The 115,343-nt window shown below is 46.1% G+C and carries 104 protein-coding genes and 2 pseudogenes (2 of these 106 only partly in view); 23 read left to right on the plus strand and 83 right to left on the minus strand.

All coding sequences use genetic code 11. From position 1 onward, the window contains the following. The 6 genes from V6668_RS19965 to V6668_RS19990 form a co-directional block, all read right to left on the minus strand. A protein-coding gene (locus V6668_RS19965; RefSeq protein WP_017687552.1) for a hypothetical protein crosses the window boundary here: on the minus strand, positions 1-282 show its 5' portion. It extends 432 nt beyond the left edge of the window; the window shows 282 of its 714 coding nt (coding positions 1-282); the start codon lies at positions 280-282; the stop codon falls past the left edge of the window. A gap of 197 nt (positions 283-479) precedes the next feature. Beyond that, positions 480-1,211, minus strand: a complete 732-nt coding sequence (locus V6668_RS19970; RefSeq protein ID WP_051447359.1) for a hypothetical protein — start codon at positions 1,209-1,211, stop codon at positions 480-482. A 194-nt stretch (positions 1,212-1,405) separates the two neighbouring features. Then, positions 1,406-1,702, minus strand: coding sequence for a winged helix-turn-helix transcriptional regulator (locus tag V6668_RS19975; protein ID WP_074096966.1), 297 nt, complete (start codon positions 1,700-1,702; stop codon positions 1,406-1,408). A gap of 331 nt (positions 1,703-2,033) precedes the next feature. After that, positions 2,034-2,762 (minus strand): ThuA domain-containing protein, encoded by a 729-nt coding sequence (locus V6668_RS19980; protein WP_017687549.1) that lies wholly within the window; start codon positions 2,760-2,762, stop codon positions 2,034-2,036. Between the two features lie 24 nt (positions 2,763-2,786). Next, positions 2,787-3,755: a sugar phosphate isomerase/epimerase family protein gene (locus tag V6668_RS19985; protein ID WP_036674961.1), complete on the minus strand. Its 969-nt coding sequence runs from the start codon at positions 3,753-3,755 to the stop codon at positions 2,787-2,789. 201 nt (positions 3,756-3,956) lie between these two features. Next, positions 3,957-5,069: a Gfo/Idh/MocA family protein gene (locus tag V6668_RS19990; protein WP_036614448.1), complete on the minus strand. Its 1,113-nt coding sequence runs from the start codon at positions 5,067-5,069 to the stop codon at positions 3,957-3,959. Positions 5,070-5,259: 190 nt separating this feature from the next. Between V6668_RS19990 and V6668_RS19995 the strand changes: the two genes are divergently transcribed. Further along, entirely contained in the window at positions 5,260-6,078 is an 819-nt protein-coding gene (locus V6668_RS19995) for an AraC family transcriptional regulator (protein ID WP_036674960.1), read from the plus strand. 25 nt (positions 6,079-6,103) lie between these two features. On the opposite strand, the gene V6668_RS20000 is transcribed toward V6668_RS19995, so the two are convergent. Both V6668_RS20000 and V6668_RS20005 read right to left on the minus strand, forming a co-directional pair. Then, positions 6,104-6,418 (minus strand): hypothetical protein, encoded by a 315-nt coding sequence (locus tag V6668_RS20000; RefSeq protein ID WP_036674958.1) that lies wholly within the window; start codon positions 6,416-6,418, stop codon positions 6,104-6,106. Between the two features lie 32 nt (positions 6,419-6,450). Next, positions 6,451-7,389, minus strand: a complete 939-nt coding sequence (locus V6668_RS20005; protein WP_338706502.1) for a Gfo/Idh/MocA family oxidoreductase — start codon at positions 7,387-7,389, stop codon at positions 6,451-6,453. 121 nt (positions 7,390-7,510) lie between these two features. On the opposite strand from V6668_RS20005, the gene V6668_RS20010 reads away from it, so the two are divergent. Further along, positions 7,511-8,200, plus strand: a complete 690-nt coding sequence (locus V6668_RS20010; protein ID WP_143781418.1) for a TVP38/TMEM64 family protein — start codon at positions 7,511-7,513, stop codon at positions 8,198-8,200. Between the two features lie 180 nt (positions 8,201-8,380). Beyond that, positions 8,381-9,343 carry a peptide-methionine (S)-S-oxide reductase MsrA gene (msrA, locus tag V6668_RS20015; RefSeq protein ID WP_338706503.1) on the plus strand — a complete coding sequence of 321 codons (963 nt, stop codon included), beginning with the start codon at positions 8,381-8,383 and terminating at the stop codon, positions 9,341-9,343. 103 nt (positions 9,344-9,446) lie between these two features. Here msrA and V6668_RS20020 read toward each other — a convergent pair whose 3' ends face one another. The 3 genes from V6668_RS20020 to V6668_RS20030 all read right to left on the minus strand — a co-directional run bounded on the left by V6668_RS20020 (position 9,447) and on the right by V6668_RS20030 (position 12,309). Continuing rightward, complete coding sequence (locus tag V6668_RS20020) at positions 9,447-10,682, minus strand: MFS transporter (RefSeq protein ID WP_076318953.1); 1,236 nt, start codon at positions 10,680-10,682, stop codon at positions 9,447-9,449. A gap of 81 nt (positions 10,683-10,763) precedes the next feature. After that, the gene (locus V6668_RS20025; protein ID WP_338706504.1) at positions 10,764-11,372 is read right to left on the minus strand and encodes a TetR/AcrR family transcriptional regulator; all 609 of its coding nucleotides are present in this window, start codon (positions 11,370-11,372) and stop codon (positions 10,764-10,766) included. 136 nt (positions 11,373-11,508) lie between these two features. After that, the gene (locus V6668_RS20030; protein WP_036614460.1) at positions 11,509-12,309 is read right to left on the minus strand and encodes a lipid II flippase Amj family protein; all 801 of its coding nucleotides are present in this window, start codon (positions 12,307-12,309) and stop codon (positions 11,509-11,511) included. 390 nt (positions 12,310-12,699) lie between these two features. Between V6668_RS20030 and V6668_RS20035 the strand changes: the two genes are divergently transcribed. Next, positions 12,700-13,170, plus strand: coding sequence for a DUF2188 domain-containing protein (locus V6668_RS20035; RefSeq protein ID WP_338706505.1), 471 nt, complete (start codon positions 12,700-12,702; stop codon positions 13,168-13,170). A gap of 125 nt (positions 13,171-13,295) precedes the next feature. Here the strand turns inward: V6668_RS20035 and V6668_RS20040 are convergent, their stop codons facing one another. After that, the gene (locus V6668_RS20040; RefSeq protein ID WP_036614465.1) at positions 13,296-14,030 is read right to left on the minus strand and encodes a YitT family protein; all 735 of its coding nucleotides are present in this window, start codon (positions 14,028-14,030) and stop codon (positions 13,296-13,298) included. 949 nt (positions 14,031-14,979) lie between these two features. Between V6668_RS20040 and V6668_RS20045 the strand changes: the two genes are divergently transcribed. The 4 genes from V6668_RS20045 to cysK all read left to right on the plus strand — a co-directional run bounded on the left by V6668_RS20045 (position 14,980) and on the right by cysK (position 18,216). Further along, entirely contained in the window at positions 14,980-16,017 is a 1,038-nt protein-coding gene (locus tag V6668_RS20045) for a nucleotide-binding protein (protein ID WP_051447360.1), read from the plus strand. Beyond that, positions 16,014-16,247 carry a hypothetical protein gene (locus tag V6668_RS20050; protein WP_017687536.1) on the plus strand — a complete coding sequence of 78 codons (234 nt, stop codon included), beginning with the start codon at positions 16,014-16,016 and terminating at the stop codon, positions 16,245-16,247. Before V6668_RS20045 ends, V6668_RS20050 begins: the two co-directional genes overlap by 4 nt. Positions 16,248-16,714: 467 nt before the next feature. Then, positions 16,715-17,098: a hypothetical protein gene (locus tag V6668_RS20055; RefSeq protein WP_338706506.1), complete on the plus strand. Its 384-nt coding sequence runs from the start codon at positions 16,715-16,717 to the stop codon at positions 17,096-17,098. A gap of 161 nt (positions 17,099-17,259) precedes the next feature. After that, the gene (cysK, locus tag V6668_RS20060) at positions 17,260-18,216 is read left to right on the plus strand and encodes a cysteine synthase A (protein WP_289389751.1); all 957 of its coding nucleotides are present in this window, start codon (positions 17,260-17,262) and stop codon (positions 18,214-18,216) included. A 492-nt stretch (positions 18,217-18,708) separates the two neighbouring features. On the opposite strand, the gene V6668_RS20065 is transcribed toward cysK, so the two are convergent. Then, positions 18,709-20,673 (minus strand): ATP-dependent DNA helicase, encoded by a 1,965-nt coding sequence (locus V6668_RS20065; protein WP_338706507.1) that lies wholly within the window; start codon positions 20,671-20,673, stop codon positions 18,709-18,711. A 206-nt stretch (positions 20,674-20,879) separates the two neighbouring features. Here V6668_RS20065 and V6668_RS20070 point away from each other — a divergent pair, with 206 nt between their 5' ends. Together V6668_RS20070 and V6668_RS20075 are read left to right on the plus strand one after the other, a co-directional pair. Then, the gene (locus V6668_RS20070; RefSeq protein WP_422395222.1) at positions 20,880-22,472 is read left to right on the plus strand and encodes a catalase; all 1,593 of its coding nucleotides are present in this window, start codon (positions 20,880-20,882) and stop codon (positions 22,470-22,472) included. Positions 22,473-23,025: 553 nt separating this feature from the next. Further along, entirely contained in the window at positions 23,026-24,402 is a 1,377-nt protein-coding gene (locus V6668_RS20075) for a right-handed parallel beta-helix repeat-containing protein (protein WP_338706508.1), read from the plus strand. 135 nt (positions 24,403-24,537) lie between these two features. Here V6668_RS20075 and V6668_RS20080 read toward each other — a convergent pair whose 3' ends face one another. Then, a complete protein-coding gene (locus tag V6668_RS20080) occupies positions 24,538-24,807 on the minus strand; it encodes a DUF6809 family protein (RefSeq protein WP_338706509.1) in 270 nt (89 codons plus the stop codon). 113 nt (positions 24,808-24,920) lie between these two features. Between V6668_RS20080 and V6668_RS20085 the strand changes: the two genes are divergently transcribed. After that, the gene (locus tag V6668_RS20085) at positions 24,921-25,139 is read left to right on the plus strand and encodes a helix-turn-helix transcriptional regulator (protein ID WP_338706510.1); all 219 of its coding nucleotides are present in this window, start codon (positions 24,921-24,923) and stop codon (positions 25,137-25,139) included. 297 nt (positions 25,140-25,436) lie between these two features. On the opposite strand, the gene V6668_RS20090 is transcribed toward V6668_RS20085, so the two are convergent. The 5 genes from V6668_RS20090 to V6668_RS20110 form a co-directional block, all read right to left on the minus strand. Then, positions 25,437-25,586, minus strand: coding sequence for a hypothetical protein (locus V6668_RS20090; protein ID WP_338706511.1), 150 nt, complete (start codon positions 25,584-25,586; stop codon positions 25,437-25,439). Between the two features lie 710 nt (positions 25,587-26,296). Further along, positions 26,297-26,815, minus strand: coding sequence for a hypothetical protein (locus tag V6668_RS20095; protein WP_338706512.1), 519 nt, complete (start codon positions 26,813-26,815; stop codon positions 26,297-26,299). Between the two features lie 126 nt (positions 26,816-26,941). Next, positions 26,942-27,799 carry a hypothetical protein gene (locus tag V6668_RS20100; protein WP_338706513.1) on the minus strand — a complete coding sequence of 286 codons (858 nt, stop codon included), beginning with the start codon at positions 27,797-27,799 and terminating at the stop codon, positions 26,942-26,944. A 232-nt stretch (positions 27,800-28,031) separates the two neighbouring features. Then, positions 28,032-28,754 carry a hypothetical protein gene (locus V6668_RS20105; RefSeq protein ID WP_338706514.1) on the minus strand — a complete coding sequence of 241 codons (723 nt, stop codon included), beginning with the start codon at positions 28,752-28,754 and terminating at the stop codon, positions 28,032-28,034. Positions 28,755-29,014: 260 nt separating this feature from the next. After that, the gene (locus V6668_RS20110) at positions 29,015-29,929 is read right to left on the minus strand and encodes a hypothetical protein (RefSeq protein WP_338706515.1); all 915 of its coding nucleotides are present in this window, start codon (positions 29,927-29,929) and stop codon (positions 29,015-29,017) included. A 749-nt stretch (positions 29,930-30,678) separates the two neighbouring features. Between V6668_RS20110 and V6668_RS20115 the strand changes: the two genes are divergently transcribed. Next, complete coding sequence (locus V6668_RS20115) at positions 30,679-31,194, plus strand: GNAT family protein (RefSeq protein WP_338706516.1); 516 nt, start codon at positions 30,679-30,681, stop codon at positions 31,192-31,194. A 356-nt stretch (positions 31,195-31,550) separates the two neighbouring features. Here V6668_RS20115 and V6668_RS20120 read toward each other — a convergent pair whose 3' ends face one another. From V6668_RS20120 to V6668_RS20140, 5 genes and pseudogenes are all read right to left on the minus strand, one after another. Further along, the gene (locus V6668_RS20120; RefSeq protein WP_338706517.1) at positions 31,551-32,039 is read right to left on the minus strand and encodes a hypothetical protein; all 489 of its coding nucleotides are present in this window, start codon (positions 32,037-32,039) and stop codon (positions 31,551-31,553) included. A 271-nt stretch (positions 32,040-32,310) separates the two neighbouring features. Further along, positions 32,311-32,640, minus strand: a complete 330-nt coding sequence (locus tag V6668_RS20125) for a hypothetical protein (protein ID WP_338706518.1) — start codon at positions 32,638-32,640, stop codon at positions 32,311-32,313. Between the two features lie 435 nt (positions 32,641-33,075). Beyond that, a complete protein-coding gene (locus V6668_RS20130; protein ID WP_338708979.1) occupies positions 33,076-33,456 on the minus strand; it encodes a hypothetical protein in 381 nt (126 codons plus the stop codon). Positions 33,457-33,482: 26 nt separating this feature from the next. Then, positions 33,483-33,896, minus strand: a pseudogene (locus V6668_RS20135) (hypothetical protein); the annotation flags it as partial. 534 nt (positions 33,897-34,430) lie between these two features. After that, a pseudogene (locus V6668_RS20140) lies at positions 34,431-34,691 on the minus strand (WXG100 family type VII secretion target); the annotation flags it as partial. A gap of 641 nt (positions 34,692-35,332) precedes the next feature. Here V6668_RS20140 and V6668_RS20145 point away from each other — a divergent pair. Next, positions 35,333-35,896: a DUF4879 domain-containing protein gene (locus tag V6668_RS20145; protein WP_338706519.1), complete on the plus strand. Its 564-nt coding sequence runs from the start codon at positions 35,333-35,335 to the stop codon at positions 35,894-35,896. Between the two features lie 206 nt (positions 35,897-36,102). Here the strand turns inward: V6668_RS20145 and yaaA are convergent, their stop codons facing one another. From yaaA to V6668_RS20200, 11 genes are all read right to left on the minus strand, one after another. Further along, on the minus strand, positions 36,103-36,855 hold the full coding sequence (gene yaaA, locus V6668_RS20150; protein WP_338706520.1) for a peroxide stress protein YaaA: 753 nt from the start codon (positions 36,853-36,855) through the stop codon (positions 36,103-36,105). 214 nt (positions 36,856-37,069) lie between these two features. Continuing rightward, positions 37,070-37,948, minus strand: a complete 879-nt coding sequence (locus tag V6668_RS20155) for a prohibitin family protein (RefSeq protein ID WP_081746030.1) — start codon at positions 37,946-37,948, stop codon at positions 37,070-37,072. Between the two features lie 331 nt (positions 37,949-38,279). Next, positions 38,280-38,561, minus strand: coding sequence for a DUF3139 domain-containing protein (locus V6668_RS20160; protein ID WP_338706521.1), 282 nt, complete (start codon positions 38,559-38,561; stop codon positions 38,280-38,282). A 63-nt stretch (positions 38,562-38,624) separates the two neighbouring features. Then, positions 38,625-38,984 (minus strand): hypothetical protein, encoded by a 360-nt coding sequence (locus V6668_RS20165; RefSeq protein WP_338706522.1) that lies wholly within the window; start codon positions 38,982-38,984, stop codon positions 38,625-38,627. 243 nt (positions 38,985-39,227) lie between these two features. Next, on the minus strand, positions 39,228-39,902 hold the full coding sequence (locus V6668_RS20170; RefSeq protein ID WP_338706523.1) for a DUF6518 family protein: 675 nt from the start codon (positions 39,900-39,902) through the stop codon (positions 39,228-39,230). 232 nt (positions 39,903-40,134) lie between these two features. After that, entirely contained in the window at positions 40,135-41,022 is an 888-nt protein-coding gene (locus tag V6668_RS20175; RefSeq protein WP_338706524.1) for a cell wall hydrolase, read from the minus strand. 278 nt (positions 41,023-41,300) lie between these two features. After that, complete coding sequence (locus V6668_RS20180; protein ID WP_036614537.1) at positions 41,301-42,518, minus strand: MFS transporter; 1,218 nt, start codon at positions 42,516-42,518, stop codon at positions 41,301-41,303. 113 nt (positions 42,519-42,631) lie between these two features. After that, positions 42,632-43,447 (minus strand): carbohydrate ABC transporter permease, encoded by an 816-nt coding sequence (locus V6668_RS20185; protein ID WP_036674932.1) that lies wholly within the window; start codon positions 43,445-43,447, stop codon positions 42,632-42,634. A gap of 49 nt (positions 43,448-43,496) precedes the next feature. Further along, positions 43,497-44,369, minus strand: coding sequence for a carbohydrate ABC transporter permease (locus tag V6668_RS20190; protein ID WP_017687487.1), 873 nt, complete (start codon positions 44,367-44,369; stop codon positions 43,497-43,499). A 3-nt stretch (positions 44,370-44,372) separates the two neighbouring features. Next, a complete protein-coding gene (locus V6668_RS20195) occupies positions 44,373-45,647 on the minus strand; it encodes a sugar ABC transporter substrate-binding protein (RefSeq protein WP_338706525.1) in 1,275 nt (424 codons plus the stop codon). 216 nt (positions 45,648-45,863) lie between these two features. Further along, positions 45,864-47,048 carry an LLM class flavin-dependent oxidoreductase gene (locus tag V6668_RS20200; RefSeq protein ID WP_051450048.1) on the minus strand — a complete coding sequence of 395 codons (1,185 nt, stop codon included), beginning with the start codon at positions 47,046-47,048 and terminating at the stop codon, positions 45,864-45,866. Positions 47,049-47,778: 730 nt separating this feature from the next. Here V6668_RS20200 and V6668_RS20205 point away from each other — a divergent pair. Then, positions 47,779-48,651: an AraC family transcriptional regulator gene (locus V6668_RS20205; RefSeq protein ID WP_338706526.1), complete on the plus strand. Its 873-nt coding sequence runs from the start codon at positions 47,779-47,781 to the stop codon at positions 48,649-48,651. Between the two features lie 440 nt (positions 48,652-49,091). On the opposite strand, the gene V6668_RS20210 is transcribed toward V6668_RS20205, so the two are convergent. The 6 genes from V6668_RS20210 to V6668_RS20235 form a co-directional block, all read right to left on the minus strand. Continuing rightward, positions 49,092-50,012: a hypothetical protein gene (locus tag V6668_RS20210; RefSeq protein ID WP_338706527.1), complete on the minus strand. Its 921-nt coding sequence runs from the start codon at positions 50,010-50,012 to the stop codon at positions 49,092-49,094. Between the two features lie 8 nt (positions 50,013-50,020). Then, positions 50,021-51,388, minus strand: coding sequence for a nucleotide sugar dehydrogenase (locus tag V6668_RS20215; RefSeq protein ID WP_076318928.1), 1,368 nt, complete (start codon positions 51,386-51,388; stop codon positions 50,021-50,023). A 154-nt stretch (positions 51,389-51,542) separates the two neighbouring features. Continuing rightward, on the minus strand, positions 51,543-52,346 hold the full coding sequence (locus V6668_RS20220) for a response regulator transcription factor (RefSeq protein WP_338706528.1): 804 nt from the start codon (positions 52,344-52,346) through the stop codon (positions 51,543-51,545). Positions 52,347-52,584: 238 nt separating this feature from the next. Beyond that, entirely contained in the window at positions 52,585-53,985 is a 1,401-nt protein-coding gene (locus V6668_RS20225) for a glycosyltransferase family 2 protein (protein WP_179088526.1), read from the minus strand. 22 nt (positions 53,986-54,007) lie between these two features. After that, positions 54,008-55,216, minus strand: a complete 1,209-nt coding sequence (locus V6668_RS20230) for a HEAT repeat domain-containing protein (protein ID WP_338706529.1) — start codon at positions 55,214-55,216, stop codon at positions 54,008-54,010. 26 nt (positions 55,217-55,242) lie between these two features. After that, on the minus strand, positions 55,243-57,471 hold the full coding sequence (locus V6668_RS20235) for a hypothetical protein (protein ID WP_338706530.1): 2,229 nt from the start codon (positions 57,469-57,471) through the stop codon (positions 55,243-55,245). Positions 57,472-58,328: 857 nt separating this feature from the next. Here V6668_RS20235 and V6668_RS20240 point away from each other — a divergent pair. Further along, on the plus strand, positions 58,329-59,573 hold the full coding sequence (locus V6668_RS20240; protein WP_338706531.1) for a DNA polymerase IV: 1,245 nt from the start codon (positions 58,329-58,331) through the stop codon (positions 59,571-59,573). Further along, positions 59,570-59,911, plus strand: coding sequence for a YolD-like family protein (locus V6668_RS20245; protein WP_338706532.1), 342 nt, complete (start codon positions 59,570-59,572; stop codon positions 59,909-59,911). The genes V6668_RS20240 and V6668_RS20245 overlap by 4 nt, the downstream gene beginning before the upstream one ends. Before the next feature lie 215 nt (positions 59,912-60,126). Here V6668_RS20245 and glsA read toward each other — a convergent pair whose 3' ends face one another. The 10 genes from glsA to V6668_RS20295 all read right to left on the minus strand — a co-directional run bounded on the left by glsA (position 60,127) and on the right by V6668_RS20295 (position 71,068). Beyond that, positions 60,127-61,068, minus strand: a complete 942-nt coding sequence (glsA, locus tag V6668_RS20250; RefSeq protein ID WP_036614565.1) for a glutaminase A — start codon at positions 61,066-61,068, stop codon at positions 60,127-60,129. A gap of 139 nt (positions 61,069-61,207) precedes the next feature. Further along, complete coding sequence (locus V6668_RS20255) at positions 61,208-61,690, minus strand: GNAT family N-acetyltransferase (RefSeq protein ID WP_047843670.1); 483 nt, start codon at positions 61,688-61,690, stop codon at positions 61,208-61,210. 261 nt (positions 61,691-61,951) lie between these two features. After that, positions 61,952-63,187 (minus strand): L-lactate MFS transporter, encoded by a 1,236-nt coding sequence (locus V6668_RS20260; RefSeq protein WP_036675050.1) that lies wholly within the window; start codon positions 63,185-63,187, stop codon positions 61,952-61,954. A gap of 180 nt (positions 63,188-63,367) precedes the next feature. Then, entirely contained in the window at positions 63,368-64,168 is an 801-nt protein-coding gene (locus V6668_RS20265; RefSeq protein WP_338706533.1) for a LytTR family DNA-binding domain-containing protein, read from the minus strand. Between the two features lie 10 nt (positions 64,169-64,178). After that, the gene (locus V6668_RS20270) at positions 64,179-65,831 is read right to left on the minus strand and encodes a sensor histidine kinase (RefSeq protein ID WP_036614944.1); all 1,653 of its coding nucleotides are present in this window, start codon (positions 65,829-65,831) and stop codon (positions 64,179-64,181) included. A 345-nt stretch (positions 65,832-66,176) separates the two neighbouring features. Next, positions 66,177-66,377 (minus strand): hypothetical protein, encoded by a 201-nt coding sequence (locus V6668_RS20275; RefSeq protein WP_338706534.1) that lies wholly within the window; start codon positions 66,375-66,377, stop codon positions 66,177-66,179. Further along, positions 66,374-67,927 carry a sugar hydrolase gene (locus V6668_RS20280; RefSeq protein WP_338706535.1) on the minus strand — a complete coding sequence of 518 codons (1,554 nt, stop codon included), beginning with the start codon at positions 67,925-67,927 and terminating at the stop codon, positions 66,374-66,376. The genes V6668_RS20275 and V6668_RS20280 overlap by 4 nt, the downstream gene beginning before the upstream one ends. Positions 67,928-67,940: 13 nt before the next feature. Continuing rightward, entirely contained in the window at positions 67,941-68,777 is an 837-nt protein-coding gene (locus V6668_RS20285; RefSeq protein ID WP_017687468.1) for a carbohydrate ABC transporter permease, read from the minus strand. Beyond that, positions 68,774-69,652 (minus strand): carbohydrate ABC transporter permease, encoded by an 879-nt coding sequence (locus V6668_RS20290; protein ID WP_036614579.1) that lies wholly within the window; start codon positions 69,650-69,652, stop codon positions 68,774-68,776. The genes V6668_RS20285 and V6668_RS20290 overlap by 4 nt, the downstream gene beginning before the upstream one ends. Before the next feature lie 84 nt (positions 69,653-69,736). Beyond that, complete coding sequence (locus V6668_RS20295; protein ID WP_076250897.1) at positions 69,737-71,068, minus strand: ABC transporter substrate-binding protein; 1,332 nt, start codon at positions 71,066-71,068, stop codon at positions 69,737-69,739. 131 nt (positions 71,069-71,199) lie between these two features. On the opposite strand from V6668_RS20295, the gene V6668_RS20300 reads away from it, so the two are divergent. Both V6668_RS20300 and V6668_RS20305 read left to right on the plus strand, forming a co-directional pair. Continuing rightward, on the plus strand, positions 71,200-73,008 hold the full coding sequence (locus V6668_RS20300; protein ID WP_338706536.1) for a sensor histidine kinase: 1,809 nt from the start codon (positions 71,200-71,202) through the stop codon (positions 73,006-73,008). 7 nt (positions 73,009-73,015) lie between these two features. After that, positions 73,016-74,596 carry a response regulator transcription factor gene (locus V6668_RS20305; RefSeq protein WP_338706537.1) on the plus strand — a complete coding sequence of 527 codons (1,581 nt, stop codon included), beginning with the start codon at positions 73,016-73,018 and terminating at the stop codon, positions 74,594-74,596. 535 nt (positions 74,597-75,131) lie between these two features. Here the strand turns inward: V6668_RS20305 and V6668_RS20310 are convergent. The 5 genes from V6668_RS20310 to V6668_RS20330 form a co-directional block, all read right to left on the minus strand. Next, entirely contained in the window at positions 75,132-75,419 is a 288-nt protein-coding gene (locus tag V6668_RS20310) for a stage VI sporulation protein F (RefSeq protein WP_036614589.1), read from the minus strand. A 115-nt stretch (positions 75,420-75,534) separates the two neighbouring features. Continuing rightward, positions 75,535-77,580, minus strand: a complete 2,046-nt coding sequence (recG, locus tag V6668_RS20315; RefSeq protein WP_338706538.1) for an ATP-dependent DNA helicase RecG — start codon at positions 77,578-77,580, stop codon at positions 75,535-75,537. Positions 77,581-77,590: 10 nt separating this feature from the next. Beyond that, entirely contained in the window at positions 77,591-78,454 is an 864-nt protein-coding gene (locus V6668_RS20320) for a DegV family protein (RefSeq protein WP_047843678.1), read from the minus strand. A gap of 76 nt (positions 78,455-78,530) precedes the next feature. Continuing rightward, the gene (locus tag V6668_RS20325) at positions 78,531-80,339 is read right to left on the minus strand and encodes a DAK2 domain-containing protein (protein ID WP_338706539.1); all 1,809 of its coding nucleotides are present in this window, start codon (positions 80,337-80,339) and stop codon (positions 78,531-78,533) included. Positions 80,340-80,401: 62 nt separating this feature from the next. Next, entirely contained in the window at positions 80,402-80,575 is a 174-nt protein-coding gene (locus tag V6668_RS20330; RefSeq protein ID WP_155985128.1) for a hypothetical protein, read from the minus strand. A 401-nt stretch (positions 80,576-80,976) separates the two neighbouring features. Here V6668_RS20330 and rpmB point away from each other — a divergent pair, with 401 nt between their 5' ends. Next, positions 80,977-81,165 carry a 50S ribosomal protein L28 gene (gene rpmB / locus V6668_RS20335; RefSeq protein ID WP_017687459.1) on the plus strand — a complete coding sequence of 63 codons (189 nt, stop codon included), beginning with the start codon at positions 80,977-80,979 and terminating at the stop codon, positions 81,163-81,165. Positions 81,166-81,359: 194 nt separating this feature from the next. Here rpmB and spoVM read toward each other — a convergent pair whose 3' ends face one another. The 19 genes from spoVM to V6668_RS20430 form a co-directional block, all read right to left on the minus strand. Continuing rightward, positions 81,360-81,440: a stage V sporulation protein SpoVM gene (spoVM, locus tag V6668_RS20340; RefSeq protein ID WP_017687458.1), complete on the minus strand. Its 81-nt coding sequence runs from the start codon at positions 81,438-81,440 to the stop codon at positions 81,360-81,362. 167 nt (positions 81,441-81,607) lie between these two features. Then, a complete protein-coding gene (locus V6668_RS20345) occupies positions 81,608-81,859 on the minus strand; it encodes a hypothetical protein (RefSeq protein ID WP_036674901.1) in 252 nt (83 codons plus the stop codon). A 3-nt stretch (positions 81,860-81,862) separates the two neighbouring features. After that, on the minus strand, positions 81,863-82,522 hold the full coding sequence (rpe, locus tag V6668_RS20350) for a ribulose-phosphate 3-epimerase (protein ID WP_017687456.1): 660 nt from the start codon (positions 82,520-82,522) through the stop codon (positions 81,863-81,865). A 1-nt stretch (position 82,523) separates the two neighbouring features. Then, positions 82,524-83,432 carry a ribosome small subunit-dependent GTPase A gene (rsgA, locus tag V6668_RS20355; RefSeq protein ID WP_076328024.1) on the minus strand — a complete coding sequence of 303 codons (909 nt, stop codon included), beginning with the start codon at positions 83,430-83,432 and terminating at the stop codon, positions 82,524-82,526. Between the two features lie 61 nt (positions 83,433-83,493). Next, positions 83,494-85,704 (minus strand): Stk1 family PASTA domain-containing Ser/Thr kinase, encoded by a 2,211-nt coding sequence (gene pknB / locus V6668_RS20360; protein ID WP_036674900.1) that lies wholly within the window; start codon positions 85,702-85,704, stop codon positions 83,494-83,496. Continuing rightward, entirely contained in the window at positions 85,701-86,477 is a 777-nt protein-coding gene (locus V6668_RS20365; RefSeq protein ID WP_017687453.1) for a Stp1/IreP family PP2C-type Ser/Thr phosphatase, read from the minus strand. Before V6668_RS20365 ends, pknB begins: the two co-directional genes overlap by 4 nt. Positions 86,478-86,484: 7 nt before the next feature. After that, entirely contained in the window at positions 86,485-87,525 is a 1,041-nt protein-coding gene (rlmN, locus tag V6668_RS20370; protein WP_036614609.1) for a 23S rRNA (adenine(2503)-C(2))-methyltransferase RlmN, read from the minus strand. Between the two features lie 252 nt (positions 87,526-87,777). Further along, positions 87,778-89,256 (minus strand): 16S rRNA (cytosine(967)-C(5))-methyltransferase RsmB, encoded by a 1,479-nt coding sequence (rsmB, locus tag V6668_RS20375; protein ID WP_338706540.1) that lies wholly within the window; start codon positions 89,254-89,256, stop codon positions 87,778-87,780. After that, positions 89,253-90,206 (minus strand): methionyl-tRNA formyltransferase, encoded by a 954-nt coding sequence (gene fmt, locus V6668_RS20380; RefSeq protein ID WP_338706541.1) that lies wholly within the window; start codon positions 90,204-90,206, stop codon positions 89,253-89,255. The genes rsmB and fmt overlap by 4 nt, the downstream gene beginning before the upstream one ends. Before the next feature lie 12 nt (positions 90,207-90,218). Continuing rightward, on the minus strand, positions 90,219-90,707 hold the full coding sequence (def, locus tag V6668_RS20385) for a peptide deformylase (RefSeq protein ID WP_017687449.1): 489 nt from the start codon (positions 90,705-90,707) through the stop codon (positions 90,219-90,221). 116 nt (positions 90,708-90,823) lie between these two features. Continuing rightward, the gene (gene priA, locus V6668_RS20390; protein ID WP_338706542.1) at positions 90,824-93,373 is read right to left on the minus strand and encodes a primosomal protein N'; all 2,550 of its coding nucleotides are present in this window, start codon (positions 93,371-93,373) and stop codon (positions 90,824-90,826) included. A 3-nt stretch (positions 93,374-93,376) separates the two neighbouring features. Further along, a complete protein-coding gene (gene coaBC / locus V6668_RS20395) occupies positions 93,377-94,612 on the minus strand; it encodes a bifunctional phosphopantothenoylcysteine decarboxylase/phosphopantothenate--cysteine ligase CoaBC (protein ID WP_338706543.1) in 1,236 nt (411 codons plus the stop codon). A gap of 300 nt (positions 94,613-94,912) precedes the next feature. Continuing rightward, on the minus strand, positions 94,913-95,125 hold the full coding sequence (gene rpoZ, locus V6668_RS20400) for a DNA-directed RNA polymerase subunit omega (RefSeq protein ID WP_036614619.1): 213 nt from the start codon (positions 95,123-95,125) through the stop codon (positions 94,913-94,915). Between the two features lie 157 nt (positions 95,126-95,282). Then, on the minus strand, positions 95,283-95,855 hold the full coding sequence (gene gmk, locus V6668_RS20405) for a guanylate kinase (RefSeq protein ID WP_017687445.1): 573 nt from the start codon (positions 95,853-95,855) through the stop codon (positions 95,283-95,285). A gap of 13 nt (positions 95,856-95,868) precedes the next feature. Next, a complete protein-coding gene (gene remA, locus V6668_RS20410; protein WP_006209218.1) occupies positions 95,869-96,129 on the minus strand; it encodes an extracellular matrix/biofilm regulator RemA in 261 nt (86 codons plus the stop codon). Between the two features lie 51 nt (positions 96,130-96,180). Further along, a complete protein-coding gene (locus V6668_RS20415; RefSeq protein ID WP_036614623.1) occupies positions 96,181-97,080 on the minus strand; it encodes a YicC/YloC family endoribonuclease in 900 nt (299 codons plus the stop codon). A gap of 19 nt (positions 97,081-97,099) precedes the next feature. Beyond that, a complete protein-coding gene (locus V6668_RS20420) occupies positions 97,100-98,989 on the minus strand; it encodes a bifunctional homocysteine S-methyltransferase/methylenetetrahydrofolate reductase (protein ID WP_036614629.1) in 1,890 nt (629 codons plus the stop codon). Positions 98,990-99,203: 214 nt separating this feature from the next. Beyond that, entirely contained in the window at positions 99,204-100,037 is an 834-nt protein-coding gene (gene dapF, locus V6668_RS20425; RefSeq protein WP_036614947.1) for a diaminopimelate epimerase, read from the minus strand. 182 nt (positions 100,038-100,219) lie between these two features. Then, positions 100,220-103,078, minus strand: a complete 2,859-nt coding sequence (locus V6668_RS20430) for a calcium-translocating P-type ATPase, SERCA-type (protein WP_036614632.1) — start codon at positions 103,076-103,078, stop codon at positions 100,220-100,222. Between the two features lie 356 nt (positions 103,079-103,434). Here V6668_RS20430 and V6668_RS20435 point away from each other — a divergent pair, with 356 nt between their 5' ends. Beyond that, positions 103,435-105,207, plus strand: a complete 1,773-nt coding sequence (locus tag V6668_RS20435) for an Rqc2 family fibronectin-binding protein (protein ID WP_036614634.1) — start codon at positions 103,435-103,437, stop codon at positions 105,205-105,207. 206 nt (positions 105,208-105,413) lie between these two features. Next, positions 105,414-105,860 carry a GNAT family N-acetyltransferase gene (locus V6668_RS20440; RefSeq protein WP_101313589.1) on the plus strand — a complete coding sequence of 149 codons (447 nt, stop codon included), beginning with the start codon at positions 105,414-105,416 and terminating at the stop codon, positions 105,858-105,860. A gap of 142 nt (positions 105,861-106,002) precedes the next feature. Here the strand turns inward: V6668_RS20440 and V6668_RS20445 are convergent, their stop codons facing one another. The 8 genes from V6668_RS20445 to V6668_RS20480 form a co-directional block, all read right to left on the minus strand. Next, a complete protein-coding gene (locus V6668_RS20445; RefSeq protein ID WP_338706544.1) occupies positions 106,003-106,872 on the minus strand; it encodes a PHP domain-containing protein in 870 nt (289 codons plus the stop codon). 67 nt (positions 106,873-106,939) lie between these two features. Beyond that, positions 106,940-107,863 carry a selenium metabolism-associated LysR family transcriptional regulator gene (locus tag V6668_RS20450; RefSeq protein ID WP_338706545.1) on the minus strand — a complete coding sequence of 308 codons (924 nt, stop codon included), beginning with the start codon at positions 107,861-107,863 and terminating at the stop codon, positions 106,940-106,942. 132 nt (positions 107,864-107,995) lie between these two features. Further along, complete coding sequence (locus V6668_RS20455; RefSeq protein WP_017687436.1) at positions 107,996-108,433, minus strand: hypothetical protein; 438 nt, start codon at positions 108,431-108,433, stop codon at positions 107,996-107,998. 165 nt (positions 108,434-108,598) lie between these two features. Further along, the gene (locus V6668_RS20460; protein WP_026080981.1) at positions 108,599-108,862 is read right to left on the minus strand and encodes a YlbG family protein; all 264 of its coding nucleotides are present in this window, start codon (positions 108,860-108,862) and stop codon (positions 108,599-108,601) included. Positions 108,863-108,892: 30 nt separating this feature from the next. Beyond that, positions 108,893-109,330, minus strand: a complete 438-nt coding sequence (locus tag V6668_RS20465) for a YlbF family regulator (protein WP_036614642.1) — start codon at positions 109,328-109,330, stop codon at positions 108,893-108,895. A gap of 152 nt (positions 109,331-109,482) precedes the next feature. After that, the gene (locus V6668_RS20470; protein ID WP_338706546.1) at positions 109,483-111,201 is read right to left on the minus strand and encodes a helicase-associated domain-containing protein; all 1,719 of its coding nucleotides are present in this window, start codon (positions 111,199-111,201) and stop codon (positions 109,483-109,485) included. 36 nt (positions 111,202-111,237) lie between these two features. Further along, positions 111,238-112,932 carry a DNA repair helicase XPB gene (locus V6668_RS20475; protein WP_338706547.1) on the minus strand — a complete coding sequence of 565 codons (1,695 nt, stop codon included), beginning with the start codon at positions 112,930-112,932 and terminating at the stop codon, positions 111,238-111,240. A 190-nt stretch (positions 112,933-113,122) separates the two neighbouring features. Continuing rightward, entirely contained in the window at positions 113,123-114,292 is a 1,170-nt protein-coding gene (locus V6668_RS20480; protein WP_338706548.1) for a M20 family metallopeptidase, read from the minus strand. A gap of 210 nt (positions 114,293-114,502) precedes the next feature. Between V6668_RS20480 and V6668_RS20485 the strand changes: the two genes are divergently transcribed. Then, positions 114,503-114,850: a YugN family protein gene (locus V6668_RS20485; RefSeq protein ID WP_074095774.1), complete on the plus strand. Its 348-nt coding sequence runs from the start codon at positions 114,503-114,505 to the stop codon at positions 114,848-114,850. A 13-nt stretch (positions 114,851-114,863) separates the two neighbouring features. Next, positions 114,864-115,343, plus strand: partial view of a putative lipid II flippase FtsW gene (ftsW, locus tag V6668_RS20490; protein WP_036614653.1) — the start only. It continues 810 nt past the right edge of the window; 480 of the gene's 1,290 nt are visible here — the first part of the coding sequence; it begins with the start codon at positions 114,864-114,866; its stop codon lies off the right edge, out of view.

A 115,343-nucleotide genomic window follows, 5' to 3' on the forward strand; every position in this document is an offset into this window, starting at 1 on the left:
AACTTCACCCACGGATTGAATCCGCTTGCCATCTGCCGTAAAATCAACCAGTCCGCTATTGAGTAATGCTTTTTTGAGTGTCAAACCCTCACTAAAATCTCGCTTAATGGACTTTGTTGCATCAGGCAAAAACGTACTGCCATCTACAGCCACTGTGATTGTATTCGCTGTTTCTGTCTCTTTGACAATTGGCTGCTCAGAAGGCTGTGTCTCACTACAACCAGCCAAGATCGCCAGTAGGAGCAAACATACACCTATGTAACCGGGGATTTTCTTCATCATGTAGGTAACACCACCCTGCGTAAAATCATTCACCCTGTTGTCCATAACCTCTATTATGGCACAACCTTCGGCAAAAAAAAGTGTCAAAGCCGTTACTTTTATAGGCTACCGCCTGCAAATAAGGCTTGTACAAGAAAGAGAGCCTGCACACAGGCTCTCCAATCTATATCATTTTTATGTTCTAATTGGTTACGTTATCATTGGACACTAGCCTGCATGTATGTCCGTCCTCCATCGCCATCTTTCAGATATGGATTAAGCCCGAAGAACTGCTCCTCAGACACATAGACCCCTGTCAGCAATCGCCCTTCAAGTAATCCACCATCCACCTGTACGCAGCATGAAGGTGCGTCTACATACTCCTGATACAACGGAATCTGCCCATATTGTTGATGGACCTTAAATACCTTCCCTTGCTCATGCAAAGGGCGTTCCGAGAAATAGGTAGGCACAATGTAACGGGCAATGACATCCAGCTCCTGCACGCTATAAAAGGGTTCATCACCAAGCCATGGTGCAAACATTCGAATCTTCTCATATTGAGACCAGACAACCGCCTGAATCAGCATTTCTGCCTGAACCAGCCGACCTTCTCCCACATCTAAAGCCAATTGCTTACCACGGATAGTTTCTTCCATCTGAGACATCGTTGAATCAGGTTGTCCCAGCTCACATCCGATACACTTCCAGCCCCTGGACGTTTGAATCCATTTTTGCAGCACCGCCGGAGCTAATTTCGGACCATCGCTGTTCACAGAATGCGTATTCACTTCGGCAAGATCATCCTTAACCGAACGGGAATATGCTGTGCGCTTAAACAACTCTGCAGCTTTTTTGTAAATGAGATGGACCTGAATGGATGCGCTCTCAAGTTCTGCAATATCTTTTTTGCCGTAGCGTACTTCACGGGATAAGCTTTCTTCTCTCATGACAAGTGGGCCTCCTTCGCTCCGGCCGTCTGTGGCCATTTTCTATAGATTATACTACAACTCATGATAACATGTGCATAGCCCAAGAGAAAAACGCCGATCAACATAGTACTTAAGACAAAAACCCCTGATTTCCACAGAAATCAGGAGTCTATGTCATTCATGCAACAAAAGTGGGTGATATTGCTTATGCGTTAGTCAACCCACTGCTCAGCCCAGTCTTGAATTTGATTCATGACAGGCTGGAGCGCTCTACCTTTATCCGTCAGTTCATATTCAATACGGACTGGCGTCTCGGGATAGACGTGACGAACCAGAATACCTTCACTCTCCAGATCTTTCATCCGTTCGGATAACATCTTATCACTCATGGATGGAATCAGATTGGAGATATCCTTGAATCGCTTCGAACCACTCATCAATGTTTGAATAATTAAACCATTCCAGCGCTTGCCCAAAAAAGAAAACGCCGTCTCAAAACGCGGACACATCCGCAAGTCTTGACCTTCCACATTAATCACCTCTTTAGAGATCACTCAAATCAACTTACATTTTGTTAGTATATTTCATAATAACATATTTAAGCTTCAAAGAAAACGCCTGCAACTAAAAAGTTTAAATTTTAGAAGCATATCATCCAAAATGGATCATACATCCCAGTATACATTACACGCTACGTCGTCACCATGGGAAATATCGTATAACTTCCCCATAGTACTATCTTACCCAAAAAGAACCCAGCTGCCACAGTCATCAATGACTCGGAGAAGGGTTCTTTTTGAATAAAACTTATAATTTCCATTACACGATTGAGTTAGTGAATTAGACCAGCACGCCACCAAATGGTCTTACAGGTTCGCTCTTGCCAAATTCCGGCTTAAAGCTGCGGGCAGGATATGCCCATTTCACTGCGTTGCTGATCACTCTTAATATTTCCGGTTTGTAATAGGTCGGATACGTCTCATGACCTGGTCGGAAATAAAAGATTTTACCTTCACCACGCCGGAACGTACATCCGCTCCGGAATACTTCCCCACCCTGGAAGTTGCTCACAAACACCAGTTCATCCGGTACTGGAATATCGAAGAATTCACCGTACATCTCTTCTTTTTCCAATACAATCTTGCCTTCGATGCCATCCGCAATCGGATGAGATGGGTTAACACACCATACAATTTCCTGCTCGTCAGCTACACGCCACTTCAGATCGCAGCTTGTTCCCATCAGCGCTTTGAATGGTTTGGAGAAATGACCTGAATGGAGCACAATCATTCCCATCCCGTTCAGCACTCGCTGCGCAACCTTCTGTGAGATCTCATCGCTTACGCGATCATGTGCCATATGTCCCCACCATATGAGCACATCTGTGGAATTCAGCACTTCATCACTTAATCCATGTTCAGGCTGATCCAGTGTAGCTGTACGAATAGCAAAGCCTTCGCCGCCAAGTCCGTCAGCCAGTGCTCGATGCAGACCATCCGGGTAGACTTCCCTTACTTCATCGTGAATTTTCTCATGGACAAATTCATTCCAAATGGTGACGTTGATCATATTCAATTTCCCCCTAGTGTAGCTCTAAACCCACCACATATCGCCCAGCGGTTCTTCGATTAATACTTGCTGGAGATTTTGCACAGCTTTAGAGAATCCTTCTTCAACCGACATCAGACCGTCTTCGTGTTCAATACTTACTACATAATCATATCCGACCAGACGCAAGGCACTCATAATGTCTGCCCATGTCTTGTTATCATGTCCATAACCAACCGAGCGGAACTGCCAAGCCCGATCCAGCATATTGGTATAGTCCTGCATATCCGTTACACCGTGTTTGTTCACGTTGACCGGATCAATCGTTGTATCTTTTGCATGGAAGTGATGGATGGCTCCTTCACGTCCCAGGATGTGAATTGCCTGAACCGGATCAATACCTTGCCACCACATGTGACTTGGGTCCAGATTGGCTCCGATCACTTCACCTGCTGCTTCACGCAGTCTCAGCAAGGTTGCTGGTGTATGAACGGAGAATCCACCGTGCAGCTCCAATCCAACTTTTACGTTACGATCTGCTGCAAATTTACCCCACTCTGTCCAGTAAGGGATAACTTTGTTCTCCCACTGCCACTTCAGGATTTCCTGGAAATCATTCGGCCATGGTGCAACAGGCCAGTTCGGATATTTGGCATCCTCATGGTCTCCCGGACAACCGGAGAATGTATTCACTACAGGTACTTCCAGCTTCTCAGCCAGTTCTACCGTTTTAACAAAATCATCGTGAAATCCTTTGGCAATATCCTTTTGTGGATGTAGCGGGTTACCATGACAGCTGAGTGCACTGATCGTCAAACCACGTGATTCCACTGCATTTTTGAAATTTTTCAATGCTGTAGGATTACTTAACAACTCATCTGGCTTACAATGTGCATTGCCTGGATGTCCACCTGTTCCGATCTCTACTGCTTTTAATCCCTTGGATGCTACATAATCAAGAGCATCCTCCAATTTACGTCCTCCGAATAGTACCAAAAATACGCCGAGTTTCAAGTGCGATTCCTCCCTGGATTAGATATCGTATGATTGCTGAATTCATGAATATTGAACTGTATACAATTACCGTTCAGATCACATGCCTGTTTGATTAGTGTGGAAAATCGAGAGTGTTTCTATCCTGAAATTGAACGTAAGAATACTGGTTATTCTGCTTCACTCGTAAGAGCATCAAGCTTCGAACACTTATTGCTCAGACTAGTGGGATTCCACGGTTTCAATCTCAGTTTGAACTGTGCGAGTTACTGCAAATGAATCATAGCTGCTCTCCAGATGTATATGCTTGCCTTCAAGTGAAGAACGCTGGAATGAATGCATGGCTTCCAGTACGTGATAAGCAAGCTTGCCACTGGCTTTGTGTTCCCGTCCGGCACGAATGGATTCAACCATTTCCGTTACGCCGATGCCTCGTTCGTTTTGTCCACTTTCGAAGACTGGTTTGACCGTCTCCCAAGTGTCTTGACCGTATCTGCGAACCTTCACTTCCCCGTTAAAATAATTGGGGTCCGGTACACTAAGCGTACCTTCTGTACCATAGATTTCAATACGTGGCAGATCCGAAGCTCCGCGAATATCAAAACTGGTGATCATGGTTGCAATGGCACCTTCTGCAAAATCAATGGTTCCTGCCAAGTGAGTAGGCGTCTCTACTTGAAGCGCTGTACCTTCCTTTGGCCCAGAGCCAATCTTGCGATCTGCAATCTGTATGCCTGCCGAGGCGCTGATTCTGCGTATCGGTCCAAGCAACGTAATCAGAGCGGTCAGGTAGTAAGGTCCCATATCAAACATCGGTCCGCCACCTGCGACATAAAAGAACTCCGGATTAGGATGCCAAGCTTCTGGTCCTCCACCCATAAAGAATGAAGTCGCTGCAACCGGCTTGCCAATGAGCCCATCCTCAATGGCTTTACGAGCTGTCTGTATGCCTGAACCAAGGAAGGTATCCGGTGCAGAACCAACATACAATCCCTTTTCCTCAGCCAACTCAACAACCTTGCGACCATCCTCAAGAGAAATTGCCAGCGGCTTCTCGGCATACACATGTTTGCCTGCTTCGAGTGCAGCCAGATCGGTCATGGCATGACTGCCAGGAACCGTAAGGTTCAACACAAGTTCAATTTCGTTATTTTGCAGCAACTCATCTACATTGTAAACGTTTGCGATATTAAATTCATCTGCCCGTTCCTGAGCGCGTTCACGAATCAAATCCGCAACAGCCACGACTTCAATGACCGGGTTGTTTTTGAGATTTTCCAAGTAGATGGCGCTGATGTTACCACACCCGATGATGCCTGCTTTCATTTTCTCCACTGTGATGTTCATCTCCTTACGCATGGTGAAAATCTGCGTTTGAATGGTTGAGATACATATGTTTTGTTGGATGTTTCCTGTTCCTTAAATCTAATACTATGGTATTCCGTTTCAGCTTCAATTAAAATGAATAATATGATTGAAACATGAACTATCTGGTCATAATTTTCAAATTGCAAGGAGTATGCCCATGCCGACAGATCAAACCTGCCAAGTTCTTACAGCAGGCTTTTCATTTCATCGTAAACCCTACGCTATGGTGCAGCCTGAAGGGGTGAAGAACTACCTGTTAAGACTGCAAACAGACGGACGTTGCCGTGCACGCATAGACGGGGACATGTCCCTGGTGGATGCGGGCGATCTGCTTCTTTTTGATCCTGACGAGCCCTATGAGCTGAGAATAGACAATGAAACCAATCCGATGGGAGAACGACTGGTGGAGAGTGGCGACTATCACATCTTCTTTAATGGTTCCTGGGTGGATGAGTGGTGGAAGCGTCACAAAAGGCCGACCCGAATCAAAGTCGAACTGACGGAAAGTCTTTTGGTCCTGTTTCGACAGCTCGTACTGGAACAGCGCCGCATCTCCAATCCTTATCCGGAAATTTCAAGTTATTATATGCGAATTTTATGTCTCGAAGTGGATCGTCTGCTCGCGGAGCATCCAACGATAACCAACACCAATTATGTGGCTTATGAGATCAAAAACTACATTGAAGAAAACGCTTCCTCTTTATTCAAGCTCGATGATGTGGCAACACATATTGGCATCAGTGTCTCACGGGGTGTACATCTCTTCAAAGAAGCGTTTGGCAAAAGCATCATGCAATACACACTTGACGTACGGCTGAACATGGCCAGGGAACGGATTATTTTCAGTCCAATGACTCTGGAGCAAGTGTCTGAGTCTTCCGGCTTTAACAACTATACCTATTTTCATCGGGTATTCCGTTCCCGGTTCGGCATGTCCCCGAAGGAATTCCGCGTCATTCACCGGGAACAGATGTAATCATATTAGTATACGTAAGTTGAACTTATTTGCGCGCGGCTATGGCCTCGGATACAACCATCGCCAGATCTTCATTGCCAAACATGGACAACACGCCAAGTACCGTATCATCCGGAATCTCACCGGCTTCCTCCTTGGATACAATCAGCTTCTGCACCTGCTGCAAACGCTCGTTGCTCTGCTGATCCGGGTAGGCTTGCCGGTACATCTCTTCCGGGTCCAAACCATTATTGACACACCACTGGGCAAATACGAGGATCATCATCTCTTCTTCCTGTTTATAGGTTTCTACAACAGCTTCCTCGATCTGTTTATTACGTTCCTTTTCATATTCATCCATGACTTGTATTCCTCCGTATGTGTATTCTGCAATTATTTGCGAATCAATTGTTCCGCCAGTTCATGACTGTCCATGACATGACTTGCACTGATCAGGCAATCATCAGGTGAGTCCAGACAAGCCAGGAAATTGTCAACTGCTCCGCTAAAACCTCTGCGTGTTAACACGGTGTCCCAGCTCCCGAACGTTTCTTTGGTTTCCAGACTCCCCTGTTCCATGTAGCTGATCGTGTCCATGTTCACCACTTCAACAGATCGTCCACCACCATGCAATTCGATCTTCTCCAGATCTGCCCCAGCTTCACGCACCATATCGAATCGACCGTAGGCTGTTCTGCCCAGCTTGGCCGTTCCGGTTGCATGCAGCAGTCTGTTCAGATCATTCTTCCGAATCCATTGATGAAGCAACTCCACATTATGATCCGAGTACCACAACATCAGATCCAGTATATGGATGAGATCATCATAGATAGTTTCTGCCGCAGGACGATCCTGAATGCCTGTACGATGTTTGGTCACTGTCAAGGATTCAAAACCTTTTCCACCCTGCATCCATTCTTTCGCTTTTTGGTACATCGGTGCGAATCTGCGGTTGAAGCCTACTGCGAGTAGCAGCCCTTGTGCCTCGGCAAAAGCAGTCATCTCTTCCGACTCCCGAATCGTATAGGATAACGGTTTGTCTACGTACACGGCTAATCCCTGTTCCAGACATTGCATGACAATGTCAAAGTGTGCTTCCGTTGCTGTATGTACAAACACGGCATCCAGATCCCAGGACAACAGTTCTTTCAGATCCGTTGTTCCCCGTTCTAATCGATACGCCTCCTGAACGGCTTTGACCGGCTCCGGAGATCGGTTCATAATGCCTACAATCTCCACGTTCGGATGAGCTGTTAACAGCGGCAAATATACTTTACGTGCAATATCGCCGAGGCCGATAATTGCAACTCGTTTACGTTGGGTTGTTTCCATGATGATCATTCCACCTTCAGTTCGGTTCTATATTTCCACGTCCTATAGTGTAACCCTTCGGACAGCAACTTGCCAGTGATTGCAGCACACTTCGCACGAATTGTTCAGACAATGGGCGAACGTGGTAAACTTAGGAGGAACAGCAGTACAGATCGGGACACGACCAGACCTGCCTGATCTGAAAGGAGCGTTTGGGATTTTGCGAAAATGGTTATGGCTTCTGTTATATGTTTTACTTGCAGGAGTCACGTTTATTTACAGATATGAACTGCTGGCCTGGACAGATCTTCATCAGTCCATTCCGCTGTTACTCGCCATGGCAACATTGTTTGCTCTTGTGCCTGTAATTCCTTATAAGTTTGTTATTATCGCCTTTGGTTACAGTTACGGTACCACCACGGCAGCCTGGATATGCTGGCTTGGCACCACACTTGCAGCCATGCTCGTGTATGGCGGAGCAAGAACCATCTTCAGACATCAGGCGAGATCGTACCTCGAACGTATTCGGGGTCTGAACCGTTTTACCACATGGATGGAAGCACATCCGTTCATGGGTGTCATGTCGATGCGACTGTTGCCGATCGTGCCTCAGATGGCCGTTAATATCTACGCAGGTATAACGTACACGCCATTCTGGGTCTTCATGCTTGCCACGGCCATTGGGAAAATGCCAGCGATTTTTGTATTTGCCTATGCAGGTGCACAAGCTGAAACCTCAATCTGGTTGAGCTTGGCCATCCTTGCCGGATATCTGGTGTTCATGGCCATTGTATTGCTCTTATTTCGCTTTCGGTCACGCAACAAAGCCTGAATTCAGAATTCGCAAACCGTTCAGATTCAGCTTGTTTTCATTCCGGCTTGGTTGGCTTGCCAATTCAGGATATAATAGAAGAGCAAGCCTAATGCTTGTGTAACAAGTTTAATAAAACGGTAGATTGCTGGAGCTCGAACACGAGCGCTAAATCTTCATCAGAAATGGAGTGACTATAGCATGGAACAACATTCAAGTGAGTTAGCAACTTTTGCAGGCGGATGCTTCTGGTGTATGGTATCCCCCTTTGAAGAACTGCCCGGTATTCATAAGATCGTATCGGGTTATACAGGAGGACATACCGAGAATCCAACATATGAAGAGGTCTGCTCGGAGACAACAGGACATGTGGAGGCTGTGCAAATTACGTTTGACCCTGCCATCTTCCCTTATAAGAAACTGGTTGAACTGTTCTGGCAGCAGATTGATCCTACGGATACAGGCGGGCAATTCCATGACCGTGGATCTTCCTATCAGACGGCCATCTTCTATCACAGTGAAGAACAGCGCCAGATTGCGGAAGCTTCCAAAGCGGAGCTGGGACAAAGCGAACGTTTTGATAAACCAATCTTCACTCCGATTTTGCCAGCCAAACCGTTCTATGAAGCGGAAGAACATCACCAAAATTATCACCGGAAGAATCCTGCCCATTACAAACGCTACAGCAAAGGTTCTGGACGTGTAGATTTCATCGAACGCAACTGGACCGGTAACGTGGATAAAGGCGGGCTGAAAGAGCGTTTGACGCCGCTTCAATATGAAGTTACGCAGAACAGCGCGACCGAGCCTGCATTCCATAACGAATTCTGGGATCACCACGGTGATGGTATCTATGTGGACATCGTATCTGGCGAGCCATTGTTCAGTTCTACTGACAAATACGACTCCGGTTGTGGCTGGCCGAGCTTCACACGTCCATTGCGTGACCACAACGTGAAGGAAAAAACCGATCTCAGCCACTTCATGATTCGTACCGAAGTGAGAAGTCGTGAGGGTGATTCCCATCTGGGTCACCTGTTCAACGATGGTCCTGCCGAAGCAGGTGGAATGCGTTATTGCATCAACTCTGCTGCACTTCGTTTTGTACCCAAAGAAGACTTGCAAAAAGAAGGTTACGGTGAGTACGCCGTCCTTTTCCAATAAGTTATAATACAAATACAAAAAGAGCAGTGGAATGATCCCGCTGCTTTTTTGTCGTACATTCTTGTTTTATTAGACGAACTATTGTTGCACGAGAATGCGTTGATTAGGTTTGGCTCGAAGAGATTTCCGAATTCAATTGATTGGCAGGAGCCGTCTGATCATTACGAAATTGAATTCGCATCGCTGGAACAATACCCAGGATCATCACGGTAACCGAGATTGCGTAGACAATAAAAATGGATGTGCTGTTCATCAGTACACCTGCCATGGAAGATCCAAGAAGCATACTTCCTATGAATAAAGGTGTGATGGTGCCATTCACTCTCCCGATCAAGTGCTCATCTATCCGAGTGACCAAGTATGTGGAGATGATGACGTTGATAAATGCCATACTGATTGAGCTTAAGAAGCTGATCAAAAGGGTCAGCCAGAACCAACTGGATAACACTTCCCCCATCGTGGCTACAGCCAGACACAGCACACCTACAAGCAGAGTTAAGGTCTGGTTCAGCTTAGCACTTACAGCAGCCGCAATACCTCCTCCAATCAATAAACCTATTCCAGACGCACCAGAGAGAAACTGTAACGACGTTGCTTCAAGTCCCAGACGTTCAGTTATCAGAAATATTCCAAGTGGACTGATGAGACCTGCAGAAAGCCCTATACAGATGAATACCAGACTAAGCATTTTTAACGAGCGAGATCGAGCAACATATTGCCAGCCCTCTTTGATATCCGCTAATAATGAGGTATTTGTTTCCCGTTGAGTGGCGTCTTTAGGCAGCAATGTGAGTAGAAGCGCAGAGATCAGGAATAGAATGAGTAATGCGTACATGGATGCCTGAATTCCCATTGCAGTGTATATAAACGTTCCGACGATTGGTCCGAGAATTAAAAACAACGATTGACCACTCTGTGTAATAGCAATTGCAGACTGCAAATGTTCTCCCTTTACATTTCGCCTCACAATCTTTAGAGAGGATGGTTGAGAAAACTGGCTAACGATAGAGGATACAAACGTGGCTACGTATAGAATCTGCCAATACCCGGAAGATAAAACGCCAATAATCATGACAATAGACAACGCACTCAGAATATCCCCCAGTATCATCGTACGTTTGGGATTCCAGCGATCAGCAAGTGCACCGCCTATGATGGAGAAAACAAAAATCGGGGCATATTCAAGTACGGTAATCAGCGAGACAGCTATTGGACTTCCTTGAGTTCGATCCATTACATAATAGAGGATTGCCATATTCCGGATCCATATCGCCAGATTTTGTAGCAGATCAGACCCTGTCACGATTAAAAAAGCTTTGTTTCTGAACAATGTGTTCATTCGCCATCTCCTCTTTTAAACCGACTGTCCGGTTTATTAATATTTAAAAAGAAAAACTGACGTTACATCAGCTTTTCATGGTTAACGTTGTTGAATGCCTGCCAGTAGACCGGCCATGCCTTTGTGGTAAATTCGACGAATATCCGTCAGGTCTTTCTCATAATAGAGTGTAGTCAATCCGCTAAACAGACCGTAGATAATGTGCATTACATCCTGTGGGTCATCCGGTTTTAACTCCCCATCTTCCATTCCTTTAGTAATAATGGACTCATATGTCGCATACGGAATACGGATCAGGGAAAGCATCTCATCGAGCATCTCCTGGCTGACGACCTGACCCGAGACAAACTCGTTAATGGCGTGATTCAGCGGGTTAGCCAAATCATCCACGTAATGGTCAGCAAGTCCGTACAGTTTGTCTATGGCAGTCTTATATTCGGATTCTTTGTCCAGCCAAGCATCCATCCAATCTTCATTGTTAAGCTTGATTAGATACATGAATAACTCTTCTTTGCTTTTGAAATGATAATAGATGCTGCCTTTACTCCGATTGTTAATCGTACATATGTCTTCCATGGAAGTTGCACTATATCCCTTTTGGGCAAACAGTTCCTTGGTATTACGTGCAATGTCTTTTTTTATTTGGGCAACATCTTTTCTTCGTTTAACTTCGATTGGAAAAACCTCCATAAATTAAACCGACTATTCGGTCTAATAGTATCACAGCACAAATACCCCGTCAATTCAATTTGCACAGGCACCCTCTCATTTGCTGTTTCAAAAGGGTGTACAAGAGAGTGCCTGGCTACAATTCAGGAAAGAGTCGTCACATCATACTTACGATCCAACCGATCCAATACGCAAATGGAATTAATAACAACTGTGCCAACAGTGTACCGAATAGACGGGACACGAGCATGCAGCCATATATCTGATTCATGCGATCCAAACGGATCTCGCCACGTAATGATTTGTCACTGAGCAGGGAAATCCGGGGATCAATCAGGATGGTTAACAAAATAGTTGCTATTCCGTTAATTAACCCGGTTGATTGGGATGCAGCTACAGCCTGCCCTGGGTAAAGGTACGCTGCGTATAAGCTGGACAGGACACCTGTGGTATAGATTGCGGTTACCGCTACATTAAGCAGCATTAAGCGTCTTGGCATCCCATGTTGTACCAATCGTTTGGCCATCTTCCAGGATGGCGGGGTGATGTAATACGTTGCATTTCTAATCTTGCTTCGCTTCAGCATACCGCGAACCATCGCAGGGATGGAACCGGCTGCTTCAAAATGTACAACCATTCTTGATGAGAGCTTCACCATGGTTGGAAAACACAATATGGCTAATGCCGTTCCAATTGTTGCCGCACCCATTAACCAGTGCAGCTGCGCCGCAAAGTGTGGATTGGTTCCACGTGTTGCAGTATCCACTAGATTACCTACCATCGGACCCTGGGCCATATTCGAGGTTCGAGAAACCAACAACAAGATACCTGCCAATGAAATGGCCAACGCGATTCTGCGGGTGCGTAATCCACCGAGGCGGAGCGCGTATGACAAGCTGTCTGCGGCATGAATCAGCATGGTGAACAGCATAGGGATTGCCAGACTAAGACTAAACATATGTATGTACTCCTTTATATTCCTGTTATTGAACTTATTTCTTTCATGGACAGCATTATACTCCTCTGGCTTGCAAAAGTATAGGAACGAGATCCTTTTATATAAGTTGAAATAAAGAATGTTTACACTGGACACTCCGATGACAGAACAACCTTCCGATCGCTGTTATCCCCAGATTTTTTGATTCCTTTTATAAAGGGATAAATCCGGGGATAAAGGCGAACACTTCGTTTCTTCAGGTTTTTTCTGTCCTCTCCGTTTCGTGTAAATGTTTATTTCAATTTATATAGATCATCGGTAAATGCACTTACGACCTCGGATGTTCATCGTTTATTCCTCTCCTCACAGGGTAATATACAACTAATCCATTATTGTACAGGAGGGGTTCATATGCCTTGGAACAAACAGGATTATCCGGTATCCATGAAGAACCTGGAACCACGTGTCAGACATAAAGCAATTGAGATTGCCAATGCTCTGCTCGATGACGGGTATGAGGAAGGACGCTCGATTGCCATAGCGACAGCTAAGGCGGAAGAATGGGATGAGAATAATCCTACACCGGAAAGTTCGAAATCGGACTCCACATCTTCTTCCGATAACTCCAACTCTAATAAGTCGTCTTCCACGGATCGTCGTCATTCCGAGCCCGTTTCTTCGTCCAAAAGTCATGACAACATCCATGTCGTGCCTACTAACTCCGGCTGGGCGATCAAGGAAGAAGGAAAGTCTACCTATCTGTCCACATTTGATACTAAGGCAAAAGCTGTAAATAAGGCCAAAGAACTGAGTAGCAAACAAAATATTCGAGCGATTATCCATAATCAGGATGGTCAGATTGCTTCTTCGATCAAGTCTTGAATGAATCGTAAAACAACAAAATCCCTTTTGCTGCTGAAGAGCAGTCAAAAGGGATTTTGTATGAACTTTAACTATCAAGACCTGAATATGATGCATACAGGTTATGGTTGTTCTGAAACGTATGGTTAATTGGATACACCTCTAGCCACCGTAGTCCGTTGTGAAATAGCAGCAGCGTTAACTGCCTTGGCTGCAGCCGATGGCATCGGCAATTTCACAGCCGAAGTTGTAACCACGGTTCCGCGAGCCGGAACACTAACGACGTACGTGATGACTTTGCTGGCAATCCATACGGCCAGAATCGTATATAAAGTTTCTTTTACCGGAAGAAAGAAAAGCGACAATCCCAATACAAAAGCATCGCTGACAAAGAAAACTGTTCCCAGCTTCCATCCCTTCCAGCGGCTAACCAGCACGGCGAGAATATCGTCTCCACCTGTCGCTCCACCGAATCGAAGCACGATCCCAGCGCCTACCCCTGTCAAAATACCGGATAGAACTGCCGGAATCCACAGATTTCCGTTAAACGACAATACCAGTGTGGAGTATCGTTCAAAGCCGTCATAGAATAGGGAAAATGCACCGACGCCAAGCAATGCCTGAATCATGAATTTCCAGCCTTTAAGGAACCAAGCCAGGATCATGACCGGAATGTCCAGTAACAACATACCGATAGCAGGTGATAAGCCTGTTGCGTATTTTCCGAGCAGGGCCAGACCAACAAATCCGCCCTCCGATAAATGATTCTGAAAGTTAATGTGATAATAAGCAAAAGCTAAAATAAATGTACCGAGTAGCATAATGGCGAATTTGATCGCCTCTGTTTTAACGTGTTGTAAGGTTAACGATGTTCTCTTCATTCAGGTTCCCTCGCAGTTTGTAGGTTGGTTTTTTAGACCGACCGTACCCTGCAAAAGGTAAGCCTGGAAGAAATCATCGTGTACGTCCTTCGAATATTCATTCCAATCCCCTCTTTCGCAGAGTCAGCCGTTTTTTTGAACCGGTTGGTGTACTCTACAAGGGGCGCTATGTGTATGAGAGATCGTAACGTTTCCAGATCGTCCTTGGGGAGATTGTCCTTCGGGAACTCATGGTATCCTGATCCTTTCTGTTCTGTTGTGGTTAGCTGTGCTCAGTTAAACTGAAAAATAACTACAATGCATAAGCTTGAACATTTAATTGTACACTTACACTTGGATTACAGTACCCTCTTTTGATCGCGGTTATCCCCGGATTTTTGGAATTCCATTTTCCCTCTGGGGAAAATCCGGTGATAGCTTATGCTTCCGAATCTGCTTTCATTCAAAAAGCTTTCAGGCGAACGCTTCGCTTCTACAATTGGGTTCTGCACTCTTCGTTCCTGTGTAAATTGTAAGTCCAACTTACAGCAGTTGCAAGTTCATTCAGTTTAAACACCAAAGCTAACTTGCTTGTTCTTCTATTATATAACACCAACGTGACCGGGTCTAAACAGCAGACCCCTCAAAAACAGGCATAAAGCAGCCTTTGGACTGCTCCAGCAGTCATACGGTAACACCAGGATAAGCAATGCTTGCTAATGGTGCAACCTGCTCCTTTATTCTATGACCAAAGCTTCCAAAAATAACTGTCAGTCACCCAACTGTGACAAATTGGGGCCTTTTTTTATTTTCTTGCGCTTTTTAAAGGAATCATTTTCCTTTCACACATACACTATAGCAAACGTAATCGGCTTATTCTTTGTCCAGTTCAGACGTTTCCAGACTTACTCTGCTGTTTATGGTATAATATAACAATTGAATCCCACTACCGTTTAAGCGAGGCGGATTGATGAAAACGTTAAAGCCAAGAGTCTTTATTGGCTGCTCGCTGGAAGCGAAGCCGATTGCAGCCGCAGTACACGAAAACTTACGTTTTTCAGCCGAAGTTACCCCTTGGTATTCCGGGGTTTTTAATCCAAGTAGCTATACCATGGACGATCTGGAAGTAGAGGTCCGTACGACTGACTTTGCCATTTTTATTTTTCATCCGGATGATATATCCAAAATTCGCGGGAAGTACTACGCGTCAGTCCGGGATAATACAATGCTGGAAATGGGTCTGTTTATGGGTCGTCTGGGACGAAAACGTATTTTTTTCATTCTTCCTGAGGATATTACAGACATCAAGGACACAACCAAGGTCGAAGGATTGCGTATGCCCACAGATCTGCTGGGGTTAAATCCACTCGTATATGAAATCCGTTCTGACGGAAAGTGGGCACCAGCCGTGTCCGTGGCATGTTCCAAAATCGCAGACAGTATTGAGGAACAAGGACGCTGGAGTGATCCAGAATTGGAGAACATCATTGAGAAGCATAAACGCACTGAGGGAGAAGCAAGGTTACAACTGCTTAAGTTGCTGCGGTTCTTTAGGGAATTGCTGCGTACCCGCAAAGCAGATGCCAAGATGCTGGAGCGAATGAGCGATGCCTTGCGTACTGCCTTTGTCTCTCATCCTCCATTCGCTGTACGTGGCACAGCCATATACCGTACAGATGACAGTGGTTACATCGAGCAATTATGTGGTAATGTTGGAGAACCGGGGAGAAAGTATGACTTGTCCGCTAACGACGACAAACAACCGGATGATCCCAAGCGCATCCTGGTGATTGATTCTTACCGGGAGAATAAAATCAAGATTAACCTGTATGATGATTACCTTGAGAAAGAGTATCTGCTATGCTATCCTGTAGCCAAGAGGTATGTTATCACCGTTCACATTATTGGACATATTGAAGCGGATGAGGCGGTATTTCAGCAGATTGACTTACAGAATCGTCAACTGTTCAACGCCATCAACGATTTGTTAGGAGGCGAACCGGAATGAAACCGGAAACGAAAAAAATAAGCAAGCGCTGGGGCAGCGAAAAAAAGGTACGCCTCAGTTCTGCGCCCGAATCATCACGACCGGTTCCGGAACCCAAGGAAGAAGATCGTTTCCACAAGCCGGCCGTACCGCTAACTACCATTGGGCCCTCCCTGAAGGGCAAGGAAAGACCTTATAAGGTCATCCTTGAAAAAGAGGCGTTCTACGAAAAGCCTCAATATCTTGCTTAATTTCTGAACACATCATCAAACCTGCCGCTGAATCGGCAGTATTTCATAGGCCCCGCCGCCTAAGGCAGGGGCTTTTTTGTTGCTCATTTTCGCTAAAATAAAACTGCTTCTACTCGTTGACCTGGTGCCATCGTGTTGCGGCAAGTCATTCTGAAATCCTTATTGTAATTCACTGCTTTAATTCATTGCTTGTAATTACTTCTGTAGCAGACTGCATTGCATAAGGCTTATTTGGTTTATGGCCTTAGGTTTCCTGCAAAACCCATAAATTATACCTTATTTTGGAGCAGGCTTGTCCCTAAATCCCTAGCCTCACTCACTATCTGTACCTTTAGAAAAATGCGATAATGTGTGCTTCCAATATTTCTCGGTTGTATTGTGTATCTCCATTACATATATTGATTATAATATAGGAACACATGTTCTGTAAATATAAAATTCCAATTAAAGGTTAAGGAAGTGAACATATGACATCCTCAACTTCCGCCCCATCCCCTGCGGATGAAGACCATAGTCTGATCAAAGGTCTGGTTGTGCGCACGCTTTTGCTGGATGTACTTGAACGAGATATTCACACACTGGATACGCTGCTGCTGAAGATGCCCGAAGTCTACATTCTATCGCTGACCCGCATTCAGAACAATGTGCTCAAGGAGATGTTGACCCTTCGTAAACAGATGAGAACCCGCGGTGTCAAAGTACTGGAAGAGAAACGGGAAGCCGAGGGTATCGAAACTCTGTATATGTGCAGAGGGTATTGGCAACGGTTCTATATGCTGTGGACATTCGCACGTAATGAAGTCAAAAAAGAACTCAGTCGGCATCTGCAGATGGACTTGGCGCAGACCTGATCAACTCTAACAATATTGAACCCATCCCCAGCAAAACAAGTTGACCACGGAAGGTTACGTTCATTAAGATGGAGAAGAGATATCCAACCATTCCAATAAGGCATGAATTGATTTCAACCGGATATATTCTCAACGTCTTATCAATCAAGGAGTTGTACTTCATGGATTTGAATACCCATTCGATTAAACAAACACCCGCACATACAGGCATTGCCGCAGATGTAACAGAACTGATCGGCCAGACACCTGCCGTTAAACTGAACCGACTCACAGGCAGCGACTCCGCTGACGTATACGTGAAACTGGAATACTTTAACCCGAGTGGCAGCGTCAAAGACCGTGCCGCATACAATCTGATCGTTCAAGCTGAACTTGCGGGACACTTGCTCCCTGGTGCTACCATTATTGAACCGACGAGCGGCAATACCGGGATTGGTCTTGCGATGAATGCCGCCGCCAAAGGATATAAAGCCATTCTGATCATGCCGGACAATATGTCCAAGGAGCGCATCAACATTCTGAAAGCCTATGGCGCAGATGTGGTGCTCACCCCTGCTGCGGAGCGGATGCCTGGTGCGATTCGCAAAGCGAAAGAACTTCAGGCAGACATTCCGGGAAGTTTCATTCCGCAGCAATTCGAGAACCAGGCGAACCCGGACATTCACCGGATCACGACGGCTCCCGAGATTATGCAGCAGATGGATGGCAGGCTGGACGCCTTCATCGCTACGGCCGGGACTGGCGGAACCATTACCGGAACGGGAGAAGAACTGCGCAAGCAGTTACCTGATATCCGCATCTATGCGGTGGAGCCCAAAGGTTCTCCGGTGTTGTCCGGTGGCGAGCCCGGACCACACAAGCTCGTCGGTACAAGTCCGGGGTTCATTCCGGACATCCTGAATACCGACGTGTGGGATGCCATCATCCAGGTGTCCGATGAGGACGCACTGGATACGATGCGGCAGCTTGCTGCCCGGGAAGGGCTGTTGCTCGGCCCTTCCTCTGGCGCTTCGGTGTGGGCTTCCCTTCGTATCGCGAAGGAACTAGGGCCGGGGCACCGCGTGCTCTGCATTGCGCCGGATACCGGGGAACGGTATCTGAGCATGGGTATTTTTTAACACAGCATAAATCTGTACACATCAAAAAGGGGCTTCCATCTCCCATAAGTCATGAGCATGACAGAGGCCCTCCCTTATTAGCGCTCATTGGTCATTGGTTCTAATGAACCTGACACACGCTATTCGCTCCTATTTGCGCAGGTCTGACGTGTAACGAATCACAGCGACGTTATTTCTCCAAATTCGGTCGATTTACAGGCTTAAAAGCTATTTTCGGCGGGATAACGTTACTGAGATTCGTTAGAATTTACATCTCTTCATTATCACTCTAATAAGGTGCGGTAGGTTCGGTAGAATGTTGGAGCGATTGGTAGCGAGGAGCGAGGGAAAATCCCTCGAAAAAAAGAGAAGAGAAGTACATTGAAGGAACCATCAAAATAAAAAAATAAGCTCATGCTCACATACGGATGGTGAATCCGCAGAGAACAAGAACTTATTTTGGCAAGAAACCTTATCATCAAAAATAAAGCAAGAATATTTAACGTAAGCTGGTTAGTGTGTCAGGGTTGTCCATTCCACACCTTCAGGAAGCAGGGCCGCAATGCGGTCTTTGGCTTCCTTTTTGGTATACAGCGATTCATCGAGAATGACCGCGGAACCGGAATCCGTGCTTGTCCGAATCAGACGTCCGAGACCTTGCTTCACACGCAAGAGCATATACGGAAGATCGATCTCTTCGTATGGTGCTGCTGACGCACTGCGTTTTGCATTGAAGACAGGGTCCTGTGGTGGATACGGAAGCGACCAGATCATGACATTGGATAATGACGGACCTGGAACGTCCAGTCCTTCCCACAGATTAACGGAACACAGCACACTCTCCTCATCCTGCTGGAACGCCGCAATCAAATCACTAATCTCCCGGTCGCCCTCATACATAAAGCGCAAACCTTCTGCTTCAGGTACATGAACGATGTCCTGCTTGAATGCGCGTAGTTCTTCCATCGTACGGAACAGAACCAGCGCACGTCCTCCACTCTCCTGAAGTAACGACACCGCATCACGCATGCGATTTTCGTTCTCCGGGTGACCCGGTATAGCTTCATCGGTAATTTTCATCTTCATTTTGTCCGCATAATCATACGGGGAAGCCACCGAGAATGATACAAAATCATCAATGCCCAGGCTGTCCGCCACATAACGGAATGAACTGTCCACAGATAACGTTGCGGAGGAGAACACGATTGGAATACCTGTGTTGAACACACGCTCGTTCAGCATTTCCTTCACGGTGCGCGGCATGATCGATAAGGTCGTCTCATCCTCGCTCTCTTCCGCCCAACAGATGTAACCATCTTCCTTGCGGAACAAGGCAAGCGCAGACTGAATCATATCGAGATGTTCTTCCACGACACGCATCTGGTAACCATCCAGCGAGAACAATCCGCTCTCAAATACCAATTCTTCGCCGATTGCATCCAGCACACTCGTCAGACGTTCAATCTCACGCAGAAGCGGTGCTTCTACCCGAACTTCTTTCCGTTCCGAACCAGGGATCGCCACCGTATACGTATCCAGCAACGCAAACAGTCGCTCACTGCTCTCAATCGCTTCATCCACACACTCCGCGAGGGATTCACGAATCTCTCCTTCTAACAGGCGAGTGACGAGTTCCTCAAAAATGCGGTGTTTCAGCTTGTAGCTCAGTGCGTTCAGGGCTGCTTCTTCCAACAAATGTCCTTCATCAAATACAACTGAACTGTGATCAGGCAGGAGTGGCAGTTGGCCCTCGCGTTTGCGCGCATCATAGGTCCACACATGCTCCATGTAATAATCATGGGAACAGATGATGATGTCTTTGGAACGACGGTAATGGTCACGCGACAGCGTCAGGCCGCAACGTTGTCTTTTAGGACAAACAAAACAATCCTGGAACGGATCCCAGTTGATTTTGTTCCACTGACGATCATTTAGATGTGGATACTGTTTGCGGTCACCATACGGATGGAAGGCCTGAAGTGTACCCGGCGTATTCACAAAATCTGGCAGACTCTCATGCACTTCTTCAATAACAGGCGCATCTTCATCCGCAAATCGCATCGCACTTAGTTTGTTCAGACAGACGTATTGATCCGGTGACTTGCCCAGACGTGCGTCCACTTCCAAGTCCAGATGTGCAGCCAGCTTCGCAATATCTCCACCGGGCTTCACAAGCTGTTCAATCAAGGACTCATCGGCACAGGCGATCACTGCCGGTTTGCCCGTATAACGTGCATAACAGACCGCGTAGAGCAGATAGACTAACGTCTTGCCTGTTCCGACACCAGCCTCCGCCATAATGGTCTTTTTATCTCCATAGGCCCGTTCAAGCTGGTACGCCATAAAAATCTGTTCATCCCGTACCTCGAAGCCGAACTCTGGCAAAATATCGTAAAAAACATCGGCGACCCATTCTCCCAGACGGGATACAAAAGGTTCAGCCGGATCATATGCAAAAGGATAACGTTGTGTAGACAATCCTAGGTCAGCCTCCATTCTTAGACGCGGTCCTCTTTCATTTTTCCGTTCAAAAAAGGCCGCAGGGCAAAAGTTAATTATCTCACGCGATGAAGCGGGTGACAAGCTTTTTTTACGAGATTATTTGCGAGGTTGAATGTATAGAACCATTTTTCAGGGAAAATATATACAGGAATCCACTTTAAGGAAAGGCGGTGCTCCACTCCATGAATCATCAGTCTTCACAATCAGAGCATTCCTCAGACAAAGACCCTGAGACATTAACGGATCGACAAGGGCATCCCATTACGGACAATCAGAATGTACGAACCGTTGGCAACCGGGGACCGACTACGCTGGAGAACTATCATTTTCTCGAAAAGATTACTCACTTCGACCGCGAACGTATTCCGGAACGTGTGGTCCATGCCCGCGGTGCTGGCGCTCATGGCATATTTGAAGCGTATGGAACAGCCGGGAGTGAACCAGTATCGAAGTACACACGTGCACGTCTATTTCAGGAAAAAGGCAAACAAACGCCCGTTTTCGTTCGCTTCTCTACCGTTATACATGGCGGACATTCACCGGAGACACTGCGGGACCCGCGCGGATTTGCTGTAAAATTCTATACCGAAGATGGCAACTGGGATCTGGTGGGTAACAATCTGAAAATCTTTTTCATTCGTGACCCGCTTAAATTCCCGGATATGGTACACGCCTTCAAGCCAGACCCGTTGACCAATGCACAGGATATGGAGCGGTTTTTCGATTTTGTATCGCTAAGTCCTGAAGCTACCCATATGGTGACATTCCTCTTCTCTCCATGGGGCATTCCAGCGAATTATCGGCAGATGCAAGGGTCGGGTGTTAATACATATAAATGGGTCAATCAGGAAGGCACGGGCGTGCTCATCAAATATCACTGGGAACCGCTCAATCAAGGGATACGCAACCTGCTGCAAAAAGACGCGAGCGAGATTCAGGGACTGAACTTCAATCATGCGACATTGGACCTGTATCACGCTATTGAAAAAGGAGACTATCCCGAATGGGAGCTGTGCGTTCAAGTGATGGAGGACGGCGAGCATCCGGAGTTGGATTTCGACCCGCTGGACCCGACCAAGTTGTGGCCGCAGGAGCAGTTTCCTTTTCTACCTGTTGGCAAAATGACGCTGAATCGTAATCCCGAGGATTATTTCAATGAAGTGGAGCAAGCAGCGTTTGGCACAGGTGTATTGGTAGACGGGCTGGATTTCTCAGATGACAAGTTGCTGCAGGGACGCACCTTCTCTTATTCAGATACCCAGCGTCACCGGGTGGGTGCGAATTATCTGCAACTGCCTGTGAATGCGCCGAAAAACCGGGTGGCAACCAATCAGAGCGGCGGGCAGATGCAGTATCAGGTCGATCGGGCACCGGGTCAGAATCCACATGTGAACTATGAACCTTCCTCGCTCGGTGGACTAAAGGAAGCGGCGCCACGTGGTAAGGAGCATGAACCACTGGTGGAAGGCCGACTTGTTCGTGAGAAGATTGAGCGCACCAATGACTTTGGACAAGCGGGTGATACGTACCGGGCATTCGAGGATTGGGAGCGGGATGAGCTAATCAGCAACATGGTCGGCGCGTTGGCACAATGCAAACCGGATATCCGGGAGCGTATGATCTCTTACTTCACCCAAGCGGATGCGGATTACGGTCGGCGCGTCTCTGAAGGATTAACCTCTGTACCAACCGATGATAGTGCCACAGTCCAACCGAAACATGAACCAAGTGTCGAGCAAGCAGAGAAACGCAGTCGTGAGACGGACGGTTATTAAGGTGGATGGACAGCGTTTGGATCGCTGAGTCTGACACTGTTAGTACATTCGAGTATGTTGAGTAAGCAGATTACGTTCTGAATTAAACATAGCCCTGATCGTCAAGTTGCCAGTTGCAGCTGCTATCAGGGCTTTTTCATGACTAGCTTGAGTGTAATCTCCACTTCAGGATGTAGGCTGCTATTTATTTTAGGTTGAATGAAGTTCATAGGAGTGGATCATAAGTAAAACTGGTACTTTGAGGATGGAAAAGCGTACTTCTCTACGTTCATTTCAGATGATTCTTCGTTAAATGAGAGCTATCACCCAATGGAAAGATTACATAATTCACGTGATATTACAGGCATTGGAAGCTTGCAGGCCTGACCTGCCTGCATGTACCTCCATCTGATCAGATGATTATTGATGATAACACTTACAACATTTACCATAAAGCTGTGTCCTAGAGATTACATCTAACCAGCCGGCATGACCTATCTCATAGGTAACGGTCTGGTACACGGCTACCACATGCTCTTCATTCTATTCTCAATTAACCAAGGAGGCTTACGTAATGAAATTATTCCCATCCACATCCACTCATGTATCTGCACGATCTGCACGTTCTCTGAAGGAACGCTCCCTCAAATCCAAAATGGCCCATATCTGTCTGAGTGCTGCGTTCCCTCTATTATTAATTGGTGGTGGATCGGCCGGTGCTGAGGAACTGATCGAGAGCAGCTTGCAAAATCCCTCTGAATCGGTGGCGACTTCGAATATCGCACTTGCTGCTGGTGATCTGTATGTGTCTCCTGGCGGCTCAGCCAGCAATCCGGGAACCATCAACAGCCCTACGTCACTCGCTAACGCATTAACCCAGATCGCCCCAGGCAAAACCATCTATTTACGAGGCGGTAACTATAACTTCTCCCAGACCATTACCATTGAACGTGGCAACAGCGGCACATCGAGCCAACGTAAAAACCTGGTGGCGTATGGATCGGAAAAACCGGTCTTTGATTTCTCAGCCCAGGCCTTCGCTTCCACCAATCGTGGACTGCAAATGTTCGGAGACTACTGGTTCGTCAAAGGGCTTGAGGTGAAGGGTGCGGGCGACAACGGCATCTTCATCGGAGGCAGTTACAACCGTCTGGAGCAGATCGAGGCTCATCACAACCGGGATACGGGTATTCAAATGGGACGTTATGCTTCTACAGCCGCCAAGAGTGAATGGCCTGCATATAATGAGGTGATTCGTTCTTACTCCCACAACAACTATGACCCGGATGACGGCGAGGATGCCGACGGTTTTGCGGCCAAACTGACCGTAGGCCCGGGCAATGTCTTCGACGGTTGTATTGCGGCCTATAACGTGGACGATGGCTGGGATCTGTATAGCAAAACGGACACAGGCGCCATTGGCGCGGTTACGATCCGCAACAGCATTGCCTACGCCAATGGAGCAACGGCAGACGGTACTTCCACCTCTAACAGCGATGGCAACGGCTTCAAGCTGGGTGGTGAGAAGATTGCAGTGAATCATATCGTTGAGAACAGCATTGCGTTTAATAACAAAAAGCACGGCTTCACCTACAACAGCAATCCCGGTTCGATCCAGATGAAAAATAACACCTCCTGGAACAACGGGCAAAGCAACTTTGCCTTTGATGTAGGTACCCACATCTTCACCAACAACCTGTCCTTCCAAGGCGGCGCCAGTGACAAAACAAGCGGAACCGACGTCAGCAGCACCAACATCTGGTGGAAAAACAAAAAAAGCGAGAACGCCAAAGGCCTGCTCGCCAGCGTAGCCGACTTTGTCTCCCTCGTCCCTTCAGTAACACGTAGCGGGGACGGAACGCCTGTCTTGGGCAATTTCCTCAAGCTTGTGGGCGGCAGTGATCTGATCGGCTCGGGTACGCCAGTGGGTACGAATATTGGTGCACGGTAAGTGGTAGTTAGTAAAATAATAGAGTAATTAAATGCAAAATCCCCTTCCCCATTCCGCCTAAGCGGTGGTAACGGAGGAGGGGATTTTTGAATTGCTGTGTATTGTCTGCCGCTGGCTTATGAAGTAGGTAAATACTCACGGTTTAGCTAAAACCTCAATCATCAGTCTACCGCCTGTGCGAAAACCTTGCTCAAACGCCGCTTCCACATACATGGACGTGGATTGTCCGATCAAGTCTATCAGTTGCTCCAAGGCATCGTATTCGTTCCCCGTAAGCTGTGTTTTGTAATCCTGCATGAGGTCCGATATCTGGCGATTGATCTCCTGATACTCTTCTTGCTCAGGATGAATCGACTCGTCCAACCGCAGGTTCCCGTGAAACAAATCTTCGATCAGGTTTGACATGTTATCCCCACCTAGTCTTTTTACCAACTATTCTCACTATACTTTAGCGGATTTTACGCTAAAAATCAATAGCGGATAACACGCTAAAGTATGATGTTGATGAGGTGATGAACATGTATGCTCGTATACGCAATTTGCGTGAAGACAAAGACTTATCCCAAACACAGATGGCCACCTATCTTGGCTGTAGCCAACGTGTTTATAGCAACTATGAACGTGGTGAATTGGATATTCCAACGGCTATATTGATTAAACTGGCTGATTATCATCAGACCAGTACAGATTATCTTTTGAATCGGACAGATGTTAGGGGACCTTATCCATCAAAATGATTCGACTTGAGTTTTACATACCCGAGGCTAAGTCCACTCATGTTGAAAACAAAGCCAAACTAGTACCCTGGTAATGTATTCCCCCTTTCAAACTTGCTATGGGCGTTCGTCCGTAAGGATCATCAACCATAAGATCGTACTCTCTATAGATGAATGTCGGCGTATTAAAATTTTTCTATTGACCAACCATTCCTTAACAGCACGGAGACGTGGATTTTTTGATGTATTTCCAAGGAACAAGTCGATTCATATCCTCTTCTCTCCTGAACCAAACAGGCACGATATCAAACACATGTTTTAACGCTGATTCAGAACTATTTCACCAGAACAAACCACACGTACAATGATCATCATCCGCTGAATCGTATCAAGCTTGTCCAGCGACCTTCCATTCTGATAACCAGGTGAAGGAAGTGGAGAGTCCAGTAAGTTCTTGATTGCATCCAAAGACCGCTGTCATTCTTATCATCACTACCACTCTGCTTCTTTGCTGTAAATGTAAGTGGGGCATCTCCCCTACGCAGAAAGTTGTAGAGCACATGCGAAATATCAGGATCAACAGACACAAGGATTCCAAGCAAACCTTCTGCTGTATGATTTTATAGTTTGGTCAGATCAATAATATAAGTGCTTTGATACTTTTTGGGAGCCAATTGAATATATCCCCTCCGTTAGACGATCTTGGTGAGGTCATCCTCCCAACCCCCATCATCTGAAGCTTTATCGCAGCCGGAAGAACCGAATTCGCAAATGAATAAATGCTGTTTTACTATAGTGTTGCTACGGATTTAATTAGCATCCTCATACATTCATCACCACCCCCACGTTATCTTGCAAAAAAAAACAAAAAAGTAGACGTACTTATCTCGTCTACTTTTAGTGCAACTGCTCTCTCATTTAACTTGGGATTCGTAAAATTTTAATCTCTTGTCGAATTCGAATCGTGTTAGCAATTCGATTTTTTTAGTATTTTCCGAGAAAGCGTGAAATATAATGTCTATTTCTTCATTAGTTGTGTCTACATCCAATAATTTAGCAAGCATACTTTTTTGTTCGTTTTCCAAATCTATATCAGAAATATACTGTAAAATATAGAAAAACGGTTCATAAATTGTCCTAAAATAATAATCCACTTCAGGCTTATATCTAATACCCTTTTAACTTTCAACTAATAAATACGATAGTGCATCTAGCCCTTGACTTTCATCATTAATAAATGTATCAATTCTTTTATTCTTAATTTTTATCAATTCATTTACTGTTGTAATGGCAGTCTGTAGATTCAATAAACGTTGTTGCTTTTCAAGTTGGTCAGCAGATCTTGCAGTCTCTTCTCTCTGCATTTTTAATTCTTCAGTTTGCATTTGAATAGCATCTCTTTGTAAAGACAACTCCTCAGTCTGCATCTGTATAGCTTTTACTTGTAGATTCATTTCATTAGTTTGCATCTCTATGGACTTACTTTGCGCTCGCAATTCTTGTCTTTGTACTGCAATTGTGTAAATTAGTCCTGCGAAGGCAAGACCTGAGAACAACGCATTGACCGCTCCAAACATATCACCGAAGGTTCCTGCTTCTAACTCTTCATTGCTATAGATAAGCGGTATGTAATACCACGAAGCAGCCCACATGGAAATGATTAGTACTACAATCAACAATATATATCTCTTTTTCATCTGCCCACTCCTAATTAAATTATAATACAACATCTTCCAGTATCAGACAATAAACGACGGCGGTCAAGAATTAACATGAAGGAGGATAAAAAAGGACAAGCCATTGGCCTGTCCTTTAGTTGAATACTATTCTTCTAAGAAATGCATTCTTATCATTCTCAAGGCTGAAATCAAAGTTATTAACTTATAAACTTCTTCTTTTCCCCAAAGTGAAGGATTATCACGTCCATGCAAGACCCAGTTTCTATTTAGTAACATGAGTCTATCCCCATCAAATTGATGGTTTGTGAAGATATTGTTTTTTAGAAGATTAAGCACAGAAATACTGACTGTGTATAGGAAAGAAGTTTGATCTCCATTTTCAAGTGAAGCTTTTACTCTACGAATCAACCTGTTTCCGTAATCAATAGTTTGTTCATAATTTAATTCATGCTCAATAGCCGACACTAGTGAAGGGATGACAGCCTTGTACTTCCCATTATCTATAAAATAAAAACATTCTTCATAGAACGCTCGCCATTCTTGATGTGCTGTCATTATTATCTGTTTCTTCTCGGCCTCATATAAGTCAAAGTTGTCCGCTTCAAACTCCATCACGAACAGCCTATCTTTCTCTTCCTGACTATCTTCGCTATCAGCTATTCTTCTATAAGCACTAATTGAAAAATCAGATGATAAACACCAACCATAATTTGTGTTTATTAAACAAGCTTGATGAATACGTTCGTAAAAAGACAAATCACTAGTTTGTTCAAAACGTGGATAATCTTTGTGAATTATATCTTTTAAATCTTTTATAGCAGTAATGAGAGGATCATAATCAACTGAAGCTTTCCGTATCGCCTCTATTGTTGGTCCCAAGGTTTTTGCTATTCTAGTATTCTTCTCTACCCATTTATTTATATCCTGATTAAGATTCGCCATTGCCAAATCAAGTTGTTTGTTTATATTGGTGAGGTCTCGGTCCCTATAAATATTGTCCATATCCATCCCCCAAATATATATTTACAAGTAAAATATAGCATTTGTGTTGAGTTGGTTTCAACGTTTGGGTGACTATCATATAAATACGTACGATTATCACTCAGACGCTATTCTCCGCTCTTCAATCGACTGACCAATGCAAACATACATTCCCATGTTAGGAAGCTCAGAGCGGCTCACATTCTGTCATATGAGAGCAAAAGAAAAAGCACCACAATGGGTGCGTACATTCTCACTTTTTTTTATTCACTTCAAACATTTCAATTTTATCATATGCTATATAGTCTTTCTGACTTGCATAATCGCTGGAAGTGGCATTTCTATCAAAAATATAAAATTCTGATCCACTTATGCCACCTTGATTGTACCATCCTAAAAAATTGGCAATTTCCTTGGAGTTAAGTTCATACTGTCGCGTTAGTCCGCTTACTAAGTAAATAATTAATGAAGAATCACCAGTTTGAGAAGGGGGAGTAATAACCGGTTCTTCGGTGACTATTGAATCTGTTCCCTTTAAATCTATCTCGGACACAAATGCAGAATTAGATGCTGCCGTGTCTACTACTTCAACATGTGTAACAGATTTGTAATCAGCACTAGTATAAGAACTTTTTGTAGTAGCATTACCCGTTATAGACACCAGTAATTGATCTTTAGAATACATCTTCAGTCTGGTACTATTGGAAGCATTGAAGTAGTACCCCGTGATATCTTTAGGTTTACTAAAACTAAAAGAGTATGTAGTACCCGCTAATGGCTTACTATCGGTATAAGAATTTCCATCAATCCATTCGAAGGGAATATTTGTTGAGACAACTCCTTCTGGATTCCCTCTTAACAATCCGGCTTCAGGCGGATCTTGAACTGCTGCTTTAACCTCAGGCATAGGTGAAGACAAAAGTAAAATCGATAATAACGACAAACCCATTAATAACAACCTAAATTTGGCTTTCATAATCTTTCTCCTTATTATTTTTTTTGAGACTCGCTCATTTTACCTCCTTTGGGCATTATGGTCTACTACAGAACTGTTTCGCTCAATCCCATCTACTCCATACAACCTCTGCATTGCCCTAGTATCATCTTCCAAACAGGGATACGAGTGGTTCCTTGATCACTACAAAACTAAATGTTTTAAATCACCTCTTTCATATTTACAATTGCTTGATAATTTTATTTTATAAAAAAGAAATGGAGACGATATTATTCGTCACTTCATAAATAGTCTCTATATAGTTTTCTCATCCACTTAGTATGTTCTGGCGCACCAGGATTCAGATCCTCTAAAAAATAAAATCGATCCAACAACAATCTTTGTTTTAACTCATACCCCAAAACATAAAAAATTATGACCCTTTCATCATCAGATAGTTGCGAGAGAATAATCAGCGCATAGTCTGATTCCCTAGCATTAATATTTGTGTTCTTACAAAATTGTTCTGTCAACAGAAGCATGCAGTAAAAGTTATTTATATATTGCTTAATCCATTCTCCTCTTGGAGTCGATATTTCATTAAAAACCCTCTCTTTTAAATCATGCTCATTTTCCGCTAAGTTCGCTTGTCCTTCCAAGCCAAGACGGAAATAGTGAAGCCTTGTTACTTCAGTATCCTTACCAGTCTCAATCATTAATGAATTGGCTAATATATTATGGTGAAGTTCAATCATCTTAAAAAATGTGTTTTCAAAGCTTTGCTGTATCATTACATTTTTCTGTTCTTCCAGTTGATCAGCATTTCTGGCAACTTCCAGCCTCTGCATTTCAAGTTCTTTCCTTTGCAGACTCAATTCATATCGTTGAATAAATAAGGTGTATACAAGCCCACCAAAAGCAAAAGCAGAAAAAAGAGCATTAATTGCACCGAACATATCTCCAAATGTTCCTCTATCATCTTTAGGAATAAAAGTATAAATAAGTATCCCTGAAGCTGCCCAAATTATAAAAAAACTTATTAATATTGATTTTAGGGTCAAAACCCTATGTACCTTTTTCTCAGGAATCTTTAGTTCCTCTTTTGAATCTGCTTCTTCTGATGAGTTTTCTAGGATTTTAGGTGTATCTGGTATTTCCAACTCCTCAAACACATGCTTCTGTATGTGTTTGTGGTAGAACTCTTTTCTCTTACTCATAATATGTACATTCTCCTTAACAAGTAATAACTTCATGGAAAATTATACATAAAAAAGCTCAACCTGACTATGAAACCTTGATGGCTACATCCCTAAAAAGAAAAGCCATTCACTAATCAATGGCTTTAGCATGTTGGCTATTTATTTAGCAAATATTCGCAATATTTTAATACCTCATCTAAGATGTCAGAATTTTTTTTTCCAGAACCCGTGCTTTAAATTTGTTATATAATTTATCATTATTATCAACAAAATAATTGTTAAGTAAAATAGAATTCTCTTTTTTATAAACAGTTTCTATCTCCTTAATGACATCACTTACAGCAGCACTACTCTCACAGCCTAAGAACCTCTCAGCTTGACTAATAAATTGGACCGAGTTATATGAATTAAAAGTCTTACCTTCACTTTGATTAATTGTAAGACTGCGGACTCGTTGTTCATATAATTGCTCATGTGTTCAAAAAGCCCCATAATATACGCCCATATCTTCGAGCCTAGGTTTCCATAATATCCATCGAAAAATCGCTAAAATTTACTAAGGATTTGAATATCCATTCATCGCCCATAATGTTGAATAACAAAATAGGATGTTATACTTGCTGTACAAAAACTTACTTGCAATAAATTCAGTATTTATTCAACATATCCAAAATACGGAACTAGAACAAACTATCGTAGTACAAATTATAGTTTACATAAGCAGATTTGTAGTATTTAGCCTTAAAGTTGATTGGAGGAAAAGATTCATGAATATAGTAATTGAGAAGTTAAAAGTCACAGATATTGAAAGCTTGTATGAATTCGAAATTGAAAACAGAATTTTTTTCGAGGAAATGGTACCGTCTCGAGGAGATGATTATTACATACCTGAGGTTTTTAAAGTAAGGAATGCATCTCTGCTTGATGAACAAGTCAAAGGACTCTCCTTTTTTTATTTAATAAAAGACGAAAATAACTCGATTCTTGGAAGAATAAATTTAGTTGATATTGATGATTCAGATAAAATAGGATTTCTCGGCTATAGAGTGGGACAAATCCACACTGGAAAAGGTGTTGCTAAAAAAGCATTAAAATTATTACTCAATACAATAGTTGATTTAGATATTAAAGAAGTTAAGGCAAAAACAACTACCAACAATGTAGCATCTCAAAAAGTTTTAGAGCAAAACGGATTCGATCATACAGAAACTAGTGATAATGAATTTGAAATGAATGGGCAAGTGTTAAAATTCATTACTTATACATGGACAAATAAATCATAACTTTAATCACTATTCGGACGCGGCTGTTTAAGCTGAAGATCATAAGCCAAATTCCTCGTTCAAGATACTGAGGGGTTAGGCTTTTTTGTCTTTTAATATTCCTTATATTGTGAATTTCGCGTTCTTGATGTTATTCCATTGGGAAACTCATTGAGTATTGCAGATGAATTGGTTCTTACGCGCATTGAGTGAAACAAACTAGGTATATGTAATGGATCTATTAATTACTTACTTGATATAGTATTAACCGTTGACTCGCACACGTTTTTCCGAATTCGCTATACTGCAGTAACTTTTGAGCAATGAAAAGTTTCACTTTTCTCCGCAAAATATTACAGATCTATTGTTCATACCATTCATTCAATCAATTTCAAATTGTTGATACGCTCGATCTTTTGACCCAAAACTAAAACCTCAATATATTTTTCGTTTAACCACTCTAATGCTACTTGCCCTTCTTCTTTCAAGATAACGCCTCGCTGGCTTTTATACTGAAAGTTCTCTTTTGCCCATAACAATAGTATCTTTACATATTCTAACGTCTCAATTTCACATGTACTGTCCTCTTCATCTTCTTCTGCAAAGATATCTTCAAAAGTTGTAAAAGACTGGTCAGATCTTATTAAGTTCACATTCCCTCCACCTTCGTATAACGTTATTTCCCCTTTCAGTAATTCGATTAAGTTTCCGATCTCTTCCTGGATCGTGGCGAAGTCTCCAAATATATCCGATCCCAAAGAATTACTAATCAGATAACCATTCTTTAACGATGAATCAATGCCTAAGTCCACGATAACTTCGTTGAAATCTTCTTTATATTCAATGGTATACCTGTATTTAATCATGTTCGTATCTCCAATCAGTTGTGTCCAAGTCATTTCTTAAAAAACGCAGAAGAACCAAGGGAACAAAAAACAGATCAATCATAGTGATATCTGACCATAATCGACCTGTTCGATGTAACAGAGTAACATTAATTAGGGATGAACCCAAAGCCTTTTCCTGCGTACAACTCAATTGATGATGTCTTTATACAGAGCTTATGTTATTGATTGAATGATGGATTCACTCTGCCCTGGGTAGTCCCATCAAACTGTAACATGACTAATAACCTATCTATCCTATAAAAACAACAGCATCTTTGCGTTGAAATGCTAGGGGCAATTTATTTTGAAGAATTGTTATTCTTTCAAACATTTTATCCCTTTTTTCCTCAGTTAAGTTTTTTACCGCCCAATCTTTGATTTGAATTAGTTCCTCAATAATTGACTGTATATCTTCCTCCTCTACATCAACACCTGATGAAAACAGGTCTGTCCATTGTAACCCCAGTGCTTCAATCGCAGGTTGCCAACATTCTTTAAAAAACGATTCTGTAGCAATGGGAACAAAGAAACTCTGTTCAAAATCATTTTGCGGCTCATATATTACAGCACTGATTGACATGCACTTATTCACCTCCAAAAGTAGCACTAAATTTGTAGTCTGGAAACTCTTCTCTTTTGAGATGATATCTGGACATCTATTACTTATTTTTAAAATCTTTATCAAACTCAATCTTCTGTGCAAAATCGCAAACATTTCGAAAATCTTCTTTCATGTAAAACACACTTTTCTTTTCTGTTCACCAATGTACTCTTTCTCTTCTATTAATGATAGGATGACATAATTCATTTAGGAGTTAGTCTCTAGGATTCTTATCGCACCAATTGAATCATACGCACGGATAAACCGAAAGAAACGAAAATAACAAAAGAACAGATTAATCATGTTGATATCTTGACCACGATCAATTTGCTGTATTTGTTGAATGATGAATCAATACTTATAAGTAGCCTCTACTTAAATTTCCATAAAGATATTAAACAATCTTCACATACTTTATACAATGGCTTTAAAAGGAGCATGACCTGTTTCAGCATTTCTTAATAAAGTCGGTTTTCTAAAACGCAAACTGGTTTCCAGCTTGAAGATAGCGGTATCTCCTTCAATTTCTATAAAAGATACATTAATCCATATAGGAGCTTTCGGAAAAAGACCTCCTAAAACCCCAACAACATCTTCTAACAATAGTTTTTTACCACCAATATTCTCTTTAGATAACACAAGACGTTTCATCATTTCATCGCCACCATCTAACATTTTCCCCTGTTCCTCAACCGGCTCTATGATAAACTTAACGATATCGCTCGAAATGTTTTTTGCCTTTTTTATCTTATCAACGGCTTTAGATAAATTAGTCGAAAAAATTACCTCATTCATTTGAGTAGTCAAAATATCTCCCCCTATTATTTCAGTTTAGTTGAATATACTTTCTTTAATTTCCCTATATCAACATAACCACTTCTCGTTACTTCTAGTTGATATATCTCTAACCAAGCGTTTTCTGTCTTTATTCCAGCACTATTGAATATTTGCTCATATTTTTTAGCTTGCTCAGTTGTTGGTGTGTAGTGTCCTGATTCATTTGTTATTCTTCTAACATTTCCGTTTGCATCGACTTTTAGTTTTCCAGCAGCTTGAACATCAGCTCCACTTGCTAAATGAGAATGTCCTCTTCCAACATTTAAATTACCATCTACATCTATGACAAAGTCAACCTCTTTAATTCCATCTCGAATCTTAACTTGGCCATTCTTCAAAACATAGTCAAAACTCTTTCCTTGCTGAATCTCATTTGGATATCTATTTTCAATGATTTGGACAGGTCTAACATTACCCGTCCCCTTAATTTTACTCGCTTTCCTCGCCTCAGCCGCTTCCAAATTCTTTTTAATCTTCGCCACAGCTGGATGAGAAGAAGGTACGCGAAACGGCCCTTTGCCACCCGGCATACTCCCGCGAACCATCTGAAATGCCATAAATAGCTGGCTGAACTTTAGAGAAGTCAACATGATCTGAGCATACTTATCGGATACAGGCTCACCTGTGAAGGGATGAATTCCATTTTCAAAGGCTTTGATCTGCATCGCATAAATATCTTCCCCGGGCGCTTCAGCATCCGTAGCTTGCATCCGATTGATATCCAAATGCCCCTGATCCTTCTTATATGCCTGAAGGGCTGCCTGATCCGTAACACCATTCTCGTTCACAAGCATCCACATCAGCTTCCCATACACATTGACTTGCGCCATCCGGTAGCCTTTATCCTCCGTACCCGCATCATTACCCAAGGTCTTCATCATTGCTCCCGCACCCACAGCGCCAACAGCACTTCCAAGACTCACCTTTTCAGCATCGACATTCTCAAATCGCGTAGCGATCTCCTTGAGTTCCTTGGAGATGCCCACCATACTCTCCAGTGCTTTATCCAATATAGGGCGCGACTGTTCAAACTCATAGTAGAATCGCTCCTGCGTCGCCCCCATCCACATCATCTGAACGAACATGATCTGTCTCGTCAGTTCACTGCGAATATGCTCCAACTGTTGTCTGGCCTGATCCACCTGATTGGATACATGATGTAGTTGCTCAGGAGTCACCTTAATTGTACTCATCCGTTTTCACCGCTCATCTGATATATGATTAACCTATGTTAGCAGAAGTAATAGTACAATACATCCGCCTAACCTCCTGATTTCACTGCATGAATCCACGCTCAGAATGATTTATATCCGTCCTTCAGCCCCATACGATCTCTATGTAGGTGTATACATGTTCCAGAAGGTTTTCCTTTTACGACTACAGGATACTGTGGTATTTTACTGCGACAAGCCGAAAACAAATCATAGAATTAATGAAATACTTGACTTAAAGTGATAGATAGGGGTACTATATGTTTGTATAAATGGAATATATTACAATTTAGATATTTATTTTGGAATCTTATATTTTCAAGATGAGTATCAGAGCCTAACATAACTAAGATATCAGTCCGTATAAATGAGTTTTACATTTTGTCTGCAACACATAATCATTGGCAGGCATTCATTTTACATATACATTCCTACTTCATAGAGTTTTCTAGCCTGTAGAGTTCTACCTCCTTAATTTCTTTTTTAGTAAAGAAAAAAGGGGAAGAACCATCTTTAAAAGAGAGGAGGGCAAGAGGCTTTAAGCTGCAAGCAGGTCTATTTGTCGTAACCGCATGTTTTTGTAAAAAAGAATACCCATAACAAGAAAGGTGGAATTTATTGCTATGAGAAAATTGATTAGTTTAGCTCTTATTCTTGTTCTAGTGCTTTCATTTAATGTAGCTGCCTATGCAGACGGTGATGTGACTCAAGCCAAACCTATGACAAAGGAAGAAATTATTAATTCCAAAGAATTCCGTGAAGCTGTGAAAGCGGCTAAGGCTGAATTTGAATCCCAGAAGGCTGATAATGCGGGTGGTCCAGTTCTGTTTGCGCCTGCTCCGAAAGTATCTCACATTAATGTATACGGTGTCGTATCTCCTAATGGCGGTCAAGAAATTTACGGCTTCAATAACAACCCGCTCTCCACGACCAATGATCACGGTGGGGCTTGGATTCAGTGTATTACTTTCCAGATCGGTTATGACAGCAGTCACTACGGCACACTCGCCGGCAATACAATGACAAACAACTGGTCTGAAGCTATTGATCTGGACGGTGACCGTGTCGTAGATGCTTGGGCCTATTCTTGGGTTTATGAAGCGCCTACTACAGGGGGACAATTTGTAGGTACAGTCTATTCCATTAATATTCCAACTCAGTGGACCGCTTGGATTAATGTTCGCTAACAGGAAGGATGTAATATGAATATTGGAGGATTTGGCTATCCTGGTTCTATCCTGAGGAATACGGAAAGTAAGCCCAAAAGCTCATCAGCTTTGGACATGGATTTAATAATTCTTGATCAGGCGCAGGGATATACATCCCCTGCGTCTTTTCTCATTGTGACCTTAAAGGGCCGACTTTGTATAGGAACCCACCGTTGCACAGCAGGCTACTTGCCCTCTGCTTGTAAGAATACATACGTACTCTCGTCAGATCGCTCTTCTGAAAAGGCAAAGTTTAACCGATCAAAGTTTCTTACGTCCTTCACATCTGTAATCTTGTGCTCTGCCATATAACGTACCATTTCACCTCTGGCCATCTTGGCCCAGGTTGCCTTTTCAACAAGCTTCCCATTGACCATCTGTCCGAATACACATGTAATGAACCGGGTTTCCTCGCTCAGAAAAGGCAAAATATTTTTACTATACTCTTTGGAAGCTAGATTTAGGATGTAGTTGCTTTCTGATTGAAGCTGATCTGCGAGTTTGCTGCCCCAGAATTGATAGAGTGATTTGAAGCCCGGACCTTGCAGCTTGCCCTGCATCTCCAAACGATAAGGGGTAACCCCATCCAAAGGCCGCAACATGCCATAAAAACCGGATAATATACGTAAATGCTGCTGAAGATACGCCAGTTCCTCATTTTGAAAAACACCAGGAGCCATATATTGATACTGAATGCCCTCGTAGGAATATATGGCTGGTGTCAGATTTGCTTTAATATTCATATTCTGAATCCGCTCCACGTTCTGTTCGGCGATTGCATCGTTACACTTCCACATCGCTTTGAGTTCGTCATAGGATAACTTTTGAAGCAGACTTAACAGCTGTTCTGACTCGTTAATAAATTGCGGCATCTGCGCGATAGCCATAAGATCGGTGTCAATCTTCATCTTTTTAGCTGGTGATATGATAATTCTCATCGTGCTGATCCATCCTTAATCTACCGTTGTTTTTGTCGTTATCCATTGTACAGGATTGGACAGACGAATCCAATGCTATGGTTTAACTAAATCACTCATAGTGCCTTTGAAAGACTCAAAAATGAACAAGTCAGCCCACAATTGGACCGGCTTGTTCATTAGAATTCAACACATTCAATTGATGAGAAAGCAAGGCATGCATTTCAAACCGCTATTAGGGAGATACGCTCCCCGCGCCACTATTTTGCTCTGTTTTTGTAGTTGGCAATTGAATCATTGGCGTATTTGACCCACTTACATAGGGAAGTGCTCCATCCCATTTCTTGATGGTTTCATATTCAACGAGTTGACTCGATAATGATTGTTGAAGCTCTTTATTTGCTTTAGCTTGACCTTCTGCTTCGATCAATAGTTTGTCTGCATTACCTTGCGCTTCCACGCGCTTGCGATCTGCTTCTTTTTTGGCGATCTCAAGTTCAGTCGTTTTACGTTCCAGTTCTTGAGAAGCTTCAACACGCTTATCGATTGCTTCCTGAGTCTTGGCGTCAGGTTGAGGAACACCTACAGTAACGTTGGATACAATAAAGCCTAATTCTTTAACGTCATCAGAAAAACGTTGTTGCACATCCACTCCTGCTTCGGATGACTTTTCACCATACACATCAATGACTGTAAACTTGGAAATCCCCTTACGAGCTGCGTCACGGAAACGTGTTTTGAGATATGTATCCTCAATTTCTTGAATGCTAATTGGCCCAAATGTATTAAAGATAGAAGATACTTTACTTGGTTCTACTTGGTAGTTGTAAGCAAAATCGATTGTGATGTTTTTCCCGTCAGAAGTAGCAATCTGAATATCTCTGTATTCCACCGTTTGAATTCGGATCGGATATTTCGTCACTTTATCAAACGCTCCAACGAGTTTCCACCCTTGACTCAGTGTGCTATCTTTTACGCCTCCATTTGGTGAATATACGACCCCAACATATCCATTAGGAATTCGTGTTAAAAAGAAGGTCACCATTAGCACGCCCACAATAATAACTAATGCAACCGCAATTGCCCCTACCCTAAACGTCTTTGAATTCTTCATCACCATTCTCCTCTTGTTTGAATTTATTGTATTTCTTCAGAATTCTACTACCTATTTTATTGAATAGCGGGAACATTAATGACCATAGAATAAATGCTAGGATAAAAATTAAAATGATTCCCCCAATAAATGGCATATCCGTCCTCCCCTCTATGGATGTAACCGAGTACAAATTTATAAATGGTAACTAATTATATCCTCTTTTATATATACTTTGTAAAATGGTATTAGGTTTCAAGGATATTCAGCACTTGAACTGAAGAAAATGGTGAGTCAGTGACATCCTTTACCCGATTCCTATCAAGGAAGGGATCATCAATTCATCTGGGTATTATGGTTCAGGCCATAGTTGCACCCATTGCTCTTCTCTCTTGGTGTATACAAATTCCTGCGGATTGTCCTTGAATTTGACGACTACAGGATACATCGGCATTTTACTGCGACGAGCAGTGATGCTAATGATATCATGTTCATCCACACCCTTTTCAACGATTAAATACGTTCTTAAACCTTCTTCAAGTTTCTTCATATCATTCTTATAAGAGCCGTACCATGTGACTGAGGCTACAACTATTAGTGCAATTACAATCAATACTCCCTTTAGAAATTTCATTTTATTCACCTCACTTTAGCCTGTAGTTTGTAATTCTATTAATATTCCCGTTTATTATCACCATCATTTGGTAACCACTATCTTTTCCGATTTTCCTTCCCAATCAATCTGAACTAGAAATTCATTCTCATCCAAAAACGGGGACATCCCTTCAGCTTTTCCTCTGATTACAGTATTAAAAGGAACTTCTCCTGTAGAATGAATATTTTCGCTCATAAATTTGGTTTTAACTTTTTCAATTAATGAAGGATTATCTCCTAAGTACCTAATTTCATATTCATAGCTTGCTACATCGCTATTACTTTGAACTGTACATGAGACACGCCAATTCTCACTCTCTCCTGTATATGAAGAGACTTTGTTTGAACAAGCGGATGCTGTCAATAGAAGAAGAAAAAGCAAAAAAAACGATACTCTCTTCATAATAAATCCTCCTTTATAGTCAAGCTATAGTAAATACTAAATTAGCAAAATAAGAGATCATAATAAATTACATCTAAGGAAACGGAGAATTAACATGAATTTCTTCTTAAAAACACCGATCTCACTCAAGTGAAAAATGAAATTCTCACATATTCACCAGAACTGATCTACATGCTTGTAAAATCGTTTATGAATCGTTCTCAGTGGATCTGTCGCATTTGTATGACAATCTGCCAAAGTGAACTATAACACTCCGTTCAAGCCACCGAATAACCGCCCTAGAACATCAAAATATATTATGATGAAAGACAATATTATAGATATTGGTAGTATAATCAAAAATTTAAGTCTTTTCGTAGGAACAATAAATAATAGAATAATGACCATGATTAGATATATTCCCATAAGTATTGGGATCAAATAGTAATGAGTATGCTCGGGCAAGTAAGCGTCCCGCAATTGATACCCTTCGGACAGTAGAGCTGTGATTGGAAGGGATACAGCTAAACTAGATACCCATCCATTGCCACGTGCATACCACATTACATAAGCACACATCGGAGATACTACTGCACACATCCCCCAAAAAATAATTTCTTTCATTGGAACGAAATGTAGAAAAAACACGGTGTATAGATAATAAACAGTTAGCAGCGACACAAAAAAGAAGAATACCTTAACTGCTGCTAGTTTAGGAGAATAACTAATAACCGATATGAGTGTGGCAACAAAAATCCAAATACCTAGACGCCCACCAATATCGTCAAATATGGGGTTAATTCCCTGAGCATCCACAAGCTTTGCCGCTAAACCTAAAATCACTCCGATGGTTATCACATTTATAATTGAAAGGACATTTTGTTTTGTAGTGGATTGTTTTTCAACTCTAATTTGATATAACTTATTATGTATTCCCACTTCAATCCTCCAACTTCCATAATTCCTATATTCTAACACAGTCGATCCAGCCTGTTCGTTCTGTTCCTCAGAATAATTTTATTGATATTCCACTAAAACGGTTCTATGCACACTCCTCGTCTGCATAACCAAAATATAAAACAAACCCCGGTAGCACATCTGCATTCAGCAGCGTACAGCCGAGGTTCATCATTATCATTTCAAATATTACACTACATATCTCTACTTAAACTCATCTTGTAAAATCATGCTGCCCAATAGTCAGCAGCGTCGGCCTGCTCTTACTCCACACTGAAGTGGCAATCTTCGGATTGTAATAATACAGCGCTCCGTTCGTCGGATCAGCACCGTTCAATGCCTTACGAGCAGCCCTGTAAGAGGTCTGGGTTGGCTTGGTATTAAACTGCCCATCGTCTATAGCCGTGAATTGTCCTTTCTGGAAAATAACCTTCGAAATAGAAGACGGGAATTCACTCGAATGTACCCGATTCAACACAACCGCTCCTACAGCGACTTGCCCTTCAAAAGACTCCCCGCGCGCTTCACCGTGGATCAGCTTCGCCAACTGGCGCAGCGTCTCGCCCTCGGCTTTGGCCTTTTTGTTCAGCCTATTCAGCGTCGCCGGACCTGCAACGCCGTCTGCACTCAGTCCCTGCGCCTGCTGGAACTTGCGGACAGCACCTTTGGTGATGGTACCGTAATATCCAGTCATTCCAGCATCGAAGTAGCCCAGATCGCTTAATTGCTCCTGCAATTGCAGCACATGTTCGCTACGAACGCCCTGTTCCAGCTTCTGTGCTCCCGCAGAAGGAGCTGCCACGGTCAATCCCAGAGTCAATGCGCAGGCACCGAGAAGCATGCTGACCCGCCCTGCTCTTTTGCCAGCCATGTTACCCTTCCCATGAGTGACTTTCCGACTGACAGTGATAGGTTCCATGTTGTCAGCAAACGTTATTGGATTCAGCCCCTCATTCGTGCTATCAACTGTAGTCCGTTCATTACTGTTCATATGGCTTCCCACCTTCATCTCTTTCATCTCACTTACGCTATCTAATTCACTTATCATATTCTTTTCATTGATTTCATTCGGTTGATCCATTCCAATATTATTCTTCATCATTCCTTTAACCTCCACTTTTCTGAATCCAGATCCCACATCTTTCTCCTGAATCCTCACGGTTGGACATCCCGAGTGTCATTATAGGATATAGAAAAAATGAAGTCTATCGGACCGATGACGCAGTGAAAAAACGACACCGAACATAACAAAAAGAGGCATGAGCCCATGGTCACACCATGGTCATGCCCCTTCTTGTATCAACCATATACCGCTTGTCCAACCCGTTATTTCCGTAGGCAGGCAGACCCGTACAAAAGTTGCGTTGTATTTATTGACAATTACTCAGCCAGTTCCTGACCCTTCGTTTCCCGGCCCCAGAACAGTACAGCCGCTGCGCCAATGAGGATTGTCACGAAGAAAATCGTGAAAATCAGGCTGATTGCCACTTCGCGTTGAACCAGCATACCGACCATTAATGGGGCAAGTACACCACCGATCCGACCAACCGATGTGGCAAGTCCAACACCTGTCGAACGAACGGAAGTCGGATACAATTCCGGGCTGTAGGCGTACAGACCACCCCAGGCTCCCAGATTGAAGAAGGAAAGACAGATTCCTGCGGTCAGGATCGTGGCTTCCGTTGTAGCCAATCCGAACGCAATCGCACTGAATGCAGTTAAGGTAAGATACACAACCAGTACGAACTTGCGACCGTAACGTTCAATGAAGTACGCCGCGGTGAAGTAACCTGGCAACTGTGCAATCGTCATGATCAGCACGTATTGGAAGCTTTTAACCAACGTGAATCCTTTTGCCATTACAACCGAAGGCAACCACAGGAACATTCCATAATAAGAGAAAATGACGGTAAACCACAAAATCCAGAGCATCAACGTTGTACGGCGATGTGGTGCTGACCAGACGGTAGCTACTTTCTCGCGGAACGTGATTTTATGAAGCTTGGTATGATTCTTGTACCGCGGCGGGTCCTGAATGGCACGACGCAGATACAGTGCATAGAACGCCGGAAGCGCACCAATGGCAAAAGCAATTCTCCATCCGTACTCCGGAATGACAAAGTTGGCAATGAGCGCGGATACAATCCAGCCTCCTGCCCAGAAACTTTCCAATAATACAACGGCACGTCCCCGTTCGGCTGTAGGCATCGACTCCGATACCAGTGTGGATGCCACGGGCAGCTCTCCACCAAGTCCAATACCCGCAACCAGACGCAGTGCACACAATACCGCAAATCCAGTCGCCAATGCAGACAGACCGCTTGCAATCGTAAAGATTAACAAGGTCCACATCAGAATGGCCTTCCGTCCAAAACGGTCCGCAAGTGCACCTGCAAGCAAAGCACCTAATGCCATACCGATGGAGTTAATACTCGTAAGCACACCGACTTGTCCGGGACTGAGACTCCATTCCTTGGCGAGTGCAGCCACGATAAAGGAGATCATACCAACTTCCATCGCATCAAACAGCCAGCTCATGCCGGCACTGAACAGCAGCTTGCGCTGCTTGGGATTCCGCAATACTTCCAGTTTGCTCATCACTTATAGCTCCCTTGATCTCTATGTAGTCATTCTGACACTAAATCATTATTATGCAGAATGCTCCAGAAATCAATGCAAAATAAGCTTTTCCTTCCGATTTCTGCGATACCTTACCCCTTGAGTGAACCCGCTGTCAGACCTGCTACAAAGTAACGCTGGAGTAGAAGGAACAACGCGATCATCGGAATGGCCGTTACCAGCACACCTGTAAGCATCATCGGATAGTTCGTCACGTATTCCCCGCGGAACTGCATAAGTGCGAGCGGTAAAGTGAGCTTGGACTTACTGCTGAGCATCAGCATCGGAATAAGCAAGTCATTCCATACCATGACGAGCAGGAACGTAGCCGTTGCCGCCAGCGAAGGTGCAGCCAGTGGCAGTGCAATCCGCGTATAGAGTCTCCATTCGCTGGCCCCATCCATACTGCCCGCTTCCAGAATCTCCGAATTGAGCATGCGCATGAAACCTGTCAGCATAAATACTGAGACAGGCATCAGCATAGCCGCGGATACGACAATCAGGCCCGTGAGACTGTCCGACCAGCCGAGGGTACGCGTAAGGGAATAGATCGGCAGCATACTCACCTGGGATGGAACGATCAACCCTGCTACGAACAGAGCAAATACAATTTTGCCTACACTGCCGCCCCAGCGGACAATGGCGTAAGCAATCATGCTACTCAGCAATAACTCAATGGCAACCGTACCAAGCGTCACGACCAGACTGTTTCCGAAATATTGCCACATCGGCTGATTGCGGAACATGCCAGTGATGTTATCCCACGTAAACGGGTCCGGCCAGCTGAATGGACTGGTGAAGAAATTGCTGCTTGTTTTGAACGAGGATACAAACACAAAGTACAGCGGCACCAGAATCAGCAGCGCGTACACCAATAAGATCAGGCGATTGAACCATTTTAAAAACATGTGAACTCCCTTCTGCCTCGATTGCAGGATGAATGCTCCAACATCAACCTCAATAACTTACCCGGTCGGCACGCAGTGCCTTGAACTGCAACAGCGTCAAGAGCGCGAGCAACACCAGGAAGATCATGGAACCGGCAGAAGCCAGACCAAATGAATAGCTGCCAAAGGCGGTATGATAGATATATGTTGTCAAAATTTCAGTTGCGTAGTTCGGCCCTCCGTCCGTCATTGTGAAAATGAGGTCAAATGCCTTGAACGACTGAATCGTCGTATAGGCCACAACAATCGTTGCCGAAGGTGCCAGCAGTGGCCAGGTCACGGTACGAAATACCTGCCATTTGCTGCCGCCATCCATGCGAGCCGCTTCATACAGTTCTGCCGGGATGCCTTGCAGACCTGCGATGAATACAATCATCATCTGTCCGGCATGGGCCCAGACTTGTACCGCAGCGATGGAATAGATGGCGATCTTGGGATCACCAATCCAGTTACGAGCGATGCTGCTCATGCCCGCTTCATTCAGTCCATAGTTGATTAGTCCGATAGATGGATCATACATAAATGCCCAGATCAGTCCAACCGATACGGAGGACAGAATCGCAGGCAGGAAATACAATGCCCGAAGCACAATGCGTGTCTTGGTATTGCGTACCAGGAGCAGCGCCAAGACAAGTGATATAAAGGTTTGTGCAATAACAACTGTTAACATGAACTCCACGTTGTTGCCAAAGGCTTTGCGGAATACGATGCTGCTGAGACTGTCCTTGTAATTATCCAGCCCTACAAATGCATACGACGGGGATACCCCATCCCAGTCCGTAAAGGAATAGAACAGCCCCGTCAATGTAGGAAATACGAACAATCCAACGTACAGCAGCAACCCGGGGATCAGAAACAGGGATAGCTGAAGACGGTTTTTCATCGTTTATTTCCCGATATGCTGATCAATGATCGCTTGTGCCTGCTGTGCTGCTTCTTCCGGAGAAGTGCCGCTCAGTACAGCCTGAATGGAGTTGGTTACTGCTTTTTGATTGTCTCCGTTCAGGATGGTGAACCGTGGCTGGAACACGGTCTTTTTGGTTGCCCATTCTCCGGCTACCTGAAGCTCAGGCGTATCGTACTTCACATCATTCACCGTTACATTTTGTCCCGTTTGGTTGGCATAGTCACTCGCTACATCGGGATTGCTAAGGAATTCGAGGAACTTCTTCGCTTCTTCCGGATGTTTTGACTTGCTGTTCACCGCGAGCATGAACGTAGTAGTATGCACTCCTTCATACTTCGCTTGATCTGCACTTACTGTAATCGGTGCAAGCAGTTTTTGCTCCAGATTAGGATTCTGCTGCTTGTTCTGTGCCAATTGATATGATCCGCTCGCCAGCATGGCTGCTTTCTCTTGAATAAACAGCGCTCCAGCCGCAGGGTCTTTCGTACCCAGTGCATCCTGCTGGAAGTAACCTTTATCGTTCAGTTCCTTGATTTGAGTCAATGTTTTCACCCAAAACTCATCCGTCAGTTTGGCTTCGCCCGCTTCTACTTTGGTAAAAATGTCGTCACTCGGTGCATTGTTCATCACCATTGTATTCATGAATTGCCCTGGGCCAATGTCCGCTCCGGCAAAGGCAATCGGAATGATGCCATTGTCTTTCAGCTTCTGGCAAAGTGCCAAGAAGCCTTCCCAATCGGTTGGTGGCGTCAAGCCGTATTGTTCAAACAGTTTTACGTTATAGATTGGATCGTTATATACGAGTTGATACGGGATCGCATATTGCTTGCCATCGTGCTGTCCTGATTCAATCAGCTTTGAATTGTAGGCCGACAGAAACGATGATCCGGTCAGATCCGTGAACAAGCCGGCTTTGGTGAAAGCTTCGAACTGTGCACCCGGGAAGGAAGCAAATACATCCCCTACCGAACCGTCACTGATTTTGGATTGAACAGTGGATTGGTATTGATCGGAGGGCAGTGTCTGCATCTCCACGTTAATATTCGGATTTTCTTTTTCAAATGCGTCAATGCTCTTATTCAATGCTTCCACATCTTCTCCACGCCAGTGCATGAAGCTGATCGTAACTTTGCCTGAACCCGAGGAGCCGTTCTCTCCAGATGACGCGTTATCCCCACCGCCACAAGCTGACAGCAGGATGGACATCACCAGCATACTGACAAGCGGCAGGATCAATTTTTTATTTTTTTTCATGAAAGACGACCTCCTGAGGATGATTAATGTAAGTTGCACGAAAGTTTTTACACGGGGCACTCCGAGTGCAGTACCATCTTCCGATCGCTGTTATCCCCGGATTTCTTTGAATCATTTCTTTCAATGGTTAAAATCCGGGTATAAAGGCGAGCGCTCCGCTTCTTCAGATCGGTTCTGCCCTCTCCGTTTTCGTATAAAAAGATTAGTTGAACTTACTTAGTTAGTAGTAACTTGATGCTGCTTCTGTCTTGTTTTCCATTTTTCGCGAATGATAGGCATCACGGTCCGTCCGAAGATTTCGGCCTCTTCCAGATGCGGGTAACCGGACAGAATAAAAGTCGTAACGCCGAGATCTCCATATTCCATCAAACGCTCTGAGACCTGTTCGGCTGTACCTACAATAAGGATCGCACCGCCGGAACGCACAACGGACAAGCCTGTCCACAGGTTGGGACCTACGACAAACTGCTGCTTCTCGGACAGTTCACGTAACTCGTTCTGTCTGCGTTGGTTGGTTGCATCCGTCTCGGCAAAAGCGGCTTTGGCTTTCTCAATCGCTTCTGGTGGTACTTTGCTAATAATCTCCCAAGCTGCTGCCCATGCTTCTTCTTCGGTATCCCGAATGAGTACCTGAGCACGCATGCCGTAACGGAGCTGACGATCTTGTCCGGTCTCCTCTTTCACCTGCTGTCGGATGACCTCAATCTCTTCAATCTGCTCCTGAATCCAGTCATGGGGCTCACCCCACATGAGGAACGTATCCGCATGTTCTACGGCGACCTTCTTCGCTATCGGAGAACTTCCTCCCAGATAAAATGGTGGATGTGGATTTTGCACCGTCTCCGGCATGCCTACCGGTCCTTTGAAATTATAATACTGGCCGTTGAATTCAGGATTGGGATCACTGGGTGCATCTGCGCCAGATTTTGAACCACTTCCTGCAAACTCCGTCAGATTTAGTCCTGTCGATTGGGTCCATGAACGCTTCATGACTTCCATATACTCGCTCGCCCGCACATACCGCTCATCATGCGCATGTGCCAGTGGATCGCCGAGTTCCTCCAGATCTCGAACAGAACTGCCTGTCACCACATTGATCATGGCGCGACCACCAGAGAGCTGATCCAGTGCCGCTCCCATTCGTGCAGCGAGTACGGGTGTAACCAATCCCGGGCGAATGGCGACAAGGGGACGCAATGTCTTCGTGTGACTCATCACAGCTGAGCCGACCACCCACGCGTCCAGACAGGCTCCCCCTGTCGGAATCAGTACAAATTCGAATCCTGCCTTCTCCGCCGTCTGTGCCACATCGACCAGATAATCCAAACTTGGCTCCCGCTCCGGTGCAACCCCTACATACTTACCATCCCCTGCTGTAGGCAAAAACCATCCAAACTTCATTTCTTCCTGTTCGCTCACAAAAGTCAATCCCTTCTATGAATAAATAAAGTCTCATGTTAAAAAAAGATCACTGTTCTGCAACTTGGCCGTTCCGGTTACGAATCGTTCTTACGATCACTGTTATCTCCAGATTTTTTGATCCCCTTTTCTAAGGGGAAATCCGGAGATAAAGGTGAACACTACGTTTCTTCAGAATCGATTTCGTCCCCTCCACTACGTTTGCACTGGTTGAAATTGATTTTTAAAGTGTGCCTAATTTCTAATTCATTTTCAAAGCACATATCCAAATGCCGATTAATTAACTTGGTTTAATAGGTATGGACATCATATCAATTGATTTGTCTGTGAGCAATGTCATTTCGCGGCAATTTTATTTTGTCATTTTGTGGTCTTTTCTCAGATTTAGGTCTTCCTGATCTTGAATATATATAAAACCCACCTGTATAATAGGTTTAAATACATGTTCAAAAGTCTGGTTTTCAGTACCGAGAAGATGGAATGAAGCTAGAAATGGAGTAGTGGAGCGTAGGAAAACTACGTGAGCAACCACAATGTTTCCAAAGGAAACATACTTCGTAAGTCTCCCGCTTATTTCGGCTGAATTTCAGCTTCGATGTTGATAATGCCACTTGGCATGATTCGTAATCAAAAGTGGACTTTTTGAACTACATCTATAAGTGAAACTTTTAGAATGTACAAACGATACTTATACAATAAAGAGGTGTTCCTGATGACCGAGAGCATGAAGGAGGACCACCATGAGTTTTTGGATATTATTTTCTTCACTCCATCTGAATTCGAGAAAGCTGGTGGCGCCTGGCCGATCCGCATCGGCCGTAATATAGCCAAGACCAACTATCATATTGGACCTCGTACGACACCTTATTATTATTTGCTATTTGTGCTGGAGGGGGAAGGTACATTCATACAGAACGGACAGCGTCACGCCCTTCGTGCCAGGGATGCGTTCTGTCTGTTTCCACATGTTACCCATGAGTACTGGACGGACCTCGAGGATACGTTGCAGAAAATATTTATTGCCTTTGACGGCGCACATGCAGCCGAGCTACTGTCTCGAATTGGACTTACACCCGACTCACCGTACCGTTCAGGTGTACTGACCCCGGAGACTGCAAGTGCCATGCGCTCGTTCATGGAGGATGTTCGTAAACCGCAGGACGGAGCGAGTGATCTGGGACGACTCACCCGATTTCTAAACCTCTTCGACCGAATTGCCCGGTCACCCGCAACCAAAGGATTGCAACCGGATTCAGCCACGCCTTGGCTCCAGAAAGGCAAGGAATACATGGACATTCATTTTGCAGGCGGCATCTCCGTGGAAGGTGTGTCCGCTCATGCGGGTGTGGATCGAACCCATTTTGCCAAACAGTTCCGCAAAGCCTATGGTCTCTCCCCTGTGCAATATATCCAACAATTGAAAATGAATCAGGCGAAACGTCTACTCGTGCAGACGCCCCTAAGTTTAACCGAAGTGGCTCATTCCGTAGGTTACCCGGACTTGTTCTCCTTCTCCAAAGCGTTCAAAAAGCAAGTCGGTTTGCCGCCCAATCGCTATCGGACAGCGGAGAGCACGAAAGAATGAGGGAGCGACCTTTCGCTCCCCAGCCTATAACTCAGTCTCGTGTACCCTGACTTGTGTACGATACCGCGTCTACTAAATTGCAATGAACGCCTAAGTGTCATATCCTGCACATCATAGTGCTGCAAAACCCATTACTATATAAATTGAACTAAACATTTACACGGGAACGGAGAGGACAGAAATAACCTGAAGAAGCGGAGCGTTCGCCTTTATCACCAGATTTTCTCCTTTGTAGAGCCGAATATAAAAAATCTGGGGATAACAGCGATCAGAAGGTTGTTCTGTCATCGGAGTGGCAAGTGTAAATTTTCTTTAGTTCAATTTATATAGATCCACCACCAAAAAAGGCAAGCCCCATCTACTCGGGACTTGCCTTCTTTCAATACTATAGTCTTAACGCACGTACTCGAAACCAAGAACTTTTTTTACGTTGACGTACGCTATTCCTTCTCCTCATTCTTGCGCGCAAGCGGAATACCGTTCTCCTTCGCATACCATGCTTCATAATGATGCACTGCCACACCTGCAAAAGAAGAATGAGAGGAACCGAGATCAAACACCTTTGCCATCTCTTCATTCATATTGCTAACCGGTTTACGGAAAAAGGTCAGGTGATCCCCCTCGTGTGTATCCGCGAGTTCCGCTCCAATCCAGACTTTCTTGCCGAGATCATCCGCTTCGTCCAGTTCTTCCTTGGACAGATCATACATCTGCTGCCCACTATCCCGGTAAGCCATAATGGCCACCGCATCAAAGTGGGAGATCACCCAGCGACTGAATGTACCTCCTTCAGCCGACTGACGGGCATCAAGCCAGAACGGAATGGCAGCGCTCATGTACAGTCCGGCATCCTCGCCGGCTTTTGTCCAGGCCTTCATGTTGTTCTGCCACTCTGCAATGACGCTGCTCTCCTCGTTCTCCCAGCGCTTCAACTGATACGGCTCCACATCCAGTTGGATACCTTGGAAGCGTTCATTCTTGGCCGAAGCTGCATTGTATGCTCTTACTCGCTCGATAAAAGCAAGTCCTTCATCCCGCTTCTCCTCATAGGCCCAGTCTGCATGACCGTTAAGTCCATGCACTTCAATCTCAGCCTGTCGGGCAGCCGCAATGAATTTGCGGTATGTTGCGTCAGGCACCTCATCCTGGATTTGCAGGAAGATGGTATCCACGCCCTGTTCTTTGGAGAAAGCAATAATCTCAGGTGTCTGCTCTGCAATAATGGACGCGTCCCACAGCCAGGTCGCTTTGTGTTCCTCTGCCGAGAACCATTTGAACATCCAGGACAGAAGCAGCAGGCACAACACCACAGCCAGAATAGCCCATTTCGCCATACCCACCAGCTTGCCCCGTTGCCTCATATATTTCCTCAGACGAGCAACGCTTCACTTGGCTCAAGCACAGGATGCTGTACCGAGTGACCAATCTTGTAGATATGCGGATGTGTGTATGAACGGAACGCATTACGTGTATCCAGAATCGGTACACCCATCTCGGCAATATCAAAGTAAGGCAAATCGCTGTGGTTGGTGATCAGCACGATGCAATCGTACTTCTTGAACTGCTCCAGATTGAACGCTTCGCTGTGTACGGTCTCGCCATGTTTATCCTGGAAGGAATCCGCATGTGGATCGTAGTAGCTAACGTTAGCTCCACTTTCCTTGAACAGTTCATATACTTCCAGTCCAGGTGATTCACGCAAGTCGGCAATATTAGGCTTGTACGACATGCCGAGGAGCAGAATATTGGATTTACGTACGGATTTAGCGTATTCGTTCAGAATCGTTGACGTTTTGTTCAATACATAATATGGCATGTTGTCATTGGTGGATTGCGCCAGCTCAATGAATTTGCTATAGAAACGGAAACCTTTGGCCTTCCATGACAGGTACATCGGATCAAGTGGAATGCAGTGTCCACCGATGCCTGGGCCTGGATAGAATGGCATGAAACCAAATGGTTTCGTTGCCGCCGCGTCAATAACTTCCCAGATATCGATACCCATACGGTCGCACATCATCGCCATTTCATTTACAAAGGCAATGTTCACGCTACGGAATGTGTTCTCCAGCAGTTTGGACATCTCAGCCACTTTTGGCGAAGATACTGGTACTACGGTTTCTACGTATTTGCTATACAGTGCTGTTCCGAGTTTCAAGCAAGCTTCGGTTGTACCCCCGATTACTTTCGGTGTATTAAATGTGGTGAAACGTCCGTTCGACGGGTCCACACGCTCAGGCGAGAAGCAGAGGAAATAGTCTTTACCTGCTTCTTGTCCGATCTTGTCCAGCTGCTGCTGGATCAGTTCTTCGGTGGTACCTGGATAAGTGGTGCTCTCCAAGGTAATCAGCATACCTGGTTTCATGTGCAGTTTGATCTGATCCACAACGGTCTCGATGTAAGACGTATCAGGGTCCTGATTCTCACTAAGAGGTGTCGGTACGCAGATACTAAGTGCGTCGATCACGCGCAGCATGCTGTAATCTGTCGTTGGCTGGAAACGACCACTTTGCATTACTTTTTTCAACTCATCAGACGAAATATCGTGAATATAGGAATCTCCTTGATAGATACTTTCTACTTTGGACGCATCCAGATCAATTCCGATTACCGTGAAACCTTGATTGACCATTTCCACGGCAAGTGGAAGTCCTACGTAACCGAGCCCGACAACGCCGAGTACAGCTTCTTTATTTTCAATCGCATTCAGTAATGTGTGGAATTGTTGATTCTCCATGATATTCCCTCCGGGCAGTGTATTTGGTGGTGCTTAAAATCCATATAAATAGATGAGTGTCTGTGCTCTAAATGTTGCTCTAATCTATCTGATTCATAGTGTAAAAAAAGCTCTTACTTTGCACTTCACACAATCAGCTTATTCAAGCCGTCTTCTAATGCAGGCAGCGTCTGATTCGGGCATCCAGCTCTACAGGTGAGAACGGTTTGGTCATGTAATCATCCACTCCGCTGCGGAAACATTGACTGATCGTCTGCTCGACACGTTGCTCGGTCAACACGACAATTTTGGGTGGCTGCTCCATCTCTAGATTCTGGATATGATGGATGAACGGCAGACCGTCGATGCCATACAGATTCAGCTCGGTGAGCACCAGGTCCGGTGTGACTTTCTCGATCAACTCCAGTGCAGCCAGTCCATCGACAGCTTCATAGGTTTCGTAGCCCTGCATCTTCAGTCGCAACTGCAGGAATTCGCGTACCGTAGGGTCGTTGTCCACAATCAAAATGCGTTCCGGCTCGTCCGCCGTATTGTCCAGCGTGTAGATATGAATCTCCGACGAATCTACGAGCTTCGAGGACTCAGCCATATGCTGAATAGTTGCCTTCGAAGGGCGCTCCCCTTCCGGGAAACTGGCCAGTGTAATCTGTGGATCGGCACCGGGTACAATCTCTTGCAGCTCATGTTTGATCCGAAGTCCTTCATAGTGAACCTCATCCAGTGACAACCCTGGCAGCAGGACAGCAATCGCCTGAGTGGCCCCATCCTTCCACACCTGGAAGGCTGTCCCGCTCGTCTGCTCCAGATGTGTCCTGACCTGCTGCTCAGGTTGAGAGTTTCCTGCACAATGGATGAACATTAAGCCGCATGTTTCGGCACCCGTTTCCTTCAATCCCTGTTCTACACTTCGGTACACATTAACGGCAGCCTCACGCTGCAATGTCGCCGTATTTGGCATGTTCTTTTCCACCCTTCTCCTCGATTATCTATATAAGTTCAACTAATTGATATTTACACTGACACTCCGATGACAGAACAGCCTTTCGATCACTGTTATTCCCAGATTTTTTGATTCCTTTATACAAGGGGAAATCCGGGAATAAAGGCGAACGCTTCGCTTCTTCAGGCTTTTTCTGCCCTCTCCGTTATCGTGTAAATGTCTAGTTGGACATATAATTGCTTTGATTATTCTTTACTTAAGCGGCTTCGCTTGTTTTCTTCTCATCCTCAGACCAGCTTTGACGTGTCATGGTACCCCATGAGTTGTTGTTTTGCATGAACTGCACATGTCCCTGCAACCTCCACAATACGCCGAGCTGGTGGTAACCCACGAATTTCAGCGCGGAGTAGACCAGCATTTTGACCAGATCGGAGAGTTTGTTGTAACGCTTGAAAGCAATCTCCTCCAGGACAAGTGCGCCTACACTCAGCAGATAACCACTCACAAAGTTCAGCAGTCCGAACAGAACCAGAATCGGCCATTGCGTCATATCCAGAAGGACATATCCAGCGAGAGCCAGAAGTCCGGTAATCCGGAAATACGGGTTGAGCGCTTCAAAAAGGACGTTATATGGCATGGTCACCATACCCATAACCTTATATTTCGGATTGAACAACATGCCACGATTCTCGATCATGTTCTTCAGATTCCCGCGGCCCCAGCGCTTACGCTGACTGGACAAGATCCGGTAGGAATCCGGTGCCTGCGTCCAACATACGGCCTCAGGGCAGAAGGCAATGCGATATTTCAATTTGTTTTCCAGCATGTAACGGTGAAGTTTGATGATGATGTTCATGTCTTCCCCAGGATAACCATCCCGGTATCCACCTACGGCGATAACAGCGTCCTTACGGAACATACCGAAGGCACCGGAGACAATGATCAGACCGTTCATGTGACTCCAGCCAATCCGTCCGCCCAGGAAGGCTTTGAGATATTCAATCGACTGGAACATGGGCCAGATCTTGCGTGGCAGCGATACATCTTGCACTGCTCCGTTTTCAATTTTGCAGCCATTGGCGATCCTTACATCTCCACCGATGGCTACCGTCTCTTCCGGATTCTCCATATACATCCGTGCCATGCGGATCAGAGCATCCTTTTCCAGCAACGAGTCAGCATCGATCGAAGAGATCAACGGATAGTGGGACAGGTTGATCCCGGCATTGAGGGAATCGGCCTTCCCGCCGTTTTCCTTGTCAATGACATACAGATCCGGGAACTCCGGATTATGGTAGATCCCACGAATTTTCTGACAGGCGATCTTGCCCCGAATCTTCGTATTGGGTACTGGCTTCAGACGATATTCTTTCAACAGGATATTCAGTGTCGCATCACTGGAGCCATCATTCACCACAATGACTTCATACGTTGGATAATTCAGCGTCATCAGACAGTTCACATTTTCAATAATCGTCAGTTCCTCGTTGTATGCCGGTACCAGCAGAGAAACGGAAGGCACCAGTTCCGAGCCTGACAATGTATTGTATTTGGAATAATGCGACCGCCGGAAGATCGTCCAGATGTTACGGAACGATAAGGCCAGAATGGAAAAATAGAGTGTATTTACAAAAACAACATAGTAGATTGCGACCATGCCGTAGATTAATAGTAGATCCCTAAGCAGTGTAATCCCCTCCTACCGTAGCGACACCTGTGCGCTTCTTGCTTGTTCTGTTCTCTCGTACAGGGCCAAAATAGCGATCGTACAGCAGTCTTTTTTTGTTATGTGCAATCATCTGCTCTACAGCTCTGTCATCGGTTCTCGTATGCTGCATGGTACTCTCAATCTGCTGCATCGCAATCTCGCGCTCAGCAACTGTACCTTGCACCGCAGCCTGACACAGCGCTTCGAATCCCGGTTCGCCGAGCTTGCTCAGACTCTCCGCACTGTTATAACGAACTCTCCAGTCTTCATCCCGCAGCGCTTTGCGCAGTAATGGAATACTGCCAGATGCATGCTTGTAACCAAGCGCTTGTACCACTTCGGCGCGAACTTCCGGATCGGGGTCCTGGATCAGCTTCAGGATTGTCTCATCCCGGAGTGCCGGACTTGCGCTAAGATACAGCTTCACCGCCTCGGCACGTACATCCTGATGTTCTGCGCCTACCAGTCTGTCGAGTGCAGGCATCACTTCAGGTACAGCCTGCCCCCACATGGCAACCAGTCCGACTTTGACAAAATCAGGATTCCGGTCTTCCAGCAATTCGATTAGAATTCTGCTCGTATCCAGACTCGTTTCGAGCAGAATATCTGCTGCCAGATGGTGAATGGACTTACCTTTGGTTAACAGCAACGCCAGCATGTCTTTCAGTTCACCTTGCCGAGTCGTACATCTGGAGATGGACCGACCAATCATAATGGCCATCGGGCCCGGTTTCTCATCCTTCAGCAATTCCATCAAACCCGGAACGGCTTCGGGACAACGCATGCCACCCAAGCGATAAGCCGCATCAACCTGGCGACCGTAACGCAGACGGCCCAGTTCCTTCAGATCATGCTCTACGAATCCTGCTTCACGGCACAGTGCAATTAATTTGTCGCGATACTCACCCTTGAACTGGTCGATCCATTCAATCAGTCTGTCCTGAATGACTCTGCGTTCCAGCGGAGCCAGTTTGCCTGGTGGCAATCTGAGTGGACTATTCTCAGTCAAGGCTGTTTGCAGATAGGTGAAGTAGTCACGCTGCTTCAATTCATAGAACGCCGTCTTGCGTCGTTTGCCATTGTGGGACATTTTCATGGCAAACAATACGATGACGCCTACAACAACAAGTGCGATACAGATGTACAAAAACAGATAGGCCAAAGCCAAACTTGGAAACATGTGAAAAGGTCCTCCTTTATACTCATTTATTCGATCTGAAAACTAGGAATTTTTTCATAACTCTTCTTCATTTTTTCGTAGCTTAGCTTCAGGCGTTCACTATACTGCACCTGCTCCCAAGGCTGCCAGCTATATACCGGCAATGTATTCAGATCCAGGGTCGTCTGTTCACCCCCGGGCCAAGATACGTTCTTCGTGGCGCGGTCCGTTAACCACGGAATGAGGGTAACGCCTTCCACAGCAACTGTGGAGAACTCACGTCCATTCTTGAGCGGTCCATAGTCGATCGCATGCAGCGAACTCGGATCACCGAACCCAAGCAGCATCCAGGGAATTCGCATCTCCACTTGATTGCCGTTATACTGCCATGCCGTTAATGAATCCGTATCTGACTGACCGGGAGCTGTCGTTCCCCGTTTCAATGTTCCGACCTTTTCATTCATGAACGGTTGAGCAGATCGGGTATCCGGCGGTGTCATCCTCAGGCTAACTGCCAGATTCCATGGGTGGAACGGATTATCTGCGGAATCTGACTGCTGATCTGGCAGCATATCGTATCCATCCTTGCCATACAGACGCTGATTAAAGTCATAATCCTTGGCAATCTCCACCTGTGATTCTTCATCCTGCCCCAGTGTAATCACTGTCTCAAGACCATCACTGAGTGTCCGGCCCGGGAGTAACTTGTCAGGCTGACTGCCTCCAGCAAGTGTATCTGTACCAATTCGCAGCACTGTCTTCTCCGGGTCAAACGGTTGATCCAAGGTCAGCCCAATATACAGATAGGCTTCATCATGAGTCATCTTCATTTCCTGAATGCCGTCCACTTGGCCCTGCCAGGTCGTGACCTCTTCAACCTTCAGATCATCCCAGTCATCCAGTGATCCGTCGATGGTCAACTGTTCCTGTTTACCCGGGTCCATGGCAAGCAGACCAAACATCTTCTCGTTTGTCAGCACGTTCAGCCAATATGCACGGCGATCAGCCGGGATTTCCAGTGGCATCGTGTTCCATGTTTTTTTGAACCATTCATCCTGCCACATGAACACAATTGCTCCCGAGTATCCTTCATCATAGATATCCTGCGTCAGTGACGCGTCAATATCTCCCTGCTCTACTTCGTTATGTCCACCCTGATTCCGTCCTCCCATACCCAGATGGGAAATACCAAGAGAAGAGGGTACGCCATACTCTGTAATCATTACAGGCATATCGGAAAACTCGGCTTTCAGCTTGCGCAGATAACTTTTGTACGTGTTGTACTCACCGTTCTCATCCTTGATGGTTTGGAGCGTTTTATCGATATGGAACAGATCCGGGTAATACGGGTACACATGGTAGGCTGCAAAATAACCTCCCTGCCACGCCTCAGGCTGAATATGTCGGGCATCCACACTGACGAGATCCTCTTCATACAGCGGCTCGCCGGGATGATCCAGCACATCGGTCGTTACCCAGTTGGTGAAGGTCATCGGATGTTCCCACCCATACTTCTTCTCCAGGACCGCCGTATGATCCAGCAGCTCTGCCAGCCAGTTCTCGAACGGTGACGCTTCTGGACTCGCCGAGAAATGAACTCCCTTGTACTGCGGCACGTCCGCATGTTTTGCGTTTGTGTTGTCTACCATTGCCGGGTCCCATTCCGTCCCCACATGCCAGGCCATCAGGTATTTTCCTGCATTCGTTTTGTATTTGCCGCTGGACTCTCCCTGCTTGGCAGGAATGTCCGCATCGCCATAGACAGCAGATACGGCCTTTTCAATCTCCTGCTTGAACGTCTGCTCAATATGGGCTGCATAGGCATCCTGTTTCTCAATCAGCTCTTCTTCAGGTGACCATATGCCCTGTATAAAATATAACGGTTGCTCCCGGCCGCGGTTATATTCGACTAATGTGGAGTAGAAAATCGGTTCGTGAACCGTGTATACCCGGATTACATTGGCTCCCAGATCCTCGATCTGCTGGAACCACCGCAAGTAATCCTCTTTGGTCAGCGGGAATTCTCCCGGGTAATGCCCCGGTGAAGTTGCGCCCAGGTTGACACCTTTGACGAACATCTCCCTCCACGTTCCATCTGGCCCGTATTCCATGAACCGGTCTCCATCAGTCTTGAATTTCATCTCCGTGCCGTTCTCCGCTGTGTACGTAACGAGCTTGGGTTGCATATAGTGCCATCCGGCAAATATCCCACCGGTCACCACCACTGCTCCTGTCAATACCGTTAATAGCCAGCGTCTTCGTCTTTGTCTGCTCATGTCTTTAGATTGCTCACCTCTCTAATATGCATCCTGCTTCAACATCGAATGTTCCAACATGAAGTTTACGAATCATTCCGCTTCGGATGTCCGCTTGGTAGAGATGTCAGCGGTGTAGTTCTCACTATAGCGCTAAGACTCTGCATTTGTAACTAGGCTGATGGAAGCAAACATGAAATGGAACATTCTGCCCATAATTCGTAAAAAGCGCCATCAACTAGCACCCGAAAGCCTCCAGGATACGTCTGATTCCCAAACGCTAATATTTGCTGGAATCGCATGGATTAGATACCCTGCTGATCTTGCACTTCTGGAACCTTTATTGTTATGTGCAACGCGGGTACAGGCAACGTTTGCCGTTTGAACACATACCCCATTAAACGCGAGTTATAATTTAAAGTTGCGGACCTTTTTACAGTATTAACCATAAAGATTACAAAATTGATACTATAGTCCGATAACGCATCAGCGATATTCCGCGTCACATCAAGGTTTTCTGAAAAATGCAGAAAACCAAAAAAGGACGTCAGTCCCCCTCTATAGGACTGTACCCATTTATAAACCTTTTACAAAAACCTAAATGAACGCCCGGTCATCACCCAGAGGTCACAGATCTCTCACATTAAATGTAAAAAAGCACATCTTATTTCCTAATTTCTGCCTCTAATATGGCTAACCCATAATTGTGTCCAATTTGCAAAATAATTCCGGTTGCCGCATTTCGAATTGTCAGATATGCTTATAAAACAAGAACACTTGTTCCATACTGTAAATAAACTGTTAATTATCGATGTTCAAATGAAAATAATTGCTTCTTAACATAAGAGCTTAGCATCACGAATAAGGAGAGAAGTCTTATGCCTCGCCAAGACAGACGTGTCATCATGCTGGCAGACTGCCAGTCATTCTATGCCAGTGTGGAGAAGTCTGCACATCCCGAATACAAGGACCGCCCCCTCGTAGTCGCGGGAGATCCGGCGCGCCGTTCGGGTATTATTCTTGCGGCCTGTCCACTCGCCAAGTCCTATGGAATTACGACAGCAGAACGACTGGGCGAAGCCCTCGCCAAATGTCCAGATGTTGTTGTTGTTCGCCCCCGGATGGCCGAGTACATTCGGGTATCCCTTCATATTACGCGTATCCTTCAGTCTTACACCGATCTGGTGGAACCCTATAGTATTGATGAACAGTTTCTCGATGTCACCGGAAGCCTGGATCTGTTCGGCAGTCCCGAGACGATTGCGCGCAGCATTCAATCGAGGGTGATGGATGAGACGGGTGTATACATTCGGATCGGCATCAGTGATACCAAAGTCGTTAGCAAGATGGCCTGCGATCTGTATGCCAAAAAAGTCCCCGGAGGCATCTGCACGCTGCCTCGCAAAGATCTGCCGTCCACCATCTGGCAGAAGCCTGTACGAGACATGTTCATGGTTGGTTCCCGCATGGCGCAGCATCTCTACAAGATGGGCATTCATACCATTGGTGATCTGGCCCAGACCCCACTGTCCCGACTAAGAGAACGTTGGGGGGTGAATGGCGAGGTACTGTGGCGTATCGCTCGCGGTATTGACGATTCCCCGGTCAAACCCGGGACCTATGCTCATCAGCAACAGGGGATCGGACATCAAATGACGCTGCCCCAGGACTATGACTCCTGGGAAGATATCAAAGTGGTACTGCTTGAACTAGCGGAGCTCGTCAGTCGACGTTCCCGGGACAAATCACTCATGGGCCATGTGGTCTCGGTTGGATGTCGCGGACAGGATTATGATCGGCCAACCGGTTTCTCCCGCCAGATGAAGGTGAATGAACCCACCAACATTACGGATGAAGTATACGATGCGGCAGCAGCTCTGTTCCTGCGCCATTGGGACGGATTACCCATCCGCCGCATCAGCGTGTCACTGACCGGACTAGTGCCTGATTCCGAAGTACAGCTGTCCTGGTTCGATGATCGTGAACGTAAAAGAGAATTGGAACGTGCCACGGATGATATCAAGCGCAGGTACGGAGAAACCGCCATTATGCGGGCATCCTCCCTCTGCTCGTCCGCGCAAGCCCATGAACGTTCTCATAAAATTGGAGGTCATTATAAATGAGTAAAAAATTGCAGCAAAACGGTATCTTCGAGTCCTCACGTATGATGCTCCCCGAACACCGGGAAGCTTACATTCTTCATCAGGAACAACTTGCTCCTCGTACCCGCCCATCCCTGGATGCCCAGGCCGCGGAAGAAATGTCCCGTTTGCTCAGTAACTCGATGATGCTTGGAGATAGGGTCACCATTACCGTGTTTCACGAACATGACGATATCCGTTACACGGGGCAAGTGCTTCGAATGGACCGTCCGGCCCGTACCCTCCGATTGCTGATAGAAGATGGGTCCCGGGATATTCAGATGAACCTCATTACAGATGTGTCCCTAGCCGATGACTGAAGGGAGATATACCCACCCCGATGTTGTGGATATTCCATGATAGATGCAGCATAGCCATTGCCATGCAGGACTGTCTTCCTACACTTCCAGGTGAATACCAAAAGCAGCCGACGAGACATATCCAGACCATTCACTTCGTTCTAAAGAAGCAAAATATCAGATATGTGATTCATCGGCTACATATAAGGGTAAAGCTTTTTTTTCTGAAAAACTTCTTAGAAAAAGCTCCAGTCAAATTCCTTTGACAGACGCTCCAGCAGATGCACACCGGCAATACTGTTGCCTTTGCGATTCAGAGCCGGGCCAACAAGACCTATGCCGAATTGTCCCGGTACAAGGGTCAATATCCCTCCGGATACTCCACTTTTGGCGGGCAAACCAACCTCGATGGCAAATTCGCCTGATGCATTATACATACCACAGGTGGTCATGAAGGTTTTGGCAATCTGAACATAGCGACGAGGGATGAGTTCTTCTCCCGTAATTGGATCTGTTCCATTATAGGCCAGAACGAGTGACATTCGAGACAGATCTGCACACGTCACTTCAATGGAGCAATGACGGAAATACACGGCAAGCACGTCTTCAACGTCATCCTTAATGACCCCGTTGTGCTTCAAAAAGTAGCCAAGTGAACGATTCATATGACCGCTCTCCGATTCGGACTGGAATACCTCTTCGTTATAGCCCAGCTGATCATTATTCGCCAGTTTGCGGAAAAACTCCAGAATGCGGCGTGATTTCTCTTCCTTACAGTCTCCTCCAACAAGCGAGGACACCGTAATCGCACCCGCATTGATTAATGGATTAAACGGAATACCGGGTTCGACTAGTTCAAGCTTGATCATCGAATCGTAATCGTCGCCTGTGGGTTCTTTTCCTACATTAAAGAAGACTGCTTCTTCACCATGGTCCATTAAGGCCAGAATAAGGGTAAATACTTTGGAGATACTTTGCATTGTAAATGGGACACCGCAATCCCCTGCCGACACATAGTTCCCTTCGGCGTCCATGATATGTATACCAAGCTCATCCTGAGAGGCTTTGACAAGCTCCGGGATATAAGAAGCCACCTTACCCTGCCCGGTGTGCAAACGACTGGTCTCCAGCCACTCCGGCAGCAATGCATTCAGACGTTCCATGGTTGAATTGCTCATATGTCATCTCCTCCACATCTCTATATAAGCATCTTGCATGAAATGTACATGGGTGAACCCATGCACCATGGTGATAATGAGTTCCAGCCATCTCATGCAAAATGCCCTATATTATCTGATTACCCTCAAAATAGTTCCTTTACCGCTTCATTTGAAGATTTAACTCCAAAATCTCACCGGGAAGACCATCGTAATCACCTGTCCAGGTGGATACAAAGTTCTGTCTGGTCAAGATCCGGCGAGAAGCAGCGTTACCCGGATCGATAACTGCATAGAGTGATCCAATCCCTGCGGCTTGTGCCTGAATAATCAACCGTGACGCAATGGATGTGCCTTGACCTTTGCCCCAATGTTCAGGTAGGATCATGTAACCTATCTCAGCCTTGGTCGGGTCCTCCTGATCCGGAATCAATTTGGCATACGCCACACCGGCACCATCTTCACTATATACTCGGTAATGTCCGCAAGTGGAACGCTCATTAAACTCCAGCATGGACTCAAATTGCGTTCTCGCCTCTTGCTCCGGTATTGCACGTTCTGTAATCTGTTTCATTACTTCCATATTGGAAACCAATGCATAATAATCATCAAAATCAGGTTGTGTGTATTTAATGAACTTCATGATGTGCCTCCTCTGGGGTACATAACTTATCTTGGTCTTGTTGAATTCACCTAGAGTATAACAGATGCGAATGATGGAATGCACACAAGGCAACACGCTTGCAGGCAGCCAGATGATCCGATAGGCCAACTAAGTCAGCAATCTGAACACTGTAGATACCAAAAAGCGGCCTCAACTGGAGACCGCTTTGTTTACTTTGTTTTTTAATTTGCTTTTTAAGATGAAGAAATATCCTCAGTTCCGTACTTCCAGTGCATGTTGTTAGCTTGCCCTTGATGAAGGGTTAAGGTTCATCTGTTTTTCACGTTGACGTGCACGACGACCTTCACCTGGAGGGGTAATGATCAGTGCGAGCAACAGCGAGACAGCGCAGAGTACAGCAATCACGATGAAGGTCAGATGGAATCCGCCCAGCAGGGCGCTGATGAATGATCCAGCCAAAGCACCAAATCCAAATCCCTGATAGATCACACCATAGTTTTTGCTCTGATTTTTCAGTCCGAAGTAATCGGCCACAATCGCCGGGAATACCGTAATGTTACCGCCGAAGCAAAATGCAACGGCCGCCACACAGGCGAAGAAGATCCCGAAGGTCAGTGGAACCAGACTAAGTGTCATGACAGCTACGGCTGTAACCAGCAGCGCACCAGCGATGACTTTCATTCGTCCTACTTTATCCGACAGCGCACCGAGAATAATACGTCCTGCCGTGTTAAAGATTGCAACCATGGCCACTGCGTTCGCAGCGGTAGCTACATCAAGTCCAGCGAGTTGTACACCGATATCTTTGACAATACCGATCAGATACAAACCGCTCATACACGCCGTGAAGAAAATAACAAACAGCATGTACGCTTCTTTTGTACGCAGCATCTCTTTCACCGTGTAATCATGACGTGCTACGACTTGTTTGGATCCTTCCTTGCTTGCCGGAGCCTGTTCACGAACAACCGCTTCGCGGATCAGGAATGAACCCGCAACGACCAGAACAAGGACAATAATGCCCCAATACATAAATGCCTGAGCAGGACCAACGGCACCAATCAATGCCGTGTTCACATATTTGAACAATAAACTACCGGTACCAAAGGCGCCGACCGAGATCCCCGAGATTAGACCTTTACGCTCCGGGAACCATTTGATCAGATTAGACAGCGACGTAATATACGCTGTACCATCTGCAAAACCAACGACAAATCCAGCCAAAATGTACAGCAATGTTAGCGAAGTGACTTGGGAACTCAGAATCAGACCCAGTCCAAGCACAACCCCGGCTACACGGATCAGACGCTGAAGACCCCAACGTTCCTGCAACCGGCCTGCAAACAATGTGGCAAAAGCCAAAGCAAAACTGGTAATTGAAAAAGTTATCGCGACCGAGCTGACGTCCCATCCGAAACGATCAGACAACGGTTGATTAAATAAACTCCAAGTATAGATGGTTCCAAGACCCATTTGTACAATGATGGTCCCCAATACAATAAGCCAGCGGTTCATTTTTGTAGGTGCAGAAGTTGATTCAGGTGTTGATGAAACGGATGAAATTGTTGCTTTCATCGTGATCTCCCCTTTGCCGATGTCATATACATGAATGCGTTCACAAGCTAATCATACATGAAAGGGGATTCATCACACCGTTTTGAGCATGAGTTGCATCAGATGCGGAATGAAATGCTTCTAGATGCGCATGAGTTGCCTGAATTCTTTGACCTTCCCACGACTCACGGGCACTTCAGCTTCCAAATCGCGCAGACGGAGCAGATACGTATTGTTGAACCAAGGTACAATTTCACGGATTTGCGACAGATTTACGACGTACGAACGGTGGCAGCGAAAGAACGTATCCTGTGGCAGACGGCTGTGAAAATCCGATATGCTCACTGGCATGGTGAACTCCCCATTTTTGGTATATACTTTCGTCACTTTCTCTTGTGCTTCCGCATAGTAGATATCTGCCGTATCCGTAACAATAATATTGTCATTCCGCAGCAAATTAATTCTTCTGTCTGTATGGGAATTCGTATCTCGTTCTCGTAACAGATCTCCCTGTGCAGCAGATCCGTCCGCCGTAGGGGCTGGTCCATCCTCAACATGTTGCTCCACCGGCGCATGATCACGCTTGAAAGCCATCTCCAGCTTATGGAGCATCGCAGCAATTCGTTTCTCGTCATACGGCTTGAGAATATAATCAAACGCCTCCAACTCAAAGGCTTCCGCTGCATGTTCCTTATACGCCGTCGTAAATACAATGTAGGGTTTCGTTGCAAACTTTCCAATATGATGGGCCAGCATCATACCGTCCAGCGAGGGAATATTGATATCGAGAAAAATAACATCAACTTCTTGTTCTTGCAAAAACTTCAGTACATCCAGCCCATCTTCAAGGCGATCCACCACTTCAATCTGACTATGTTCCTGGATTAAATAATTCAATTCTTCACTTGCCAAAATCTCATCTTCCACAATAAGAGCTCTCATTGATCCATCATCACCTTGTTACGACATCTCCTTTGGGCACATCAAATAAAATATCGGTTCCTTGTTCCAGCCGTGTAATGGTTACACCTTGTCCGTAGATGAGCTTGACCCGGCGATGCACATTGTATAGCCCGATCTGGTTACCAGGCATACGGTCATGGTAAACACGTTCAATGATATCTGCACTGATCCCTGCTCCTGTATCACTGACACTGATTCGCACAAACTCCGGATAATCCTGTACCCGAATTCGAACAGTCCCGGGTCCTTTGACCTTGAGAATGCCATGAATAATTGCATTTTCGACGAGCGGCTGGATAACGAGACTCGGAATATGCACCGCGACCTCATCAATGTCATAGATCACGTTAAGTCGGCTTCCAAAACGAGCTTTCTCAATCTCTACATAATTACGGACCTGCTCCAGTTCCTTATGAATATCGATTAACTCATCCGACAGCTCCAGATTGTAGCGCATGTACCCGGATAGGTTCACAATCAGCTCCCGGGCACGATCCGGTTTGGTTCGGATGGACGAAGCAATCGCATTTAGCGCATTAAACAGAAAATGAGGGTGAATGGTTGTCTGTAACGCACGCAGTTCTGCTTTGTTGGCAGCAGCCTTGATCTCTTCTACCCGCGATACTTCCATCTGGGTTGAGATGATCTGCGATAAACCTACAGCCATCGTTTGTAATGGATACGTAATTTTGTACGCTTTGCGATAATAGATTTTCAGCGCACCTGTAATATCTCCTCGTTCTTTGAGCGGAATGATTAACAGCGAGTGGATATCGGGTGTTTTTTCATCAATCACATCATTACTGATCGTAATCTCCCCGCTAGATATCGTCTTCTTGGTCATCTCACTTATAATTTCATTACCGATATGATATCGTTCCTCGCCAAATCCTACATAAGCCAGTACATTCCGGGTATCCGTAATTGCAACCGCGTCAGCCTGAATATCCTCCTGAATAATCCGGCAGATCTTGCGCAGAGAGTCCTCATCAATCGAACGGAAATACGGTAAGGTTTTGTTTGCAATCTCCAGTGCCAGCTTCGCCTGACGAGCTGCAATCATTTCCTTTTCCCCTTCAACACTTTGCACCAAGAGCACAATCAGCCCAATGTTGACTTCACCCAGAATCATAGGCAGCGCAATCTTCGAAACAATATCGGCACCCAGTGGATCAGGATAGGAAAATAACAGGATTAATAACATCGTCAGCGCTTCACAGATCATTCCAGCACCAATACCGATGATCCATCGCTTGGGCTTGGGCGTGTACTTATGTATATATCCAGAGACCAGACCTGCCAGGATACTCGTGATCAGACACGGTATAGCTGTGACTCCATCCATATCAATCAGATACCGATGCACCCCGGAGACAATACCCGTAATAATACCCACAGGCGCTCCGAACAAAATACCACCCGATAACACGGCGATGATCCGCACATTCACCAGTGAACCTTCAACATTAATGCCCGTATATGTCCCGAAAATGGCAAAAGCACAGAATAACAAGGTAACCGCAATAGACTCCTGCCACCTTAATTTCCCCTTTTGCAGAATCTGCCTAAACCTTGGCACCCTCGACAGAAAGAATAAAAATATAATCAACAGCGCCGCCCGTTCAAATAAACCTAGCAGCATCGTAAACATTTCCAATCCTACTTCCTCCACATCTGTCTGAAATAAAATGCATATCGACACAGCCACGCCTTTTGACTTAAAATCCAGGACATTAATCCATAGGCTCGTATGCAACAGTTTACCGCTCCCCCCGGAGGAAAGCAAAGTCCATCCTGTGAAAATACATCAACTATATTGCACCAAGCACACCATAGTTCGTCCCTTAACTTCTATGGAAATGTCCGACTCCAGAAAAACCTATGTTATAATAAGTTGTCATATTATTCCAATCGTTCCCGATCGCTCATCGGCGATTGTCCTGCGAATAATCTTAAGCATCTCAACTCTGACACTCATCGTTCAAGTCTACATACTTAAAGGAAACCCATATAACTTTATTTTAATATTCGTATTTATCGCTTCATTAATAGCCACTCGTTCTTTTAACGGTACGAACAAAAACAGATAAATAAAAACAATAGGCATGGCTGGCTCTAAGTTTAATTCTGGAACTAATCCAAAAAGGCCAACCAGACGTACCTGGTTGACCTCAAGTCCAAAATTCATGAAAAATTTCGCCTGATAAAATAACTTGGTGTGCAGCTCCAAGCATGGCAATAACTGTTGACCAAATTGCTACCATAAGGAGAATACGTTTTGTCGTCCGGGTTGTAGAGCTCCCAGAAGGTGTCCGCTCCATCCTTCAGCATACCGCCCCAATACCTTCGGATCTGCTCCAGTGCCTTCTCCTCTTCCCCGCACATAAGCAATGCATCAACATAATGATGAACCATGTACGGCGTGGTCATGCCAATAGCTTCTTCGTTACTCATTAACCGATCAAGTAATTGCCGGGCCGCTGGAGCATCCATGATCTCAGCCAGTACCATCCATACTTGCGATGCCCAGGATACCTGTCTTTTTTCACCACTGACGAAAAAGCCCTGCTCACCATCCCACAGATGTGCGAGGGCTGCTTGCTCAGCGTCTTTGATGTGTGCGTTAATCCATTCCTCATAATCCGGCAGCTCTAGTTCTTTGGCAATCGACCTTCCCCTTTTCATACTATAGATGAGAACTGCCTGAGCACCGGCCTGTTTATTTAATTCTTCATGCCAGTCTAGAAAACAATACCATGTATCGTCATCCCTTACGATGCCCCGCTCATCAAGTCGTTTAAGCCCAATCTCAATCTGTTCTCGAGCCACCGGCCAAAGTTCTTCCAACGTTTCCCTGTCCTTCGTAGCTTCAAAATAGTCCCATAATGTCGCAATAAAGAACAACGCATAGTCATATAGGTAAATGTCGTCCACGTACGGTTCCGGTTGTTCGTACAAACAGGCTCCTACTTGGCCTCCCTCCAATCTTGTTCCGGCAAAGAGATAGAGACAGCGCTTGACGAGATCATTACAGCCGAATGTTTCATAATTGACGAGGGCCTGAAGGCGAAGATCTCCGATCCATAAACGTCGATCGCGCTTCGGTCCATCTTCGAATACCGTCTGCATGCAATCCCGGAGTGTCTTCACGGACAAGCGATCTATTTCCAGCAGCTCCGTGTCGATACCTTCAGGCAATTGAGGTACTGCCCCTGTGTCTGCTGAAGTCACCGTCAAGCAATATATATCGTTAATTCGAATATCGTAACGGATCGAAGTTTCTACCACCTCGATTTTCAGATACCGAAAGGCATACCGACGGTCCAGTGTTAGCGTGCCAGGTAACACGTCCACATTCACGATCTCATCTTGAAGCCATGAACGGCTAAGCCAACCCGAATATTCTGCAAAATCATCACCGACCTCACAGGGCATTTCTCCAAATGTGAGCTTCAACCTGAGAGGTGCATCTGCATTACTGCGCTCGTTAAGAAGCGACAAGGTCAGATAACCGACGAGATGCTCCCCGAAATCCAGCGTAACACGGTCTCCCTTGCACAACACTTGATCAGATAGTTGTTCTGCTAAGCCGAGTGGTTCGATACGCCATCCCTGAAAAGCTGACGCATCCGGAACTGCGCTCACGATATGTTCCGGATAGACCTTTTGCTGGCGAAGCTCCGGCATCAGACCCTGCGCTTTTTCCAGCCAGGCTGTGTTTATCACTTTTTCACTCATTGCAGTGCCCTCCTTATCCTTTGACCGCCCCAACGGTCATACCACCGATAAAATATTTTTGCAGGAACAGAAACGCCAGCAGCAACGGTAGCGCGCACAGAAAGCACGCTGCAAACAGGACATTCCACTGCGTGGGATTTTGCTGATCGCCCAAAAATCCAAGCATGGCCAGCGGTAACGGTGAATCTCCTGCGCTGGAAATAAAGATCATATTGAAGAAATAATCGTTCCAGATCCAGACACCTTGTGTAATAATGACCGATACCGTTACCGGAATGAGTAAGGGGAACACGACGGTCCAGAACCGTTGGAATAATCCCGCCCCGTCGATGTGCGCCGCTTCTTCTACCTCCTCAGGCACACCGCTTCGAATGAAGCCCGTGTACAGGAAAGTTGAAAACGGCAGACTGCACGTAATGAACATGAAAATAGGCGTATATTGATTCGTTGGGATATGAAGCGCATTAATCATTTGCACGATCGGTATCAATACCATTTGCGCAGGTACCACAAGTCCGGACAAAAAAAACAAATACATGAACTTACTTAGCTTTGTCTTCAAACGGGCCATCGGGTAGGACGCCATTGCCGCAAACAGGACAACGAACACGACCGATACGCCGGTTAACACCACGCTGTTCCATAGCGCTTCCGGAAAGTGCATGCGGTCGAAGGCAGCCTTGTAACTTGCAAAGGACATCTCCCGGAACAGGACCAGCGGATTTGTGTTGTTGCTTGGATCTCGGAGTGATGTCGAAAAGGCAATAATTAACGGAATCAGGTTTAACGCCATCACCAACAGCACAACGACCTGAACGGATCCTTTCCCCAAAACTTTACGAAGCGTCATGCCGACACCTCCCGTTTGTTCATTTTCAGGACAAAAACAGCGGTAATGACGATAATCACGGCAAAGGAAATAACGCCTAGAGCCGAAGCTTTACCAAAGAGCTGTTCGGTAAATGCCATCTTGTAGATGGTATAAATCAGCGTGTTGGTAGCCGTGCCGGGACCGCCATTCGTCATGATAAACGGGAAGTCGAACGCTTTGAGTCCATTGATCAAACTTAACGTCACGTTGATTGTAATCGCTGTTGCCAGTAATGGAATCTTCACATGTCGCAGCAATCTCCATGAGCCGCAGCCATCAATCCGTCCGGCTTCCAAAAGGTCACTCGGAACAGTCTGTAGTCCTGCAAGGAAGATAATCATTGTCGTTCCGATCGTCTTCCAGATTTCCACGAAGATAATAGAATACAGCGCGGTTGAGTAATCACCCAGGAAATTCAGTTCATTTGCGATACCCAGTTTATCGAGAAAGGAAGAAATCAGCCCGTAATCCGGCATATAGACGTAGCTCCACAAAAAGCCGACGACAATCGCACTGAACAATGTGGGAATATACGCCAGGGAACGGTAAATCCCGGTTCCTCTTATTTTCATGTTCAACAGCAAAGCCATTGCCAAACCGATGATATTGCCAGCTATGACGGTGACAAACGTATAGATCAGTGTATTTTTTAAAGAAATGCCCAGGATGTCGCTCCGGAACAATTCCTTATAGTTGTCGAAACCGATATAGTTATAGGCTTGGGCGTACCCGTTATAGTCCGTTATACTGTACTGGAACAACCGCAGGATCGGGAAGATCCAGAAGGTCAGGTAGAAGATCAATGCCGGCAAAGCAAACCAGTACATGGACTTTTTCATTACAGTAGAGCTCATCCTGCTCCATCCTTTCCAAGGGGCCTGCGGCAAGGGAAGAAGGACAGTCATTCTCCCCTTTACAGCAGACAGCATCGTTTTGTTCTAGTTTTTCCACAGCTCTCTAAACTTGGTTTCCATGGCGTTTGCCACATCTTCTGGTGTTGTTTTCTGTCCAGCAATAATCTCGGCAAACTTTGCTTGCATGACGTCCGATACTCCTGCTGGCCACATCTGGTTGCTGAAGTAGATGGAATTTCCAGTTTGTTGATAATTGTCATTCACTTCCTTGAACAATTCATTTTCAAGTTCTACGTCCTTATAGACGCTGATGGAACTGTTGGCTTCCACAAATGCTTTGAACAGATCGGATTCACCATCAAACAGGTAGTTCAGTACTTCCTTGGCTGCATCCAGGTTTGCCGATTTGGCGTTCAAAGCGTATCCGGCAGATGTTGCAGCAGATACAAACACCGGCTGTTCCGGCTCGTTACCTGGCAATGAAGCGAATCCGCGAGTAAAATCTGTAGCGCCTTTGGACGTCATGGAGGCATAATCCCATGTTCCCGTAAAGGTCATGGCTGCTTTCCCGTCGATAAACAACTGTGCAGATTGGGCACTGCCAATACCAAGCGAGTTTTTGACAACGTAGTTGTTATCATAGAGCTCTTTGTATTTCGATATCGTTTGAACCCACTTTGGATCAGTCAGCGATTTTTCGCCGTTCTGCAGTTTGACATCAAAATCCAGCTCATTCGGATACACGACATTGGCCGCAATCGGATACATACCGAATTGGATCATCCAAGGGTCCTTGTCACCCATCGCAATTGGTGTTACGCCCGCTGCCTGCAACTTTTGGCATAAGTCCAGAAACGAAGGCCAATCCTTCGGAAACTCGGAATATCCCGCTTGTTGTAACAACTCCTTATTGTAGTAAACGCCCAAGAAGTCCAACCCTTCGGCCACCCCGTAAGGTTTACCCTCATAGGACATATCTTCCTTCGCTCCTTGGCTGATGTTGTCCCAGAACTTCAGATCTGACAGATCTGCAGCGAAACCAGCCTTTGCAAAATCAATGACACCGCCAGCCGCATTCTTCGGGAAAATCCAGAAAATGTCCGGTCCCTGTCCAGCCGCAAGCTTGGTTCGAACAGATGTATTGTATTGATCATCAGGCAACTTTTGTACTTCCAAGTTAATGTTCGGGAACTTCTCTTTGACTAGACGCGGCAAGGTCTCCAGCTCAAAATCCTCTCCCTCGGATGCCTTGTTTCCCGAAAGCATCATCGTCAACGTAATTGGCTTTCCTGACTCATCTGAACTCCCGTTATTGGTATCCGTACCGCTCCCCTCCTGGCTACTGGAGCTACATGCGCTCAGAAACATCATGAGCAGTACCAAAGTTAGGGACCACAGTCGTTTTCTTTTTTTCATCTTGTCATTCCCCCAATTCATGTTTATTCTTGCTTTGTGCACATTCTCATCATACGGTGGGCAAAAGTGCATTTGCTTTGGCTCGTATGGTGCACTATTTTTAGAATTGACAAATGGCGGGAGGAGCACGTATGATTCTGTTCAACATCAAAACTAAACTTTTTCTGGTCCTCGTCCTCGTATCAATCGTGCCAATTATCGTTGTTTCTGTCAGTTCCTATCGCAGTTACACGAAGCTGGTGAATGAGCAGACCTCTCTCGTGACGTCGACAACTATAGGCAATTCGGTCAAGAGCATGGAGGAAATTTTGCAGAACATCGACCGGATCTCTGTCACACTCCTTCAGCAGTCTTCCAATGCAACCGCTTACAGCACTGTGAGTGATGAACTAATCAAGTTGAACGGTACCAACGATCAATATGAAATCTTCATGATTCGCAGCAAATTGAAATTGATCTTTGAAAACATTCTGCTTGGTTACAATTACATCAATGGTTTGTACCTTTTCACACCTGATGGCAAATGGATAAGCTATGGCAGTAGCGGCACAGACCTACGCCTCGATTATGTCGCACTTCGCGATGAGTGGTATCTGGATACGATCCAGCGCAAAGGCGATTTGTATATTGGTGAAGTTGGCGTCAAACCTTACATCATTAACGCCAAGGAATCCATTGGCTTTTCCAGAGCCCTCTACGATCCCAACAACAACGAGTTCCTAGGCGTGTTTATGCTGGATTGCAGTATGAACATTTTTGACGGTCTAAAACGTAATCCGGCACCAAGCTTGTCCAATCTATATCTGGCGAACGACGCTGGCGAGATCCTGTACTCCAGCGACGGAAGTAGAGTTGGCACTCCTCTCTCCGATACTCTGGCTGCGGCAACGCATCAAGTCGGCAACAGTTCACAGTACAAATCAATCCAAGATAACATGATGACGGTAATCCAGAAAGTTCCCGGCCGCAATTGGAACGTGATTGCCAACATCTCTATGGATCGGCTGTATGAGGAGTACAACATCTCACAAAAGTTGCTGTTATACGTGGCCGTAAGCTGTGCCGTCATTTTCCTTCTACTTTCCTTTTTCTTGTCCAACCTGATCACCAAACCCATCATCGAATTGACCAAACTGATGCGCAAAACCAAATCTCATCGTTTTGTGACCATCAAGCCTCAAGTAACAAGGCAAGTCGACGAGATTGGAATCCTTTACCATGAGTTCAACAAAATGATGAAAGACATCGATACGCATATCCGAGAAAGTTACCAGAATAAAATCCTCATGCTGGACTCCCAGATGAAGGCATTGGAAGCACAGATCAACTCCCATTTCCTCTACAATACGCTGGAGTCGATTAATAGCATTGCCGAGATCGAAGAAGTTGAGAGTATTGTGGTGATGACCAAGTCACTCGGGGACATGTTCCGCTACAGCATCAAAACGGACAGCGAGCTGGTCGTGGTCAGCGAAGAACTTCAGCATGTAGAAAACTACATGGCCATCCAGCAGATTCGGTATGGTGACAAGTTCGCGTTCAACCTGAATGTGGACCCGGAAATTCGGAGTCGTCGCATGCTGAAACTTCTGTTGCAACCACTCGTGGAAAATGCCATCTATCACGGGTTGGAGAACAAACGTGGGAAGGGTACCGTTACCATTACCGGGTTGTTTCAGGGGGACAGCATCGTGTTCGAGATCTGGGACGATGGCGTGGGCATGTCCTCAACACAAGCGGAAGAACTTCGACAATTGCTCCAGCAGCCACCTGAATTCGTCGCCGTTGGTCAAAGGCATAAACAAAGCATCGGCATCAAAAACGTGCATTCACGAATTGCTTTGTATTACGGAGAGGGTTACGGCCTTTCGTTTCATACCGATTTGAATACAGGAACTCGAATTACACTCGAAATTCCGGCCAATTGGGAAAAGAGGTGACCAAGAGATGTACACGTATATCGTTGTGGACGATGAACCCTTGATCCGCAAAGGTTTGTTGAAAAAAATCGGGACTTTTGAGCACTCGCTTGAACTCTTAGGCGAAGCAGATAACGGGGCAGATGCCTTGGCTTTGATTGAATCGTTCAAGCCGGACATTATCTTTACGGACATGCGCATGCCCGAGGTAGACGGCAAGCTGCTGATCAGGACAGTATGCCAGCAATATCCGCGTATCAAGTTAATTGTCATTAGCGGGCATACCAATTTTGATTATATGCAGGAGGCAATCTCTGCGAAAGTTGTAAATTACCTGCTGAAGCCTTTTAGCCGGGATGAGATCCACGGTACGCTTCACCAAGCCATCCAAGCCATCGAACAGGAGCGCTCTCTTCAGCGGGAAGTCGTTCTAAGAGAAGTAGAAACGGAGCAGATGAAAAGGGATGCAGACATGCAAGCCTTCCTGAATTATGTGCTGGCTCCCCATTCATCCATCAAAACACCTGTGTTCCGCTCTGCTGAATTTGCCGCCATCATGGCATCTGACCAGTTCATTTTATTGACGATTTATGGTCCTCAACCGCTTACAGCACAGCAACTACCTACCTTTTCGAATGGCCTGTACATTCCTCATCCACAAACGGATCAAGTACTGTTTTTCCTGATGCATGATCTGGATTGCTCAGGCCAGCTTGATTTGCAGAAAATGGCGGAACAAACTGCGAGTATCATTTTGACCAAATCCGAAACTACGGATTGTTGTGTGGGGATCAGCTTGCCTCATACAGGCATTGGTGGGGTCCAAGAAGCTCATCATCAAACGATCCTTGCGTTGGACGAACGAGCCATTACCGATTTTGGCAAATGTTACGTATTTTCACGGGAGCAATTTCCTTTACATCAACTGAAGTGGGCTCGAACATATGAACTGTTATTTTTTATAGAGAGCGGGAATGTGCCGAAGGTGGAAGAGCTCATCACCGATTTCTTTGCTTTCTACATACGCCAGCCTGACGCTTTGCTTGCCCACCTGAAAGAGCAGTGCAGAGACATTATCACGGAAACCAAACGGCTGCTGAGTAACTATATCCAGAACGGAGGTAACAGTAGCGCCTCTTCCAGCTTGGAGGCCGTCCTGAACGTCTCGTTCGATATGGAGTGCATTAGGCATTACATGGTAAAGGTGCTGACGGGAACAGCTCTTCTGCTTAAGGAAGACAACCCCTACGCATCAGATCAAGTGATCGACAACGTCAGGACATATATCGATAATCACTATACCAAGGATTTAACGCTGGAATGGGTATCGTCCCTGTTCTACCTGAACCCGAGTTACCTCAGTCATTTATTTAAAGAAAAGACATCCGAGAACTTCACTGATTACGTAAACAGACTACGGATTAGGCAAGCCAAGCAACTCTTAACGAGCACAGACGATAAAATCTACCGGGTTGCCAAACAGTTGGGTTACGACAATCCAAAATATTTTTTTCGGGTGTTTAAAAAATTGACCGGTTGGACTCCAGAGGAATACCGAAAGCAACACAAATCCTTCACCGCAAACAACAAGGAACCAGGCCATGTATGATGGCCCAGTTCCTTGTTTTCGTTGTTCTGGTTCTTAGTGATCATTCGGCAGGTACTGGCCTTCTTCCATCAGCCCATATTCCTTGAAGCTCGCAAGTACTAAGATGGTCGATTTAACCAACATAACATACTCAATGAAAATTTTGTTTTTGCGGTAACACAAGCAAGGTCATGGGTCATTTCGATAACTACAACCAATATTCAACCGAGTAATTACCACAAGGCTTGTCCCTGGTTATTCAATCAAAAGGGCGTTCCAAAAGTCATCTTCCTGACTTATGGAACGCCCCACCCACTAAAATTACTTCATAAACATTCGATGTAATTGGGTTTTGTAAAATATATCAATTTACACAACAACGGAGAGGACAGAAATAACCTAAAGAAGCGAAGCGTGCGCCTTTATCACCGGATTTTACCCTTGGAAAGGGTCAATCAGAAAATCCGGGGATAACAGCGCTCGGAAGGTTATTCTGTCATCGCAGTGCCCCCGTGTAAACAACGCTCTTTACCCCACCCAACATTACATCGAATCCCTACCTAAACATCCCCCACAGCTTAATCAAATGAAACGTATTGTTCGGATCAATCTTCTGTGCAAGCACAAAAGCAACAAACTGCTCCTCCTGCGCCGGAGAGAAATTCTCATTCATAATGACAGCGGAAGACTTGACCAACCTTCTGACCTTGGCCTTATCTTGCAGATCAGACTTGGTCACGCCATCAATCAACTTTTTGATACGCTCTTTGACAGCGGGATTTTTCATCTTTAATTTGATCCGCTCCACCAGCTGCGGACTAATTCCATATTGTTGATAACCCAAAACGCATAGCACCTCCCAAAAGAATGAACTCACTTCTTATTCATATGTCGGGAGGGCTTGTACACTTGTCTTTTTTTACAAAGGTAATACGAAAAACCCGCTATCAAGGCAAGCTTTAGTCAATCAGATCACCCTTGAATACTTGCTGTTGCTGTAGGAAATCACGCAGAGGTGCATAGTCCATGGAGGTCCAGAAAGTCGCATCCTCAATTAAGTGGGTCACGTCATCTCTGGCCTGTTCCAGCACAGCAAAATCGGCAACCATATCGGCAAGACGGAACTCGGGTAGTCCGCTCTGTTTGGTACCAAAGAAATCACCCGGACCCCGGAGATCCAGGTCACGCCGGGATACCTCGAATCCATCCTCCGTTTCTGTCATGACCTTCATCCGTTCCTGTCCAACCTCCGTCTTGGGATCAGCAATGAGTACACAATAGGAAGCATGCGCACCACGACCGACCCGACCACGAAGCTGATGCAGCTGGGAGAGACCGAAGCGGTCCGCGTCCATAATGACCATCAACGTGGCATTTGGCACATCGACCCCAACCTCGACAACGGTGGTGGAGACAAGCAACTGAATATCATTGCTATAGAAGTCCCGCATCATCTCTTCTTTCTCCGCAGCCGTCATCCGTCCATGCAGCAGACCTACACGATATTTTGGAAAGTTCTGCTGCATCTGCACATGCAGATCAATGGCATTTTGCACATCCAGTTTCTCCGACTCTTCAATGAGCGGACAGATTAGATAGGCCTGACGTCCCTGATCCACTTCTCTCGAGATAAAACCGAGCACCCGCTCCATCATATCGTGTTTGACCCAATACGTGGAGATGGGAATCCGTCCTTTCGGACGCTCTGAGATCGTGGATACCTCAATATCCCCAAAAGCTGTAATGGCCAGTGTCCGCGGAATAGGCGTTGCCGTCATCGTTAACACATCCGGATTATAACCTTTGCGTCGTAAAACGCTGCGCTGGTTCACCCCGAAGCGATGCTGCTCGTCCGTCACCACAAGACCCAGATCACGGAAGAAAACATCTTCCTGAATCAGGGCGTGTGTACCCACCACGATATCAATCATGCCCATTTGCAACGAGGCGATCAGATCTTTACGTTTGCGTCCATTTACACTGCCCGTTAACAGCCCTACGGTTACCCCAAACGGTTCAAACAGCTTTTGCAGTGACCGCATATGCTGCTCCGCCAGAATCTCTGTAGGCACCATCAGAGCCCCTTGGAACCCAGATCGAACAGTCGTGTATAGTGCAATTGCCGCAATAACCGTTTTACCCGACCCTACATCACCCTGCAATAACCGATTCATTGCATAGGGCGAACGCATATCATGCAGAATTTCAAGCTCCACCCTTTTCTGAGCATCTGTCAATTCAAAAGGTAAACTGCGTACAAACTCACGAATCGTCGTATTATCCGTGGTATGCACTACACCATCCATGCGATTTCGGTTGAGCGCACGATACGCCTGCATTTTCAACTGGAACAGAAACAGCTCTTCATACACCATCCGCTGTCTGGCCTGCTGACCTTCCCGGTTGTCCTGTGGACGATGAATTCCAGCAATCGCCTGTTTACGAGGCATCAAGCTGTATTTCTTCATCAAGGACTGAGGCAGAATCTCAGGAATCATATCTCCGAATTGAATTAATCCCTGATTGATCGTTTTCCGCATCCATTGTTGCGTCAGTTTGCCGGTTACCGAATATACAGGTTGCAGTGTACCTGAGCGCCCATCGCCTTTATCGGGGAACTCCGAGTCAGTCACGGTCATCTGCATGCGTTTTTGTTCCCATTTTCCCGTAATCACAATCTCCCGATTGGGTGTAAGTTGTTCTTTGAGGAAATGGCGATTGAACCAGGTGGCTGTAATCATCCACTCTTCCGTCATGATCTTACAGGTAAGACGGGACTTTTTACCGTATCGTTGTAATACAGGAATACCCATCACCTGTCCCTGGACCGTAATCTTGTCCCCATCCTTCACTTCACTAAGTGAACGCAGACGATAATCCTCGTAACGGAACGGATAATATTCAAGCAGGTCTTTAACAGTAGAGATGCCAAAGGCGTGAAGCTCTCCCTCTTTGAGAGCACTCACGCCGTTAATTTGCTTAACTGATATTTCTTCCAATTTCATGTCTAATCCCTCATTCCGGAACAGGCCACATAAAGATCGCAATGACACCAGGTCCAACATGACTGCCTATTACGGCTCCAATATTGGTATAGATCACTTCATTCAGTGTAAAATGACCCCGCAGCTGCTCTGCACAAGCGATCGCTGATCCCGGGTCAGCGGTATGACCTACCGCCAGGTTCACCCGTTTGCCTGCAAGATCCTTCTGGAACAGCTCAATAATGCGTGCCATTGCTTTTTTATGACCTCTGACTTTCTCAACTGCGTAGATAACGCCTTCTTCATCAATAGACAGGATCGGCTTAATGTTAAGCAACGTTCCCAAGATGGCTGAAGCTTTGCCAATCCGACCGCCCTTTTGCAGATACTCCAGAGTATCTACAAGAAAGAACAACTTGCGAGATTTTTGCATCCCTTCAATAGCAGCAGCGATTTCGACTGCTGACTTGCCCTGTTCGGCAAGTTCAGCAGCCTGTACCACCATTAGACCATATCCATAAGATGCTGACTTCGAATCCAGCACGGTGATGTCACCCTCACGCTCCAGCAAAGACTTGCCAAGCATGGCCGATTGATAGGTACCACTCATGCCGGATGACAGGTGGATCGATACAATCGGACGTTCCGGGTTCTCATCAAGAAGTGATTGGTACACATTCATGAAATCGGTTGGAGATGGCTGTGAAGTTGTTGGCAACACAGATACCTTCTTCAACTTTTCGTAGAACTGTTCCGAAGTCAGATCAACGCCATCTGCATAGGTCTCTTCACCGAACAGAACACGTAGCGGAACAATATGAATCCCGTATTTGCGAATGAGTTCTTCGGGAATATCTGCCGTACTGTCTGTTACTATCGTAACCTTGTGGCTCATGACTCTCCTCCTCTTCGCTAGAGTGCTATAAGTACATGTTCAAAAAGTCAACTAGAGACTTTTTGAACAACCTTTATTAGGACTCTACGGAGAACAAATAATAATACACAGGCTGTCCTCCAAGATGTACCTCTACCTCAGCATCAGGATACTGTACTTCAAGCCATGCAGCGAGGGCAGCAGTAACCTCAGGGTCAGCTTCGTCCCCTTCAAGGATTGTCACCACTTCATCTCCACTCTCCATCATCTGTTTGAGCAGACCTTCACATGCTTGAAGCATGGTTTCATCCGTCGCTACAATTTTGGAGTTATGAATACCGATATAGTGCCCCGCCTTAATATCTAATTCATCATATTGCGTATCACGAACCGCATGAGTCACTTGACCGGACTGTACCCGGCTGATGGCCTCCAACATTTGGTCACGGTTTGTTTCCGCAGACTCATCTTCTTGGAAAGCAAAAGCAGCAGCCATTCCCTGTGGAATGGTCTTGCTTGGAATAACCGTAATCCGGCGCTCATCTTCAAGCAATTCACGAGCCTGCTCGGCAGCCAGTACAATATTCGAGTTATTCGGGAGTATAAATACCTGCTCCGCAGCAATGGAACGAACGGCTTTTACAAAATCCTCAGTACTCGGATTCATCGTCTGTCCACCGGACAGAACAACATCAACGCCAAGACTTTGGAAAATCTCTGCAATACCGTCACCGGAGGATACCGCAATAAAACCATACGGTGCCATCTCATCTGCAGGAAGCACAGCCTCTTCCATACTGCGCGCTGCCTCAGGTGGAATCTCTGCAAACAATTCAGGTGATGGAGCAATGTCCATGCCTGCTGTCAGGAGATCCCGATGCTGTTCACGCATATTGAGAATATGAATCTGTGTAATCTCACCATAATGCAGCGCCAGGTTTAATACATCGCCTGGTGTCTTGGAATGGACATGAACTTTGATGACTTCATCATCGGCAATGATGATGATCGAATCCCCATTAACTGACAACGCTTTCCGGAATGCTTCGTCATCAAATGCCACTCCTGCGTTCTCTCCAAGCTCACGATTAATGAAGAATTCCATATCATACAGGAATTCAATATCTTCCGTTTCCAGTCTCGCCTGAGCAGACAATGGCATCTCCGGTGCAATCACCTGCTGTGCAGGCTTCTTGATATCCACTGCTGTCGGTGCAGCCGGTTTCAAAGCAGATGCTGCCACGGATGGGGTTACTTCTTTGTTCAGTGAAGTACGACTCCCTCCGTCACTTTGCAGCAATACTTCCATAAAGCCCTCGTAGATATATACAAGCCCCTGACCACCTGAATCCACAACACCAACCTGTTTTAGTACAGGCAGTAATTCCGGAGTCATTGCCAGTGCTTCTTTTGCTTTTAACAAAACTTCATTCATTAATTCAGTAATATCATTCGTCCGTCTTGCATAGTAGTTGGCATGTTTCGCCGCTTCCTTGGCTACGGTAAGAATGGTCCCTTCAACGGGCTTTACGACTGCTTTGTAAGCTGCGTCAACACCGTTCTGCAGGGCTGCTGCAAATTGGAGCGTATTCAGTTCCTCATAGGGAGCAGCTGAACGACTAAAACCACGGAACAATTGTGACAGAATAACTCCTGAATTCCCCCGTGCGCCCATAAGCAGGCCTTTCGATAGAATACCGGCAGCTTCGCCGATGGAGGCAGAACTTTTTCTTTTAATCTCTGCGACTCCTGCACTCATTGTCAAATTCATGTTCGTTCCCGTGTCACCATCCGGCACAGGGAAAACATTCAGGGAATTGACGTGCTCTGCATGCTGTCCAAGTTGTTCCGCTCCGGCAAGTACCATTGCGGTGAAATCTGTTCCATTTAAAGAACGTATACTCAAGTGAGAATTCCCCTTCCTAGCTTGATACACGAACACCTTGCACCAAGATGTGTCTGGTCTGTTCATGCGCTAACGCGGACTGCGTTATTCTTCGTCCATACCTTGTCCGGCACAGGCATACAATACAACATGTCAGCCGGATTAACGGTCTGGGCGGCCGGGCTACCAATATCCTGAACTCTCTGCACCCCTAACTTCGGGGCATACGGATATGCACCGGTATCAAGAGCCGGCATGAATGCCGCATGGAGACTGGTGCCAATGATGGAATGCCGCAGCTCACAGCGTTGCCAAAAAGCAGACCACCGACCTCTAAGTACGGTTTATTCTCCGACTTCCTCGCGGCAACAGCCTGTTCACCACTGTATTATGGACTACTCAACATTGTACTATATTAGACAGGAGAAATAAATAAAGTTTTTGGATCAGTTGACGAAGCTTTTTTAATTATGATATTATATTCAAGTATTGTTTTATGCAGGTTAAGTAATGGAAATGATCCGGTTCATGCCGGCTTAAACAACGCCATTAGCTACTGAAACCTGATCTTTATGATCAGGAAGAACAATTTAGTCCTTATGGAATGACTTTTCGTTTCTGAAGGCAACTGGTTATTTTAGGATAGGAGGTGTAATCTATGTCTCGCAAATGTTATGTGACAGGTAAGAAACCGGGCACCGGTAACCACGTATCCCACGCTAACAACCGTAACCGTCGTACTTGGGGCGTAAACGTTCAGAAGGTCCGCATTCTCGTTGACGGCAAACCAAAACGTGTATACGTAAGCACCCGTGCACTGAAAGCCGGTAAAGTGACTCGCGTATAATCACGCAAAGCTACTATAAATCGGGTAAGCAAAAAGCACCTTGTTCCTTGCAGGTGCTTTTTTGGTATTCAAAAAAGGGATTCTTGAATACGCTCATTAACATGTGAATGGCCGCCGCATGGCGCTTCGCAGGTACGAATTCCAGATAAGCCTGAGCCAAAGCGGCGGTATTCCCTGTTACCTTATCAATCGGATCAGTGCTTTTGAAACGTATTAAGAATCGCCTTTACAAACCCTCCCAAAAACTTCGGCAGTTTGAATGTGTAAAATTTCATAATTCACCCTCCCCATCATGCTCATGCGTCCGCCGTATCCTATGCTTCAGGCCTTCTTTACCTCAAACACGACAAAAAAGGCTACATGAGAAACCTGCTCATGTAACCATATTTATGCGGAACCTTCGATCCCTATTCCACAATGACAAGCCCGAAGATCAGGTCATTTACGTTTGGACAGGAATATATTGATAGGCAGCGATCATGAAAACACTCAGTAAATAATACAGTATGCCGAAAATGACAAAAGTAACCCGATGTCCCGTACGATCAAATTTGCGGAAATACATAATAACAACGCCTACCCCGATTAATGACGTAATAGCATTAAACGGGGATTGAATAACCGCAAACAAAGCAAGCACAAGTCCCGTCACGAGACTCGCAGCCATCGTCCACAGTGTCTCCTTGAGGTTCATAGATCAGCCTCCGTAGCTACGGCGTATTTCAGTAATCGCAGCAGCACGATCCTCACGGCCAAATACGGCACTCCCAGCAACGAGCACATCTGCTCCAGCTTCCACCACAAGCGGGGCTGTATCGGCAGCAATTCCGCCATCTACTTCGATATGTACATCATGGCGTCCCTTTTCGTTTAACCAGGTACGAATCTGCTTGATTTTGTTCATGGTACCCGAGATAAATGCCTGTCCGCCAAAGCCAGGATTGACCGTCATGACAAGAACCATGTCCACATCATCCAGAACTTCGAGAATGGCAGATGCTGGCGTTCCTGGATTAAGGGCAACTCCTGCCTTCACTCCTTGCTCCTTAATTAGATGAATAACGCGGTGCAAATGCACACAAGCCTCAGCATGAACGGTAATTACCGCTGCACCCGCTTTGGCAAATTCCTCAACATAACGCTCCGGATTCTCAATCATCAAATGCACATCGAGCGGCAAGCTTGTATGTGGAGCGATTGCCTTCACAATCGCAGGTCCAAGCGTAATATTAGGGACGAAATGACCGTCCATAACGTCAACATGAATCCAGTCTCCTCCTGCAGCTTGAGCTTCTGCAACTTCCGCACCAAGGCGGGCAAAATCAGCTGATAATATCGATGGGGCAATTTTAATCATGTTAATACCTCCGCTTCTTATCTTTCATTTCGTTCAGGAACAGCACATAGTGCTGATATCGGCTTTCGGAGATCAAACCTTCCTCCTTGGCCGCAAGCACACGACAGCCTGGTTCATGTGTATGGGTACAACCTCGGAATTTGCACTGATCTGCAAACTGGGCGAATTCGCGGAAACAAGTGGAGAGTTCCTCCACACCGATCTCCAGAAAGTCCAGTTGGCTGAATCCTGGCGTATCTGCAACAAATCCACCATTATCCAACGGAATAAGCTCCACGTGCCTGGTGGTGTGTTTCCCTCGTCCTAGACGCATGCTGATCGCATTTGTCTCCAGCGTCAGGCCCGGCATCAATGCATTTAACATCGAAGACTTGCCTACACCGGATTGTCCGGAGAATACGCTGATCTTACCAGCCAGACGGTCTCTGAGCAATTCACTGCCTTCACCGGTACGTGAACTTGTGGAGATCACTTCATAACCAACCTGCTCATACAATGCTTTCACTTCAGCAACAGTGTCTTTGGCTGGATCAGCCAAATCAAGTTTGGTCAACACAATGAGTGCATCCAGCCCCGCCTGCTCGATATGAACAAGGAACTTGTCCAACAGGTTCAGGTTCATATCCGGTTCCTTCACAGAAAACACGAGAACAGCCAAACTTACATTGGCTACAGGAGGACGGATAAGTTCCGTCTCACGCTTCCGAATTTCATCAACCGTTCCTTCTCCGTTCTCAGTCAACATGTAGCTGACGCGATCACCTACAAGCGGTGATGTTCCCCGCTTTCTGAAGATACCTCTGGCTCGACATTGAACGGCGGAACCTTCAACCGAAGGAACCCCGTTGTCTTCCACTGGCATGACATAATAGTAACCGCTTAGCGCTTTAACGATGATACCTTCTGGCATAGCTCCGACGCCCTCCTTTAGATGGTGGTACATTTACTCCAGACGCCAGCATAAGCCGCCCTTATGGACGGCTTGATGCGTTAATGACTTCCTTTTTCTTCTCTTTTTCCTTGCCGTGCCCCTTACCATTATTCATGGCAGAAGTGTCCTCATCTACGCTTTCACCCTCACCGTCTGCCGGTGTGGACTCAGGTTCACCTTCCTGATTGGAATCAACACTTCCCTCATCAACGCTACCTTCACCTGGATCAGGCTCATTTTCTGGCGGCGTCTCAGTGCTTTGTTCCGGGTCAATGGAAGGTACGTTTACTGTTCCGTTTTTGGCTTCACTGTAGGAGACAAGATACGTATCCAGGAACTGTCCATCACGATAGACGGACACAGCCCCATTTTCATTTGGAGCGAGTACAAGTGGAATGGTCAAGATCTGGGTTGAGTTCACGGTGCGAGTTCCCCATTCCTGATTCTTGCCACGTGCATCTTCATATGTGATACGGATTTTACTGTTTTTGCCCTCTTCTTTGGGTGATACATTGATATCAAAAGGATATTGCAGCGCTTCAGGTGGATACCCTGTGCTGATAAAGATTGTAATCTTATCGCCAGGACTCACATCTGCGCCCGCTTCCACAGGCCATTGCTGCGTCACTTTGCCCTTTTCTACCGTATAACTTTGTTCTTCCTGTACCTGAGCAAGCTCAAGTCCAGCAGATTTAAGTTTTTCTTCGGCTTCACTGCGGGTAAGATTTTTCAGATCAGGCATTTTGACCGTTTCAGTGCCTTTACTTACGGTTAACTCAATCTGAACTGTCTCTGGATCAAATTCCTCATTGACACCCGGTGTCTGGGAAATAACAGAACCTGAAGCCACATCATTGGAGAACTCGTCTTTCCGCTGAATCTGATCTTCCTTAATGCCAAGCGCAGTCAACTTCTTGACAGCCTCATCATAAGTTACTTGTTTGACATCAATCATCTTTAAAAGTTCTTTTTCTGCACCAACACTGATCTGGACCTCGGAACCTTCTTTGACAACATCGCCTTCTTTTCTGCTCTGTTCATAGACGATACCGGGTTCGACACCTTCCTGATACAAACGGATGACCTCATCACTGACGACGAGTCCTTTCTCCTCAAGCATTTCCCGAGCTTTTTCTTCCGTCTGGGTGATCACGTTAGGCACGGTTACTTCAGGTACAACCAGCATACCCTTGACATACCATACAACGCCCACCATGGCGATTAGAATAAGAACGGTTAATGAGATGAGTAGAGCTGGCTTCTTCCAACTCTTCGATTTTGCCTTACCCTTGCCAGTTTCTTCGTTAGACTCCATCACTGGCACCGCACCCGTCGATGTAACTCCGCGCGGTTCAGGCTTGATGGCTGGCATAACGCGAGTCTGATCTATATCATCCTCATCCGGAAAATCAATCTTCGTTTCATTACGTCTCTCCGGCATCAGGCAAGTTTCCAGATCGGTCTGCATTTCTTTGGCCGACTGATAACGTTCCTGCGGATTTTTACGCATGGATTTTAAGATGACATTTTCTACACTTTGCGGAATCAATGGATTGAATTTGCGTGGTTCATCGAACTCTTCCTGCAAATGCTTCAATGCCACACTGATTGGACTTTCACCCAGAAACGGAAGTTGCCCGGTAAGCATCTGGTAAAGTACGATCCCAAGAGAATATAAGTCCGATTTTTCACCAGTAACGATGCCTTTGGCATGCTCCGGTGAGAAATAATGTACAGAACCAACTACAGAACCCGTCTGCGTAATCGTTGTAGATGTAACGGCACGGGCAATCCCGAAATCCGTTACTTTCACGCGGCCATTCCGGCCAATTAATATATTGTGGGGTTTGATATCCCGATGAATGATTTGATTATGATGTGCATGATCAAGAGCATCTGCAATCTGGGAAGCGATTCGCACCGATTCGTCCACCTGCAGAGGGGCGCGTTCTTTAATAATTTCATTCAAGTTTTTGCCTTCCACGTACTCCATGACAATATAATGAACGTCATCTTCCTGCCCCACGTCATAAATGCTAACTACATTCGGATGAGACAGCGATGCTGCCGACTGTGCTTCCCTGCGGAAACGGCGAATAAACTCTTCGTCATGCACAAACTGTTGTCTAAGGACTTTGATCGCTACATTCCGGTTCAACAGAAGATCCTGGGCTTTGTACACAAGAGCCATGCCGCCACCGCCGACACGCTCAATCACTTCATAGCGTCCGCCTAGTTGGTGCCCAATCATGACTCACACCCCGTTTCCGTATCCACGGAACCTTCCCTCTGCAACTCGAACAAAGCAAGCGTGATGTTGTCGTCTCCCCCAGCAAGTAAAGCCAACTGAAGCAGTCGGTCTGCACGATCTTCCAATGCCAGTTCCAGATTGCCGGCAACCTGAATAATCTGCTCATTGCTGACCAGGTTACTGAGACCATCACTGCACAGTAGAAGAACTTCGCCTTCCTCCAGCTTGACGGTATCCAGATCTACCTTCACCTCGGCATCTGTTCCAAGCGCACGAGTTAGTACGTTGCGACGTGGATGATGGGACACATCCTCTTTGCTAATCTGACCATTTTTGAACAATTCATTCACCAGTGTATGGTCCTCGGTTAGCTGGATCACAGCTTTGTTCGCAATTTTGTAGGCTCTGCTATCACCGATGTGTCCAATAACACCTTCCGTATCGTTCAATAAAGCCGCAACCACCGTTGTTCCCATGTTGTGATACTTGTCATCTGTTGATGCCGTGCGGAAGATAACTTCGTTGGCATGCAAAATAGCATCGCTGAGAGCCGCAGACAGAGACGCATGTGACAGACCTGGTTCCAGTGTTCCCAGATCTTTCACCAACGTCTCTACTGCCAAGCGGCTTGCCGTATCCCCTGCAAGATGTCCACCCATGCCATCGGCAACAATACCCAGAATATATCCTGTATCGAGATTACGAATCCAGGCTGAATCTTCATTCACCGAACGCACTCGTCCGATATGGCTCACATGAACTGTTTTGATCAAAACGTTCTCACCTCAACTCCATATGCTTTGCACGAAGCTGACCGCAAGCGGCAGCAATATCATGTCCCTGTTCACGACGAATGGTTACATTAACACCCTGTTCCGAGAGAATCTTCTGAAAATTGAAAATGTCGCTTCTCGATGTTCTTACATATTTGCGTTCAGGTACATGGTTAACCGGAATCAGATTCACGTGGCACAACATGTTCTTAAGCACACTTGCCAGTTCTGCTGCATGCTCTGGCTGGTCGTTTACCCCACCAATAAGTGCATACTCGAACGTAATTCTCCGACCTGTTTTGGCCAGATAATAACGAAGGGACTCCATCACGTCTTCAAAAGGAAAACGACGGTTAACCGGCATCAATTTCGAACGCAGTGCATCATTTGGTGCATGGATCGAAATGGCGAGGTTAATCTGTGTATCTTCATCTGCAAACTTGTAGATGTTCGGAACGATTCCGCTCGTGGATACCGTGATGTGACGCTGACCGATGTTCAGCCCTTTTTCATGAATCATAATGCGCAGGAAAGTCATCGTAGCTTCATAGTTTTCGAAAGGTTCACCCGAACCCATGATTACGATGCTGCTGACACGCTCGCCCCGTTCATCCAGAATTTTCTGAGCCTGCACAACCTGGGCAACAATCTCCCCAGCCGTAAGGTTACGCTTGAGTCCACCCAATGTGGATGCACAGAACGTACAACCAATACGACAACCAACCTGTGTGGTTACACAGATGCTGTTCCCGTAGTTATGCTTCATAATTACTGTCTCAATGGCATGATCATCATGAAGACCAAAGAGGAATTTAACCGTTCCATCCTTGGATTCAAACTTGGTAATTTCCTTAAGCGTTACGAATTCAAATTGCTCTGTCAGTTTTTCACGCAATGGCTTGGACAGATTGGTCATTTCACTGAAATCATTCACGCGTTTTACATAAATCCAGTCAAAGATTTGGCCACCGCGAAACGCCGGCTCCCCATTCTCAACAGCCCATTGCTGCAGTTGTTCCAGAGAATAATCATATATAAAAGGTTTCATTTTGTTGTCAACACCTATTCCTTCTTTTCTTTTCGTTGGCTTCCTTCTTTTCGTTCCATTCGTCCTATTCTATCACAAAGACCACGTTACATCCATGTATACCCTTGATATCTGTACTTCATGCATTATAACATCTCAATGCCGCCATCGCACCCTGTCATCACATTCTCTGACAATTATATCGAAGTCCCATCACAAAGAAATCCGCCGAAGTTCCCCTCGGCGGTCATACTTCCGTGCTCTATTAAACTGTTATTCCACTGTTTTTGTCAACCGTGCGATGAAAAATCCGTCACTGTGAGCGTATTGTGGCAAAATCTGAATACCACCGTTCACAACCTTCAAGTTCGCTGTCTCCGATTCAGACCAGACGGATGCTTCTGCTGGGCTGTATTCCGGATGTCGATTCAAGAAGTCTGCAACCATATCCTCATTCTCAGCAGGCTCAATCGTACACGTGCTATACACCAGAATACCACCTGGTTTTAACAACGGCGCAACATGATCAAGCAATTCACGCTGCAAGCCTGCGATATCTTCGATATCTTTTACGGTTTTGGTCCATTTCACATCAGGCTTGCGGCGAATAACACCCAGACCTGAACATGGTGCATCCAGCAAAATGCGGTCAAACGACGCTTCCGGATACCGTTCATTCAGGTCTAGCGCATCTCCAGTTACAGCATCGATACAAGTCAGACCGAGACGCTCCGCCTGATCCAGGATCAGCTGGCGCTTGTGAGCATGTACATCATTCGCGACAATACGACCGCGATCCTGCATTTTCTCAGCCATGTGAGCTGTTTTACCACCTGGAGCTGCGCAACAATCCAATACAAGTTGGTCTACTTCTGGCGCAACTGCTTCAGCGACAAGCATGGAACTTTCGTCCTGTACAGAGAACAACCCGTCCCGATACCAGGACGTTAGAGCCATGTTTCCGCCACTACGTACAAGAATTCCATCGGAACTCAGCTGAGAAGCTTCAACGACTGCACCTGTACTGGTCATCTCATGCATCAGTTTCTCCCGTGTGGTCATTGTTGTGTTGACCCGGACACTCACCGCTGGCGGCTCATTATTCGCACGACAGATCGCCTCCGCTGTCTCTTCGCCGTACTGGGCAATCCAGCGTTCAACCATCCATAACGGGTGGGAATGCTCCAGTGAAATACGTTCTGCAGCGGGCAGATGTTCTGGAATACGAAGTTCATCCCGATTGCGGATCATATTGCGGAGCACTCCATTCACCATACCCGAGATTCCCTGATGGCCCAGTTTCTTCGCCAGATTAACCGCTTCGCTCACCACGGCATGCTCCGGAATACGATCCAGGTATATCATCTGATAGACGCTGATTCGCAGCAGGCTACGAACCCATGGTTGCAGTTTGGATACTCCTTTGGCGACGTAACGTTCCAGAAAATAATCAAGTGTATTCAATCTGGCGATTGTTCCATACACCAATTCGGTAGCTAGTCCAGCATCTGCGGGGCTTAAATCCGCCTCTTTCAGACGGCGGTTCAACTCCAGATTACTGTATGCTCCATCTTGCTCAACAGCACTCAGAACCTTGACTGCCAATGTACGAGCAGATGTTTTGGGTTGCTGGGAGCGCGATGCACCACCCGATTTACCCGAATTCGGACGACGGTTTCCTTCACGTCCGGATGAATTCCCATTAGCTTGCTGGCCTTTTCCTGACGAACGACCTGGTATATTACCGCTCATCGCAGCACCGTTCCAGGTTTCAGTGTACCACCACGAGCAAAGTCAGCGGCCTGCATCACCTTTTTACCTGCTGGCTGCACTTCAGTCAACCAGAGAGACCCATTACCTGTGCGGACTTCAATCCCTGCCTTATTCAATTGCAGCACCGTTCCCGGCTCTGCTTGTCCAGCATCCGAAGAAGTTTCCAGGTCCACGTGATTGGGGTTAGACGCAGCCCAAATTTTAAAGACTTGATCATCCCACATCGTAAATGCACCGGAGAACGGCACAAGACCACGAATCTGATTGAACAGTTCACGTGAAGTACGACTCCAGTCCATTTTCTCGTCATCCCGAGTCAGATTGCGAGCATATGAAGCCTCGGCATCATCCTGAGGGACCGCTGTTGTCTCGCCTGCAATCAATCGTGGCATTTCTGCCTGAAGCAGTTTGGAACCAGCCTCACTTAATTTATCAAACATCGATCCTGATGTATCTTCATCCGTAATTGGCAGTTCCACACGCGAGATCATATCTCCGGTGTCCAGGCCTTCAGCCATATACATCAATGTGACTCCTGTCACGGATTCCCCGTTAATAATGGAACGTTGAATCGGTGCTCCTCCCCGATATTTCGGTAAAAGAGAGCCATGCACGTTCACACAACCGCGAACAGGCATATCCAGCACGGCTTTGGGCAGAATCTGTCCAAAGGCCGCGGTTACGATCAGATCCGGCTTCCATTCAGCCAAGCGGGCTACCGCTTCCGGATCACGCAATTTAACAGGTTGAAACACCGGCAGACCGTGGCGTTCTGCCGCGGCCTTAACCGGTGTTGGCGTAAGTACTTTTTTGCGTCCCTGTGGTTTATCAGGCTGAGTCACCACACCCACCACATTGTATCCCTCTGCCATCAGCATATCGAGAGAAGGAACTGCAAATTCAGGTGTTCCCATAAAAACAATATTCAAATCGATCACTCCTTAATTACGACGCGGTCCCGTTTGATCGGCTGCAATTTCATACACTTTCTCGGCGACATCCGTAAAGAGTACGCCATCCAGATGATCAATCTCATGCTGGAATGCACGGGACAGCAAGCCACTACCCGTAATAATCAGCTCTTTACCTTCACGATCCAGACCTTTAACTGTAACGGTCTCGAAACGGCGAACATCACCATTAATTCCAGGGATACTCAGACAACCTTCAGGTCCAAATTGTTCTCCCTCACTTGCAATGATCTCCGGGTTAATCATCTTGATCAGCCCTTGCTCATCACCTGCGTCGATAACAATCAGACGTTTCAAAATACCGACCTGTGGCGCAGCAAGACCCACACCTTCCGCATCGTACATGGTATCAGCCATATCATCCAGCAATTTTTGTACATTTGGTGTAATTTTGGTTACTTCTTTGGCTCTCTTGTGGAGCACCTCATCTGGTTCTTGCACGATAATGCGAATCGACATGTTGTAAGCACCTTCCTAATCCTCATCATAATTTCAGGACGATATCTGTATTTTTGGGGTATTCATTTTAATCTATGTTTATACCGCTTGTTTACATCCGCATTGCTGCAAAATGCTTACATTAACATTTGCGGGTCTACATCCAGACTAATAAGCAATTTTTGCGCCTGAACATCATCGTCCATGCGCCGGGCCGTAGCCAGAGCGAGTCCTATGGCGTCTACATCCCCCCGCCATTTTATCATACATTGGAATCTGTATCTATTCTTGATCCGAGGAATCGGAGACGCTACCGGCCCCAGTACATCAAAGGCATCATTGCTGAATCGATCCAGACTGCCGAGCCATCCAGCCGCATTAGCCTTCTCTTTCAGTATTCGCGTATAGTTCTCGGCAAGACGAATCAATACCGGAAGTTGCTCATGCGAAAAGGTCACCAGAATCAGGCGACAGTATGGCGGATATTGCAAATTGCGACGGTGCAGCAATTCCTCACGTACAAACGACACATAGTCATGCTGACTCGCATGGCCAATGGAGTAGTGTTCCGGCGTATAGGACTGAACAAACACCTCACCAGGCAATTGGTGCCGACCCGCTCGGCCAGCTACCTGTGTTAGCAACTGAAACGTTTTTTCCGCAGCACGGAAATCAGGTAAATTCAACGCTGAGTCCGCTGTTATCACGCCAACCAGGGTTACATCCGGGAAATCAAGACCCTTCGCAACCATCTGGGTGCCCAGCAATACATCCGCCTTTTTCTCACGAAACTGTTTCAGTAGCTTCTCGTGAGCCCCTTTTTCCGTTGTTGTATCCACATCCATCCGAATGACCCGAATACCCGGGAAGAGCTTGGCAAGCTCTTCCTCGACTCGCTGTGTACCTGTACCAAAGTATCGAATATGCTCACTTCCACAGTCCGGACACACTTCCGGAGCCGCTTCCGCATACCCGCAGTAATGACAACGGAGATTATTCGAGCGCTGATGATACGTCAATGAAATATCACATTCAGGACAACCTGCCACATATCCACAACTTCGGCACATAACAAAGGTCGAATATCCACGGCGATTCAGCAGAAGCACCGTCTGTTCACCACGCTCCAAGCGTTCCTCCAGCCCTTTGTGCAAAGCCCTGCTGAACATGGAGCGGTTGCCATCCTTCAACTCTTCACGCATATCAACGATCCGCACTTCAGGCAGCTTGTTACCCAGTGCTCGCGTTGGCATCTCCAGTAAGAGTGGTGCAAAATCATCATTACTCTGCGAGCGTGCAGCGTAATAACTTTCCAGCGAAGGTGTCGCTGAACCCAGAACAACCACCGCCTGATGCTGCTGTGCTCTTTTTACCGCTACATCACGAGCATGATATTTCGGAGTTTCCTCCTGTTTGTAGGAAGTCTCGTGTTCTTCATCCATAATAATCAACCCAAGCCGACTGAATGGAGCAAATACAGCTGAACGCGCCCCAATTGCAACCTTCACCTGACCCTCACGAATCTTGCGCCATTCATCATAACGTTCACCGCCAGACAGACGACTGTGCATAACAGCAACTTGGTCTCCAAATCGCCCTTTAAAACGTTCTACCATCTGTGGTGTGAGTGCAATCTCGGGCACCAGTACGATAGCCTGCCGATCCTGTTCGATGCATTGTTGAATGGTTTGAAGATAGACTTCCGTCTTGCCACTTCCCGTAACACCATGTAACAAAAATACCCCATGACGTTGTTCCTGCAATCGGCCATTGATATTGTCGTAGACAAGTTTTTGCTCATCAGTCAGAACCAGCGGTTCAGTCGCTTTAAACTTCCTGCCCTGGTAAGGGTCACGAAAGACCTCAACGTCCTCGGTGACGATTAATCCCTTTTCCTCAAGCCCTTTAATCGTTGCGGCCGATACCTGTAGTGTAGATAACACTTCTTTCATCGGCATGGGCAGCAGTTCTTTCATTTCCAGCAAAAAAGCCAGAATCTCCTTCTGCCGCTGTGCTTTCGCCGGGAATGAAGCAAGTGCTTCCTGAGCAGCAGCAATATCTACAGCCAGATCAACGGACTTCATCGTTTTTTTATTTAACTTGTCCTTGATGGCCTGACTTTCCAGCAGTACACCACCAAGCAATAATTTCTTAATTAGTGCAGCATGATTGGGATATTTTCGACTCAGTTGTTGCAGCGGTACCTGACCCCGACTTTTGACAAAACGGATGATATCCTGCTGTACTTTCTCAGTCGTAGACTCTTCTCCCCAAACAAATAACACCTCATCATCCGGTTGTGCACCCGCCATCTGTCCATCAAGTGCATCTCCCAGCGAGATGTATCGCTCTGCTTTACCTTTCAATGCCGTCGGCACCATGACCTGTAATGACAAAATCCGGTTACTGGCATAACGTCCACTCATCCATTCGGCCAACTCAACCAAATCCTTTGACAACGGGGGAACAATGTCCAGTAACTCCTGAATCTGCTTAAGCTTGAATGTTTCCTCTCCGGTACGCGGCACAAGATCAATCACGAATCCCTGCACCGTCCGATGACCAAAAGGCACACCCACCCGGCTGCCAATCTCGATCCATTCTCTCATCGATTCAGGTACCAGGTAATCAAACGGCCGATCTGTTTCCTTCACGGGAACATCGACTATGACCTTGGCAATCTCCATATCCTAATTCCTCCCGGCAATGCGCTCCGCCGCAATCTGGAGCAACCGATGAGCCACATCGTCCTTGGCCATCACTGGAAGCTCCTCCACCAAACCTTCCCGGTCATAGATATGTACCGCGTTGGTGTCTGTTCCAAATCCTGCACCCGTGCGGGTTACATCATTGGCTACGATCAGATCACAGTTTTTCCGTTCCAATTTCTCACGTGCATACATCTCAACTGACTGAGTCTCCGCAGCAAAACCAATCAAAAACTGATGGGTTTTCTGTTTGCCCAGTGTTTCAAGAATATCTATATTTTTAATAAGTTCGAGCGACAGCGTGTCGCCTTTCTTCTTGATCTTCTCGGTGTAAACTTCCTTTGGACGATAATCGGCAACTGCCGCCGCCTTAACCACGATATCAGCATCGTCCCACTCGCGTGTTACCGCTTCATACATATCCTGTGCAGACTGTACAGGGATCAACTCCACGTTCTCCGGTGGCTTGGCTTGGGTACTGCCCATAACCAATTTCACATCTGCCCCCAGATCACGCGCAGCTGCGGCTATGGCAAATCCCATTTTTCCAGATGAATCGTTCGTAATGTATCGTACTGGGTCAATACGCTCAATCGTACCTCCAGCCGTAACGACAACCTTCTTACCTTGTAACAGTGAAGCTTGTCCTTGCCGGGCACGGTCTGCAGACTCGCGCTGTTCGAAGAAACGTTCCACCACATCCACAATGCTCTCCGGTTCTTCCAGACGTCCCTTGCCCACATATCCACACGCAAGCAAACCTTCACCCGGTTCAATCATCATGGCGCCCCGTTCAACAAGCAGGTTCATATTATGCTTTACAGCTGGATGATCATACATATGTACATTCATCGCTGGTGCAATCATGACAGGGGCTGTCGTCGCAAGAAGAGTTGTTGAGAGCATATCATCTGCCATGCCATGCGCCATCTTGGCAATCACATTGGCTGTTGCCGGAGCAACCAGAACAAGATCAGCCAGATCGGCCAGATGAATATGAGATACGACTGCTGGCTCACGCTCATCAAATGTATCGGTGTATACGGTGTTTCGGGTCAACGTTTGCAGCGTCAATTCGGTAATAAACTGTGTAGCGGAAGCTGTCATAATCACATGAACATCCGCTCCCTTTTGCACCAGTCTGCTGCATAATGTTGCCGCTTTGTAAGCGGCTATGCCGCCAGTCACACCAAGCACGATTTTTTTACCGTTCAACATGTTTATTTCCCCCGATATTTATACGACGTCTAGGGCGCGTCTGAAAACTCCGAAGGAAGCAGATTTTCCCGAATTTTCGTTCCAAGCAAGGAAGTTTTCCGCAGGCGTGCCGGGGCACGTCAAGGGAAAGTGACGCAGCAGGGGGCGAAAAGGCGGTAAAAGATGCACTTCAGCGAGTTTTGAGACACGTCCTAAGTAAGATTCCGTTAAAATATGCTTATTCGTAAAAAAATAACAACCTCGCGGTTGTCAATTAATCCGGCTTACGCCGTATGCAGTTGAAGAGCAGCCGCAGGCGGCTTACTCTTCTTCTTCGTCCTGTCCTTTGATGACAACGAGCAGGTCTCCATAGATTTCTTCCAGTGCAACGCCAACTTGTTTATGGGATCTCGCACCTCTTAAATCCGTTTTTTCACCTTCACGTAGCTGTCTAGCCCGGCGGGAAGCAGCAACAACAAGGGAATACTTGCTGTCGACTTTGTTCATCATTTCATCAATAGAAGGATACAGCATATTAACAAACACCTCTTCGCATTAGTATAATCACAAGTTGCCGCCTGACAGAACTGATGTGGCATGTCTTCACACCCGGGCATTCCGAGAAGGAGTGCTTCAGTATATGATATGACAACTGCCCCACTTATATCGCATTCTGCAGCGGCAAAAGGGATTATTTATTGATCTTACAATGTTCGGCGATTATGATGCTTTCTATTCTCTTGCACGCCAAATCAATTTCATCATTAACAACAGCGTAATCATACTGCTCCAGCAGACTGATCTCATCAACCGCCACAGACATCCGGTGATCAATGGTCGCTTGGCTTTCGGTACCACGGCCCTGAATGCGATCTTTCAGCTCGTCCAATGAAGGAGGAAGCAGGAAAACAAAGATCCCTTCCGGGAATTTCTCTTTCACTTTTAACGCGCCTTGAACCTCAATCTCCAGAATGATGTCGCGGCCTTCGTTAATCGTTTTCTCTACAAAATCACGCGGTGTTCCGTAATAATTACCAACATACTCCGCATGTTCCAACAATTGATCTTCAGCAATCATGTTCTGGAACTCTTCATGACTTCTGAAGAAATAGTTCACACCATGTTCTTCACCAAGACGAGGCTGACGGGTTGTTGCCGATACGGAATAGATCAATTCCGGCACCCGTTTGCGCAAAGCGCTGCATACAGTACCCTTCCCGACCCCAGATGGGCCGGACAACACTACCAGTAATCCCTTAGACATATTACACTCCATTTTATTCGTCGTTATCATCATCTTTCGAAGAAAGACGATGGGCGACCGTCTCAGGCTGAACTGCAGACAAAATGACATGATCGCTATCCGTAATAATTACGGCACGAGTACGTCTTCCGTACGTTGCATCAATCAGCATGTGACGATCTCTTGCCTCTTGTATAATTCTCTTGATCGGCGCCGATTCCGGACTCACGATGGATATAATCCGGTTCGCCGATACGATGTTACCGAATCCAATGTTAATGAGTTTGATTGCCATAATCAGGTTCTTCCCCCTATACATGCGACTCTTTTGCCGAAATGTGGCCGTTCATTCGATATTCGCAGCTTGCTCACGAATCTTCTCCAGCTCCGCCTTCATCTCGACAACACGATTCACCAGAGCCAAATGGTTGGCTTTTGATCCAATCGTATTGACTTCCCGATTCATCTCTTGAATTAGAAAGTCCAACTTACGACCTACGGGCTCATCACTCTTCAGCAGTTCCCTGCTCTGTCCAAAGTGACTCTGTAGACGCGTAAGCTCCTCTTCTATGTTAGAACGATCGGCAAACATTGCAATTTCCATACCCAATTTATGCTCATCAAAAGGGAAAGAGCCTTCTTCCTGCATTTCCGTAAGCCTTTGTCTTAGCTTGTTGCGATAATCACTTACCACAGTCGGTGCAAGATCAAGCATTTCGGTATGCAGTGACTCCAGACGGGTAATCCGCCGTTCCAGATCACTGGCCAGATGAAGACCCTCGCGAGCGCGCATCTGTTCAAGGCTGGACAGAGCCTCTTTCAATCCTTCCTGCAGAACTCGCTCCCATTCGTCCTTCTGCTCTTCGGGAATGGAACTTGTCCCATCCGAATGAACCATGACGTCTGGCAGCCCAAGCATATCCACAATACTTGGTTTGCCCTGCAATCCATATTGGGTCTCCAGTTGCTCTGCAGCCTGCAGATAGGCCCTGACCGTCTGTTCATTCAGAACAGCGGGAAGAGCCTGGTCTTCCTCTTTTTCTTTCATTACATAAACATCAATCCGCCCACGTTTCAAACGACTCTGTACGATCTTCCTCAAACCGTCTTCATAATACGTCCACTCTCTTGGCAGACGCATCATCACTTCGCAATAACGATGATTAACAGATTTGATCTCTAATTGTACCTTATAGCCGCCAAAATGAAAGGCGGATTGACCGTATCCGGTCATACTGAATGACATCGGCATCACATCCGTTTTACTATTGTAATTGATTATTAGGGTTGAAACAAGTAGGACATTGATGCTCCGACTTCTCCCATACGTATTGAGTCAGTTCGGCCGTCATGCCGTAGAACATAAACGGTGTCATGAGATAGATGCCTTTGAAATGCGCTGTTGCTACGTCCAGCAGTTCTTTGGCAATTTTTACTCCCATCGCACGGCCTTCTTCGCCTTCCAGACCTGCCATACGGGAACGCACTTGATCCGAAAGCTGGATCCCGGGAACCTCGTTGTGTAGATACTCTGCATTCCGTCCACTCGCTAGCGGCATTACACCTACAAAAATGGGCACATCCAGATGTTTGGTCGCTTCGTGCATTGCTACAATCAACTCAGGATCATAGATCGGTTGTGTCATGATGTAATCAGCGCCAGAGGCAATCTTCTTCTCCAGACGTTGTACAGCTTTCTCCAAATATTTCACATTAGGATTAAATGCCGCTCCGATGACAAAACCAGCTTTTTGCTTCAGCGGTTTACCTGAGAAAGCCACTCCATCGTTCAACTGTTTGATCATGCGTATGATTTCAAAAGAAGTCAGATCGTATACCGAGCTTGAACCCGGCAGATCGCCAAATCTTGCAGGATCTCCTGTTACAGCCAGTACATGATTAATACTCAAAGCATCAAACCCCATCATGTGGGACTGCGTTCCAATCAGATTCCGGTCACGGCAAGCAATATGCACCAGTGGACGAAGGCCCGTGCGATCCTGAACGAGGTGACCCAGCGCCATGTTGCTCATGCGTGTAACCGCGAGTGAATTATCTGCCAGTGTCAGGGCATCGGCTCCGGCTGCTTTCAGTGTCTCGGCACCTTTCATGAACTTGGCAATGTCCAAGTCACGTGGCGGGTCAAGTTCAACGATAACGGTGTGACGATGCTTGACCAGATCAACGATCGTAGGCTGTCCGCCACGTCCGGAACGCTCATCCACATTTTCATGCAACACAATACGCGGTTTGGATTCTGACGGATCAGGCTCCAGAATAGGCGAAGGCACATAGTCAGCAAGCGCCTCTTTCATAGCGGTGATATGATCAGGTGTCGTACCACAGCAACCACCGATAATACGAGCGCCCAGTTCAGCAAATTGCACTGCCGTCTGACCAAAGTACTCCGGAGTCGCACCATAACGGAACTCACCATCTACATAATCTGCTGCACCCGCATTCGGGTAGACGGACATTGGAATACCAATTCGTCCCGAGACGGTTTCCATGGCACGCATAATCCCGTTTGGACCTGAGCGACAGTTAAATCCAATGACATCCGCGCCCTGCTCCCGCATAATCCGGAAGGCTTCAGGCATTGTATATCCGTCCAGTGTGTGTCCTACATCCTCTACCGCGAACTGTCCAATTACGGGCAGATCACTTAGCTTGCGCGCTTGCAAAAGGGCAATATCCATTTCCTCGATATCATAGAAGGTCTCAAGCAAAATGCCATCCACGCCTTCATCTAGCAGTGCAGAGATCTGTTGTTGATAAAAGCGTTTCAGTTCACTCGTTGACACGTTTGTCCGCTTGCCACCTCGAATGGAACCAACTGCACCAAGCACATAACCGGTATCTCCAGCTACCTCTTTGGCAATGCGTACACCGGCACGGTTCACGTCCTCCACCTTGGACTCCAGACCGAACTTGGACAACTTGTCGTAATTGGCAGAATACGTATTTGTTTCAAATATTTCTGTACCTGCATCCCGATAACTGCGATGTACATCCGCCACTACTTCAGGTGAAATCAAGTTTAATTCTTCATATGAAATCCCCACCGGGAACCCCATTTGGTACAGAAATGTTCCCATGGCCCCATCTCCAACGAGAACCCGTTCCTGCATAACTTTCCGCAAATCCGCCTTCATCCCATTTCCCCCCGCCTAGCTGTGATCATTTACATACTAATGTAACACAAAAAACGCTAAAAAACGAAGAAAAACACAGGTTTTTAATGAGTATCCAGCTCATATGGACTTTCTTGCCATACAGCCCCCAATATGTCTCTGTACAGGAGACACGACCTATCCTTTTTGACAAAAAAAGAGGCCCGCAGGCCCCTTTGGTTAAACCTTTCACTTTTTATGAAGTGATTCCTTTAAAAACAACTTCAGCAGGTCCAGTCATGTACACATGATTGTCAGCTTCATTCCACTCAATGTGGAGATCCCCACCCTTGAGGCTGATGACTGCTGTACGATCTGTATGACCATTCAGGACAGAGGATACCAGTGTCGCACAAGCTCCGGTTCCACAAGCTAGTGTTGGACCCGCTCCGCGTTCCCATACACGCATGTCCACATATCCACGGTCACGAACTGTGGCGAATTCCACATTGATTTTTTTTGGAAACATCGGATGCACTTCAAGAAGGGGTCCCCAAGTTGTGAGGTCAAAATTTACAGCGTCATCTACATAGATAACCGCATGCGGGTTACCCATGGATACGGCAGTGAATTTGAACGCATGTCCATTTGCTTCAATGTAGTGATCAACCACTGGGTTGGCATCCACCGTTGTAGGCACTTGAAGGCCATTCAGGATTGGTTCGCCCATATCCACACGAACCGTCTCTACTTTACCATCACGAATGTTGAGACTCACAGGTTGTACCCCTGCACCAATCGTTTCAATGGTGATCTGCTCCTGGTTCACGTGACCATGATCGTATACATATTTGGACACACAGCGAATGGCATTACCGCACTGTTCTGCTTCCGAACCGTCCGAATTCATGATACGCATCTGAAAGTCCGCCTTCTCCGAAGGCAGTATATAAACCAGGCCGTCCGCACCGATGCCGAAGAAACGGTTGCACCATTTCACAGCCAACTCTGCTGCATCTGCCGGAAGCTCCTTTTCACCAAATACAACGATAAAATCGTTACCAAGTCCATGCATTTTCGTAAATTCCATAATCTTGCCCACTCCTTTTGGCAGTCTGCTGCCAAAGCTATATTCTTGCTCTTCTACAGGATTACCATAGAAATTCATATTCAACATTTACACAAAAAAGCTATCCTGCAAAATGCCAAAGCTGCCGCTTTGAATCATTTTGAGGATAGCATACCGAAATAGGTAAGGAAAAGGTATTGATTTTATGCTGAAAACTTTGTACTTTTCGGTACGAAGCGGCCAGAACCCCCCATACGGCGGCGGTTACGCCGACCACCCCAGACGCTGCCTGCGCCCATAAGAAACGTTGGAATGCCTGCAGCAACGATACAGATCGCCCATTCACGCAATCCCAGAGGTACGGTTTTGAAGATCGGCTGTAACGGTTCAACGTACATGACAACCAGCATCAGTACAACCGATGAAATCACCGCAAGAACCAGATATTTGTTCTGTAAAGGATTCCGGTGGAAGATGGACCGCGAACTACGGCAATCAAAGACATGAATGAGTTGCGCCAAAACGAGTGTAGCAAAAGCCACAGACTGTGCCTTGATCAGTTGACCCGGATTATCCGGCGCAGCCTGAAGGGTAAGCCAGAACGCGCCGAGTGTACATAATCCAATCAACACACCCCGGCTAACGATTTTCCAACCCAGTCTCCGCGCAAAAATATTTTCCTTGGCACCACGGGGTTTGTGTTCCATCAAATCTTTCTCAGGCTGATCTACCCCGAGCGCCATTGCAGGCAAACCATCCGTCACCAGGTTAACCCACAGAATTTGAATAGGTACGAGTGGTAGCGGCAGGCCCATCATCATTGCAAAGAACATTGTCAATATTTCGCCCACGTTTGATGCCAGCAAATAACGGATAAACTTGCGAATGTTCTCATAAATATTACGGCCTTCTTCAATGGCAGCCACAATGGTTGAGAAGTTATCATCACTCAGAATGAGTGCCGAAGCTTCCTTCGTGACATCCGTTCCTGTAATGCCCATCGCTATGCCGATATCTGCAGCTTTGATCGCCGGAGCATCATTGACTCCATCACCCGTCATCGCGACGACATGCCCTTTGCGCTGTAACGATTTCACGATGCGAAGCTTGTGTTCCGGAGATACCCTTGAGAACACATATATGCCCTCTACCTGTTTATCCAGTTGCTCGTCTGTCATGCCTGCCAGTTGCTGACCACTTAACGAAGCCCCTCCACGTGGAAGAATCCCGAGTTGATGCGCAATGGCTTCTGCCGTTGTTCCATGATCACCTGTGATCATGACGGTACGAATGCCCGCTTTGCGGCATGTGGCAATCGCATCTCGCACTTCACGACGCGGTGGATCAATCATACCTGCAAGTCCTACGAAGACAAGCTGACTTTCGGCGGCATGTTCGTCAGCCACTTTTTCTTCCGGCCGCACTTCACGGTAGGCCATTCCGAGGACACGTAGTGCTGCTCCGGCCATGCTCTCATTTGCTGCCATTACTTTCTGTCGCAGTGTTCCAGTGAAAGGTACAACCTTGCCTTCCCACAAAATATAACTACAGTGTCCGATCAACACATCCGGTGCACCTTTGGTATAGATCATTCGGCCCCCCTGATGATGAACCAGGACCGACATGCGTTTTCGCTCCGAATCAAACGGGAATTCCTGCTGGCGGGCATACAACTCTTTAAGTCCGGCAGGAGTAAGCCCCATTTTGGAGGCCAGTGTGACGAGTGCCCCTTCCGTCGGATCGCCTTTCAGCTCCCAAAATACATTATCTCGTTGAACGGTTTCTTCTTGGAGTTCACCTTTTTTCGTGTTTTTCTTGCTTTCCTTTTTGGTATCCTTGCCCTTTTTCTTGCTCCCCACCTCGCTTGAAGCACTTTCCACAATACTCGCATTGTTGCAAAGCGCGCTGATCTGAAGCATTCTGCGTAGCGACTGGTCACTCTTCAGTTCCACCGTACGACCGTTCTCCAGCATCTGCCCTTCAGGTGCATAACCATCCCCGGTAACCTTGATGTTACGTCCCTCCAACCACACATCCGTTACCGTCATCTTGTTCTGAGTGAGCGTGCCAGTCTTATCCGAACAGATTACAGATGCACAGCCCAGAGTTTCGACAGAAGGCAGTTTGCGTACAATGGCTTTACGTTTGATCATACGCTGCACGCCTAGTGCGAGTGCAATGGTTACAATAGCCGGCAGACCCTCCGGTATGGCAGCCACCGCGAGGCTGACCCCCGCCAGAAACATGCCAACGGCTGGTTGTCCGTGCAATATCCCTGCGACGACAACCATAATGGTTAATCCCAATGCGACAAAAATCAGAATTTTGCCCAGTTGTTCCAGCCTGTGCTGTAACGGTGTTTCCTGCTCCTCCGTATTCTGGATCAGATCGGCGATTTTGCCCATCTCCGTCTCCATCCCAGTACGAATGACTACACCTTTAGCTGTGCCACGAGTGACCATGGTACCCATAAAACCAATATTCTTCTGATCACCCAGCGGAACGTCCTCGTCCGCAATCGGAAGGCAATGTTTGCTTACAGGAACCGATTCCCCGGTAAGTGCCGACTCCTCGACATCCAGACTGTTCGTTTGCAGCCAGCGCACATCCGCGGGTATACGGTCCCCACTCTCCACCATGACAATATCCCCGGGGACAAGTTGTTTGGCGGCAAGGTGTACTTCCTGGCCTGAACGAAGCACTTTGGCAAGAGGTGCAGACAACTGTTTCAATGCACGAAGAGATCGTTCAGCCCGGAATTCCTGTACAAACCCCAGAATCGCATTCAGTACGATAATAGCCACAATCGTTACCGCATCCAGATACTCACCCAGTAATCCGGATACCAACGTTGCTCCCATCAACACCAGCACCATAAAATCCTTGAACTGATTCAAGAGCAATGTAATTGGAGAAATGCGTTTCCCCTCGCTCAGCTCATTCGAACCGACCACTTTCCTCTTCTCTGCTACAGCTTCATCCGTCAATCCTTCCTGCGGGCTGACGCCAAGAGTGTTACGAAGCTCTTCATCACTAAGTTGATGCCACTTGGTATGTTCCATGCTTCAAGTTTCCCTCCCAGTCTGTATTTCATCTGCAAAATAAGCTCACATGACTCACCGGCGCGCTGGTCGACAGGCTGTACACTATGCCGGACAAACTACCTGCTCTATATGTATTCGGACAGGTCTGTGATTAGCACCCGGAAGGTGAATCCTTTCCCTGATGGACAGAATAGGCTAAAATAAAAGTCTGCGATGTTCTGCGCAGTACCAATTCCAGCGTTCAACAGGCAAGCAACGAAGAATCTGTAGCCAGTCCTTGTTTTTTTACATACCTGGTTGCACATTTCAGTTATATAGATGAAGCATTTGGCATGATAAATGCAGATGCTCGATAGAGAGAGGAAGTGGAAAAAATGGCATTGGACGGCATTGTAACACGGGCCATTGTTCATGAACTGCAAGGCTGCATTGGTGGACGTATCAGCAAAATCCATCAGCCGAATGGCCATGACGTAGTTCTCACCCTGCGTGCTCAGCGCGGAAATAGTAAATTGCTTGTTTCGGCAAGCCCAACCTATCCCCGTGTGCATTATACGGAAAAGACATTCCTTAACCCTACGGAAGCACCCATGTTCTGTATGTTGCTCCGCAAGCACTGTGAAGGTGCAATCATTGAGGAGATCCGTCAGATTGGCATGGAGCGTATTATCCACATCAATGTGCGCCAGCGCGACGAACTGGGGGATGTTTCGGTTAAACGGATCATCATTGAATTGATGGGGCGTCACAGTAATATTATTTTGCTTGATCCTGTAACTGGAACGATTCTGGATGGCATTCATCATGTGACTCCTTCCATCAGTAGCTACCGGGTAATCATGCCTGGATTCGCGTATACTGCCCCACCCGAGCAACATAAAAGTAATCCGCTCGAAGTGAGTCGTACAGCATTCGAGGACAGCTATCATGCCGCTGAAGAAGATGCATCACGCTGGCTTGTGAACTCCTTTAGCGGTCTTAGCCCGTTAATTGCGGGAGAGATTGCTACTCGTGGAATTGCTGCTGAAGGCACCCTGAGCACTCCAGCTGTGGTTGAGGGTGAAAGCCGAGTTGAGGCTGGTGCACTCTGGAACGCTTTTGAAGCCGTGATGGGACCTGTCAGAGATCATATCTACACACCTGTAACCGGAATGAACGCCAAAGGCAAAATGATTTTCTCAGCCGTTCATCTTCAGAGCATTCAGGATTTGGAGAAAACCTATGACACGATGAGCAAGTGCATGGAAGATTATTACGGAGATAAGGCTGAACGAGACACGGTTAAACAGAGAGTAAGTGATCTGCTCCGTTTTCTGCAGAATGAGCGAAGCAAAAACATCAAAAAGCTGGACAACCTGAACAAGGATCTGCTGGAAGCGGACGATGCGGACAAGTTCAGACTATGGGGTGAGTTGCTGTTTGCCTCCCTGCATCAGGTCCACAAAGGGGACAAGAGCGTGGAGCTTGTGAACTTCTACGATGAAGACCAAGCCAACATTACCATTCAGCTTGATCCACTGCTTACACCATCTGACAACGCACAACGTTATTTCAAGCGGTATAACAAATACAAGAACAGTCTGGCTGTCATTCATGAGCAGCTTGGCAAAACCAAAGACGAGATTGACTACCTCGATAACCTGTTACAGCAGCTCTCCATTGCATCGATGAACGATATTGAGGAAATACGGGACGAGCTTGTACAGCAAGGATACCTTCGTGACCGTAATAAAAAGGGTAAAAAGAAGAAGAAAAGTGACCGTCCAACCGTACACCAGTTCACCTCCTCGGAGGGAATTGATATTCTTGTGGGCAAAAACAACCTGCAGAATGAGTACGTGACCAACCGTCTCGCTTCTTCCAACGACACCTGGTTGCATACCAAAGACATTCCAGGTTCACATGTCGTTATTCGCAGTACGGACTTTGGTGAAGCTACATTGGAAGAAGCAGCACAGCTTGCTGCCTATTTCAGCCAGGCCAAGGAGTCCAGCAGTGTGCCTGTGGATTACACGTTTATCCGTCATGTGCGCAAACCAAGTGGTGCGAAGCCTGGTTTTGTGATCTATGATCATCAGAAGACGTTGTTTGTCACGCCAAATGATGAATTGATCAAAAGTCTGCCTTCCACGATTAAAAATGGATAGTATGCTTAGCTCATAAGGTGCGATGTAACAGTAACAATAGAAAAATCCCCTGACCATTAACGGTTCAGGGGATTTTTGTGGTTGCACTACTTGTTTGAATGATATGTGAAGCTCAGCCTATTTATCATTTCCTTTGAATATTAATTCATTTATAAGTATAATAATTCAATCGTGTTGAATAAAATTATAGTTGAAGGAAGTGTACCATGACCATACATATCAGAGAAACTCAACCTGATGATCTGAAACCCCTGATGGCATTAATGCATGACTATGTGGTGGGATTCTACAACAACCCCTGGCCTGGTGATCAATCCATCCAGCTTTTGATCAACAACCTGCTTAATCAGCAGATCGGTGCTCAATTCGTGGCAGAAGAGGACGGGAAGCTTATCGGATTTTCTACCCTGTTCTTTACATACAGCACGATGAAAGCAGAGCGTGTCGCCATCATGAATGACCTATTTGTTACGGAAACATTCAGAGAAGGCGAAGCAGAAGCCAAATTATTTGCACACTGTCAGCAATATACGCGTGACCATGGATGTGCATATATGTCTTGGATCACAGCAGTGACCAATGAGCGGGCACAGCAATTATTCGAACGTCTCGGGGCTACACGTGGCGCTTGGGTAAACTATTCCATTACATAGACTATTTTCAGAACAAAAAAAGGGACATGCAAACATGAACGTTCAGCCCTATCATGGTTGCATGTCTCTTACTCCTTCGATCTTAAAATGTATCCAGTAATACAGAATTTATTATAGTAGATAGAGCGTTGCAACGTCTCGCTTACTCTCCCCTTTGCTGTGAAGCAGCTGCCTTCAGCCTTTCCAACACATCAACCGTTACGGTCTTGCTACCAAGATCCCCGTGGAAAACAACACCTTGCCGTTTACCATGATAATCAGATCCACCTGTTTCAATGAGGTCGTATTCCTTGGCCAGCTTACCATACCTGCGTTCCTCTTCTGGGCCATGGTCCGAATGAAACACCTCAATGCCATCCGGAAGGGCGTCTTCAATGATGCGACGTACCAATTCATCATCATTATAGAGACCCGGATGGGCAATCACAGCGGCTCCACCTGCGGCTCTGATCCACTCACACGCATCCTCTGGTGCAACGCGGGGTACAGATACAAAGCCTGGCTTGCCTTCAGCAAGATACTGATCAAATGCATCCCGCATGTCAACAGCGTAGCCTTTTTTCACCAGCACATCGGCCATATGAGGTCTGCCAATACTCTCATCCGGCTCTAACGGTCGTCCCAGCTCATCCAGTACCTCCTGCCAGCTTATATCAAGCCCGAGTTCTTGCAGCTTGGCGATAATCAGATGATTCCGCTCATCTCGCGCTTCTCGTAATCCGGCCAACCGTTGCAGGAATATCTCATCCTCCGTATTAACGTAATAGCCCAGTACATGAATATCTTTGCCGCCAGCCCGGGTGCTGATCTCCACTCCGGCAACAACATCAATATCGTACTCTTTTCCCGCTTGCTGTGCTTCCGCTACACCAGCTACTGTATCATGGTCCGTTAGGGCAACCGCAGATAGCCCTTTTTGTTTGGCAAGCTTCACATTATCAGCAGGTGGCTGCATTCCATCGGAAGCCTGACTATGCGTATGAAGATCACAGCGTCCTTGGCGCTGATCCATGATCAACAGCTCCTTTGTTTAAAATTGATTATGATTCAATCTTATCTACCATTGATGTTGCCAACGATTATGCCTTCCCCGTCTTATGTACCGACTGAGGCTGCTCCTGCTGACGCAGATAATTCAGGAAAGCGACTGCTGACAGGGGCAACAAGGACGACTTTAGATGGATGGCATAGAACTGCCTTTTGAATTCGAGTCCGCGGATATCCACAATATGAACAAGTCCCAAAGCCAGTTCATGCTGCACCGAAGAAGGAGATAACATCGTAATACCTACCCCTGCCTCCACAGCCGATTTTACCGCTCCTGTACTGCCAAGTTCCATTACAACATTCATATCCTGTGGATCAATCTTTTTCTTTTGCAATTGGTCTTCCATCACCTGACGAGTACCCGAACCCTTCTCACGCAGCACAAAAGGATAATTCATTACATCCTCAATATTCACTTTGCCACGCTTCGCCAGATCATGCCCGGCAGGTACAATCAGTTTCAGCTCGTCCTGCATGACAGGCTCCACAATCATGTCCGGGTGGTTCACAGGCGCTTCAATAAGACCGAAGTTTAGCTGATGCTTCAATATGTCATCCATAATTTGCGTTGTATTCATCACTTTCATGACGATTGAAATATCCGGATATTGAAGTGCAAATGGTCCGAGCATGCGTGGAAGCACATATTCCCCGATCGTTAAGCTGGCTCCCAGCTGGAGTCTGCCCTGTAACATCTGGGTAAACGCCGACATCGCTTCATCCGTCTGTCTGACCAGCTCTACACTCCGTTTCGCATGAGGTAATAAAGTCCGTCCAGCCTCGGATAATTCTATTTTTTTGGTGGAACGATGCAGTAACTTGGTGCCAAAATAGTCCTCCAATGATTGAATCTGCATCGTTACTGCCGGTTGAGTCATATGTAATGCTTGTGCAGCAGCCGAGAAACTCCCCTTCTCTGCTACCGTATAAAAAATATGCAATTGGTGAAAATTCATATCTTCGCCCCTCTTCGATTACACTCTCTACATTGTAGCCGATTTCCCGCTTGGCAACAAAAAAAGCATGCAGCTTGTCTGCATGCGATAATCCTTGAATCTATGATTTCAACATATTGAATCTACCCAGGCTTACTTATGCTTGCGACTATTTTTGACCAGCGTCATTCTTCTTGAATGTCTTAACCATGAATAATATGACTTCAGGTCCCTTAATTCAATGGTCTCCGACATACGTCCCAGAAACGTAACTACAATCATTTTGTGTAGCGGGTTGCCCGCAATATCATATTCTCCTTCAAGTTCGGAAAATTCGGCGACCACCACCAGATCCTCATCAATCAGGTAGACGTCCTGTTCATTACGGTAGTATGGTGTTATACGGTCCTGCTTCAGACACTCCCATAACCACGCCGCAATATGGTCATCATCACTACGTGCAGGCTCAATACGGTCTGCATACCGCATCTTGGCATGATGGGTAATGACGATGTCGGCCACTTTCTTGTCTCCAAGAGCCACGAAAAACGGCTCGTAGGTGCTCCAACGTTGCATCACCTTATCACGCATGGGAATCACTCTCCACCAGATAGGACTTTCTATCTATTTATTACCAAATATATTACAACATTAGTCCCGCAACCTCAAGGCGTAAGTTTAACTTTTTTTCACAATAGCCAATTTGTGTATAATTCAAGAAAAGAGCGACCCCAAAGGGTCCCTCTAGTTTCTCTTCTATATTCCGTAAAAGCTCGTTTTGTCCATCGTTTTGCTGGCATACTCGGTTTTGATCTCATTACGATACGAGCGTTCGATCTTGCGCACATAGGAAAGCCGCTTCACATTTTTCATCGTATCATCTGCCCGTTCTGCATTAACATACATGACTACATAATGCATACGGCGGGAGATATAATGCACGGTGCCATATTTTTCGAGATTACGGGCAGCTTTCAAATCACTGACCCAAATAATGAATCCTGTCCTTTCCGCAAACATCATCGTTCCCCGCCCTTCTATAATGATTACTTAACTGCAACCACATTTGCCGCCACTACCGCAGCCGCCCTTCGGATTCGGATCATTGCTCGGTACCTTAATGGTCGTTGACACTGCAAATGCAATGGTCTCTGACATCTGAAATAACATATCATCCAGGGACTTCTCTGCCTGTTTGAAGCGGATTACCGCCTCGAAATTTTCCAACTCCTGTTCCAGAGCCTTCACCTGGTCTTTTGCTGCATGATAATCCGGGTGAAAATGACCGAAACGCTGTGTTTCTTCAAACAATTCCTTCTTGGCATTCAGCTTCCGAATCCCCATCTGAATCTCAGGAGTAGTCTCGACTTGCTGCTTCCAATATAAATAATCCGATACTTCGGCAGATTGGTTAATCATGTCGCCCAGTTCATATGCGCCCGTTAACACTTGGGCCATATCGACCGTGTTCATTTCCGCTACGCTCATGAAATATTCATCCTATCTATATATAAAGTTCTACTTAACGTAGACTACCTCATCATAGCATATCCATGAATAGTTAAGAAGAGTTTTTCCTGCAATTAGAAATAGGGGGAACTCGAAAATTCGCCTTTCAACCTGATATTCACGTAAAATAGTCAGGTTATGACATCATCTGGCAGGATAAGACGCATTGTATCCCACTCTGACGGGGAGAATGTACGCCATTCCGTCTCTGATGTATTTTCACTTGAATCCAACATGCACCAACCGCTTAAAGTCCATTGTTCATGACCCTCTACCTGATGTGGAATGAGGTATTGCGTACGATTTTCCTGTTGTATCCCCAGCTTGGTCTGCCACTCAATGGCTTTGGCAGCAATCTGTCGGGCGGTTGAACTATGATATCGACGCCACTCCTTGTACCAGGTCTCCGGTATCTCCTCAAATCCCAACAGAGAGGACTTCTTCTCAATGACAGAATGATCACGCTCCAACCCATGCAGAGATGCAGGGACATCAACCAGACCTTGATTATCGGGTGTGTAGAAAGAAGAATATACACCGCTCAACATATCTTTTTCTAATAACTTCGGATCATCTGCGGAGCCTGTATTTGCCTCCATTACCTTCATACTCCGATTTACAGTCAACGGTGCAGCATCCGTCTCCTTGCCCCAATCTGCTAACGCAATACGTACATTCTCTGGTATGCCTGTCAGCGCATATTGATCCAGAAACTCCATCACTTCATGTAATGCATACCCTCTGGCTATGGCCGAAATGAATCGTTCTTTTGTCATACGGTAGATGGACATTCGATCACGCGTCACCCGTTCTGCGTATTGCTCCAGCATCCAGATTACATCAGGCCCCGCTTCCGGCGGTACCAACACTTCGAAGTCAGGCTGCATGTAAAATCCACACGGCTCCGCCTCACTTACCATCTCTTGTTCTCGATATAACAGGCTATGCGGTTCGATCAGCCAACGGAATGCCAGCGCTCCCGACTGATCTTCTCCTACTTCACCATAACCCCAGCCAGCCAGTGCGTATAGCCAGCCCCTGATCCGTGGTTTCAATTCCAAATTCTCTATATGGCACCATATGTTTTTTTCTGGAGCCAACACTGCCAATTGATAACGGAAATGCTGCAACGCGGGTTCAGCTTCTCCGTATCTTTCCATACACGCTTGATATATTTCCCGATGCATCTGTCTCCACGAGAGCTGCAACCATTTTTGTAATCGATGATCTACAATCTGAATTTGGCCATCTGACTTCTGAACAAGATTCAGACTGAGCAGTAGATCGAGAAGGATAGCTACGTGGGTCGGATACAAATCCGAATGTTCATATCGGATGCCCAGACCTTCAAAGTCTGTCGAAGATAATACCGTGATCACACTTAATTTTTGAACACTTTTCTTATATATGGTGCCCTTCCCTGTCAAAGGAAGTCCTTCTCTTTCAATCCACGCGATCAGATGAAGCAGCTCCGCAGCAGTATCCGGCTTTCCTTCCTGTATTACATGAGCATGCTGTACCATCTGTTTAACGATCATACCCACTCTTTGTGCGTAAGCAATCGTCAATGTCTCCAACAGCGAAGCAGGAATATAGAATAATCGCTCCCCCCAACTTTTATATACAGATTCAATCCATCTTTGCTGCCTAAGGTTGGCGAATGAAGAATTGGCTTCTGCGACACTTAGTCCTTCGATGGCCCACTGTTCTCGCGGCAGGAGGGAGGAAAAAGACTGACCGGCATATTTGTGAAAAATTGCACCAAGCACTTTTTGTTCCACCAAAGCAAGCTTTGACCATGAATCAAGGTTCAGTACCATAGGCTCATCTATTGGTTCAAATGAAGACATATCCCAATCCCTCCTCTTTTCACGAGTATAAATGGACTATTCGTTCTCGTGCACAATGGCATATTCATATCCCTGCTCCACCAAGAACATCTGACGGTTTAATGCAAACTCCTGTTCCTTACTATCCTCTGATACCAACGCATAGAAATATGCTTTGTTTTCTCCAGCTTTTGGTCTCAGAATTCTCCCCAAACGTTGTGCCTCTTCCTGCCTAGACCCGAAACTCCCGGATATCTCAAGCGCAACAGCAGCATCGGGCAGATCCACAGCAAAATTAGCAACCTTGGATACCACAATTGTTTTAATCTCTCCACATCGAAAAGCGGCAAACCACTTGATTCGCTCTTGCTGTGACATGGTACCCGAGATCAAAGGTGCTTCAATTTCCCGGGCAATCAACTCAAGTTGATCCAGATATTGTCCAATCACTAGCGCAGGCAAATCCCGATGACGTTCCAGCAAACGCTTAACTACATGTACCTTCGCCGGATTCTCGGCAGCCAATCGAAATTGATGTTTAACCTCGGCTTGCAGATAATTTGATCTTAGTTCCGGGGAAAACGGGATACGTATCTCCTGACATTGTACATCAGCAATCCACCCTTGCTGCTCCAGTTGTTTCCACGGCATATCATAGAGCTTTGGACCAATCAACGAAAACACATCCTGTTCACAGCCATCCTCTCGAACCAAGGTGGCCGTCAATCCCAGCCTTCGCGTAGCTTGAATATCCGCAGTTGCACGAAACACTGGTGCTGGCAGCAAATGTACTTCATCATATATGATCAGCCCCCATTGCCGCTCACTGAGCAGTTTGATGTGGGTAAAATCAGCATCCTTTGATTTCCGGTGTGTAAGAATCTGATATGTAGCTACAGTCACAGGTTTCACCTGTTTTTTCTGACCGGAATACTCACCGATCTGTTCGCTGGTAATCGTGGTTTTGTCTTGAATTTCCTGAATCCACTGTCGCACAGACGTTGTATTGGACGTCAAAATAAGGCATTCACATTGAAGCCGCTCCAGCACGGCCATGCCAATGACCGTTTTTCCTGCCCCGCAAGGAAGTACGAGTAAACCGCTTCCTCCCATGCCCTCACTGCCTTCGAATGCATCCACAGCCTCTCTCTGGTAAGAACGCAGCGCAAACCGCTCAGAGTGGTCCCCCGGATCATTAGACCGCCAATCAAATGAAAGCTTGGTTCCCTCCCGATATCCTACGTAATCAAGTACGGGGTAACCCAATCGTGTTAATTCCCTTTTTAATAACCCTCGCTGTTCTCCTGGGAGCAGAAGTTCATGAGCGTCCTTACGTTCCATGCGAAAGGCAGCTATCGATTTCAATCCACTTAATTCATCCAGCAACCGCTCATCCTCACTGTAAAGACGCATTCTGGTGTGATCTGCTTCGGAATGCAGCTTTAATTTGCCATACTGATCCATGATTCTCCGAACATCCTGTATCAGTGCAGCAGGCACGTTCCAGCGGGATACCAGCTCCAAACTTGCGATGACCTGATCTGCATTCCATCCCAGCGCAGCCGCATTCCAGAGCGATAACGGAGTGATTCGGTAGGTATGAAACGCTGCTGGTGTCTTAACCAGTTCTGAATACATCCCAAGCTGCTCTCTTGCTCTTTCGAATCCGGGGTGACCAACTTCCAGCAAAACTGTAAAATCTCGCTGAACGATACAAGCATCTGTCCTTACCGTATGTTCTGTTTCTTCCATTTGGTGCCTTCCTCCTATCACAAAAAAGTCCAGTTCCGGCAGCTTCCGAAAATGAACCACTTTAAGTGCACGTTCCAAAAGTCTAGTTTTCAGTACCGAAAAGTGGACTTTTGGACAACATCTATAAAATCCACAAAAAAACATCCTGCCCATACCTCGGTATGAACAGGATGCCCAACTGCATCTAAAGTCATTCGGCTGTGTAACCCTTAGCCATAGCTATGAACAATCTAACGGCCGTCTGCATTGCGTCTTCATCAAAATCAAACATCGGATGATGATGCGGATAGATCGCATTTTTATCCGGGTTGCCTGCTCCAACAAACATAAAGCACCCTGGAACCTTCTGCAGATAATACGCAAAATCTTCCGCTGGCATCAGCATCGGGGAAGCTTGCACTCGTTCTGCCCCAAATAATTCTGTAGCTTCTCTGAAGAAACGTTCTGTCTCCTGTTCATCGTTCACCACAGGCGGATATCCCATAATATATTTCACTTGCGTCTCTGCGCCATAAGCTGCCCCTGTCTGGGCTACCATGGTAAGCACACGCTCTTTCATCCCGTTTCGGGTCTCTTCATCAAACGTTCTTACCGTACCGCTCATTTTGCATTGCTCTGCAATTACATTCTGAGCCGAGCCCGCCTGTATTGTACCAATGGTCAGCACCGCGGGTTGCAATGGATCCACCGAACGACTGACAACGGTCTGAAGCTGCATCACAAGCGCAGAACCCGCGATAAGACTATCTATCGTGGATTGTGGCATCCCGCCATGTCCACCTTTGCCTTTGATCTCAATGTAAAAATCGTCCGCCGCCGCCATCATCGGTCCTGCTTTACTGGCAACAACACCTATAGGCAACGGGGTCCACAGATGAATGCCATATATGACATCCACGCCTTCAAGCGCACCATCCGCAATGACCTGAACTGCACCACCCGGAAGCAGTTCTTCTGCTGGCTGGAACAAAAAGCGAATCTCTCCTTGGACCTCCTGCTTGTGACGGCTAAAATACAACGCCGTACCGAGCAAGATCGAGATATGACCATCGTGGCCGCATGCATGCATCGCTCCTGCTTGTTGTGACGCATACTCGATATTCTTCTCATCCTGAATTGGCAGTGCGTCCATATCAGCTCGCAGCATGACGACAGGACCCGGCTTGTCCCCACGAATGGTACCGATGACCCCGTGGCCACCAACATGACGCCTCACTTCAACGCCAAAACTCTCCAACATATCCGCTACAAAAGAGGATGTCTTCTCCTCATGAAAGGAAACCTCTGGATTGCGATGAAGGTGACGCCGCCATTCCACCATGTGGATCTGCAGATCTTCCCACCATATATTATTAGTCATGTCTCTCCACCCTTTCAATCTTGAACGGGACTTGGATCAAGCCCGAACCTGCCTCTTCAAACCTATTGCTGTATATTGTAGCAGAATTGGAAGAAAACCGATACGAAACGCCTTTGGAAAGCTTGCACGGGAAGGGGAAACATACTATCATGAACTAGAGAAATACTCGAGAAATTATACTCGGAAGCTTATGAGGAGGATCAAACGCTTATGATTTTTGAGAATACAGGCTTGGATGGCTTGAAGAGCGACTTGGCATACCTGGATGAGAGCGCCGAGAAAGTCGGATTTGTCCGGTGGCAATGGGAATATTACCGTGCTACATATGACTACAAAATTGAAGATGAACAAACCAACTCAGAATACTTTGTACGCATTAATACCCGCGCTGTGGAAGGCAAATTGGAAAAACCGGATACCGTTCTTGCTGTGGAAGCAGTATACCTCGGCAAAGCCACTTTCCCTCACGGCCTGGATTATGACTCTTCCGTTCCGCAACCAGTCGTGAAGCTGGCAGCCGAAAAATTACAGCAGCTTAAAGAACTGCTGGAAGCATAGGCTGGGCCAAACGATGAAACAACAAACGGCCCAAACGAAAACGAAGAGAGGCACGCCGGATTTTCAACTGCTAATCCTCACTTTATTGTTGGTGGGCTTTGGACTGGTGATGGTATTCAGCTCCAGTTCCAGCATTGCAATCGCAAGCGATAAATTTAACAATGATGCCCTTTACTTCACGAAAAAACAACTTATGTGGGCGATTATCGGTCTATTTGGCATGTTTTTTGCCATGAATATCCGCTTCAACAAGTACAAAAAGCTCTATGCACCCTTTTTCCTGCTCACTACGGTCATGCTGGTGATTGTTTTGATCTCAGGTGCAGTATTGAACGGTGCACGAAGCTGGATTCACATTTTTGGTTTCAGTCTTCAGCCTGCAGAGTTCGCGAAAATTGCTATCATTCTCTATCTCTCTGCTCTTATTACCAAAAAAGGTGAGAAATTCAGGGTTTTCAAGACAGGGTACGTTCCCGTCTTGTTCATCGTTGGA

This window comes from Paenibacillus amylolyticus (genome assembly GCF_036894225.1).
In the GTDB taxonomy this organism is placed as follows: domain Bacteria; phylum Bacillota; class Bacilli; order Paenibacillales; family Paenibacillaceae; genus Paenibacillus; species Paenibacillus amylolyticus.

What these genes read in the sequence shown, in the direction of transcription:
- V6668_RS19970 (WP_051447359.1), bottom strand. Translation starts at nt 1,211, where the DNA reads ATGAGAGAAGAAAGCTTATCCCGTGAAGTACGCTACGGCAAAAAAGAT.
- V6668_RS19975 (WP_074096966.1), bottom strand. Translation starts at nt 1,702, where the DNA reads ATGTGTCCGCGTTTTGAGACGGCGTTTTCTTTTTTGGGCAAGCGCTGG.
- V6668_RS19980 (WP_017687549.1), bottom strand. Translation starts at nt 2,762, where the DNA reads ATGATCAACGTCACCATTTGGAATGAATTTGTCCATGAGAAAATTCAC.
- V6668_RS19995 (WP_036674960.1), top strand. Translation starts at nt 5,260, where the DNA reads ATGCCGACAGATCAAACCTGCCAAGTTCTTACAGCAGGCTTTTCATTT.
- V6668_RS20000 (WP_036674958.1), bottom strand. Translation starts at nt 6,418, where the DNA reads ATGGATGAATATGAAAAGGAACGTAATAAACAGATCGAGGAAGCTGTT.
- V6668_RS20005 (WP_338706502.1), bottom strand. Translation starts at nt 7,389, where the DNA reads ATGGAAACAACCCAACGTAAACGAGTTGCAATTATCGGCCTCGGCGAT.
- msrA (WP_338706503.1), top strand. Translation starts at nt 8,381, where the DNA reads ATGGAACAACATTCAAGTGAGTTAGCAACTTTTGCAGGCGGATGCTTC.
- V6668_RS20020 (WP_076318953.1), bottom strand. Translation starts at nt 10,682, where the DNA reads ATGAACACATTGTTCAGAAACAAAGCTTTTTTAATCGTGACAGGGTCT.
- V6668_RS20025 (WP_338706504.1), bottom strand. Translation starts at nt 11,372, where the DNA reads ATGGAGGTTTTTCCAATCGAAGTTAAACGAAGAAAAGATGTTGCCCAA.
- V6668_RS20030 (WP_036614460.1), bottom strand. Translation starts at nt 12,309, where the DNA reads ATGTTTAGTCTTAGTCTGGCAATCCCTATGCTGTTCACCATGCTGATT.
- V6668_RS20035 (WP_338706505.1), top strand. Translation starts at nt 12,700, where the DNA reads ATGCCTTGGAACAAACAGGATTATCCGGTATCCATGAAGAACCTGGAA.
- V6668_RS20040 (WP_036614465.1), bottom strand. Translation starts at nt 14,030, where the DNA reads ATGAAGAGAACATCGTTAACCTTACAACACGTTAAAACAGAGGCGATC.
- V6668_RS20045 (WP_051447360.1), top strand. Translation starts at nt 14,980, where the DNA reads ATGAAAACGTTAAAGCCAAGAGTCTTTATTGGCTGCTCGCTGGAAGCG.
- V6668_RS20050 (WP_017687536.1), top strand. Translation starts at nt 16,014, where the DNA reads ATGAAACCGGAAACGAAAAAAATAAGCAAGCGCTGGGGCAGCGAAAAA.
- V6668_RS20055 (WP_338706506.1), top strand. Translation starts at nt 16,715, where the DNA reads ATGACATCCTCAACTTCCGCCCCATCCCCTGCGGATGAAGACCATAGT.
- cysK (WP_289389751.1), top strand. Translation starts at nt 17,260, where the DNA reads ATGGATTTGAATACCCATTCGATTAAACAAACACCCGCACATACAGGC.
- V6668_RS20070 (WP_422395222.1), top strand. Translation starts at nt 20,880, where the DNA reads ATGAATCATCAGTCTTCACAATCAGAGCATTCCTCAGACAAAGACCCT.
- V6668_RS20075 (WP_338706508.1), top strand. Translation starts at nt 23,026, where the DNA reads ATGAAATTATTCCCATCCACATCCACTCATGTATCTGCACGATCTGCA.
- V6668_RS20080 (WP_338706509.1), bottom strand. Translation starts at nt 24,807, where the DNA reads ATGTCAAACCTGATCGAAGATTTGTTTCACGGGAACCTGCGGTTGGAC.
- V6668_RS20085 (WP_338706510.1), top strand. Translation starts at nt 24,921, where the DNA reads ATGTATGCTCGTATACGCAATTTGCGTGAAGACAAAGACTTATCCCAA.
- V6668_RS20095 (WP_338706512.1), bottom strand. Translation starts at nt 26,815, where the DNA reads ATGAAAAAGAGATATATATTGTTGATTGTAGTACTAATCATTTCCATG.
- V6668_RS20100 (WP_338706513.1), bottom strand. Translation starts at nt 27,799, where the DNA reads ATGGACAATATTTATAGGGACCGAGACCTCACCAATATAAACAAACAA.
- V6668_RS20105 (WP_338706514.1), bottom strand. Translation starts at nt 28,754, where the DNA reads ATGAAAGCCAAATTTAGGTTGTTATTAATGGGTTTGTCGTTATTATCG.
- V6668_RS20110 (WP_338706515.1), bottom strand. Translation starts at nt 29,929, where the DNA reads ATGAGTAAGAGAAAAGAGTTCTACCACAAACACATACAGAAGCATGTG.
- V6668_RS20115 (WP_338706516.1), top strand. Translation starts at nt 30,679, where the DNA reads ATGAATATAGTAATTGAGAAGTTAAAAGTCACAGATATTGAAAGCTTG.
- V6668_RS20120 (WP_338706517.1), bottom strand. Translation starts at nt 32,039, where the DNA reads ATGATTAAATACAGGTATACCATTGAATATAAAGAAGATTTCAACGAA.
- V6668_RS20125 (WP_338706518.1), bottom strand. Translation starts at nt 32,640, where the DNA reads ATGTCAATCAGTGCTGTAATATATGAGCCGCAAAATGATTTTGAACAG.
- V6668_RS20130 (WP_338708979.1), bottom strand. Translation starts at nt 33,456, where the DNA reads ATGAATGAGGTAATTTTTTCGACTAATTTATCTAAAGCCGTTGATAAG.
- V6668_RS20145 (WP_338706519.1), top strand. Translation starts at nt 35,333, where the DNA reads ATGAGAAAATTGATTAGTTTAGCTCTTATTCTTGTTCTAGTGCTTTCA.
- yaaA (WP_338706520.1), bottom strand. Translation starts at nt 36,855, where the DNA reads ATGAGAATTATCATATCACCAGCTAAAAAGATGAAGATTGACACCGAT.
- V6668_RS20155 (WP_081746030.1), bottom strand. Translation starts at nt 37,948, where the DNA reads ATGAAGAATTCAAAGACGTTTAGGGTAGGGGCAATTGCGGTTGCATTA.
- V6668_RS20160 (WP_338706521.1), bottom strand. Translation starts at nt 38,561, where the DNA reads ATGAAATTTCTAAAGGGAGTATTGATTGTAATTGCACTAATAGTTGTA.
- V6668_RS20165 (WP_338706522.1), bottom strand. Translation starts at nt 38,984, where the DNA reads ATGAAGAGAGTATCGTTTTTTTTGCTTTTTCTTCTTCTATTGACAGCA.
- V6668_RS20175 (WP_338706524.1), bottom strand. Translation starts at nt 41,022, where the DNA reads ATGATGAAGAATAATATTGGAATGGATCAACCGAATGAAATCAATGAA.
- V6668_RS20180 (WP_036614537.1), bottom strand. Translation starts at nt 42,518, where the DNA reads ATGAGCAAACTGGAAGTATTGCGGAATCCCAAGCAGCGCAAGCTGCTG.
- V6668_RS20185 (WP_036674932.1), bottom strand. Translation starts at nt 43,447, where the DNA reads ATGTTTTTAAAATGGTTCAATCGCCTGATCTTATTGGTGTACGCGCTG.
- V6668_RS20190 (WP_017687487.1), bottom strand. Translation starts at nt 44,369, where the DNA reads ATGAAAAACCGTCTTCAGCTATCCCTGTTTCTGATCCCCGGGTTGCTG.
- V6668_RS20195 (WP_338706525.1), bottom strand. Translation starts at nt 45,647, where the DNA reads ATGAAAAAAAATAAAAAATTGATCCTGCCGCTTGTCAGTATGCTGGTG.
- V6668_RS20200 (WP_051450048.1), bottom strand. Translation starts at nt 47,048, where the DNA reads ATGAAGTTTGGATGGTTTTTGCCTACAGCAGGGGATGGTAAGTATGTA.
- V6668_RS20205 (WP_338706526.1), top strand. Translation starts at nt 47,779, where the DNA reads ATGACCGAGAGCATGAAGGAGGACCACCATGAGTTTTTGGATATTATT.
- V6668_RS20210 (WP_338706527.1), bottom strand. Translation starts at nt 50,012, where the DNA reads ATGAGGCAACGGGGCAAGCTGGTGGGTATGGCGAAATGGGCTATTCTG.
- V6668_RS20215 (WP_076318928.1), bottom strand. Translation starts at nt 51,388, where the DNA reads ATGGAGAATCAACAATTCCACACATTACTGAATGCGATTGAAAATAAA.
- V6668_RS20220 (WP_338706528.1), bottom strand. Translation starts at nt 52,346, where the DNA reads ATGCCAAATACGGCGACATTGCAGCGTGAGGCTGCCGTTAATGTGTAC.
- V6668_RS20225 (WP_179088526.1), bottom strand. Translation starts at nt 53,985, where the DNA reads ATGGTCGCAATCTACTATGTTGTTTTTGTAAATACACTCTATTTTTCC.
- V6668_RS20230 (WP_338706529.1), bottom strand. Translation starts at nt 55,216, where the DNA reads ATGTTTCCAAGTTTGGCTTTGGCCTATCTGTTTTTGTACATCTGTATC.
- V6668_RS20235 (WP_338706530.1), bottom strand. Translation starts at nt 57,471, where the DNA reads ATGAGCAGACAAAGACGAAGACGCTGGCTATTAACGGTATTGACAGGA.
- V6668_RS20240 (WP_338706531.1), top strand. Translation starts at nt 58,329, where the DNA reads ATGCCTCGCCAAGACAGACGTGTCATCATGCTGGCAGACTGCCAGTCA.
- V6668_RS20245 (WP_338706532.1), top strand. Translation starts at nt 59,570, where the DNA reads ATGAGTAAAAAATTGCAGCAAAACGGTATCTTCGAGTCCTCACGTATG.
- glsA (WP_036614565.1), bottom strand. Translation starts at nt 61,068, where the DNA reads ATGAGCAATTCAACCATGGAACGTCTGAATGCATTGCTGCCGGAGTGG.
- V6668_RS20255 (WP_047843670.1), bottom strand. Translation starts at nt 61,690, where the DNA reads ATGAAGTTCATTAAATACACACAACCTGATTTTGATGATTATTATGCA.
- V6668_RS20260 (WP_036675050.1), bottom strand. Translation starts at nt 63,187, where the DNA reads ATGAACCGCTGGCTTATTGTATTGGGGACCATCATTGTACAAATGGGT.
- V6668_RS20265 (WP_338706533.1), bottom strand. Translation starts at nt 64,168, where the DNA reads ATGAGAGCTCTTATTGTGGAAGATGAGATTTTGGCAAGTGAAGAATTG.
- V6668_RS20270 (WP_036614944.1), bottom strand. Translation starts at nt 65,831, where the DNA reads ATGCTGCTAGGTTTATTTGAACGGGCGGCGCTGTTGATTATATTTTTA.
- V6668_RS20275 (WP_338706534.1), bottom strand. Translation starts at nt 66,377, where the DNA reads ATGAATTTTGGACTTGAGGTCAACCAGGTACGTCTGGTTGGCCTTTTT.
- V6668_RS20280 (WP_338706535.1), bottom strand. Translation starts at nt 67,927, where the DNA reads ATGAGTGAAAAAGTGATAAACACAGCCTGGCTGGAAAAAGCGCAGGGT.
- V6668_RS20285 (WP_017687468.1), bottom strand. Translation starts at nt 68,777, where the DNA reads ATGACGCTTCGTAAAGTTTTGGGGAAAGGATCCGTTCAGGTCGTTGTG.
- V6668_RS20290 (WP_036614579.1), bottom strand. Translation starts at nt 69,652, where the DNA reads ATGAGCTCTACTGTAATGAAAAAGTCCATGTACTGGTTTGCTTTGCCG.
- V6668_RS20295 (WP_076250897.1), bottom strand. Translation starts at nt 71,068, where the DNA reads ATGAAAAAAAGAAAACGACTGTGGTCCCTAACTTTGGTACTGCTCATG.
- V6668_RS20300 (WP_338706536.1), top strand. Translation starts at nt 71,200, where the DNA reads ATGATTCTGTTCAACATCAAAACTAAACTTTTTCTGGTCCTCGTCCTC.
- V6668_RS20305 (WP_338706537.1), top strand. Translation starts at nt 73,016, where the DNA reads ATGTACACGTATATCGTTGTGGACGATGAACCCTTGATCCGCAAAGGT.
- recG (WP_338706538.1), bottom strand. Translation starts at nt 77,580, where the DNA reads ATGAAATTGGAAGAAATATCAGTTAAGCAAATTAACGGCGTGAGTGCT.
- V6668_RS20320 (WP_047843678.1), bottom strand. Translation starts at nt 78,454, where the DNA reads ATGAGCCACAAGGTTACGATAGTAACAGACAGTACGGCAGATATTCCC.
- V6668_RS20330 (WP_155985128.1), bottom strand. Translation starts at nt 80,575, where the DNA reads ATGCCGGCTCTTGATACCGGTGCATATCCGTATGCCCCGAAGTTAGGG.
- rpmB (WP_017687459.1), top strand. Translation starts at nt 80,977, where the DNA reads ATGTCTCGCAAATGTTATGTGACAGGTAAGAAACCGGGCACCGGTAAC.
- spoVM (WP_017687458.1), bottom strand. Translation starts at nt 81,440, where the DNA reads ATGAAATTTTACACATTCAAACTGCCGAAGTTTTTGGGAGGGTTTGTA.
- V6668_RS20345 (WP_036674901.1), bottom strand. Translation starts at nt 81,859, where the DNA reads ATGAACCTCAAGGAGACACTGTGGACGATGGCTGCGAGTCTCGTGACG.
- rpe (WP_017687456.1), bottom strand. Translation starts at nt 82,522, where the DNA reads ATGATTAAAATTGCCCCATCGATATTATCAGCTGATTTTGCCCGCCTT.
- rsgA (WP_076328024.1), bottom strand. Translation starts at nt 83,432, where the DNA reads ATGCCAGAAGGTATCATCGTTAAAGCGCTAAGCGGTTACTATTATGTC.
- pknB (WP_036674900.1), bottom strand. Translation starts at nt 85,704, where the DNA reads ATGATTGGGCACCAACTAGGCGGACGCTATGAAGTGATTGAGCGTGTC.
- rlmN (WP_036614609.1), bottom strand. Translation starts at nt 87,525, where the DNA reads ATGAAACCTTTTATATATGATTATTCTCTGGAACAACTGCAGCAATGG.
- rsmB (WP_338706540.1), bottom strand. Translation starts at nt 89,256, where the DNA reads ATGAGCGGTAATATACCAGGTCGTTCGTCAGGAAAAGGCCAGCAAGCT.
- def (WP_017687449.1), bottom strand. Translation starts at nt 90,707, where the DNA reads ATGTCGATTCGCATTATCGTGCAAGAACCAGATGAGGTGCTCCACAAG.
- priA (WP_338706542.1), bottom strand. Translation starts at nt 93,373, where the DNA reads ATGGAGATTGCCAAGGTCATAGTCGATGTTCCCGTGAAGGAAACAGAT.
- coaBC (WP_338706543.1), bottom strand. Translation starts at nt 94,612, where the DNA reads ATGTTGAACGGTAAAAAAATCGTGCTTGGTGTGACTGGCGGCATAGCC.
- rpoZ (WP_036614619.1), bottom strand. Translation starts at nt 95,125, where the DNA reads ATGCTGTATCCTTCTATTGATGAAATGATGAACAAAGTCGACAGCAAG.
- gmk (WP_017687445.1), bottom strand. Translation starts at nt 95,855, where the DNA reads ATGTCTAAGGGATTACTGGTAGTGTTGTCCGGCCCATCTGGGGTCGGG.
- remA (WP_006209218.1), bottom strand. Translation starts at nt 96,129, where the DNA reads ATGGCAATCAAACTCATTAACATTGGATTCGGTAACATCGTATCGGCG.
- V6668_RS20415 (WP_036614623.1), bottom strand. Translation starts at nt 97,080, where the DNA reads ATGTCATTCAGTATGACCGGATACGGTCAATCCGCCTTTCATTTTGGC.
- V6668_RS20420 (WP_036614629.1), bottom strand. Translation starts at nt 98,989, where the DNA reads ATGAAGGCGGATTTGCGGAAAGTTATGCAGGAACGGGTTCTCGTTGGA.
- dapF (WP_036614947.1), bottom strand. Translation starts at nt 100,037, where the DNA reads ATGGAATTTACGAAAATGCATGGACTTGGTAACGATTTTATCGTTGTA.
- V6668_RS20430 (WP_036614632.1), bottom strand. Translation starts at nt 103,078, where the DNA reads ATGGAACATACCAAGTGGCATCAACTTAGTGATGAAGAGCTTCGTAAC.
- V6668_RS20435 (WP_036614634.1), top strand. Translation starts at nt 103,435, where the DNA reads ATGGCATTGGACGGCATTGTAACACGGGCCATTGTTCATGAACTGCAA.
- V6668_RS20440 (WP_101313589.1), top strand. Translation starts at nt 105,414, where the DNA reads ATGACCATACATATCAGAGAAACTCAACCTGATGATCTGAAACCCCTG.
- V6668_RS20445 (WP_338706544.1), bottom strand. Translation starts at nt 106,872, where the DNA reads ATGGATCAGCGCCAAGGACGCTGTGATCTTCATACGCATAGTCAGGCT.
- V6668_RS20450 (WP_338706545.1), bottom strand. Translation starts at nt 107,863, where the DNA reads ATGAATTTTCACCAATTGCATATTTTTTATACGGTAGCAGAGAAGGGG.
- V6668_RS20455 (WP_017687436.1), bottom strand. Translation starts at nt 108,433, where the DNA reads ATGCGTGATAAGGTGATGCAACGTTGGAGCACCTACGAGCCGTTTTTC.
- V6668_RS20460 (WP_026080981.1), bottom strand. Translation starts at nt 108,862, where the DNA reads ATGTTTGCGGAAAGGACAGGATTCATTATTTGGGTCAGTGATTTGAAA.
- V6668_RS20465 (WP_036614642.1), bottom strand. Translation starts at nt 109,330, where the DNA reads ATGAGCGTAGCGGAAATGAACACGGTCGATATGGCCCAAGTGTTAACG.
- V6668_RS20470 (WP_338706546.1), bottom strand. Translation starts at nt 111,201, where the DNA reads ATGTCTTCATTTGAACCAATAGATGAGCCTATGGTACTGAACCTTGAT.
- V6668_RS20475 (WP_338706547.1), bottom strand. Translation starts at nt 112,932, where the DNA reads ATGGAAGAAACAGAACATACGGTAAGGACAGATGCTTGTATCGTTCAG.
- V6668_RS20480 (WP_338706548.1), bottom strand. Translation starts at nt 114,292, where the DNA reads ATGACTAATAATATATGGTGGGAAGATCTGCAGATCCACATGGTGGAA.
- V6668_RS20485 (WP_074095774.1), top strand. Translation starts at nt 114,503, where the DNA reads ATGATTTTTGAGAATACAGGCTTGGATGGCTTGAAGAGCGACTTGGCA.